Source organism: Lactiplantibacillus mudanjiangensis (assembly GCF_005405385.1).
In the GTDB taxonomy this organism is placed as follows: domain Bacteria; phylum Bacillota; class Bacilli; order Lactobacillales; family Lactobacillaceae; genus Lactiplantibacillus; species Lactiplantibacillus mudanjiangensis.
The window spans coordinates 516,681-632,023 of record NZ_BJDY01000002.1 but is presented as its reverse complement, the minus strand read 5'-3'; the positions used below and the strand labels follow the sequence as shown (position 1 = coordinate 632,023).

108 protein-coding genes, 1 pseudogene and 1 riboswitch (2 of these 110 cut by a window edge) are annotated in these 115,343 nt (G+C 42.9%); of the genes and pseudogenes, 97 read left to right on the top strand and 12 right to left on the bottom strand.

Annotation, left to right across the window (positions count from 1 at the left end):
* The 16 genes from infB to lepA form a co-directional block, all read left to right on the top strand.
* Positions 1–42: the end of a translation initiation factor IF-2 gene (gene infB, locus FFM84_RS03985; protein ID WP_130843294.1), read on the top strand. The gene continues 2,517 nt to the left of window position 1, outside the view; only the last 42 of its 2,559 coding nucleotides appear in the window; the start codon falls outside the window, past its left edge; its stop codon occupies positions 40–42.
* A 23-nt stretch (positions 43–65) separates the two neighbouring features.
* Complete coding sequence (gene rbfA, locus FFM84_RS03980) at positions 66–419, top strand: 30S ribosome-binding factor RbfA (RefSeq protein WP_130843295.1); 354 nt, start codon at positions 66–68, stop codon at positions 417–419.
* A 133-nt stretch (positions 420–552) separates the two neighbouring features.
* Positions 553–1,476, top strand: a complete 924-nt coding sequence (gene truB / locus FFM84_RS03975) for a tRNA pseudouridine(55) synthase TruB (RefSeq protein WP_130843296.1) — start codon at positions 553–555, stop codon at positions 1,474–1,476.
* A 12-nt stretch (positions 1,477–1,488) separates the two neighbouring features.
* The gene (gene ribF, locus FFM84_RS03970; RefSeq protein ID WP_130843297.1) at positions 1,489–2,490 is read left to right on the top strand and encodes a riboflavin biosynthesis protein RibF; all 1,002 of its coding nucleotides are present in this window, start codon (positions 1,489–1,491) and stop codon (positions 2,488–2,490) included.
* Complete coding sequence (gene budA, locus FFM84_RS03965) at positions 2,490–3,197, top strand: acetolactate decarboxylase (protein WP_130843298.1); 708 nt, start codon at positions 2,490–2,492, stop codon at positions 3,195–3,197. Before ribF ends, budA begins: the two co-directional genes overlap by 1 nt.
* A 224-nt stretch (positions 3,198–3,421) precedes the next feature.
* Positions 3,422–4,465, top strand: a complete 1,044-nt coding sequence (gene hrcA / locus FFM84_RS03960) for a heat-inducible transcriptional repressor HrcA (RefSeq protein WP_130843299.1) — start codon at positions 3,422–3,424, stop codon at positions 4,463–4,465.
* Positions 4,466–4,485: 20 nt separating this feature from the next.
* Complete coding sequence (gene grpE / locus FFM84_RS03955; protein ID WP_130843300.1) at positions 4,486–5,076, top strand: nucleotide exchange factor GrpE; 591 nt, start codon at positions 4,486–4,488, stop codon at positions 5,074–5,076.
* A 41-nt stretch (positions 5,077–5,117) separates the two neighbouring features.
* The gene (gene dnaK, locus FFM84_RS03950; RefSeq protein WP_130843301.1) at positions 5,118–6,980 is read left to right on the top strand and encodes a molecular chaperone DnaK; all 1,863 of its coding nucleotides are present in this window, start codon (positions 5,118–5,120) and stop codon (positions 6,978–6,980) included.
* 106 nt (positions 6,981–7,086) lie between these two features.
* Positions 7,087–8,229: a molecular chaperone DnaJ gene (gene dnaJ, locus FFM84_RS03945; RefSeq protein WP_130843302.1), complete on the top strand. Its 1,143-nt coding sequence runs from the start codon at positions 7,087–7,089 to the stop codon at positions 8,227–8,229.
* Positions 8,230–8,725: 496 nt separating this feature from the next.
* Positions 8,726–9,895, top strand: a complete 1,170-nt coding sequence (locus tag FFM84_RS03940) for a serine hydrolase domain-containing protein (RefSeq protein ID WP_130843303.1) — start codon at positions 8,726–8,728, stop codon at positions 9,893–9,895.
* 30 nt (positions 9,896–9,925) lie between these two features.
* Positions 9,926–10,075: a teichoic acid D-Ala incorporation-associated protein DltX gene (locus tag FFM84_RS03935; protein WP_130843304.1), complete on the top strand. Its 150-nt coding sequence runs from the start codon at positions 9,926–9,928 to the stop codon at positions 10,073–10,075.
* 47 nt (positions 10,076–10,122) lie between these two features.
* Positions 10,123–11,649 carry a D-alanine--poly(phosphoribitol) ligase subunit DltA gene (gene dltA, locus FFM84_RS03930; protein ID WP_130843305.1) on the top strand — a complete coding sequence of 509 codons (1,527 nt, stop codon included), beginning with the start codon at positions 10,123–10,125 and terminating at the stop codon, positions 11,647–11,649.
* Positions 11,646–12,860, top strand: coding sequence for a D-alanyl-lipoteichoic acid biosynthesis protein DltB (gene dltB / locus FFM84_RS03925; RefSeq protein ID WP_130843306.1), 1,215 nt, complete (start codon positions 11,646–11,648; stop codon positions 12,858–12,860). Before dltA ends, dltB begins: the two co-directional genes overlap by 4 nt.
* Positions 12,861–12,897: 37 nt before the next feature.
* Positions 12,898–13,134, top strand: a complete 237-nt coding sequence (gene dltC / locus FFM84_RS03920; protein ID WP_165444427.1) for a D-alanine--poly(phosphoribitol) ligase subunit DltC — start codon at positions 12,898–12,900, stop codon at positions 13,132–13,134.
* The gene (dltD, locus tag FFM84_RS03915; RefSeq protein ID WP_130843308.1) at positions 13,131–14,414 is read left to right on the top strand and encodes a D-alanyl-lipoteichoic acid biosynthesis protein DltD; all 1,284 of its coding nucleotides are present in this window, start codon (positions 13,131–13,133) and stop codon (positions 14,412–14,414) included. The genes dltC and dltD overlap by 4 nt, the downstream gene beginning before the upstream one ends.
* Before the next feature lie 153 nt (positions 14,415–14,567).
* Positions 14,568–16,403 carry a translation elongation factor 4 gene (lepA, locus tag FFM84_RS03910; RefSeq protein ID WP_130843309.1) on the top strand — a complete coding sequence of 612 codons (1,836 nt, stop codon included), beginning with the start codon at positions 14,568–14,570 and terminating at the stop codon, positions 16,401–16,403.
* A gap of 158 nt (positions 16,404–16,561) precedes the next feature.
* Here lepA and FFM84_RS03905 read toward each other — a convergent pair whose 3' ends face one another.
* The 5 genes from FFM84_RS03905 to FFM84_RS03880 all read right to left on the bottom strand — a co-directional run bounded on the left by FFM84_RS03905 (position 16,562) and on the right by FFM84_RS03880 (position 19,738).
* Positions 16,562–17,110, bottom strand: a complete 549-nt coding sequence (locus FFM84_RS03905) for a hypothetical protein (RefSeq protein WP_130847670.1) — start codon at positions 17,108–17,110, stop codon at positions 16,562–16,564.
* A 449-nt stretch (positions 17,111–17,559) separates the two neighbouring features.
* The gene (locus FFM84_RS16290; RefSeq protein WP_371852215.1) at positions 17,560–17,754 is read right to left on the bottom strand and encodes a helix-turn-helix domain-containing protein; all 195 of its coding nucleotides are present in this window, start codon (positions 17,752–17,754) and stop codon (positions 17,560–17,562) included.
* A gap of 208 nt (positions 17,755–17,962) precedes the next feature.
* Positions 17,963–18,580 (bottom strand): hypothetical protein, encoded by a 618-nt coding sequence (locus FFM84_RS03895; protein WP_263854351.1) that lies wholly within the window; start codon positions 18,578–18,580, stop codon positions 17,963–17,965.
* Positions 18,581–18,631: 51 nt separating this feature from the next.
* A complete protein-coding gene (locus tag FFM84_RS03885; protein WP_130843313.1) occupies positions 18,632–18,874 on the bottom strand; it encodes a hypothetical protein in 243 nt (80 codons plus the stop codon).
* Positions 18,875–18,916: 42 nt separating this feature from the next.
* Positions 18,917–19,738 carry a DNA/RNA non-specific endonuclease gene (locus FFM84_RS03880; protein ID WP_371852219.1) on the bottom strand — a complete coding sequence of 274 codons (822 nt, stop codon included), beginning with the start codon at positions 19,736–19,738 and terminating at the stop codon, positions 18,917–18,919.
* Between the two features lie 400 nt (positions 19,739–20,138).
* Here FFM84_RS03880 and FFM84_RS03875 point away from each other — a divergent pair, with 400 nt between their 5' ends.
* Positions 20,139–21,491, top strand: a complete 1,353-nt coding sequence (locus FFM84_RS03875) for an aspartate aminotransferase family protein (protein ID WP_130843314.1) — start codon at positions 20,139–20,141, stop codon at positions 21,489–21,491.
* Between the two features lie 16 nt (positions 21,492–21,507).
* Complete coding sequence (locus FFM84_RS03870; protein ID WP_130843315.1) at positions 21,508–22,941, top strand: APC family permease; 1,434 nt, start codon at positions 21,508–21,510, stop codon at positions 22,939–22,941.
* Between the two features lie 67 nt (positions 22,942–23,008).
* On the opposite strand, the gene FFM84_RS03865 is transcribed toward FFM84_RS03870, so the two are convergent.
* Positions 23,009–23,299: a hypothetical protein gene (locus FFM84_RS03865; RefSeq protein ID WP_130843316.1), complete on the bottom strand. Its 291-nt coding sequence runs from the start codon at positions 23,297–23,299 to the stop codon at positions 23,009–23,011.
* 259 nt (positions 23,300–23,558) lie between these two features.
* Between FFM84_RS03865 and FFM84_RS03860 the strand changes: the two genes are divergently transcribed.
* The 8 genes from FFM84_RS03860 (at position 23,559) to FFM84_RS03825 (ending at position 30,167) form a co-directional block, all read left to right on the top strand.
* Positions 23,559–23,843 carry a hypothetical protein gene (locus FFM84_RS03860; RefSeq protein WP_130843317.1) on the top strand — a complete coding sequence of 95 codons (285 nt, stop codon included), beginning with the start codon at positions 23,559–23,561 and terminating at the stop codon, positions 23,841–23,843.
* Between the two features lie 36 nt (positions 23,844–23,879).
* A complete protein-coding gene (locus FFM84_RS03855; protein WP_130843318.1) occupies positions 23,880–24,515 on the top strand; it encodes a DNA-3-methyladenine glycosylase in 636 nt (211 codons plus the stop codon).
* A gap of 15 nt (positions 24,516–24,530) precedes the next feature.
* Positions 24,531–25,481, top strand: a complete 951-nt coding sequence (gene prmA, locus FFM84_RS03850) for a 50S ribosomal protein L11 methyltransferase (RefSeq protein ID WP_130843319.1) — start codon at positions 24,531–24,533, stop codon at positions 25,479–25,481.
* A 12-nt stretch (positions 25,482–25,493) separates the two neighbouring features.
* Positions 25,494–26,246 (top strand): 16S rRNA (uracil(1498)-N(3))-methyltransferase, encoded by a 753-nt coding sequence (locus FFM84_RS03845; protein ID WP_130843320.1) that lies wholly within the window; start codon positions 25,494–25,496, stop codon positions 26,244–26,246.
* Between the two features lie 70 nt (positions 26,247–26,316).
* Positions 26,317–26,649 carry a hypothetical protein gene (locus tag FFM84_RS03840; protein ID WP_130843886.1) on the top strand — a complete coding sequence of 111 codons (333 nt, stop codon included), beginning with the start codon at positions 26,317–26,319 and terminating at the stop codon, positions 26,647–26,649.
* 88 nt (positions 26,650–26,737) lie between these two features.
* Complete coding sequence (locus tag FFM84_RS03835) at positions 26,738–29,002, top strand: RelA/SpoT family protein (protein WP_130843321.1); 2,265 nt, start codon at positions 26,738–26,740, stop codon at positions 29,000–29,002.
* Positions 29,003–29,014: 12 nt separating this feature from the next.
* Complete coding sequence (dtd, locus tag FFM84_RS03830; protein ID WP_130843322.1) at positions 29,015–29,461, top strand: D-aminoacyl-tRNA deacylase; 447 nt, start codon at positions 29,015–29,017, stop codon at positions 29,459–29,461.
* A gap of 76 nt (positions 29,462–29,537) precedes the next feature.
* The gene (locus tag FFM84_RS03825; RefSeq protein WP_130843887.1) at positions 29,538–30,167 is read left to right on the top strand and encodes an HAD family hydrolase; all 630 of its coding nucleotides are present in this window, start codon (positions 29,538–29,540) and stop codon (positions 30,165–30,167) included.
* 62 nt (positions 30,168–30,229) lie between these two features.
* Here the strand turns inward: FFM84_RS03825 and FFM84_RS03820 are convergent, their stop codons facing one another.
* The gene (locus FFM84_RS03820) at positions 30,230–31,078 is read right to left on the bottom strand and encodes an N-acetylmuramoyl-L-alanine amidase family protein (RefSeq protein ID WP_130843323.1); all 849 of its coding nucleotides are present in this window, start codon (positions 31,076–31,078) and stop codon (positions 30,230–30,232) included.
* A gap of 381 nt (positions 31,079–31,459) precedes the next feature.
* Here FFM84_RS03820 and hisS point away from each other — a divergent pair, with 381 nt between their 5' ends.
* From hisS to FFM84_RS03780, 8 genes are all read left to right on the top strand, one after another.
* A complete protein-coding gene (gene hisS, locus FFM84_RS03815) occupies positions 31,460–32,743 on the top strand; it encodes a histidine--tRNA ligase (protein ID WP_130843324.1) in 1,284 nt (427 codons plus the stop codon).
* Between the two features lie 18 nt (positions 32,744–32,761).
* The gene (gene aspS, locus FFM84_RS03810) at positions 32,762–34,558 is read left to right on the top strand and encodes an aspartate--tRNA ligase (RefSeq protein WP_130843325.1); all 1,797 of its coding nucleotides are present in this window, start codon (positions 32,762–32,764) and stop codon (positions 34,556–34,558) included.
* A 103-nt stretch (positions 34,559–34,661) separates the two neighbouring features.
* Positions 34,662–35,201 carry a peptide-methionine (S)-S-oxide reductase MsrA gene (gene msrA, locus FFM84_RS03805; protein ID WP_130843326.1) on the top strand — a complete coding sequence of 180 codons (540 nt, stop codon included), beginning with the start codon at positions 34,662–34,664 and terminating at the stop codon, positions 35,199–35,201.
* Positions 35,202–35,319: 118 nt separating this feature from the next.
* Positions 35,320–36,195: a YitT family protein gene (locus tag FFM84_RS03800; protein WP_130843327.1), complete on the top strand. Its 876-nt coding sequence runs from the start codon at positions 35,320–35,322 to the stop codon at positions 36,193–36,195.
* Positions 36,196–36,378: 183 nt separating this feature from the next.
* Positions 36,379–37,515 carry a CDP-glycerol glycerophosphotransferase family protein gene (locus FFM84_RS03795; RefSeq protein WP_130843888.1) on the top strand — a complete coding sequence of 379 codons (1,137 nt, stop codon included), beginning with the start codon at positions 36,379–36,381 and terminating at the stop codon, positions 37,513–37,515.
* Positions 37,516–37,535: 20 nt separating this feature from the next.
* Positions 37,536–38,354, top strand: coding sequence for an ABC transporter permease (locus FFM84_RS03790; RefSeq protein WP_130843328.1), 819 nt, complete (start codon positions 37,536–37,538; stop codon positions 38,352–38,354).
* Positions 38,355–38,369: 15 nt separating this feature from the next.
* On the top strand, positions 38,370–39,575 hold the full coding sequence (locus FFM84_RS03785; protein WP_130843329.1) for a CDP-glycerol glycerophosphotransferase family protein: 1,206 nt from the start codon (positions 38,370–38,372) through the stop codon (positions 39,573–39,575).
* A gap of 4 nt (positions 39,576–39,579) precedes the next feature.
* Positions 39,580–40,473, top strand: coding sequence for a deoxyribonuclease IV (locus FFM84_RS03780; RefSeq protein ID WP_130843330.1), 894 nt, complete (start codon positions 39,580–39,582; stop codon positions 40,471–40,473).
* Between the two features lie 77 nt (positions 40,474–40,550).
* Here FFM84_RS03780 and FFM84_RS03775 read toward each other — a convergent pair whose 3' ends face one another.
* A complete protein-coding gene (locus FFM84_RS03775) occupies positions 40,551–41,369 on the bottom strand; it encodes a pyruvate, water dikinase regulatory protein (RefSeq protein ID WP_130843331.1) in 819 nt (272 codons plus the stop codon).
* Between the two features lie 229 nt (positions 41,370–41,598).
* Here FFM84_RS03775 and rpsU point away from each other — a divergent pair, with 229 nt between their 5' ends.
* From rpsU to rpoD, 11 genes are all read left to right on the top strand, one after another.
* Positions 41,599–41,787 carry a 30S ribosomal protein S21 gene (gene rpsU / locus FFM84_RS03770; protein WP_003638914.1) on the top strand — a complete coding sequence of 63 codons (189 nt, stop codon included), beginning with the start codon at positions 41,599–41,601 and terminating at the stop codon, positions 41,785–41,787.
* A gap of 41 nt (positions 41,788–41,828) precedes the next feature.
* On the top strand, positions 41,829–42,272 hold the full coding sequence (locus FFM84_RS03765; protein ID WP_130843332.1) for a GatB/YqeY domain-containing protein: 444 nt from the start codon (positions 41,829–41,831) through the stop codon (positions 42,270–42,272).
* 197 nt (positions 42,273–42,469) lie between these two features.
* Positions 42,470–43,447, top strand: a complete 978-nt coding sequence (locus FFM84_RS03760) for a PhoH family protein (protein ID WP_130843333.1) — start codon at positions 42,470–42,472, stop codon at positions 43,445–43,447.
* A 12-nt stretch (positions 43,448–43,459) separates the two neighbouring features.
* Positions 43,460–43,939: an rRNA maturation RNase YbeY gene (gene ybeY, locus FFM84_RS03755; protein ID WP_130843334.1), complete on the top strand. Its 480-nt coding sequence runs from the start codon at positions 43,460–43,462 to the stop codon at positions 43,937–43,939.
* On the top strand, positions 43,923–44,345 hold the full coding sequence (locus FFM84_RS03750) for a diacylglycerol kinase family protein (RefSeq protein ID WP_130843889.1): 423 nt from the start codon (positions 43,923–43,925) through the stop codon (positions 44,343–44,345). Before ybeY ends, FFM84_RS03750 begins: the two co-directional genes overlap by 17 nt.
* A 4-nt stretch (positions 44,346–44,349) precedes the next feature.
* Positions 44,350–45,255, top strand: a complete 906-nt coding sequence (era, locus tag FFM84_RS03745; protein ID WP_130843335.1) for a GTPase Era — start codon at positions 44,350–44,352, stop codon at positions 45,253–45,255.
* Between the two features lie 17 nt (positions 45,256–45,272).
* Positions 45,273–46,061, top strand: coding sequence for a DNA repair protein RecO (recO, locus tag FFM84_RS03740; protein WP_130843336.1), 789 nt, complete (start codon positions 45,273–45,275; stop codon positions 46,059–46,061).
* 308 nt (positions 46,062–46,369) lie between these two features.
* Positions 46,370–47,269: a glycine--tRNA ligase subunit alpha gene (glyQ, locus tag FFM84_RS03735; RefSeq protein ID WP_130843337.1), complete on the top strand. Its 900-nt coding sequence runs from the start codon at positions 46,370–46,372 to the stop codon at positions 47,267–47,269.
* Positions 47,269–49,353, top strand: a complete 2,085-nt coding sequence (glyS, locus tag FFM84_RS03730; RefSeq protein ID WP_130843338.1) for a glycine--tRNA ligase subunit beta — start codon at positions 47,269–47,271, stop codon at positions 49,351–49,353. Before glyQ ends, glyS begins: the two co-directional genes overlap by 1 nt.
* Before the next feature lie 610 nt (positions 49,354–49,963).
* Positions 49,964–51,868 (top strand): DNA primase, encoded by a 1,905-nt coding sequence (dnaG, locus tag FFM84_RS03725; protein WP_130843339.1) that lies wholly within the window; start codon positions 49,964–49,966, stop codon positions 51,866–51,868.
* 12 nt (positions 51,869–51,880) lie between these two features.
* Positions 51,881–52,984: an RNA polymerase sigma factor RpoD gene (gene rpoD / locus FFM84_RS03720; RefSeq protein WP_130843340.1), complete on the top strand. Its 1,104-nt coding sequence runs from the start codon at positions 51,881–51,883 to the stop codon at positions 52,982–52,984.
* A gap of 54 nt (positions 52,985–53,038) precedes the next feature.
* On the opposite strand, the gene FFM84_RS03715 is transcribed toward rpoD, so the two are convergent.
* A complete protein-coding gene (locus FFM84_RS03715) occupies positions 53,039–54,229 on the bottom strand; it encodes an O-antigen ligase family protein (RefSeq protein ID WP_130843341.1) in 1,191 nt (396 codons plus the stop codon).
* A 223-nt stretch (positions 54,230–54,452) separates the two neighbouring features.
* Between FFM84_RS03715 and FFM84_RS03710 the strand changes: the two genes are divergently transcribed.
* From FFM84_RS03710 to FFM84_RS03470, 49 genes and pseudogenes are all read left to right on the top strand, one after another.
* On the top strand, positions 54,453–55,160 hold the full coding sequence (locus FFM84_RS03710; RefSeq protein ID WP_130843342.1) for a tRNA (adenine(22)-N(1))-methyltransferase: 708 nt from the start codon (positions 54,453–54,455) through the stop codon (positions 55,158–55,160).
* Positions 55,147–56,172, top strand: coding sequence for a Nif3-like dinuclear metal center hexameric protein (locus FFM84_RS03705; RefSeq protein WP_130843343.1), 1,026 nt, complete (start codon positions 55,147–55,149; stop codon positions 56,170–56,172). The genes FFM84_RS03710 and FFM84_RS03705 overlap by 14 nt, the downstream gene beginning before the upstream one ends.
* A gap of 25 nt (positions 56,173–56,197) precedes the next feature.
* A complete protein-coding gene (gene pepT / locus FFM84_RS03700) occupies positions 56,198–57,439 on the top strand; it encodes a peptidase T (RefSeq protein ID WP_130843344.1) in 1,242 nt (413 codons plus the stop codon).
* A 108-nt stretch (positions 57,440–57,547) separates the two neighbouring features.
* A complete protein-coding gene (gene clpB, locus FFM84_RS03695; RefSeq protein ID WP_130843890.1) occupies positions 57,548–60,148 on the top strand; it encodes an ATP-dependent chaperone ClpB in 2,601 nt (866 codons plus the stop codon).
* A 131-nt stretch (positions 60,149–60,279) separates the two neighbouring features.
* Positions 60,280–63,633, top strand: a complete 3,354-nt coding sequence (dnaE, locus tag FFM84_RS03690; RefSeq protein WP_130843345.1) for a DNA polymerase III subunit alpha — start codon at positions 60,280–60,282, stop codon at positions 63,631–63,633.
* Between the two features lie 113 nt (positions 63,634–63,746).
* On the top strand, positions 63,747–64,706 hold the full coding sequence (gene pfkA / locus FFM84_RS03685) for a 6-phosphofructokinase (RefSeq protein WP_130843346.1): 960 nt from the start codon (positions 63,747–63,749) through the stop codon (positions 64,704–64,706).
* 81 nt (positions 64,707–64,787) lie between these two features.
* The gene (gene pyk / locus FFM84_RS03680; protein WP_130843347.1) at positions 64,788–66,548 is read left to right on the top strand and encodes a pyruvate kinase; all 1,761 of its coding nucleotides are present in this window, start codon (positions 64,788–64,790) and stop codon (positions 66,546–66,548) included.
* A 642-nt stretch (positions 66,549–67,190) separates the two neighbouring features.
* Complete coding sequence (locus tag FFM84_RS03675; protein WP_130843348.1) at positions 67,191–67,649, top strand: DUF441 domain-containing protein; 459 nt, start codon at positions 67,191–67,193, stop codon at positions 67,647–67,649.
* Positions 67,650–67,671: 22 nt separating this feature from the next.
* Positions 67,672–68,562, top strand: coding sequence for a CvfB family protein (locus tag FFM84_RS03670; RefSeq protein ID WP_130843349.1), 891 nt, complete (start codon positions 67,672–67,674; stop codon positions 68,560–68,562).
* A gap of 7 nt (positions 68,563–68,569) precedes the next feature.
* Positions 68,570–69,460 (top strand): site-specific tyrosine recombinase XerD, encoded by an 891-nt coding sequence (gene xerD / locus FFM84_RS03665; RefSeq protein WP_130843891.1) that lies wholly within the window; start codon positions 68,570–68,572, stop codon positions 69,458–69,460.
* 15 nt (positions 69,461–69,475) lie between these two features.
* Entirely contained in the window at positions 69,476–69,856 is a 381-nt protein-coding gene (locus FFM84_RS03660) for an N-acetyltransferase (RefSeq protein ID WP_130843350.1), read from the top strand.
* Positions 69,825–70,562, top strand: a complete 738-nt coding sequence (locus FFM84_RS03655; protein ID WP_371852214.1) for a segregation and condensation protein A — start codon at positions 69,825–69,827, stop codon at positions 70,560–70,562. Before FFM84_RS03660 ends, FFM84_RS03655 begins: the two co-directional genes overlap by 32 nt.
* Positions 70,563–70,572: 10 nt before the next feature.
* Positions 70,573–71,184, top strand: a complete 612-nt coding sequence (scpB, locus tag FFM84_RS03650; RefSeq protein WP_130843351.1) for an SMC-Scp complex subunit ScpB — start codon at positions 70,573–70,575, stop codon at positions 71,182–71,184.
* Between the two features lie 2 nt (positions 71,185–71,186).
* Complete coding sequence (locus FFM84_RS03645) at positions 71,187–71,903, top strand: pseudouridine synthase (protein WP_130843352.1); 717 nt, start codon at positions 71,187–71,189, stop codon at positions 71,901–71,903.
* 55 nt (positions 71,904–71,958) lie between these two features.
* A riboswitch (FMN riboswitch) is annotated at positions 71,959–72,081 on the top strand.
* 121 nt (positions 72,082–72,202) lie between these two features.
* Entirely contained in the window at positions 72,203–72,793 is a 591-nt protein-coding gene (locus FFM84_RS03640) for an ECF transporter S component (RefSeq protein ID WP_130843353.1), read from the top strand.
* 665 nt (positions 72,794–73,458) lie between these two features.
* The gene (locus tag FFM84_RS03635) at positions 73,459–74,496 is read left to right on the top strand and encodes a YpbB family protein (RefSeq protein WP_130843354.1); all 1,038 of its coding nucleotides are present in this window, start codon (positions 73,459–73,461) and stop codon (positions 74,494–74,496) included.
* Positions 74,486–75,925: a RecQ family ATP-dependent DNA helicase gene (locus tag FFM84_RS03630; RefSeq protein WP_130843355.1), complete on the top strand. Its 1,440-nt coding sequence runs from the start codon at positions 74,486–74,488 to the stop codon at positions 75,923–75,925. Before FFM84_RS03635 ends, FFM84_RS03630 begins: the two co-directional genes overlap by 11 nt.
* Positions 75,926–75,986: 61 nt before the next feature.
* Positions 75,987–76,631, top strand: a complete 645-nt coding sequence (locus FFM84_RS03625; RefSeq protein WP_130843356.1) for a LysM peptidoglycan-binding domain-containing protein — start codon at positions 75,987–75,989, stop codon at positions 76,629–76,631.
* Between the two features lie 35 nt (positions 76,632–76,666).
* Complete coding sequence (cmk, locus tag FFM84_RS03620; protein ID WP_130843357.1) at positions 76,667–77,350, top strand: (d)CMP kinase; 684 nt, start codon at positions 76,667–76,669, stop codon at positions 77,348–77,350.
* Between the two features lie 88 nt (positions 77,351–77,438).
* The gene (rpsA, locus tag FFM84_RS03615; RefSeq protein WP_130843358.1) at positions 77,439–78,740 is read left to right on the top strand and encodes a 30S ribosomal protein S1; all 1,302 of its coding nucleotides are present in this window, start codon (positions 77,439–77,441) and stop codon (positions 78,738–78,740) included.
* Between the two features lie 81 nt (positions 78,741–78,821).
* The gene (der, locus tag FFM84_RS03610) at positions 78,822–80,132 is read left to right on the top strand and encodes a ribosome biogenesis GTPase Der (protein WP_130843359.1); all 1,311 of its coding nucleotides are present in this window, start codon (positions 78,822–78,824) and stop codon (positions 80,130–80,132) included.
* Between the two features lie 246 nt (positions 80,133–80,378).
* Complete coding sequence (gene hbs / locus FFM84_RS03600) at positions 80,379–80,654, top strand: non-specific DNA-binding protein Hbs (protein WP_130843361.1); 276 nt, start codon at positions 80,379–80,381, stop codon at positions 80,652–80,654.
* A gap of 118 nt (positions 80,655–80,772) precedes the next feature.
* Positions 80,773–82,041 (top strand): tetratricopeptide repeat protein, encoded by a 1,269-nt coding sequence (locus FFM84_RS03595; protein ID WP_130843362.1) that lies wholly within the window; start codon positions 80,773–80,775, stop codon positions 82,039–82,041.
* Between the two features lie 64 nt (positions 82,042–82,105).
* On the top strand, positions 82,106–82,906 hold the full coding sequence (locus tag FFM84_RS03590; protein ID WP_130843363.1) for a Cof-type HAD-IIB family hydrolase: 801 nt from the start codon (positions 82,106–82,108) through the stop codon (positions 82,904–82,906).
* Positions 82,907–83,089: 183 nt separating this feature from the next.
* On the top strand, positions 83,090–83,863 hold the full coding sequence (gene dapB / locus FFM84_RS03585; RefSeq protein ID WP_130843893.1) for a 4-hydroxy-tetrahydrodipicolinate reductase: 774 nt from the start codon (positions 83,090–83,092) through the stop codon (positions 83,861–83,863).
* A complete protein-coding gene (locus FFM84_RS03580; RefSeq protein WP_130843364.1) occupies positions 83,860–85,083 on the top strand; it encodes a CCA tRNA nucleotidyltransferase in 1,224 nt (407 codons plus the stop codon). Before dapB ends, FFM84_RS03580 begins: the two co-directional genes overlap by 4 nt.
* Before the next feature lie 57 nt (positions 85,084–85,140).
* A complete protein-coding gene (locus tag FFM84_RS03575) occupies positions 85,141–85,593 on the top strand; it encodes a hypothetical protein (protein ID WP_130843365.1) in 453 nt (150 codons plus the stop codon).
* A 141-nt stretch (positions 85,594–85,734) separates the two neighbouring features.
* On the top strand, positions 85,735–87,633 hold the full coding sequence (locus tag FFM84_RS03570; RefSeq protein ID WP_130843366.1) for an ABC-F family ATP-binding cassette domain-containing protein: 1,899 nt from the start codon (positions 85,735–85,737) through the stop codon (positions 87,631–87,633).
* A gap of 20 nt (positions 87,634–87,653) precedes the next feature.
* Complete coding sequence (locus FFM84_RS03565) at positions 87,654–88,604, top strand: thymidylate synthase (protein ID WP_130843367.1); 951 nt, start codon at positions 87,654–87,656, stop codon at positions 88,602–88,604.
* An 11-nt stretch (positions 88,605–88,615) separates the two neighbouring features.
* Entirely contained in the window at positions 88,616–89,125 is a 510-nt protein-coding gene (locus FFM84_RS03560; protein ID WP_130843368.1) for a dihydrofolate reductase, read from the top strand.
* 87 nt (positions 89,126–89,212) lie between these two features.
* Positions 89,213–90,058: a DegV family protein gene (locus FFM84_RS03555; RefSeq protein WP_130843369.1), complete on the top strand. Its 846-nt coding sequence runs from the start codon at positions 89,213–89,215 to the stop codon at positions 90,056–90,058.
* A gap of 83 nt (positions 90,059–90,141) precedes the next feature.
* The gene (locus tag FFM84_RS03550) at positions 90,142–91,083 is read left to right on the top strand and encodes an SGNH/GDSL hydrolase family protein (protein WP_130843370.1); all 942 of its coding nucleotides are present in this window, start codon (positions 90,142–90,144) and stop codon (positions 91,081–91,083) included.
* A gap of 13 nt (positions 91,084–91,096) precedes the next feature.
* Complete coding sequence (locus FFM84_RS03545) at positions 91,097–91,741, top strand: YpmS family protein (protein WP_130843371.1); 645 nt, start codon at positions 91,097–91,099, stop codon at positions 91,739–91,741.
* A gap of 22 nt (positions 91,742–91,763) precedes the next feature.
* The gene (locus tag FFM84_RS03540; RefSeq protein ID WP_130843372.1) at positions 91,764–91,985 is read left to right on the top strand and encodes a YozE family protein; all 222 of its coding nucleotides are present in this window, start codon (positions 91,764–91,766) and stop codon (positions 91,983–91,985) included.
* A 32-nt stretch (positions 91,986–92,017) separates the two neighbouring features.
* Complete coding sequence (locus FFM84_RS03535) at positions 92,018–93,523, top strand: S41 family peptidase (protein ID WP_130843373.1); 1,506 nt, start codon at positions 92,018–92,020, stop codon at positions 93,521–93,523.
* 151 nt (positions 93,524–93,674) lie between these two features.
* Positions 93,675–93,812: a hypothetical protein gene (locus tag FFM84_RS16070; protein ID WP_165450237.1), complete on the top strand. Its 138-nt coding sequence runs from the start codon at positions 93,675–93,677 to the stop codon at positions 93,810–93,812.
* 148 nt (positions 93,813–93,960) lie between these two features.
* Positions 93,961–94,098 (top strand): annotated as a pseudogene (locus FFM84_RS16490) (IS4 family transposase); the annotation flags it as partial.
* 354 nt (positions 94,099–94,452) lie between these two features.
* Positions 94,453–97,371, top strand: a complete 2,919-nt coding sequence (locus tag FFM84_RS03525) for a TrlF family AAA-like ATPase (RefSeq protein ID WP_130843374.1) — start codon at positions 94,453–94,455, stop codon at positions 97,369–97,371.
* Positions 97,372–97,792: 421 nt separating this feature from the next.
* The gene (gene ylqF, locus FFM84_RS03520; RefSeq protein ID WP_130843375.1) at positions 97,793–98,647 is read left to right on the top strand and encodes a ribosome biogenesis GTPase YlqF; all 855 of its coding nucleotides are present in this window, start codon (positions 97,793–97,795) and stop codon (positions 98,645–98,647) included.
* On the top strand, positions 98,640–99,401 hold the full coding sequence (rnhB, locus tag FFM84_RS03515) for a ribonuclease HII (protein WP_130843376.1): 762 nt from the start codon (positions 98,640–98,642) through the stop codon (positions 99,399–99,401). Before ylqF ends, rnhB begins: the two co-directional genes overlap by 8 nt.
* Before the next feature lie 39 nt (positions 99,402–99,440).
* Entirely contained in the window at positions 99,441–100,307 is an 867-nt protein-coding gene (dprA, locus tag FFM84_RS03510; RefSeq protein ID WP_130843377.1) for a DNA-processing protein DprA, read from the top strand.
* Positions 100,308–100,395: 88 nt separating this feature from the next.
* Positions 100,396–102,561 carry a type I DNA topoisomerase gene (gene topA, locus FFM84_RS03505; protein ID WP_130843378.1) on the top strand — a complete coding sequence of 722 codons (2,166 nt, stop codon included), beginning with the start codon at positions 100,396–100,398 and terminating at the stop codon, positions 102,559–102,561.
* 149 nt (positions 102,562–102,710) lie between these two features.
* A complete protein-coding gene (gene trmFO, locus FFM84_RS03500; protein ID WP_130843379.1) occupies positions 102,711–104,045 on the top strand; it encodes an FADH(2)-oxidizing methylenetetrahydrofolate--tRNA-(uracil(54)-C(5))-methyltransferase TrmFO in 1,335 nt (444 codons plus the stop codon).
* A gap of 65 nt (positions 104,046–104,110) precedes the next feature.
* A complete protein-coding gene (gene xerC / locus FFM84_RS03495; protein ID WP_130843380.1) occupies positions 104,111–105,022 on the top strand; it encodes a tyrosine recombinase XerC in 912 nt (303 codons plus the stop codon).
* A gap of 19 nt (positions 105,023–105,041) precedes the next feature.
* On the top strand, positions 105,042–105,584 hold the full coding sequence (gene hslV / locus FFM84_RS03490; RefSeq protein WP_130843381.1) for an ATP-dependent protease subunit HslV: 543 nt from the start codon (positions 105,042–105,044) through the stop codon (positions 105,582–105,584).
* A 16-nt stretch (positions 105,585–105,600) separates the two neighbouring features.
* Entirely contained in the window at positions 105,601–107,025 is a 1,425-nt protein-coding gene (gene hslU / locus FFM84_RS03485; protein WP_130843382.1) for an ATP-dependent protease ATPase subunit HslU, read from the top strand.
* Between the two features lie 22 nt (positions 107,026–107,047).
* A complete protein-coding gene (locus FFM84_RS03480) occupies positions 107,048–107,926 on the top strand; it encodes an aldose 1-epimerase family protein (protein ID WP_130843383.1) in 879 nt (292 codons plus the stop codon).
* 453 nt (positions 107,927–108,379) lie between these two features.
* A complete protein-coding gene (locus FFM84_RS03475) occupies positions 108,380–108,937 on the top strand; it encodes a GrpB family protein (protein WP_130843384.1) in 558 nt (185 codons plus the stop codon).
* Positions 108,938–109,201: 264 nt separating this feature from the next.
* Positions 109,202–110,806 carry a cation:proton antiporter gene (locus FFM84_RS03470; RefSeq protein WP_130843385.1) on the top strand — a complete coding sequence of 535 codons (1,605 nt, stop codon included), beginning with the start codon at positions 109,202–109,204 and terminating at the stop codon, positions 110,804–110,806.
* A 58-nt stretch (positions 110,807–110,864) separates the two neighbouring features.
* On the opposite strand, the gene FFM84_RS03465 is transcribed toward FFM84_RS03470, so the two are convergent.
* From FFM84_RS03465 to FFM84_RS03455, 3 genes are all read right to left on the bottom strand, one after another.
* Entirely contained in the window at positions 110,865–111,371 is a 507-nt protein-coding gene (locus FFM84_RS03465; RefSeq protein WP_130843386.1) for a DUF2812 domain-containing protein, read from the bottom strand.
* A gap of 148 nt (positions 111,372–111,519) precedes the next feature.
* The gene (locus FFM84_RS03460; protein ID WP_165444425.1) at positions 111,520–112,035 is read right to left on the bottom strand and encodes a DUF2812 domain-containing protein; all 516 of its coding nucleotides are present in this window, start codon (positions 112,033–112,035) and stop codon (positions 111,520–111,522) included.
* Positions 112,019–112,315: a PadR family transcriptional regulator gene (locus tag FFM84_RS03455; RefSeq protein ID WP_130843388.1), complete on the bottom strand. Its 297-nt coding sequence runs from the start codon at positions 112,313–112,315 to the stop codon at positions 112,019–112,021. The genes FFM84_RS03460 and FFM84_RS03455 overlap by 17 nt, the downstream gene beginning before the upstream one ends.
* Before the next feature lie 540 nt (positions 112,316–112,855).
* On the opposite strand from FFM84_RS03455, the gene FFM84_RS03450 reads away from it, so the two are divergent.
* The 3 genes from FFM84_RS03450 to FFM84_RS03440 form a co-directional block, all read left to right on the top strand.
* On the top strand, positions 112,856–114,430 hold the full coding sequence (locus tag FFM84_RS03450) for a WxL domain-containing protein (RefSeq protein ID WP_130843389.1): 1,575 nt from the start codon (positions 112,856–112,858) through the stop codon (positions 114,428–114,430).
* A 159-nt stretch (positions 114,431–114,589) separates the two neighbouring features.
* The gene (locus tag FFM84_RS03445) at positions 114,590–115,024 is read left to right on the top strand and encodes an AraC family transcriptional regulator (protein WP_130843390.1); all 435 of its coding nucleotides are present in this window, start codon (positions 114,590–114,592) and stop codon (positions 115,022–115,024) included.
* Between the two features lie 63 nt (positions 115,025–115,087).
* Positions 115,088–115,343, top strand: partial view of an SAP domain-containing protein gene (locus tag FFM84_RS03440; protein ID WP_130843391.1) — the beginning only. Its footprint extends 266 nt past the window's final position; the window shows 256 of its 522 coding nt (coding positions 1–256); the start codon lies at positions 115,088–115,090; its stop codon lies beyond the right edge, outside the window.

Genomic DNA, 115,343 nt, shown 5'->3' with positions numbered 1-115,343 from the left:
GTGATTGAAGCTTATGTGATGAAGGAAGTTCCAATTGAATAATACCCCTAAGGAGGTGCACTAAAATGGCACAACATTATCGGGTTGGTCGGCTAGAACAAGAGATCCAAAAAGAAGTCGATGACATTTTGTTAAAACGGGTCCGTGATCCACGGGTATCTGGGTTAACGATTACGGGTGTCACGGTGACTGGTGACTTGCAACAAGCGACCATTTACTACAGTATTTTATCTGACAAGGCGTCAGATGGTGAAAAAACCGCTACTGGTTTGGAAAAAGCTAAAGGTTTAATTCGTAGTGAATTAGGCTCACGGTTGAGTATCTATAAAACGCCAGAACTCATTTTTGAACGGGACACTTCTGTTCAATATGGGAGCCGGATTGATGAATTAATTAATAACTTAAAACGGCAGGATTAGTACCGGTTCAAGTTTTCAGACAGTGATCAAGTTGATCACTGTCTTTTTTTATACCTTTAGAAGTTGGTACCGCTACCGAGGTTGGTCATTAAGTTGTGTTATACTAAACAGAGTTAATTTTAAGGAGTAAATTATGACAAACGGAATTTTACCGCTCTATAAACCACGCGGTCTCACTAGTTTTGACTGCGTTGCTAAAATTAGAAAATTATATCAAACGAGAAAAGTGGGTCATTCAGGGACGCTGGATCCTAATGTTGATGGCGTTTTGCCTATTTGTATTGGGAACGCTACCAAAGTGGTGCAATTCTTGGTGGCGTCTGGCAAAGAATACCAAGGGAGTATCACTTTAGGGTTTGCCACGACGACAGAAGATTTAGATGGTGAAGAAGTCGATCGACAAGCAATCACAACGCCATTCACGACTGACGAAATCGATGCGGCTTTAGCTAAAATGACGGGATCGATTACTCAAATCCCACCAATGTTTTCGGCGGTGAAAGTCAATGGTCGTCGATTGTATGACTATGCCCGCCATGGTGAAACTGTTGAACGACCAAAACGACAAATTGAAATTACGAAATTTGTTCAGCGGGAAGCGGCGACTTATGATGCTGCAACGCAAACCCAAACGATTTATTTTACCGTCGCTTGTAGTAAAGGCACCTATGTCCGAACCTTGGCTGTTGATGTCGGCAAGCAACTTGGTGTGCCCGCGGTGATGAGTGATTTAACCCGCCTAAAGAGTGGTGGCTTTACGCTCGATCAAACGGTTACCTTTGAACAGATTGCAGCGAGTGTCGAAGCTGGAACAGCCGGTGATTTACTAGCGCCAATCGATATCGCATTAAGTGAGTATCCACAAGTTGCCTTAACCGCGGCACAATGGGATCGCGTTAAGAATGGCGCGTTTATCACCGCTGACGAAGGGCAACAAATTGATCCCGATGCGAACACGATTGTTGCGTTAACTTATCAAGACAGCATAAAATGTCTGTATAGTTATCGCGAAAAAGAACAACGGTATAAACCGTTAAAAATGTTTTCAGTGAATTAAGGAGTCTTTGTCATGCAGGTCATTAAATTAAATTATCCCGATGCCGCTAATCAAATTCCGGCCGACCCGATTGTTTTGGCGCTCGGCTTTTTTGATGGGGTGCATCGTGGTCATCAACAAGTGGTTCAAGCGGCTCGACAAGAAGCTTTAGCTCAAAAGGCTAAGCTAGCGGTGATGACATTTGATCAACACCCGTCAGTCGTGTTCCAACAACGGGATCCTCAACAAGTTCGCTATTTAACGACGGTCGATGAAAAAGCCGAGTTAATGGCTGAAATGGGTGTCGATATTTTATATGTCTTGCATTTCGATGCTGAGGTTGGCGCGATGCCCCCACAAACGTTTGTCGATCAGCTAATTGTTGGTCTTCATACGCAAACCGTGGTGGCTGGTTTTGATTATACTTATGGTCCTGCCGATGTTGCCAATATGCAGAAGCTGGCTATTTATGGACGTGGTCGTTTTAATATTATTGAAGTACCCAAGGCAGTGGATGGTCGTGAAAAAATTAGCTCAACGCGTATTCGTCAAGCAGTGGATGCCGGTGCGATTGATGACGCTAATGAGTTGTTGGGTTACCAATATGAAACTCAAGGGACGATTGTTCATGGTGAAGCTCGTGGACGCACAATTGGCTTTCCAACGGCTAATGTCGCCCATTCAAATAATACGCGGGTTCCAGGCATTGGCATTTATGCGACCATGGTCGAAGTCAACGGCACTTGGATTCCCGGCATGGCTTCCGTTGGTCGTAATGTGACTTTTGGTGATCATCGGCCCATTACCGTCGAAATCAATTTACTAGACTTCAAAGGTGATATTTATGGGACTCACGTTAAAGTGCGTTGGTGTCACCGGATGCGCGGAGAAATCAAGTTTGATGGGGCTGCCGGTCTCGTTGAACAATTAAAACAGGATGAACAAGCGACGCGGGCGTACTTTGCGACCCAACCGTTTCAAGCAACACCACGATTACAAGTGATGCTAACCACTCAGGAGGTTGAAGAAGACTAATGACAAGTACAATTTATCAACATGGAACCTTAGGATTACTCGTGCCTGGTCTATTTACGGGAACGATTACAGCCGCAGAATTGTTGCAACATGGTGATACCGGGATTGGGACGTTGGAAGGCTTAAATGGCGAAGTCATCATTTTAGATGGCCATGCTTATCAAGCGCGTGAAGATGGCGCGATTCGTGAAATCGCGGCGACCGAAAAGTTACCGTTTGCTTCAGTTCACTTTGAAGACGACACCGCGACGACACCGTTAACTAATTTAACGCAAGCGGCTTTTGAACAACAGTTGCTCACTGAGCATCAGCTGCAAAATGTTTTTGCTGGTGTGCGGATTGATGGGACGTTTACCCATATCAAGACGCGAGTGGCGCCAAAACAAGTTCAACCATACCCAACCTTAGTCGAAGCGACCGCTAAACAACCTGAATTTGTTGGCGATAACGTCACTGGGACAATTATTGGGTATTATGCGCCACAGTTATTCCAAGGGGCGACAGTTGGTGGGTTCCATTTACACTTTTTGAGTACGGATCATCAACTTGGTGGTCATTTACTCGGTTTTGAAATTGACCATGCTGATTTGAAGTTACAATCATTTGCCGATTTTCAAGTGCATTTGCCAATTGACAATGCTGATTATCGTCAGACACAATTTGATAATCAAACGATTGATTCAGCAATTAATACGGCTGAACGGTAGGTGACGAAGAGTCTGGGAGATGTGAGCCTGGGCTCTTTTTTGGTCGAAACGTGCGCCAAAAAACTATGCTCGGTCTCAGAACGCCTTTTGTCACAGGCTTTAAAAATTAGCACTCGACCAATTATTTTGCTAAAAAACTTTGTCTTTCCTTGACTTTAAGAGATGGGGTTGTTATATTAGTACTTGTATTAGCACTCCATTAAGTTAAGTGCTAAAAAGAGGTGATGATCACGTTAACTGAACGACAAAGCCTGATTTTGAAGGCCATTGTTCGTGACTATACCGAAGGCGGTAATCCCGTGGGCTCGAAATCATTGGTGCAAGAGTTACCAATGAAAGTCAGCTCAGCCACGATTCGTAATGAAATGGCGCATTTGGAAGAAATCGGATTAATCGTCAAGACGCATCTATCTTCAGGTCGGATTCCATCAATTAAAGGCTATCGTTATTATGTTGATCATATTTTGAAGCCTGAAAAAGTGGATAGCCAAGATTTGAAGGTGATCCAACATTCGTTGGGTGGTGAATTCCATAAAATCGATGAGATCGTGGCGCAATCGGCGGATATCTTGTCACAATTGACGAGTTACACGACGTTTACGTTGCGGCCGGAAGTGAAGAATAGTCGGTTGAGTGGATTCCGGTTAGTGCCATTAGGTAATCATCAAGTCATGGCTATTCTGGTAACCAATAATGGTGACGTGGAAAACCAAACGTTTACGATTCCTAATGATCTAACCGGTGATGAACTCGAACCGGTTGTCCGGTTTATCGATGATCAATTGATCGGCCTGCCGTTACAAGACGTCCTTGCCAAGTTACAATCTGAGATTCCATTGAAGTTGTCGCAATACTTGCAACATCCAAATGGGTTCTTGGATATCTTCGGGCGAGTGTTGTCCAAGGCAGCTGCCGAACGGTTCTATGTGGGTGGTAAGTTGAATTTATTCGACTATACGACTAAGCAAGATCCGCAAGAAATGCGATCATTGTATTCATTGCTTGATCAAACCGATCACATCGCGGATGTGATTGGACCACCTGGTCAACAGATTCAGGTGCGGATCGGGAATGAAATCACCAACGATTTGTTAAAAGACTACAGTTTGATTACAGCTACTTATGATGTTGATCAACATGGTCAAGGCATGATTGCGTTACTCGGACCAACGGCGATGCCTTATTCCCGGATGATTGGGTTAATGGGCGTTTTCCAACAAGAGTTGGCCCGCAAACTGTTAGAATATTACCGGTACTTTGATGAGTGACGGACAAGGAGATGAAATCATTGGCAAAAGAACCAACTAGTACAACTGCCACCGATGAAGCTACGGCTGAATCAACGGCAACCAGTCAAGCGACAACCAGTCAAGCGACAACCGCTACTGATGAAAAAGCACAAGCTGAAACAGTGGTTGATCCAAAAGACCAACAAATTGCAGATTTAAAACAACAAGTTGATGAAAAGGACGATCAACGTTTACGGGCGCAAGCTGAATTAGTCAATATGCAGAGTCGTTTCAAGAAAGAACAAGCAGCCACCATTAAATATGATGGTCAAAGTTTAGCAAAAGACGTCTTACCTGTGTTAGACAACTTAGAACGGGCGTTAGCCACTGAGGCTGACGATGAAGCTGCCAAACAATTGAAGAAGGGTGTCGAAATGGTCTATGATCATTTGCAAACTGCTTTGAAACAACACAGCGTGACAGAAGTTCCCGCTGCCGGTGAGACTTTTGATCCGAACTTGCATCAAGCCGTTCAAACAGTACCAGCAACGGATGAACATCCAGCTGATACGGTTGTCCAAGTCTTACAAAAAGGCTACTTATTTAAGGATCGGACGTTACGGCCAGCAATGGTTGTTGTTGCACAATAATACAAAATAAAAACTTATTAAAAAAAGAGGTTTGTTAATTTATGGCAAGTAATAAAATTATTGGGATTGACCTTGGGACTACGAACTCAGCTGTCGCAGTACTTGAAGGTAGTGAACCAAAGATTATCACAACGCCTGAAGGTGGCCGGACGGTCCCATCAGTTGTTGCATTTAAAGATGGCGAAACACAAGTCGGTGAAGTTGCCAAACGGCAAGCAATCACTAACCCTAACACGGTGGCTTCAATCAAACGTCACATGGGCGAAGCTGGCTACAAAGTAACGGTTGAAGGCAAGGATTACACGCCACAACAAATCTCAGCAATGATCTTACAATACATCAAAGGTTTTGCTGAAGATTACTTGGGCGACACGGTTGAAAAGGCCGTTGTTACAGTACCTGCTTACTTTAACGATGCGCAACGTCAAGCGACTAAAGATGCTGGTAAGATCGCTGGCTTGAATATCGAACGGATTATCAACGAACCAACGGCTGCTGCTTTGGCTTATGGTTTGGATAAAACTGATAAAGATGAAAAAATCTTAGTTTATGACCTTGGTGGTGGGACCTTTGATGTTTCCATCCTTGAATTAGGCGACGGTGTCTTTGAAGTCTTATCAACTAATGGGGATACCCATCTTGGTGGGGATGACTTTGACCAAAAGATCATCGACTGGTTAGTTGCTGGTTTCAAAGCTGACAACGGTGTTGACTTGTCACAAGACAAGATGGCCTTACAACGGTTAAAGGATGCAGCTGAAAAAGCTAAGAAGGACCTTTCTGGGGTTTCTGAAGCTAATATCAGTTTGCCATTTATCTCCGCTGGTGCTAGTGGCCCATTACATTTGGAACAAAGCTTAACACGGGCTAAGTTCAACGAATTAACAGCTGACCTAGTTGAAAAGACTCGGATTCCAGTTGAAAACGCCTTGAAGGATGCTGATTTATCAGCTTCTGACTTAGATGTTGTCATCTTAAACGGTGGGTCAACTCGGATTCCAGCTGTTCAAGAAGCTGTTGAAAAATGGACTGGCAAAGAATCTAACCATTCAATTAACCCTGACGAAGCGGTTGCCTTAGGGGCTGCTGTTCAAGGTGGGGTCATCACTGGTGATGTTAAGGATGTCGTCTTATTAGACGTTACGCCATTATCATTAGGGATTGAAACCATGGGTGGTGTCTTCACGAAGTTAATCGATCGTAACACCACGATCCCAACGAGCAAGTCACAAGTCTTCTCAACGGCCGCTGATAACCAACCAGCTGTTGATATTCATGTCTTGCAAGGTGAACGGCCAATGGCTGCGGACAACAAGACGTTGGGTCGTTTCCAATTAACCGATATTCCTGCCGCACCTCGTGGCGTTCCTCAAATCGAAGTTAAATTCGATATCGATAAGAATGGGATCGTGAACGTTTCGGCTAAGGATATGGGCACGAACAAGGAACAAAAGATTACCATCAAGAGTTCATCGGGTCTTTCAGATGAAGAAATCGATCAAATGGTTAAAGAAGCCAAGGAAAACGAAGACGCTGATAAGAAGCGTAAAGAAGAAGTTGACTTGAAGAACGAAGTTGACCAATTGATCTTCACCACTGATAAGACACTCAAAGAACTTGACGGTAAAGTTTCTGAAGATGAAGTCAAGAAGGCTCAAGATGCCCGTGATGCTTTGAAGAAAGCTCAAGATGACAACAACATCGATGATATGAAAGCTAAGAAGGATGACTTGAACAAGATTGTTCAAGACTTATCTGTAAAGCTTTACCAACAAGCCCAAGAAGCACAAGGCAATGCTGACGGCGCAACCGCCGATGGTACTGACAAGACTGCTGATAAAGGTGACGATAATACTGTTGATGGCGACTTCGAAGACTTAGATAAAGATAAGGACAAGAAGTAAGCATGATCAGTTAACGCAAAAAAGCCAAGGCCGCGCGGCTTTGGCTTTTTGTGTCAACTATGCTAGTATTAATGAGACTTTTATCAAGGATCATTAGGAGGATACGATGGCAGAACAAGATTTATATGGGGTTCTGGGTGTGGCTAAAGACGCCAGTCAGGACGAAATTAAGAAGGCTTACCGAAAACTTTCAAAAAAGTATCATCCTGATTTAAACCATGAACCTGGCGCAGAAGAAAAATTTAAAGCGGTCAATGAAGCTTACGAAACGTTAGGTGACGCCCAAAAGCGGGCCCAATACGATCAATTTGGTTCAACTGGCGGCCAACAAGGTTTTGGTGGTGGCGGCTTCGGCGGTGGTCAAGACTTTGGTGGTTTTGGCGGCGGTGGCGGTTTTGAAGATATTTTCAGTTCATTCTTTGGTGGTGCCGGTGGTGGCAGTCGTCGACCAAATCCGACAGCACCGCAACAAGGTCGCGATTTGCAATATGAAATGACCTTGAAGTTTGAAGATGCAATCTTCGGTAAGAAAACCAACATTACCTATAATCGTGAAGAACAATGTGAAACTTGTCATGGTTCTGGTGCCAAGGTCGGGACGTCACCAGTGACTTGTTCAAAATGTCATGGGAGTGGCTATATTCAAGTTCAAACGAATACACCACTTGGCCGGATGATGAGTCAACAAGTCTGTGATGTTTGTCATGGGACTGGGAAAGAAATCAAAGACAAGTGCCCAACTTGTGGTGGCTCTGGTCATACGGAACAAAGTCATTCAATCAAAGTGACGGTACCAGCTGGGGTTGAAGAAGGGCAACAAATGCGGTTGCAAAACCAAGGGGAAGCCGGCGCTAATGGCGGCCCTTACGGGGACCTCTTCATTATTTTCCGAGTTGAACCTAGCGATGAGTTTGAACGTGATGGGGCGACAATCTACTTCAAGTTACCAATTGACTTCGTGCAAGCTGCTTTAGGTGATGAAGTTCGCGTGAAAACGGTCCATGGTGATGTGAAGATGAAGATTCCAGCCGGGACACAAACTGGCACGACTTTCCGTTTGCGCGGTAAGGGTGCACCACGTTTGCGTGGTAACGGTACTGGTGATGAACAAGTCACCGTTTCGATTCAAACGCCAACTAAGTTAAACAAGGGTCAAAAAGAAGCGTTGAAGACTTTTGCGAAAGCTAGCGGTAAAACCGTTGCTGGCAATGGGAAGAGTTCACTTTTTGATAAACTATTCAATAATTAAGTTTCAGATAAAGGTCGTGTCAGGTTAAACTGATACGGCTTTTTTTGCGGGCTTAAACGGCTAAATCTGAGAAATTCTCAGTAGATGTTTAGTGAAGGTGGCTTTTACGATGAAGATGGGTTCGCTATGCTAGAACTATTGAATGAACCGTGGTACTTGGTTTATTAACTGAACTTGCGGGCACCACTTTTATGAACAAATAGTTTCGATATATTATAAATAGCTTAAGGTGGGTGCTAGTATTAATTAAGGAGGTGAACCGTCTAAATGGCTGGGGACAATTGACGGCTAACGGTCATGTTACAAAACCGTTACAAAATCGTTTATTGATTAAACGGATAAGCAACAATATGAAGTTTTCAGGTGAAAATGGTGATTATATTTTCAAGATTGGTAGACTATTTATTGAATCAAGGTTGTCAATCATTCAATTAATTGCGACGGTCATTAGGAGATCAAAGAGTGATTAATTAACTAATGGGGGAGTTAATGCCTTGTGAAACGTTTAAAAGTATTGATGTATTTCTTGTTGGGTTTAATCGTCGTTGGCGGTGTGGGCTATTATGTGCATACGGCTGACTGGTCGGTCCAGATTCAGAAGAAGGCGGCGAAGCAAAAGAAGAAACGTAAAATTGCGGCTAAAAAGAAAAAGATCAAGCATCGTGTTGCAAAGACACACTTTGTTAAAACGAAAGCATCAAATCAACAGGTGACAAAACTCTTAGCGCTAACCAAGTTTGTGGGGACTGCGTTAGTTGTTAAAAATGGTCACGTTATTTATCATAAAGGATTTGGCTATGCTGATGAGGCAACGGGGCAACCCAATACACCATTATCAAAATACCAAATTTTATCGATTCAAAAGTCACTGACCGCGGCTTGTGTGATGCGGTTGGTTCAAGCTGGCAAAATCAACTTGAATGATCCATTGTCCAAGTATTATCCAGGCATCGCGGGTGGTAAAAAAATCACGTTACGCCGTATGTTAGATATGGACTCAGGTTTGACCTTTGGTAAGGGATCATCACAAGCATTATCAGAGGCTCGTGTCATTGATTATGCAGTTGAAAATTTAAACAGTGATCCGGCTAAGATGGGACAGTGGAATTATCAACCAGTTAATTATGTTTTATTAGCGGGGATTATTCGACAGGTTACCGGTGAATCTTATCGGCGGTATTTCACCCAGCATATTATTAACGCTTTGCAGTTGAAACATACTGGTTTCGTTAGTGCTGGGCAAGGGCAGCATGGGACACAAGGATACAAGTATTCGGGTTCTCAAGTAGTGGCCACTTATCACACGGCTTTTCATGAAACGACTGCCCAAATGGCCAATGAGTTAGGTACTGGACAAATTTATATGAGTGCCGGTGATCTATTTAAAGCTGAAAAGGCGATTTTGACGGGGAAGGTTGTTACCCCGCAAAATGTCGCTATCTTGCATACCGCTGCAACTAGTAGCACGTATGGTGGTGGTGTTTATAACATGGCCAATGCGATTCGGTCGCATGGAATTGGCTATGGTTATGAATCATCGATTATGCTATCAGATGATGGCAAAAATGGCGTTGTCTTATTATCCAACTATTATCGGCCAACGGTGACCATTCAAACGACGGCTGAAAAACTATTTAATGAATTAGAAGCTGGCAATTTGAAATAGCCAGTTGGGGCATTTTGAGGGGGTGGAGCAATGTTCGCAAAATTGAAAGTTTGGTTTCAGCGCCCAGTGGTGCAGTTTATAACTTTAACGATCTTCTACTTTGCGGTCATGTTAGCTTTGGTTTATCTCTATGGGTACAGTGGTATCAACCAGGCTAAGTTTATTTATAACGAGTTCTAAATGGGCAAGCAGTTTTATGCCTGAGATTATTTTTGGGGGAAAGCACAATGATTGAAAATATGATCAAAACAATTGATGATTTTGCACGCACACAACCAACGAAAGTGGTCTACGATGTGCAAGGCGCCACACATACTTACGCTGAATTAAAGGCGTACTCAGATGCGTTGGCAGCTCATTTAGATTCATTAGATCTAAAACCAAAAGCACCGATTATTGTCTTTGGTGGACAAACGTTTGAAATGATTGCCACCTTTTTAGGGGTCGTCAAAGCTGGTCGGGCTTATATTCCAATTGATACGCATTCGCCAAACGAACGGTTGACCATGATTAATGAAATTGCTGAACCAGCGGCGGTGATTGCCGTTGTTGATTTACCAACAACCGTGGCTGATACACCAGTCATTACACCAACTGAATTAGCACAAACTTTTGCTAAGCCAGTCGACTATACCGCTGACCATGCCGTCAGTGGTGATGATGATTACTATATTATCTTTACATCCGGAACCACTGGGAAGCCTAAGGGGGTTGAAATCAGCCACGATAACTTGCTAAGTTATGTGAACTGGATGCTTAGTGACGGCTTCGGGTTGCCAAAACAGCCTAATTCGCTCTCACAACCACCATATTCATTTGACTTGTCAGTTATGGACGTTTATCCAACATTGGCCTTAGGTGGGACGTTATATGCGTTACCAAAGACGGTGACCGATGACTTTAAACAGTTATTTGCAGCGTTACCACAATTACCAATTAACGTTTGGGTGTCGACACCATCCTTTATGGATATTTGCTTGTTGGAACCTAAATTTGATGCTGAACATTTGCCAAACTTAACACACTTTCTATTCTGTGGGGAAGAATTAACCCACAAGACGGCGGCGACGTTAAAACAACGTTTCCCAGCTGCACGGATCTTCAATACGTATGGTCCAACTGAAACTTGTGTGGCGGTTACTCAGATTGAAGTTACCGATGAAGCATTAGCAAAATATGATCGGTTGCCAATTGGTTATGCTAAGGCAGATACCAAGATGAGTATCGTTGATGTCAATGGGGAATCGGTTCCTGCTGGCACTGAAGGTGAAATCATTATTAGTGGGCCAAGCGTTTCTAAGGGTTATTTAAACAATCCGGCTAAAACTGAAAAAGCCTTCTTCATGTTAGATGGCGAACGGGCTTATCATTCTGGTGATATTGGTGTGATGGACGAAGATGGTCTATTCCGTTATCGTGGTCGAGTTGATTTCCAAATTAAGATGCATGGCTATCGGATTGAATTAGAGGAAGTCGACCATTTCTTAGGTCAACAACAACACATTGAACAAGCCGTTGCCGTACCGAAGTACAATAAAGAGCATAAGGTGACGCAAATGATCGCTTACGTAGTGCCAAAGGAGAATGACTTTGAAAGTGATTTTGCTTTGACCACGGCGATTAAAAAAGACTTGCAAGGAATGATGATGGAATACATGATTCCGCAACGTTTTGTTTATAAAACGAGCTTGCCATTGACGCCAAACGGCAAGATCGATGTAAAATCGATTATCAAAGAGGTTAATCCCGAATGATGTCATTTGATCCTTACGGTAACCCAACGTACTTCGTTTTACTCTTTATTGCGCTGTTACCGTTGATGATTGGGCTACTCTATGGTCGGCGTTCGCACTGGTATGAATCTTTAATCTCATTTGTGTTCTTGATGCTAACCTTTGGGGGCATTAAATGGCGCACTGGGATTGCCTTAATCATTTATTTAATTTACCAAATCACCTTGGTTTGGTTATATTCACGATATCGGCAGCGTCCCGATTCGCCGAATAAAGGCTGGATTTTCGTTGTGAGTGTGATTTTAGCAATTATTCCGCTTGCCATTGTTAAAATTACACCGGCAGTGCATCATGGCGCTAGTTCGATCATTGGCTTTTTGGGGATTTCCTATTTAACCTTTAAAGTTGTTCAGATGATCATGGAAACTCGTGATGGGACGATTAAAGAATTTCATCCGGTACTCTTCGGTCAATTCTTACTCTTCTTCCCAACCATTTCTTCGGGGCCGATTGATCGGTACCGGCGGTTTGTTAAGGATTACGAGAGTGTGCCAACACGGGAAAAGTATTTAGAATTAGTTGAAAAAGGGGTTCGATATATTTTTATCGGCTTCTTCTACAAATTCATCTTGGCCTACATTTTTGGGACAGTGATGTTACCAACGGTTGAACATGCGGCATTACAAGCCCATGGGATCTCGTGGGCCTTAGTTGGTGTTATGTACACCTACAGTATGGATTTGTTCTTCGACTTTGCCGGGTACAGTTTATTCGCGGTTGGGGTTAGTTACTTGATGGGAATTGAAACCCCAATGAACTTTAACCAACCTTTCAAATCTAAAAACATTAAAGATTTCTGGAATCGTTGGCACATGACGTTGTCATTTTGGTTCCGTGACTTCATCTACATGCGGTTAGTCTTCTTTATGATGAAGCATAAGATCTTTAAGAGTCGGATTACCACCGCGAACGTGGCTTACGTGATTAACATGTTAATCATGGGGTTCTGGCACGGGGAAACTTGGTACTATATCGTTTACGGGCTATTCCATGGCTTAGCAATGGTTGTTAATGATGCTTGGTTGCGATTCAAGAAGAAAAATCAAGCGCAAATACCACACAATAAGTTTACGGAATACTTCGCAATTTTCTTAACGTTTAACGTGGTCTGTTTTAGTTTCCTAATCTTCTCTGGCTTTTTAAACCAGCTTTGGTTTGGCGCTAGACCATAAAAAATAAAAATATTACTAAATAAGGGGAGTCATTATCATGGACGAAACACAATCAACAGTACTTTCAATTTTACAAGATTTAACAGGTGAAGATGTTTCTAGCAATATGGATACGAACTTATTTGATGAAGGTATTTTAGACTCAATGGGTTCAGTACAACTTTTACTTGAATTACAAAACCAACTTGGCATTGAAGTGCCAGTTTCTGAATTTGAACGTTCCGAATGGGACACCCCAGCTAAAATTGTTGCTAAGGTCGAGAGCATGCAATGAGCGTTTCAAAACGCCTGTTTAAGATTTTTGGGCCAATTATTCTGGCAGCGATCCTGTTATTGGCCGTCCTGCTTTCACCATTCTCATTTGGCTTAAATCGCGTTTCAAAATCAACCGAAAAAACGGCGGCAGTTTCATTATCAGCCAATGTTTTAAAAGGTCGGTTGATTAAACGACGGGCTTTAAGCGATAATTATGTGCCATTCTTTGGTTCATCTGAATGGTCCCGATTTGATCCAATGCATCCATCGGTTTTGGCGGCTAAGTACCATCGTAATTATCGGCCATTCTTGCTGGGGGCGCGTGGTACGCAGTCTTTAACCCAATACTTCGTGATGCAATCGGTTAAAAAGCAGTTAACAAATAAGAAAGCTGTCTTTGTAATTTCGCCACAGTGGTTTGTACCGCAAGGGACGCGTAAAGATGCGTTTGGGTATTATTACTCACCGTTACAAACAACTGACTGGTTACAAACAGAACAAAATACGGCGATGGATCGGTATGCCGCTAAGCGGTTATTACAGATGCCATCAGGTTCGTCTGATAAGGTGTTAGCCGGCGCCTTGGCTCGAGTTGCTGCTGGTTTCAAACCAACGAGTGTGCAACGTGCCTATATCAATTACAAGGCTCGAGTTTTGGGGAGTGAAGACGAATTCTTCTCACGGTTTGGTATCTCTGGTAAAAACTTAAATATCGTTCAGCAGCAAACTAATCTATTGCCAGCCACTTACAACTTTAATAAGTTGGATCAATTGGCGGGTAAGATTGGGAAGCAACAAACGACATCTAATAGTCTAGAAATTAGTAATAAGTTCTGGAAAACAAAACTGAAACGGAACTACAAGCGGTTAGCAAACTCGCAAACGACTTTGGATTACACCAAATCGCCAGAATTTGCGGACTTCCAGTTAGTGCTTAATCAGTTTGCTAAGAATAATACCAATGTGATGTTTATCATTCCACCAATCAATCAACGTTGGGCCGATTATACCGGCTTATCAATGAAGATGATTGCGCAGTTTGATAAGAAGATTCGCTACCAATTACAGAGTCAAGGGTTCAATAATATCTGTGACTTGTCACAAGATGGTGGCCAAGATTACTTTATGACCGATACCATTCATTTAGGTTGGCGCGGTTGGTTAGCGGTTGACAAACAAGTTGATCCGTTCTTAACTAAGCAACAAAAGACCCCAACCTATAAGATTAGTAGTAAGTTCTATAGTAAGCAATGGCAACAGTTAGATCCTGCCGACTTGAGTTCGTATGCGGCAAAATAGCTTGGTTTAAATTGAAGTCGTCAATCCAGTTAATCTGGATTGACGACTTTTTTATCAGACTAATTAGGGAAGTGTTACCAGAAAAATTGAGATTGCTGGGTTTAGTTGGTATAATTGACAAGACTAGGAATTCGTAAGAAAGTAGGAAAATCAATGGATAAAGCGACAATGCAAGATCGGCAACAGCATATTCGTAATTTCTCAATCGTCGCCCATATTGACCATGGTAAGTCAACATTGGCGGATCGAATTTTGGAATTAACGGATACGATTTCCAAGCGTGAAATGCAAGATCAAGTCCTCGATTCAATGGATCTTGAACGTGAGCGTGGGATTACAATTAAGTTAAATGCGGTGGAATTACACTATCAAGCTAAAGATGGCGAAACTTATATCTTTCATTTGATTGATACCCCAGGACATGTGGATTTTACGTATGAAGTGTCACGGAGTTTAGCGGCCTGTGAAGGCGCTGTGTTGGTCGTGGATGCAGCACAAGGGGTCGAAGCGCAAACGCTCGCTAACGTTTATTTAGCGATTGATGACGACTTGGAAATTGTGCCAGTGATCAATAAGATTGATTTACCTTCAGCGGAGCCAGAAAAAGTTCGACAAGAAATTGAAGATGATATCGGGATTGATGCTGAAGACGCCGTGTTGGCATCGGCTAAGGCTGGTATCGGGATCGAAGATTTGCTTGAACAAGTAGTGGCTAAGATTCCGGCACCAACTGGTGATCTCGAGGCACCGTTGAAAGCCTTGGTGTTTGACTCAATCTATGACGATTATCGTGGGGTTGTGTTGAGTATTCGGATTCATGAAGGCATTGTGCGGCCTGGCGATAAGATCCGCTTAATGAACAGCGGTAGTGAATATGAAGTGACCGAAGTTGGGGTTAACTCACCTAAGCCAATTGCCAGAGACTACTTGATGGCCGGTGATGTTGGGTATATTACGGCCAGCATCAAGGATATTCAAGATACTCGTGTTGGGGATACCGTAACCAACGCAAAACGGCCAACTGAAAAGGCCTTGGAAGGCTATCGGGAAATGAATCCAATGGTGTATGCCGGGATTTATCCAACCGATAATGCGAAGTTTACTGATTTGCGTGAAGCGTTGGAAAAATTGAAGCTAAATGATGCGGCATTGGAATTTGAAGCCGAATCATCACAAGCGTTAGGTTTTGGGTTCCGGTGTGGGTTCTTAGGTCTCTTGCATATGGACGTCATTCAAGAACGGCTTGAACGTGAATTCAATCTTGATTTGATCACTACGGCGCCATCCGTAACCTATCATGTGAAGATGACCGATGGCACCGAAAAAGAAGTCGAAAATCCAGCCGAAATGCCGGAAGCGTCTTCGATTAAAGAGATTCAAGAACCTTACGTTAAGGCGCAAATCATGGTGCCTAACGACTATGTTGGCGCAGTCATGGAATTGGCCCAACGCAAACGCGGTGAGTTCGATACGATGGCGTATTTAGATAGTAACCGGGTAAACGTGGTCTATCATATTCCGTTATCAGAAATTATCTTTGATTTCTTTGATAAATTGAAGTCCAATACGCATGGATATGCATCATTGGATTATGAAATTGATGGGTATCGCGCTAGTGAATTAGTGAAGATTGATATCTTGCTAAATGGTGACAAGGTCGATGCGTTGAGTTTTATTGCGCATAAGGACTTTGCGGCAGCACGTGGTCGTGAAATTGCATCAAAATTGAAGACCATCATTCCACGACAAAACTTTGAAATTCCAGTGCAAGCAACGATTGGTGCCAAAGTTATTGCGCGGACCAATATCAAGGCTTATCGGAAAGACGTGACGGCCCACTTATATGGTGGTGACCGGACTCGCCGGATGAAGTTATTGGAGAAGCAAAAAGCCGGGAAGAAACGGATGAAGGCTGTCGGCCGGGTGGAAATCCCGCAGGAAGCCTTCATGGCTGTTTTGAAAACGGACGAGGAAGAGAAGCCGTCGTAATAGGGTGGTTGTTAAAGGGTTCTGCGTAAGCAGGGCTCTTTTTAGCTTGTTATTTTGGCAGTATTGGGACAGCATATTAAAAAAGATGATCTGCTAAAAGTTTAGTTAAACTCGTAGCAAGATCATCTAATTAATAACAGCAATAGATCAAATCTTTATTATTTATTTTTAACCCATATACCCTTGTTTTTATGCCATGATGCAACCGTTCGAGTGCCCTTACCATAATGGATAACCTTATGCCAAGTAGTGGCGCTAGCAACTTTATCACCGCGACGTAAGACGATTTTTGACGTTGAGGTTGGCACGTATGGTGACGAAATTGTGGTGCCGGTTTTCCAAGAGTTGGAACTTTGAATGTCAGCTGTGTCGACAACATAGTAGGTTTTACCGTTAACCCGAATATAGAGGACATCTTGCTTGTCATATTTTTCATCCCAACGAACGGCAACTTTTTTAAAGATACTGCTGAGTGTTACATGCTTGCCAGAATTGGCAATGGCGTTAGTTGGTGTTGTGTAGAGCTTTACTGGTTGGCCGTCTGCTTGCAAGAAAGCTGATGTGTAGGAGTTATAATAGTAAGAATCATTACTAGCTGCATAGTGGTAGGTGATGCTAGGATGCTTAGCAATTGCCTTAGACTTATACCAGTACGTCGTGCTACCTTCAGTTTCTGCGTTATTAGGTACAACAGCACGTAATGCCACATGAAGTGGGTTACTTTTTTCCAATAATGAAATGAATCAGTGGCGTATTTTGCCACGACATAGTAATGTTTAGGCGTTTGTTTCACGACCATTTCAGAATGGCCCATCGCATAACTTGGAAATTTCTTACCTGACAATCGATACCAACTACCAGAGTAGTCACTTTTCGTATCAAAATGATACTTCGACGCTTTTAATTGAGACATTCCGTATTCACTATCGTAGTGATACCAATGTCCCCGTAACGATGCTGGTACCGTTGTGTAACTTCTAGCGCTAGCTGGTTTACTCGTGGTAATCAGTGACAATCCTAATGAAACGACAGCCAAAAGTAGGGCTGTTCCCCGATGTTTCTTCATAAAATAATTCTCCAAAATAAGTCAGCTTTTTAAGACATCAGTTTTTGGTCATATCTCTTAAATTAGTTTTACAAAAGCAATTATGTGGTGTTACTTAGTCGTGTTAGCTGGATGTCCAGTTACAGCCTCCATGCCTTCGCGAGTGACAATTAGCGTACGACCAAGTAGTCGTACGGTGCCTTCTGGAAAACGTTCAGGATTGGCACGTAAAGTTTGACGAACGTAGTCAGGTGCTTTTTCCCCAAAGCTTAGCGGCCTCCACAGAGGACATGATATCTGGATCATTTAAGTTAATATGATTAGCCATAGTTATAAATCTCCTTAAAAGAAATTTGATGAATTAATTATAGCTTTACAGAATACGTCGTATCATCGTGAATCTTAGCATTAAAAAAAGTACCCGCAACACTAGAAGAGTTGCCGGTACTAAAGGATAGCACTTGTTTAAAATGAATTGCGTTTCATGAGTCAAGACAGTTAAATTAACGATAGTTTAATCAGGGACATACATCGTATCGCCCTTATGCCAAGCACCAGATTTATAAGTGTATGACGTCACATAATCACCGACAATTTTATCCCATTCATGTCTTTTGGGATAAACGTGACTACCATGTTTGAAAATCACTTTAGATGTTTGAGTTGGTGCATAATCGGAAACAATATCATGAGTAAACTTAATGTAAAATGTGTTAAAAGTTAAATCACTTTTGGCGCGTGCAATTCGGTAACCATGGAATGACTTATACTTTGACGTATGAGCAATTTTATGGATACCGAATTTAAACCAGCTAGTACTCATACTGCCAGCTGAAACGACATAAGTGTAACGATCGTTAGAGTTAAATTTACCAGAGTTTAATACCCAAGAGTGTTCAACGCCCCAATGTTCAAGCTTATAATGGCTACCTTTTTTAGCGGTGTATGAGGCGACTTGATAACTTTTGTAGCGTGGCACAGTGTTGTGAATCTTAAGAACCTTTACATCACGAGTCATGGTGACCCAGTTGCCGTTATCATTCCATACAGTATGTGCTGAAGCCGCTTGACTGACTGTTAGCCATGCGCCGATAGCTGCAAAAATCAGTAAAAGCCATTTTCTATTTTTCAATGTGAGGTCTCCCCGAAAATATAATAACGCTCTAAATATTATCCACAAATGCTATCCAAGCTTACAACGCTTATAGCCATGTCGCTTAGCCCAAGAAAGTTTGACATGTTTGATCCGTTTAGCTCGATTTAAGCCCCGACAATTGCTCGTAAAGTGATATTTTTTTCCATGATTTGGTGCAATGTAGACATAGGCGGTTTTGGCCTGAACGTTTTCAGGCGGTAGGCTCACTAAGCCACCACCGAGTGTAAAGGTGATCATAATCATAGCGGTTAAACGTTTTAAAGTCGTCATTTTTGAAATCCTCCTAAGTTATCTTTGTTAGTAGCAAATTGTTTATTTAGCAACTTTACTGGTTCCAGTTTGATAATTTAGTTTCATGCCTGCTTGTGTGTTGGGAAGGTAGACATTGAAACTAATTGCTTTTGAACCGATTGATCTAGCTTGCATTTTTACGCCACGGGCTAATAATTCGTGATTTTTAAACACGGGTTTGACCTGATAGCGAACGTAGTGTTTACGGCTACTTTTTAAATAGCTTGCAACTTGATTTTCATACTTAGTCATCCCGGGATCATTTAATTGCCGGGTTCCCGTCATTAAGTTGCGCCAGTTATTATTTTGTCCGGTCAACTGATACCCAATCAAATGGCAACGATTGTATAGCCAACCACTGCCAATTTGTTTATTGTGCCAGCCAGTGGGATTGATTGTTAAGGCTGAGCGAGTGGCTTTTGGCATCAGTTTTTGATTTAGTAATGCATTAGCAGTTGTGACCCGGTTTAGCGTATCTAATTGACCATATTTTTGCCAAGCGCCATGTTTAGTAGATAATGTGGCTGTTTTAAATGTAGGACGATTGTGATTTACTGATGTGACCTGATAAGTTTTGGTGGTCGTTCGTTTAACGGTTGCCTGTTTTTTCGGTGTGGCCTTTTTTACGGTAGTGGTTTTCTTGGGTGCCGTTTCAGTAGCTGATAAGGTCAATCCACGTTTTTTAGCCGTACTTAACGATACCGCAAAGATCTTTTTAGCCCGGTTTAAGCCGCGATCGTGTCGGTTATAAAAATAATGTTTACCAGTACGAGTGACATACACGGTTGTAGCCTGAACTGGAGCAGCCGGTAGGGCGATAGTGATAACGGTCAAACTAAGAATTAGTATGATCAATGGGCCCCACCAAGAATGATGAGACCGGTAATGATTTGGTTGCAAAGTAATCAACTCCTTTTAATTGTGCTGATGAAAGCTCGTTCAGTCATCCCCCTGAACTGAGTTTTAAATCAGTCAATTAATTTTATATTAATAGCTAAATTAATTCCATATTATTTAGATATTAATATCGGGTTGTGACGTGAGTTAGGAAAGTCAGTTATTACTATGATGAGAAAACAGATTGATAAATTTATTAATTAAAATAATACTTAATACATACATTCCTTTATTAACAGTGATTATTGTAATTAACAATCGATTTAAAACACAAAATAAGATTTGCATTAAAATTAAAAATAAATTAGAATAAACCTACTTTTATTAATTAGAGGAGGGAACCCCAATGACAGCTGAAGCTCATCATTTAGACGCGCATCAATTAATTGCTCGTGAGGCTCACTACCTTGCAACGGCTGCGCGGATTAATTACTATGATTTAATTATTGATCATGCCCACGGTGCCGTTTTAACGGACGTGGCTGGCAACGACTACATCGACTTATTAGCGAGTGCTTCGGCGATTAATGTCGGTCATACTAATGCTAGAGTTGTGCGGGCGATCCAAAATCAAGCTGAAAAGTTGATCCACTACACGCCAGCTTATTTTCATCATCAACCAGAACAACAACTGGCCGAAAGACTTTCCAAGCTAGCACCGGGTGATGATAACGAGGTTGCATTTGGTAATTCTGGGTCAGATGCCAACGATGCCATTATTAAGTTTTCTCGGGCTTACACCGGTCGACAATACATTGTGTCTTACATGGATGCTTATCATGGGTCGACATATGGCTCAATGACGCTATCAGGAGTGAGCTTAAACATGGCCCGCAAAATGGGGCCGATGTTACCAGGCGTCGTTCATGTGCCATATCCCGACCTTTATCGACGGTTACCCGGTGAAAGTGAACACAAGTTATCATTACGCTATTTTGCGGCTTTTAAAGCGCCATTTGACTCCTACTTACCCGTGGATGAAACGGCTTGCGTCTTGATTGAACCGATCCAAGGCGATGGTGGGATTCGCAAAGCGCCCACAGAATACATACAACTGGTTTACCAATTTTGTCATGACCATGGGATCTTATTTGCCGTTGATGAAGTTAATCAAGGGATGGGCCGCACTGGTAAAATGTGGAGCATTGAACATTTTCCGGGTGTTCAACCAGATCTGATGTCAGTTGGAAAATCATTAGCGTCTGGTATGCCACTTAGTGCGGTGATTGGTCGCCGCGACGTGATGGAAAGTTTAGCTGCGCCGGCACATGTTTTTACCACAAGCGCCAATCCGGTTTGTTGTGCGGCCTCACTGGCAACATTAGACGCTTTAGCTGCTGAAGATTTATTACATAAGTCTATTGTGGATGGTGCCTACGTCAAACAACGATTCTTAGCCTTACAACAGCGTCATCCTAAAATTGGCGATGTTCGGCTATATGGTTTAGACGGGGGGATCGAACTGGTTAAAGATCCGACGACCAAGGAACCAGATCCTGAATTTGCCAGTGATGTGATTTATGAGGCCTTTCAACATGGTGTTGTGATGATTACACTCAAAGGCAATATTTTACGGTTCCAGCCACCACTGGTTATCACACGACCACAGTTAGATCGCGCATTAATGGTGATCGACCATGCGCTCACGGCGGCGGAACAAGGACAAGTGCAACGCCCAACTGGCAAGATTGGTTGGTAATAGAGGAGGAAATTAGATGCAACGTTGGTTAAAACGGTTGACGTTAAAAGAAGATCCATCAATTTATGAAGACAAAGATTCCCATTTAGTGCGGGTTTTGACAGTTAAAGACTTTTTAGCTTTAGGAGTGGGGACAATTGTCTCGACATCAATCTTTACGTTGCCAGGAGTAGTCGCCGCGGAACATGCCGGTCCCGCCGTGGTCTTTTCGTTCATCGTTGCCGCCATTGTGGCGGGATTAGTCGCATTTGCGTATGCTGAAATGGCGGCCGCAATGCCATTCGCCGGTTCAGCATATTCTTGGATTAACGTGATGTTTGGTGAATTCTTTGGGTGGATTGCCGGCTGGGCATTATTAGCTGAATATTTTATTGCGCTGGCCTTTGTCGGGTCCGGACTGTCAGCTAATTTGCGTGGGTTATTATCACCACTTGGCTTAACATTGCCGAAGAGTTTATCGAATACCTTTGGGACCAATGGTGGAATTGTGGATTTAGTGGCAGTGGTCGTGATTGCTTTAGTTTCGTTGCTATTGTCACGTGGTGTTAGCCAAGCCTCACGGGTTGAAAATGTCTTAGTTGTGTTAAAAGTGCTAGCAATTTTAACGTTTATTGTTGTTGGGGCCACGGCCATTCATTTGAAGAACTATGTGCCGTTTGTTCCCAAATACCACGTTAATGCAGATGGCAGTGCCTTTGGCGGCTGGCCTGGTATTTATGCGGGTGTCTCAATGATTTTCTTGTCCTATATTGGATTTGACTCCATCGCAGCTAATTCGGCCGAAGCTAAGAACCCTGGCAAAACCATGCCACGTGGGATTCTGGGGTCATTAGTTATCGCGGTAGTCTTGTTCGTCGCAGTGGCATTAGTATTGGTTGGGATGTTCAAATATACGGCTTACGCTAACAATGCGGAACCTGTTGGCTGGGCATTACGGCATGCCGGTCACCCGGTAGTGGCTAGTGTGATTCAAGCCATTGCGGTCATTGGGATGTTTACGGCTTTAATCGGGATGACGTTAGCCGGATCACGCTTGATTTATTCATTTGGTCGTGATGGTATGTTGCCGGGCTGGCTCGGTAAATTAAAACACAACCAGCCAGGCAACGCCTTATTGGTATTAACAATCGTTGCCATTGTCATTGGCGCACTTTGTCCATTTGCCTTTTTAGCACAACTGATTTCCGCCGGAACGTTGATTGCTTTTATGTTCGTTTCATTAGGAATTTATGCTTTACGTAAACGAGAAGGGCGTGACATTCCGGAACCAGCGTTTAAAATGCCATTATATCCAGTCTTACCAGCTTTGGCGTTTTTAGGTGCTTTATTTGTTTTCATGGGATTAGATATTCAAGCCAAGATTTATGCCGGTGTCTGGTTTGTCTTAGGGCTCATCATTTACTTCACATACGGCATGCACCATTCATATTTAGGTCAAAAACATAAATAAGCACACAAAAAGGACTGATGCGGTTTAAACCGTATCAGTCCTTTTAACAGCTTTTTGTAGGCTACAACTAGCCCCACACGTTATCCATATGCGGCAGTTGTAATAGCCCATCACTGGTCGCATCAGTACTGCCAATGGTTTTTAAGTGCCATTGCCCATCGTCAGCTTTAGCGGCAACCACTTTTTTACGTTTACCTTCACTGTTTTTATAAAAACAATTTTCATTGTCAGCCCCAATTTCACGAGCCAAGACTTGGTTCTTCGTGACATAACCATCGTTGGTTTGAAAACTATCGATTTGATCAACCGAAGTCACTTCGGCGTGGCCCCGATGGTAAATTCTTTCGATTAAAATCATGTTGGTTCCCCCTCAAATAAAGTAAAGCTTAAACTTAACTATGACTAGTTTATCATAGCGGAGTTGATTGAATTAAAATTAGTGTCAGTTTTAAGCAAATATTCATGAATTAATTCGAGTTTCTTGCCTAACCGATGTTGAATTGATACAATAACTGTTTAAAATCTGTTATAATATTGAACAGATATATGACTGATTGGAACTGAGTGTCAGTTCCGTAAATAAATCAATTTCACGTGGTGAAGGAGAGATTAACGACATGTTAAAACGCACGAAACAATTTTTGCGATCGATGCATTATGAATACGATAAAACATATATCAGACCGCTGATGGTTCCCGATAGCGTTTACGTGTTGAAATTCGGCAAGGACCATCGAAACAATCGCGTGGTCGTGAAGTATAGCCATACTTGGACGGGTCGCGTTAAAATTAATGAGATTGCCTTGCGACTGCATAAGCAGAAGCATCCTCGGATTTTTAAACACGAAGCGGATCTGGTCAAGTATTTGAATAAGCATTTACCAAAAAAGGCGACTGATTAGTCGCTTTTTTCGTAAGTTAAAGTGGAGGTAAAGTTGATGGTAGGGGTAACGGAATTTTTATCGAACACCACAACGCCAAAAATTGCGGCGTTGTTACTAGGTAAACAACTGCGGCTGGCAACGCCAACTGGCATCTTAACCGCTTGGATTACCGAGACCGAAGCTTACCTAGGTGCCACTGACGCGGGTGCCCACGCCTTTAAAAACCATCAAACGGCTCGTAATCAGGCTTTATGGCAACCGGCGGGAACGATTTATATTTATCAAATGAGAACCCAATTCTTATTGAATTTGGTCACGCAATCAGCTGGTGTGCCGGAGTGTGTGTTGATTCGTGGGATTGAGCCGGTCGAAGGGGTGGCTCAGATGCAGCGGAACCGACCAGTCCCGTTAGCTAATTTGACAACGGGGCCTGGTAAATTAATGCAGGCGTTAGGCTTAGACAAAACATTGAATGGCACACCATTAAGTTCAACGACCTTGGATTTAAGGTTAACGCCGGCTCGAAACCCACAACAGATTGCGACTAGTCCGCGGATTGGTATTGTCAATAAGGGCGACTGGTCCACTGCGCCACTACGATATTACGTTGCTGGTAATCCGTTTGTGTCACAAGTGAAAAAGCGCGATCAAGATCTGGCTCAGCATGGTTGGCAAGCCACAATAATTTAGAAGGAGTTTTTAATCATGAAATGGACTGAAGTAACAGTTAGTACCTCAAATGAAGCAGTTGAAGCAGTTTCGAATATTTTAATGGAGGCCGGTGCAAGTGGTGTCAAGATTGATGACGCCTTAGATTATCAAAATCTAAAACCTAATCGTTATGGTGAAATTATTGATCTTGCGACGATTCCGCACGTCACGAGTGGTGCCTTAATTTCGGCTTATTATCCAGAAACCGTCTTTGTGCCCGAAATTTTGCCAACCATCAAGCAGCGTGTGGCGAAGTTAGCGGATTATGGGTTGAATCCAGCCCCCAATGAAGTGACGATGGCAGATTTGTCTGATGAAGCTTGGGCGACGGCTTGGAAGAAGTACTATCATCCAGTTCGGGTGACCCGTTATTTGACGATTGTGCCTAGTTGGGAAGACTATCAACCAGCGCAATCAAATGAACTAGTTTTACGATTAGATCCCGGTATGGCTTTTGGGACTGGGACCCATCCAACCACGAAGCTATCATTACAAAATCTAGAAACCGTCATTAATGGTGGTGAACATTTAATTGATGTCGGAACCGGCTCTGGCGTTTTAAGCATTGCGGCCAAAGCAATGGGTGTGGGCCAAGTAGAAGCCTATGACCTTGATGATGTGGCGGTGGAAGCTGCACAAACTAACTTGGATTTAAACCCAGTTGCGGCCGATGTTAAAGTGGCAGCTAATGATTTGTTGACTGGTATTCATACTCAGGCAGATATTATTGTGGCTAATATTTTAGCTGAGATTATCATTCCATTAGTGCCACAAGCGAAAGCTAACTTGAAACAAGGCGGTTACTTCATTACATCTGGCATTATTGATGATAAATTCACGATGGTGATGACGGCCATTAAGGACGCTGGATTCCAGATTACCCAACACACACAAATGGGTGACTGGCACAGTATCGTGGCTTATTTGCCAACCGATGAAGACTAGGGAGGTCAATCGATGCAACGTTATTTCTTAAAAAGCGCCATTGAAGCCGTCCCGGAACAAACTTTTGAACTCACGGGTGATGCCGTCCATCATTGGCTGACCGTCATGCGCGCTCAACCTGGTGATCAGGCTGAATTTGTGACGATTGCCCGTGACGTGGTCGTGGGGACCCTAGTTACAGCTACCAAAGCGGCGGCAACGGTGCAAGTCATGTCAGTGACCACGCCGCAAGTTGAACTCTCGACACCGGTGATGATTGCGTGTGGTGTCTCTAAAGGGGACAAAACGGAACAAATTGTGCAACGTGGGACCGAATTAGGTGCGGCTGGCTTTGTGTTTTTTGATTGCCAATATGCGGTTGCCAAGTGGGCGCCGAATAAACGGGCGCGCAAATTAGCGCGTTTGGCTAAAATTGCTGAGTCGGCCGCTGAACAATCGCATCGAACGATGGTGCCAACGGTGAGTTATCAGCCGGATCTAGCTACATTAGTGACGGCCGTTCCCCATGCAGCGAGCGTCGTGGCATGGGAAGAATCAGCGAAGCAAGGTGAACACAGCCAATTAGTCCAAACGTTGCAACAATTACCGACTGGTGAACCGTTATTAGCTATCTTTGGTCCAGAGGGCGGCCTCACACCAGCTGAAATTGAGACCTTAACGGCAGCGGGGGTTCAACCAGCTGGATTAGGACCACGAATTATGCGGGCCGAAACGGCGCCACTCTACTTGTTAAGCGCAGTTTCTTTTTGGCGTGAATTAGTGTAATTTACGAGTTGGTGGTGTACAATTAAGTAATTATCATAATGAGTTAATGAGACATAAGTGGGGGATTAACGTGACGGAAAAGTTTCGTAAGTTCAGTGGTCAGTATTGGCTAGTCGCGATACTTGTTGGTGTTGGAATGCCGTGGTTATTAAAGCTACTTAGCATCGGGCGTCTACATCAAATTGTGTGGTTATTATTTGTGGCTGACTTTGTCATTGCGGCGATTATTGGTTGGCAAATTCGTCGAACTGAACGTACCGGCTGGTTAGTTTGGCTCATGCCATTGTTTTGTTTGCTAGGGCTTTATTTGTTTTTCCCAAGCTACGTTTATTATTTAGCAATCGTATATTTGGGTATTTCTTACTTAGCATACGGGATGGCTGGTCAGGCGAGTCAGGTTTAAAATGAGTGCAACAGACACGTTAGTTTAATCAAAACGGACGTGTCTTTTTATCAAAGTAGAAATTTTTGGAAAACGTGGTGATTAAAGTATGCCCAAACAACCGACTTGGACGGCTCAAGACGTCCTAGAAATGGTCCAAGCTTATATGAATGAAGATCACGTTGCACTAGTGAAACGTGCCTGTGATTTTGCAACCTATGTGCATCGGGATCAATATCGTCAATCTGGCGAACCTTATATTATGCATCCGATTCAAGTAGCTGGGATTTTAGCAGAACTAAAAATGGATCCTGAAACAGTTGCGTCCGGTTTCTTACACGATGTTGTGGAGGATACTGGGGTGACACTCGGCGATGTGGAAGAACTGTTTGGCAAAGATGTGGCCGTCATTGTCGATGGGGTCACCAAATTAGGCAAAATTCGCTATAAGTCGAATAAAGAACAATTAGCTGAAAATCACCGTAAATTGTTGTTGGCTATGTCTAAAGACATTCGGGTGATGATTGTTAAATTAGCGGATCGGTTGCACAATATGCGGACCTTGAAACACTTGCGGCCGGATAAGCAACGGCGAATTGCCAATGAAACGTTGGAAATCTATGCGCCCATTGCGGATCGCTTAGGGATCAGTACCATCAAATGGGAACTTGAAGATATATCGTTACGATATTTAAACCCACAACAATATTATCGGATTGTTCATTTGATGAATTCACGGCGCGAAGATCGTGAAAAGTACATTGAAATTGCGTTGCAAGATATTCAAAAAGCGTTAACAGATTTGAATTTGCCGGATGCTGAAATTTATGGTCGGCCAAAGCATATTTATTCGATCTACAAAAAGATGCGTGATAAGCACAAGCAATTTAGTCAATTGTATGACCTACTGGCTATTCGGGTGGTCGTTGATTCGATTAAAGACTGTTATGCAGTTTTAGGGGCGATTCATACCCAATGGAAGCCGATGCCAGGTCGGTTTAAGGATTATATTGCGATGCCTAAAGCCAATATGTATCAATCCTTGCATACGACGGTGGTCGGTCCTGAAGGTAAACCCTTAGAAATTCAAATTCGGACCTTTGAGATGCACCGAGTGGCTGAATATGGGGTTGCGGCGCATTGGGCGTACAAAGAAGGCGTACGCGATCAAGTGCAAGCCACGCAATCTGGTGACAAGCTAAACTTAGTTAAAGAGATTATTGAACTTCAAGATGAAAGTAAAGATGCCGCTGACTTTATGGAAGGCGTCAAAGGTGATCTCTTTAGTGATCGTGTTTATGCCTTTACGCCTAAAGGTGATGTCACTGAATTACCAAAGGGTGCTGGTCCCCTTGACATGGCATACTCCATTCATACTGAAGTTGGTAATCACACAACCGGTGCCAAAGTTAACGGCAAGATTGTGCCGTTGGACTATCAGATTAAAAATGGCGACATTGTCGATATTTTAACGTCAACTAGTTCGACGGGGCCTAGTCGTGATTGGCAAAAGTTAGTTTACACACGACGAGCTCGGAATAAGATTAAACAATTTTTCCGTAATGCGGATCGTGAAGGCAATATTGTCACTGGTCGCGACATGTTGGAACGCCAATTACGTGACTTTGAATTCGATCCTAAAACGGTGATGAACAAGGAGAAGGTTGAAGCTGTCGCCAAGAAGATGCACTATGGTGGCGAGGATGACTTGTATGCGGCGTTAGGTTTTGGCGATGTGCAACCAGTTGGGATTGCCAATCGGTTAACGAGTGATGTGCGTAAGCAGCGTGAAGCCGATCGACAACGCGAACGTGAACGTGAAATTCTGGCTGAACACAACGAGCAAACGTCAAAGAAAAAGAAAAAAGAACAAGCTGAAGCCCAAGAAAAGAATGATGAAAAGCGTAAGAAAGTCTCTTCTTCGGGTGGCGTGATCATTCAAGGCGTCGATAACTTGTTAGTTCGATTAAGTCACTGTTGTTCGCCAATTCCGGGTGATGATATTGTGGGCTATATTACCAAAGGGCGCGGCGTTTCCGTGCATCGGATTGGTTGCCCCAATGTCAAGAATGCTGAAGCCCAAGGTGAACGGCTAATCGATGTCCAATGGGAAGATCCTGAGGGCGATCGGACAAATTACAATTCTGACTTAGAAATTCAAGGTTATAACCGTAATGGTATGTTGAATGATGTCTTGAAAGTAATCAACAATAATACCAAGTTTTTGACGAATGTTAATGGGAAAGTTGACCATAACAAGATGGTGATTATTAGTGTTTCTTTAGGCGTTCGTAATTTAGAACATTTACAACGAATTATCGAAAGTTTGAAGAATGTTCAAGATGTTTATGTTGTTGAACGGAAAATGTTTTAGGAGGGTCCGATCGTGCGAGTCGTTGTTCAACGCGCGCAACAGGCGCAAGTTAGTATTGCCGGTCAGGTTCACGGCCAGATCGATCAAGGGTTAGTGCTCTTAGTTGGATTCCAAGATGGCGATGGTGAGGCTGAACTAGCTTACTTGGTACGAAAAATTTTAAATTTGCGTATTTTTAGTGATGCTGACGGTAAATTAAATTTGAACGTGCAACAAGTGCAGGGATCGATTTTATCGATTTCTCAATTTACGTTGTATGCCGATACGCGTCATGGCAATCGGCCTAGTTTTACTGATGCTGGTGATCCGCAAGTGGCCAGTCAATTGTATGATACATTTAACGAACAATTAGCTGCGGCGGGTGTGCCAGTCGCGACTGGCGTCTTTGGTGCGGATATGCAAGTGTCATTAGTCAATGACGGTCCAGTGACGATTTGTTACGATACTGATCAAAAATAAACAAAAGCTGGAGTAGCCAATGCTGACTATTTCAGCTTTTTGTTGCATGCAATTAATCTAGGAGGCACTGTGATTGATGTTAAAAAGAGAATTGATTTGGGATTTTGATGGGACGCTAATGGATACGTATCCGGCGATGGTTCGGGCTTTCGTGGCAGCGGTGACTGAGCTAGGTGGTCAAGTGGATAACGAGACGACGTATCAACTCATGCGCCAACAATCTGTGGGCGTGGCCGAACGACAATTGGCAGCCAAATATGGTTGGGACTTGCATGATTTGCGGGCCGGGTATCAACGCTATGAGCAGCAATTTCAAACACAGCCAGCCCCATTTGCTGATGCCCAGGCCGTGTTGGCTAAAGTGCAAGCGGTTGGTGGTCGCAATTATTTAATGACACATCGTAATGCGGCTGCCTTAGCCTATTTAGAGCAGGCGGATTTAAAACAATACTTTACCGATTTTGTGACCGCTGCTCAGCCGTTTCCACGTAAGCCAGATCCTGCCGCTTTAAACTATTTACTCGATAAGCATCAAGCCAATCGGGAGGTTGCCGTCATGGTCGGTGATCGTAACCTAGATATTGATGCCGGGCACAATGCCGGTATTGCTGGTTGGTTATTCGATTATGATGAGTTAGTGACCGTTACTAGTCATCCGGAAGCGCAAGTGACCAAACTAGCATCATTATTGCCATTGATCGGTTAATATGAAGCTCAAAAGGCCAACCATCGATTGCTTGATGGTTGGCCTTTTTGGGTGTGACAAGTTTAATGATTGGCGAAGTAACTCGATAAGCCGGCGTAAACGGCTTGAGCCACTTCATTAGGGTATTTCTTTGAACTAATGGTTTTGAAATCACTATCGTCATTGATGTAGCCAAGTTCCATTAAAACTGCTGGTACAGAATTATCTCGAATGACTAAGAAATCACCAAAAGCAGTACCTTTATTTTTGATCGGTAAGCCGACGACATCATTACTTAAAGCTTTTGCCAAGGCCAGCGACGTTGACTTGTGGTAGTAATAAGTCGTAATCCCGGAACCTTGGTTATTTTCCGGTGAACTATCAAAATGAAAACTAATAAAGGCGTCAGCGTTAAGTTTGTTTGCTAAGGCTGGTCGGGCACTGAGGCCAACATAAGTATCGGTATTTCGCGTTAAAACAACGTGGGCACCAGCTGCACGTAATCGTTTGGCGACGGCTTTAGCAACGCGTAACGTATAGGTCTTTTCCATTTTATTTTTACTAGAAAGAGCCCCAGAATCAGAACCACCGTGACCAGGATCTAAAACAATTGTGGCTTCGGAGATTTTGGTCGTCTTGCTAAGTTGACTATTTTTTTCATTAACGAGCCAACTGGCAATCCAACCAAACTTATGATCGGCGTAACGAACATAGAGCCAATTATTTTTGCGTCGCATAATGTGTACTTTAGTTCCCTTAGTTGTCGAGTCACTCACACCGTAACTCATGCCCGGACCTTTGCGGATATTGACATTTGCAATGTTGACAACGGCGGTGTTGTGGGTGGCTAGAATGGTCGTGAAACCGGCGACGAGGCCGATAAAAACGACCGTGATTAAAATTTGACGCCAAAAGCGTTTTAAAACTTGCAAGAGGTTCACCAACTCGTTTGATTTAGATTCAGCGTAACGTTTCCAGTATACCAAAACTGAACTAGAAAGGGAGTCACGTCGCTAATAATTCTACTGTGCACAGTTGACTTTTCCAACGGAGTCGTGTAACTTTAACCATAAGTTAATAAATCGACCGCAGAGAAAGTAAGAGCATTGTCCAACGTTTTAGACAGAGACCGGTGGGGCTGAAAATCCGGAAAACGCACAATGAGGAGACGCTTTTGAGGTGAACGGAAAGTTCCGCCTGTGTAACACAGACGTTATCAGTTAGTGCTCATATAAGGTGGTACCGCGCAAAAAGCGCCCTTGATTAATAATCAGGGGCGCTTTTTTGTCGATTTAAATGAAGGAGGAACAACAATGAGATATCAACGGCCAAAAGGCACCGCGGACATTTTGCCAGGCGACAGTGAAAAATGGCAATTTGTTGAAGAGACGGCGCGTGACATTTTTAAGACGTACCAATTTAAAGAAATTCGGACGCCATTATTCGAAAACTTTGAAGTTTTCTCCCGTTCTGCAGGGGATACTTCAGATATTGTAACGAAGGAAATGTATGATTTCCATGATAAGGGTGATCGCCATATTACCTTACGTCCAGAAGGCACTGCCGGTGTTGTCCGGGCTTTTGTGGAAAATAAATTATATGGCCCCCAAGTTTTAAAGCCTTACAAAGTTTATTACATGGGACCAATGTATCGTTACGAACGTCCTCAATCAGGTCGGCTTCGCGAATTCCATCAATTAGGGGTGGAAGCATTCGGGAGTGAAAGTGCGGCTTTGGATGTGGAAGTCATCGCAATGGGGGTTAGCTTACTTAAAAAGTTTGGTTTAAACGACTTAAAGTTAGTGATTAATACCTTAGGCGATCAACAAACGCGTGACGATTATCGTCAAGCCTTGATTGATTACTTGGAACCTCATTTTGAAGAATTAAGTGATGATTCTAAGGAACGCTTGCACAAGAATCCATTACGGGTCTTGGATAGCAAAGCGCCAGAAGATCAAAAGTTCGTGGCTGATGCGCCATCAATCTTAGATTACTTGAGCGATGATGCCCAAGCTCATTTTGATGAAACTAAAGCGTTACTCACGGCGTTAGAGATTCCGTTTGAAATCGATGCAACGATGGTTCGTGGATTAGATTACTATAACCACACGATCTTCGAAATTATGACGAATTCGAAATCATTAGGCCAAGGCTACACGACGATTTGTGCCGGTGGTCGTTACAACGGTTTAGTGAAAGAACTTGGCGGTCCAGAAACGTCTGGTGTTGGGTTTGGTCTCGGGGTTGAACGGCTCTTAGTTTTAATGGACGCTGAAAACATCGCCTTTCCAAATAATGATCAACTAGATGTTTACGTGGTTGGGATTGGTTCAGAAGCTAGTGCCACAACGTTGAAGTTAGCTCAAGCATTACGTGGTGCTGGGTTTAGTGCCGAACGCGATTACTTGGATCGTAAACCTAAGGCCCAGTTCAAGAGTGCTGATCGCTTAAACGCGCGTTACACGATGACGGTGGGCGAAAGTGAAATCGAACAAGGTGTGGTTAACTTAAAGGCAATGGCAACTGGTGAAGAAACTCAAGTTGCGATGGCAGATGTGTTAAACCATGCACAACAAGTATTAACCGGTAAATAGACGAGGAGGAATTGTGATATGAAACGAACCACTTATGCTGGCTTAGTTAATGAAGATTATTTAGGCCAAGACGTGGTCTTACAAGGTTGGGTGCAAAAGCGCCGAGACCTTGGGAGCTTGATTTTTATTGATTTACGCGACCGGGAAGGCATTGTGCAATTAGTCTTCAGTCAAGAATTTTCACAAGCGGCGTTAGACGTTGCTGATCAATTACGGGGCGAATATGTGATTGAAGTGCAAGGGAAAGTTGTTAACCGTAATGGTAGTGCAATTAACCCGAACATGAAGACCGGTAAAGTCGAAGTTGAAATCCATGAAGCTAAGATTTTAAACAAGGCGAAGACGCCACCATTTTACATTCAAGATGACATCAATGTTTCTGATGAATTGCGTTTGAAGTATCGTTATTTAGACTTACGGCGGCCAGAAATGCAAAAAGGCTTGAAGATTCGTAACGGGATCACCCAAGCGGTTCATAGCTATTTTGACGCTAACGGCTTCTATGACATCGAAACGCCATTCTTAACGAAATCAACGCCTGAAGGGGCTCGGGATTATTTGGTGCCTTCACGGGTTTATCAAGGTCACTTCTACGCCTTGCCTCAATCACCACAATTGTTTAAACAACTATTAATGGGTGCTGGTTTTGATCGTTACTATCAAATTGCCCGTTGTTTCCGGGATGAAGATTTACGGGGTGACCGTCAACCTGAATTTACGCAGATCGATATGGAAACGTCATTCTTATCTGCTGAAGAAATTCAAAGCTATACTGAAGGCTTGATTAAAAAAGTCATGCATGATGTTAAAGGGATTGACGTGAAGACACCATTTGACCGGATCACGTGGCAAGATGCCATGAGTCGCTTTGGTTCTGACAAACCCGATGTGCGTTTTGGGATGGAATTAAAGGACATGTCTAAAGCTGTCGCCGACTCTGGGTTCAAGGTCTTTACGGGTGCCTTAGACAATGGTGGCGTAGTTAAAGCAATCGCCGTTCCTGGTGGTGCTGACAAGTATTCACGTAAAGCCATTGATGCCTATACGAGCTATGTTGAACGCTTTGGGGCGAAAGGCTTAGCCTGGATGAAAGTTACGGATGATGGCTTTAGTGGTCCTGTGGCGAAGTTCTTCAAGAATGATGATGACTTTGCTAAGATTACTGCTGCCGCTGATGCAAAACCAGGGGACTTACTCTTGTTTGCGGCTGACAGCTTTAAGGTTGTTTCGGAAACGTTAGGTTACTTGCGTAAAGCCATTGCCAAAGAACAAGATATGATCGATGACAACAAGTACGCTTATTTGTGGGTTGTTGACTGGCCATTGTTTGAATACGATGAAGGGATTGAACGCTGGGTTCCTGCCCATCATCCATTCACGATGCCAAATGAAGAAGATGTGCATTACTTGAACGATGGTGAAGACCCTCATCAAGCGCATGCTCAATCTTACGATATTGTTTTGAACGGTTACGAATTGGGTGGCGGTTCGATCCGGATCCATACGCGTGAACTTCAAGAAAAGATGTTTAAAGCGTTGAACTTTACCCCAGAACGGGCCAAAGAACAATTTGGATTCTTATTAGATGCCTTAGACATGGGCTTCCCACCTCATGGCGGTTTAGCAATCGGGTTAGACCGATTTGCCATGTTGCTATCCGGTAACGATAACATTCGTGAAGTGATCGCGTTCCCTAAGAACTCGAAAGCTTCCGAACCAATGACCAACGCACCAGCGCCAGTTTCTGATCAACAATTAGCCGATTTAGACTTGTTGATTAATCGGACGGACACTGATGATGAACCTGAAGCTTAATTAACAATAATCATAACGATAAAAGGAACGTCCAGTTATTTAGACTGGACGTTCTTTTATGTTCGTGTTAGGTTTAAATTAAAATTTAATTGGAGGAATTTTAATGTCAGCTACTGAAACAGCAATTTTTGCCGGTGGGTGCTTCTGGTGTATGGTCCAACCATTTGATAGTCAACCAGGAATCGTGAGTGTTGTATCCGGTTTTACTGGTGGTCACACCGTTAATCCAACCTATCAACAAGTGAAAGCTCATCAAACTGGACATACCGAAGCGGTTAAGATCACGTTTGATCCGCAACAGATTAGTTATGCAGATTTAGTTGAAATTTATTGGCATCAAACTGATCCAACCGATGCGATGGGCCAGTTTCAAGATCGTGGTGATAATTATCGCCCGGTGATTTTTGTGAATAGTCCTGAACAACGGGCAATTGCCGAAGCTTCTAAAGCAAAACTACAAGCGGCTGAGTTATTTGATAAACCGATTGTCACGAAGATTGAAGACGAAAAACCGTTTTATCCTGCCGAAGCCGAACATCAACGGTTCTACAAAAACAATCCGGTAGTCTACGCTGAACAAGAGGCCGGTGGTCGGGCTGATTTCATTGCCGAAAAGTGGGCTCAAGCACCGAAAGTTGATTAGCTTAATGGGATTTTGCTGAGAAGCGTGAGACTTTCGGTAGAAATGGGCTAAAACCTGCTAGCCGCAGTTTTAAAATGGTAAAATAACGGATAGCAATGATAAAGGAGCACATTAAATCATGGATGATTTTCAGCAGTTGACCAAACGTCATCGCGATGTTTTTAAAGCGTCAACCGCATTTATTTATGCCATTTTAGTTTCTGTGGCCATGAACTTTTTCTGGACCCCAGGTCATATTTATTCTTCAGGAATTACCGGGTTAGCACAATTGGTCAACAGTTTAATGACTAAATTTTTACCTTTCCAATTGTCGACCGCGATTTTGCTATTTTTATTAAACGTACCAATGTTTATTATTGCCTGGCGATCAATTGGCCATCGCTTCACCGTTTATACATTTTTAGCGGTTGTCCTCTCTAGTATTATGATCAAGATTGTGGCACCAGAGGGACTGACTCATGATCCGATTATTTGTGCCATTTTTGGTGGTGCACTGAACGGATTTGGGACTGGGACGGCGCTTAAAAATGGGATTTCGACTGGTGGGCTGGATATTATCGGGATTGTCCTGCGTCGTAAAACAGGACGTAGCATTGGGACCATCAACATGGCTTTCAACTCGATTATTGTCATTTCCGCCGGAGCTGTTTACGGCTGGCCATATGCGTTTTATTCTGCGCTAGGATTGCTAGTTAATGGCCGGGTGATGGATATGACTTATACGCGTCAACAAAAGATGCAAGTGATGATTATTACCAGTCGGCCGAAAACGGTGATTGATAGTGTCCAAAACCGCATTCGCCGTGGGGTCACCATCGTGCACAATGCCGAAGGGGCCTATCGTCATGATGACAAGACCATTTTATTTACGGTGATTACCCGTTATGAAATGTCGGAATTAACGGCAGCGATGGCAGAATCTGATCCACATGCCTTTGTCAGTATTTCGAATACCGTTAAAATTTTGGGCCACTTTTATGAGCCCGAACCATAACCAAATGGAGTCGTTGGGAGACCAGCGACTTTTTTTAACGAAATTTTAAAATTAGGTTATTTTCAGTGAACACCAGTCATAAGGTTTTTAAATATGATAAACTACTAGATGTTAACTAAAATGACTTGACACCGGGAATGACCGGGAAATATAGAAGGGGCTACCGTGAAAAAAATAGTGTATATGTGGCTAGTGACGATTATGTCCTGGCTGGCGCATTTTAAAACAACCAATCAAGTGATATATTTGATGAGTTTTGCGGATAATTTGGCCTTTATTCGGGAGCTGCAAACGCAAGTCGGGTCGCGGTTAACGGTGTATTATTTACCGTCAGCGACAACTGCCGCTGACGAACTAGCTGAAACCGGTATTGCGGTTCGACCGTTTCGTGATTCACTTGGTTTTGCCCTTACTGGTATTCCGGTGCTTACTCAAGCGGATATCATTTACTGTGATAATTACTATGCGTTTCTGGGTGGACTAACCCGCCGATCAGCGCAACGAATCGTGCAATTGTGGCATGCAGATGGTGCGGTTAAAGCGTTTGGGTGGGGAGATCCTCAAACTAGTCAACGGTCACGGGCTGATCAACGGCGATTCCAACGGGTTTATAATCAATTTACAGATTATGTCGTGGGTTCACCAAAGATGGGGCAAGTTTTTGCGGCAAGTTACCATGTTGACGTTGATCGGATGCGCGTGCTCGGTTATCCACGTTCTGATCGTTATCGGGATGCACAATGGCTTGATCAAACACGGACCGCAATTTATCAAGCTCATCCTGAGTGGCGTGATCGACGCATCGTTTTATATGCGCCGACGTATCGTGAAGGCGTGACGTTTGAGTTGCCAGCAGACTTTGGCCAGTTGCAGCTAGCGCCCGACCAGGTACTAGTTCTGAAGCTTCATCCGCATTTACAGGCACAAACGGCCGCTTTAATTGCCCAATATCCGAATTTGTTGACAACCGCGACTGATTTTAGCACGGACGACTTATTAACGGTGACGGACACACTAATTAGCGATTACTCATCGGTGATTTTTGACTATGCCCTCTTGCCAAATTGTCAAAAAATGGTATTCTATGTTTTTGACTGGCAAAACTATCAACAGCGTGTTGGTCTACAGCTTGATTTTGAGCAATGGGCGCCGGGCCCGTTAGTTCGGACTGTGACGGCTCTTAATCAAGCATTAGCACAACCCGCGACACCGCAACAGTTACCAGCGTTTAATGCCCTATGGAATACACATAATGATGGTCAAGCTGGGCAACGAACGGTGAGATATTTTCACCAGCAAACAAAACCATATCAGAAATAGAGATAGGAAGTGGCTAAGCCTTGAAAGAGGTCGTAACGATTATTAAAGAGCAGTTCCAAAATATGGGGATTATCTGGCGGATTTCGAATTATGAAGATCAAGCTAGTTATCAAAGCCATTATTTGGGATTAGCTTGGGAATATTTATATCCGTTAATTCAAATTGGGATTTATTGGATCGTCTTTAGTGGTGGCTTCAAAAAAGGGAGCGATCTTGACGGTGTATCCTACTTGATGTGGATGGTCATCGGGATTACCCCTTGGTTCTTCATGAACCGGGCCATTCTTGATGGTTCTAAAGCCATTTACCAACGGGTTGGTATGGTTTCTAAAATGAAGTTTCCAGTGTCAGTGTTACCATCGATTCGAATTGTCGGTAACTTGAATTCTTTCTGGACGATGCTGGTCTTCTCAATCGCCTTGGGCTTCTTCAATGGGATTTATCCGGCCCTTGCCTGGCTACAATGGATCTATTATTTCTTCGCGATGATGTGCTTGATGTTTGCCTTGAGCACGTTTAACTCCACCGTTTCGGTGTTAGTGCGTGACTGGCAAATCTTGTTACAATCTATGATGCGGATGCTATTTTACTTATCCGGGGTCTTATTCAACTTCCAAACGACTGGCTTTCCAGCACCGTTTGTGCGAATATTAGAATTGAATCCGTTTTGGTATATCATCTCCGGCTTCCGGCAATCGATGTTCCACCAAAGCAGTGATTCCTACATGTGGAGTCGGCCATTACTAACTTTGATTTTCTGGAGTTTTGTCCTATTAGTCTTGTTAGTAGGTTCACACTTACACTATAAGTTCCGATCACGATTTGTTGATTTAATATAAAAAAGGGGTAACTTAATGGCTAGTCTTAAACATCGTTTAAAGATGGCAATTAAGATTCTCATCCGGGGTGGACTCATCGTGTTAAACGATGGGTTCATTTTATTACCAATAAAAAAACACAGCTTCGTGTTTGAGAGTTTTAATGGCAACGATATTAACGATAATCCAATGGCCTTATATCAGGCCTTATTGCGACAGCATCCGGAGTATGCGTCGGATTGTTATTTTAACGTCAAACCGCGGTTATATGCCACGTTGCATGCTAAATATCCAGATATGCAACTGGTCAAACGGTTTCATTTAAAGTGGGTTTGGGTCATGGCTCGCGCGAATTTTTGGATTTTTAATTCACGGATGCCGCGGTGGTGGCGTAAAAATGATCAGACAACCTATGTGCAGACATGGCATGGGACGCCTTTAAAACATTTGGGGTTGGATATTGCGGCCGTTGAAATTCCGGGGACTGATACGCAAACGTATCATCAAAAGTTTTTAGATGAAGCGCATCGATGGGATTATTTGATTGCACCTAATCAATATTCCCATGATATTTTCACGCAAGCCTTTGGGTTTAATCATCAGTGGCTGGATACGGGGTATCCGCGTAATGATCGGTTGTATAATGCAACCGCAACTGAAATTGCTGATTTAAAACAACAGTTGCTGGGTCGTCAACCACAACAGGTGATCTTGTATGCGCCAACTTGGCGTGATGATGACTTTCAATATGTCGGTCGCTATAACTTTAAATTGCCATTTGATTTGGCCACATTTTTTCAACATGTGGCCCCAGATACCATTTTAGTCTTACGACCACACTATTTAGTGAAAGATCAGATTGATATTACGGGTTTTGAAGATCGCGTTAAAATCTTGGCAGATGACGATATCACGATGCTCTATTTGATTAGTGATTTAATGATTACAGATTATTCGTCAGTGATGTTTGATTTTGCCAATTTAAAACGACCACAACTGTTTTACGCTTATGATTTGGAACATTATCGTGATCAATTACGAGGGTTTTATTTTGATTATGAAACAGAATTACCAGGGCCGTTAGTGACGACCGCCACTGCGTTGTATCAAGCGCTTGATGCTTATACTGCTGGTCAGTGGACACCAACCGAAGCGACTGAGGCCTTTTATGAACGCTTCTGCGGTTGGGAAGATGGTCATGCCAGTGAGAAAGTTTTAAACCAAATTGGAATTGAGGGGTAAGCCGATGTTACGAATTGGATCACATGTGTCGATGAAGGCACCGAAGATGCTATTGGGGTCAGCGGAGGAAGCTGCCAGTTATGGGGCTAATACGTTCATGATTTATACGGGTGCGCCGCAAAATACGAAGCGTAAGCCAATTGATGAACTGAATATTCCAGCTGGAAAAGCCTTTATGGAAGCTCACGACTTAAGTCAGATCGTCGTACATGCACCATATATTGTGAATCTTGGCAATACGACGAAACCGGGTTATTTTGATTTTGCCACTGAGTTTTTAGCTCACGAAATTGAACGAGCCGAAGCGGTGGGGGCCACACAATTGACCTTACACCCAGGGGCCCATGTCGGGGCTGGAGCGCCGGCAGCAATTGCACAAATCGTGAAAGGCTTAAATGAAGTGATTCGGCCAGACCAAAAGATTCAGATCGCCTTGGAAACGATGGCGGGTAAAGGAACCGAGGTCGGCCGAACCTTTGAAGAGTTAGCCGCTATGATTGATGGTGTGACTTACAATGAAAAATTATCTGTGACCTTTGATACGTGTCATACAAGTGATGCGGGTTATGCGATTAAAGATGATTTTGACGGGGTCCTCAATGAATTTGACCATGTGATTGGGTTAGATCGGTTAAAAGTGGTGCATCTGAATGATTCTAAAAATCCACAAGGGGCCCATAAGGATCGCCATACCAATCTAGGATTGGGAACGATTGGTTTTGACACCTTGAATTATGTGGCGCATCATCCGCAATTGGCTGATATTAGTAAGATTTTGGAAACGCCTTATATTGGGGAAGACAAAAAACATCAATTTGCGCCGTACCGCTATGAATTGGCGATGCTCAAGGCGGGAAAATTCAATCCCAACTTAGTTGCTGATGTTGAGAATCAATGATAAGTTAAAAATACCAGTTTACTCACAAAACAAAAGTGGGTAAGCTGGTATTTTTAACTACTGCTATTATCTCTATATTAATGATGTGCGGGTTCGTTATAACCTAAGCTTTCAGTAATGAGTGTGGCAGTTTCTTCAATTGATTTGTTGGCGACGTTAATAACCAGACAACCGATCTTCTTGAAAATTTCGTTGGCGTATTCCAATTCGGCTTTGATTTCATCCGTATTGGAATACATCGTATCTGGATTTAAGCCATATTGGATCATGCGTTGACGCCGAATGGTATTCAATTGTTCCGGATCGTTAGTTAACCCGAAGATCTTTTTCGGGTCAACCCGCCAAATCTCATCTGGAATTTGCGCTTTAGGGACTAATGGTAAATTAGCCACCTTTAAGTTGCGATTAGCCAAGTAGAGTGATAATGGGGTCTTCGAGGTCCGAGAAACTCCTAATAAGACGACATCGGCATCTAAGAAGCCAGTGGGATTCTTGCCATCATCATAAGTGACTGCGAACTCAATCGCATTGATGCGATCAAAGTAGTTGGTATTCAGATCATGCATTTTACCTGGCTTGTTAGCAGGCTGCTCATGTGTGATCCCTGAGAATAAGTCCAGTGTCGGTGTCATGACGTCATTGTAAGGCAGATCGTGTTCACGACAGAAGGTGGTCACGGTTTGACTTAAGTGACGATCAACAAAAGTATAGTAAATTGTGGCGTGTTCTTTTAACGCTTGGGTGAGAATCGACTGTAATAATGATGCAGTCCGAACGAATGGAAAGCGTTGATAAGTAATATCTAAATCAGAAAATTGGGCCGCGCCGGCTTGCGCAACTGCGTGGGCCGTTTCACCGACAGAATCGGATAAAATGAAAATTTTAATGGCTTGCATGTTAACAACCTCATTTCAGTATCAATAGTGACTATAGTGTAGCATAGCGCCTGATTTATGAAAACGATTTATTCACGTTAAACTAAGGATTTGGCATAATAATTCAAATTAACGTAAAACTTTTGTTGACGTGGTTTTTCTATTTATGTATAATTTACTAGAACAGTTGTATTATGTAAGTATGCATAGTTTGACGGTTACTTTTTAAGCTCGGAGGGAGGGAATTTTAATGGCAAAAACAGTCGTTCGTAAAAACGAATCTCTTGATGATGCTCTTCGTCGCTTTAAACGTACCGTTTCAAAAAGTGGTACTTTACAAGAATACCGCAAACGGGAATTCTACGAAAAACCAAGTGTGAAGAAGAAGTTAAAATCAGAAGCCGCTCGTAAGCGTAAGAACCGTCGTCGTTTCAAGTAATTAGTGTAAACTAAGTCACTTGAAATGAAGGAGGGCAACCAATGAGTTTAGTTGATACACTCAATGGTGATCTTAAAGCTGCGATGAAAGCACGCGATAAGCAACGCTTAAGCGTCATTCGAATGCTTAAATCAGCCTTGATGAACGAACAAATCAATGCCGGTCATGATTTAACTGAAACTGAAGAAGTGAGCGTGGTTTCACGTGAATTGAAGCAGCGTCGTGAATCATTGACCGAATTTGAAAACGGTCATCGGGACGATCTAGTAGCTGGGGTAAAAGCTGAAATTGCGATTGTTGAAACGTATATGCCAAAACAATTGTCTGACGATGAAGTCAAACAAATTGTGGCAGCAACGATTGAACAAGTCGGAGCGACCGGTAAAGGTGACTTCGGTAAAGTGATGGGTGCAGTTATGCCAAAACTTAAAGGTCAAGCTGATGGCAAGCTTATCAACCAAACAGTTAAATCATTATTGAATTAACAGTTAACCAGAGCCTCGTGCTCTGGTTTTTTTGTGACCAAATTTTAAAACGTCGTTGGGCGCAAAGCTGGTCGCGGTGGGGGTTTTATGCTATGATTAGTTAACATTAAACCCGTTTAGCGACTAGCAATCAGTGGTCGGATAAACGGGGCGCATTACTGCGGTGATGCGTCATAAATCTGTTAATAAAGGAGTCCATGTTTTTGACCGAAAACTCAAAATATGAACAAAAGTTTTTAATTGCGAATCCGGCTCAATCAGTGGCGTTACTTGGTCCAGAAGACCAATATATTGCGATGCTAGAAGACGGATTGCACGTTAATCTGCACGTATTTGGTGATCAAATTACCATTAGTGGCGATGACGAAGCGGCAGTTCATAACACTCAAGCTGTGTTAGACAATTTAGCGCATTTGATCCAACAAGACATCCAAATTGGTGCGCCTGATGTGATTAGTGCGATTAAAATGGTCAATCGCGGCACTTTAGACTATTTTCAAGATTTATATGCAGAAACGTTAATTAAAGATAATCGTGGCCGACCAATCCGGGTCAAAAACTTTGGTCAACGGCAGTACGTTCAAGCAGTTGCCAAAAGCGACATCACGTTTGGGATTGGCCCCGCTGGGACTGGGAAAACATATTTAGCCGTGGTGATGGCCATTGCAGCGTTAAAACGTGGCGATGTTGAAAAGATCATTCTAACGCGGCCAGCGGTTGAAGCCGGAGAAAGTTTGGGCTTCTTACCAGGTGATTTAAAAGAAAAGGTTGATCCTTATTTACGGCCAATTTACGATGCCTTATATGATATCTACGGGGCTGAACATACCCAACGGTTGATGGATCGCGGTGTCATTGAGATTGCGCCGCTAGCTTATATGCGTGGGCGGACGTTAGATCATGCGTTTGTTATCTTAGATGAAGCGCAAAATACGACGAATGCGCAAATGAAGATGTTTTTAACTCGGCTCGGTTTTGGCGCTAAAATGATTGTTAATGGTGATATTTCGCAAATTGATTTACCCCATCATACTAAAAGTGGGTTGATTCAAGCGGAACAAATCTTAAGTCATGTGACTAACATTGCGTTTGTTAAGTTTACAGCAGATGACGTGGTTAGAAATCCAGTCGTTGCTAAGATTATTACCGCGTATGAAGCAGTCGAACAAGGCTAGACGGAGGACACAATGGATTTAGAATTATACGATCAAACCAAAGATGGTGCGACAACCGGTGAGTTACAATTAGTGCAAGACCTCATTGCGGCAGCCGGTAAAGAGCTTAAACTCAAAGATGATACCGAAGTTTCAGTGACACTGATGAATAATGACGATATTCAAAAAATCAATGAACAGTATCGTGGTGTTGACCGCCCAACTGATGTGATTAGTTTTGCGATGCACGATGATGATGACGATGATTTAATTGTGATGGATCCGGAAATGGCGGCTGAAATGCCACTAAATTTAGGCGATATCATGATTTCAGTGGATAAGGTGGCGGAACAAGCCGCCTTTTTACAGCATTCACCGGAACGCGAACTTGGTTATTTAGTGGTCCATGGTTTTCTTCATTTAAATGGGTATGATCACTTACAACCAGCGGATGAAAAAACCATGTTCCAGTTACAAAGGAAGATTTTAGATGACTATGGCCTCGAAAAATAGCCCCAAACCGCCGCAGATTGATAAAAACCACTCGTTTTGGCAATCTTGGCAGCACGCTTGGAACGGGCTGAAGACGGTTGTTAAAGAAGAGCGTAATATGCAAACTCATTTGGTCTTAGGTGCGGTTGCGCTGCTGATCGGATGGGCTGTTCATTTAACCACAAGTGACTGGTTATGGCTGTGCCTGGCGATCTTTTTGGTTATGTTATGTGAGATTAACAATACCATTGCAGAAAACATCTGTGACTTAGTAACCGGACCACATTACCATCCGTTAGCAAAAAAGGTCAAAGATATTGCGGCCGGTGCGGTGGTCTTTGCGGCAGCGTTTGCCGTCATTGTTGGCTTAATTTTATTTGTTCCCAAGCTTTGGCCGCTCGTCTTAGCTTGGACAACGAAAGGATAGATTTATGGAAAACACAGCATTTCATTCCGGCTTCGTCGCCATTATTGGACGACCAAATGTCGGTAAATCAACGTTATTAAATCGAATTGTGGGTCAAAAAGTGGCCATCATGTCAGATAAGGCCCAAACGACTCGAAACCGAATTCAAGGGATTTATACGACTAAAGACACTCAAATGGTCTTCATCGACACTCCTGGGATTCACAAGCCCCATAGTCGTTTAGGCGATTTCATGGTCAAATCAGCATTATCAACTTTAGGTGAAGTTGACGCCGTCTTGTTCATGATCAATGCGGACGAACGGCGTGGTGCCGGTGATAATTTCATTATTGATCGGTTAAAGAGTGTTAAAAAGCCAATTTACTTGGTTATTAACAAAATTGACCAAGTTCATCCTGATCATTTATTGGAAATTATGGATCAGTATAAGGATGCTTTACCTTGGACGGAAGTTTACCCTATTTCGGCCTTGGAGGGTAATAATGTTGACGAATTATTAGCAACCTTAAAGGGTAAATTACCAGAAGGTCCACAATACTATCCATCTGATCAAATTACTGATCATCCAGAACGATTTGTTATTTCTGAATTGATTCGGGAAAAAGTGTTGGAATTAACGCGTCAGGAAGTGCCACATTCAACGGCGGTGGTTATTGATTCCATCAAGCGTCAAGACGAAGAAAAAGTGCATATCCAAGCCACAATTATCATTGAACGTTCCTCACAAAAAGGGATCATCATTGGTAAAGGTGGGAGTATGCTCAAGAAGATCGGTTCTCTAGCACGACGTGATATTGAACGGCTCCTTGGAGATAAGGTTTACTTGGAATTATGGGTTAAAGTGCAAGAAAACTGGAAAGACCGGGAAAACTTATTAGCCAGTTATGGTTACCGGCAAGATGATTATTAGAAACATTAGGTGATAACATGGCTCAACAACTCGTCACCAATTTTAATGGTATTTTATTGTATCGCCGTGACTATCGTGAACGCGATATGTTGATTAAATTTTTAACTGCGGAATATGGTAAAAAAATGTTTTTTATTCGCGGTGCTCGTAAACGTGGTTTTAAAATGGCGGCGGAACTGTTGCCGTTTACCATGGGCGAGTACGTTGGCGACTTACGTGATCAAGGGTTGTCATATATTAATAGTGTGAAAACTGTACAATATTTTGAACAGATCAGTCAGGATATTGAGCTGAATGCGTATGCAACTTATATCATGAGTTTAATCGATGTGGCTTACCCAGATAATCAACCCGTTGGTCAGTGGTTTCAACAGATCACGAGCGCTTTACAGTTGATTGATCAGCATGTGGCGCCGGCATTAGTGACCAATGTCGTTGAGATTCAATTATTGGGTGTCTTCGGGGTCGCACCAGAATTACGATGGTGCACGGTGTGTGGTCGACAAGACTTGCCATTTGACTATTCTGAAAGTTATGGGGGCTTGTTGTGTCAGCAGCATTGGCACTTAGATCCGCATCGACTACATGCCAGTCAAGCTGCGCTATTTTATTTGCGGCGTTTTTCAGTACTGGATTTAGCTAAGGTGCATTCGATTAACGTGAAGCCAACCACAGCTAAACAGTTGCGGCATATTCTGGACACGATTTATGATAATTCGGTCGGGTTGCATTTAAAGGCTAAACGGTTTATTGATCAGATGGGCAGTTGGTACCAACCGCTGCAACCAAGATCACAAGATGATTAGCGGTGTGGTGCATTGACAAAGTGCAGACAGTCGGCTATGATGATGAAGAACTGAATAGTTAAGTGTTGATGAGAGAAAGTGACGTTGAACGACTTTAAGTGAGACCATGGTGGTGAGAAATGGTTAAGTTAACGACGTGATTGGCGCTCTCGGAGCTTTTTACCAATTAATCAAGCTGCTGAGGGTTTCCTCAGAAGTAGGGTGGAACCGCGAAATCAATCGTCCCTATGTCGTTTTTTGTGAAACGGCAGGGGACTTTTTTTGTGCGGTTAACCTGGATTCAGTCACTAATTTTTGGGAGGAAAACAATGAGCAAAAAGTTATCAGTGCAAGAGATTATCTTAACCTTGCAAGAATTTTGGTCAGATCAAGGTTGTATGTTAATGCAATCTTACGATACGGAAAAAGGGGCCGGGACAATGAGTCCTTACACCTTCTTACGTGCAATTGGTCCCGAACCATGGAATGCGGCCTATGTTGAACCATCACGGCGGCCAGCGGATGGTCGGTACGGTGAAAATCCAAACCGGTTATATCAACATCATCAATTCCAAGTCGTGATGAAGCCTTCACCTGAAAACATCCAAGACTTGTACTTACAAAGTTTGGAAAAATTAGGGATTAATCCGTTAGAACATGATATTCGTTTCGTTGAAGACAACTGGGAAAACCCATCAATGGGTTGTGCCGGTGTTGGTTGGGAAGTTTGGCTTGATGGGATGGAAATCAGTCAATTCACTTACTTCCAACAAGTTGGGGGTCTTGAAGTTGATCCTGTCACGTCTGAAATTACTTATGGGTTGGAACGGTTGTCATCTTATATTCAAGATGTCAATTCTGTCTTCGATCTTGAATGGGGCGATGGCGTCAAATATGGCGATATCTTCTTGGAACCAGAATTTGAAAACTCAACTTATGCCTTTGAAGAAAGCAACGAAGACTTGCTGTTGATGTTATTCGATGAATATGAAAAAGAAGCCAAACGCCAAATTAAGGCGGGGTTGGTTCATCCAGCCTATGACTATTGCTTGAAGTGTAGCCATACCTTTAACTTGATGGATGCACGTGGGATGGTTTCTGTGACGGAACGGGCCGGTTACTTAGACCGGATTCGGAACATGGCCAAGTCCATTGCCAAAGAATTTGTGGCGCAACGTGAAAAACGGGGCTTCCCATTACTTAAACATGCACAGGAGGCGGCAGAATAATGGCTAAAACTTATTTACTTGAAATTGGTTTAGAAGAAATGCCAGCGCATGTCGTAACGCCTAGCATTTTGCAATTAAAGGAACGTGTTACCGCGTTTTTAAAAGAACAACGGTTAGATTTTGATCAAATTAATTTATTTTCAACGCCGCGGCGCTTAGCAATTCAAATTGAAGGGTTAGCCGACAAACAAGCGGATGTGAAAAAAGAAGTTCGTGGACCAGCTAAAAAAATCGCCCAAGACGCTGATGGTAACTGGACTAAGGCTGCGATTGGGTTTTCTAAAGGCCAAGGCGCTTCAACCGATGATATTGTCTTTAAAGAAATTAAGGGCACGCCATATGTCTTCGTTCAAACCTTCACGGCTGGTAAAGCCGCTAAGGATGTCTTAGCAGATGGGATTAAGGCGGTCATCACCAAGATGAACTTCCCAACCATGATGAAATGGTCAACGTTTAGCTTCAAGTATATTCGGCCTATTCGTTGGATGGTTTCATTATTAGATGATGAAATTGTCCCAATTCAAATTTTGGATGTGGCAGCTGGTCGTGTGAGTCGTGGTCATCGTTTCTTGGGCCATGATGTAGAAATCAAGCAAGCCGCTGACTATGAAACCACTTTAGCGGACGTTTTTGTCATTGCCGATGCCGACAAACGGAAGGCCAAGATTCGCGAACAAATCGCCACGTTAGCTAAAGATCATGATTGGCATATTGTGGTTAACGAAGACTTGTTGGAAGAAGTTAACAACTTAGTTGAATATCCAACCGCTTTTGCCGGTGATTTCGACACGAAGTATTTGCCAATTCCTGATGAAGTGTTAATTACGTCAATGCGTGACCATCAACGGTTCTTCTATGTGACCGATGCTGATGACAACTTGTTGCCACACTTTGTTTCGGTTCGTAATGGGAACACAGAACATCTGCAAAATGTCGCGTTAGGAAATCAAAAGGTCTTAACGGCGCGTTTGGAAGACGCTGCTTTCTTCTATCATGAAGACCAACAACATTCGATCCAAGAATACGTGGAACGTTTGAAGAAGGTTAGTTTCCATGACAAGATCGGGACGATGTATGAAAAGATGCAACGGGTCATGGTTATCGGCGACTTTTTAGCCAAGCACTTTGGCTTGAGCGAAACCGAAATTAACCAAGTTCACCGAGCTGCTCAAATTTATAAATTTGACCTCGTGACTGGGATGGTTGGCGAATTCCCTGAATTACAAGGGGTAATGGGTGAAAAGTATGCCGTCTTGAAGGGTGAAAACCCAGCTGTAGCTCAAGCTATTCGGGAACATTACATGCCGACCAGTGCTGATGGTGATCTGCCAAAATCAAAAGTTGGCGCTGTTTTGGCTTTAGCTGATAAGATTGATTCTATCACTAGTTTCTTCGCTGTTGGGTTAACTCCTAGTGGGTCTAATGATCCATTTGCCTTGCGTCGTCAAGCCTTTGGGATCGTTCGGATTGTCCGTGATCAAGGTTGGGACTTCCCAATTAAAGAACTCGAACAAGCGATCCAAGCTGAATTAGTGGCCCATGATGCCACCTTTGACTTAGATTTCGGCGAACAAACGCAATCGGTAGCCGACTTCTTAACGGATCGGGTTAAGCAATGGTTCAGCAACCATCAATTACGTTATGATATTGTTGACACGGTTATTAAAGGTAGTCGTCAAGATATCCGCGAAATGTTCAAAGCAGCCGATGTCTTGAATAAGCATCAAGACGATCCTGAATTCCGGGAAACGATTGAAGCATTCACGCGTTTACTTCGGATTACGGCTAAAGCAGATCATGATATTGCGGACTTACAAGTTGACCCAGCTTTATTTGAAAATGATGCGGAACAACGTTTGTATGATGCCGTTGAAAAATTGAAGACCACGGTTACCCCAGCGATGAGCATGGGCGATCGTTTCCAAGCTTTGGCGGGGTTACGGCCATTGATCGTGGATTATTTCGAACAAACGATGGTTATGAGTGAAGACGAAAAAATCCGTGACAATCATTTGACGCAATTATTAATTATTGCGCGGATGATCAACGTCATGGGTGACTTGAACCAATTAATCGTGAAATAGGGTAAAACGTCTTATAATGAAGAACAAGGTCTCACTAGGGTGAGTTGCCTTGTTCTTTTTTGCTATGATTTAAAGGTAGACCAATTTGCCACCTCTCCGTTCGCCCACATTGGGCCGGAACGCTGTGGGAAGGACCGGTTCAGCCAAAGAGCGGTCTGAACCGTTGTTTTAAACCGCCAACACCGCGTTTTAAAAGCGCCGAACTCTAAGCGATAAAATCGCTAAGAGTTCCCACGGCTGGGCTCAATGTGAGCTCACTCGGTTATATTAGTGATCACTCGGTTATATTAGTGATCACTAGGTCGATTTGTGCTCGTAATACGACCGGAGTCAGGACAGAATCGCGGACTAGCATAAATGGCTAATTTAGTCATATTGATTGACTGCTACGGTCATATTTAGCTTTCAACCTTTAATTATCAAGACATAAATTGCCAAAGTGTTTAATAAGCGAAACTTATTGTTGCAGACCTGTCAACCTTGTGGTAAGCTATATTTTGTAGAAATTCGCACGTTAATAGTCGCATCTCATTTTTGTGATGCGGCTTTTCAATGCTTGGCGGATTTTTGTGATTTTGTTGGCGCTAAATGTCAGAAATGGGGTGGCAGAGTGGCCAGTTTGATTCCCGAAGAAAAGGTCGATGAAGTTCGCTCATCAGTGAATATTGCGGATTTTATCGGTCAATACGTCCAGCTGAAAAAAGCCGGCAAGAACTTATTCGGGTTATGTCCGTTCCATGAAGAACGGACACCCTCATTTTCGGTGAATGAACCGAAACAGATTTTTCATTGTTTTAGTTGTGGTCGCGGTGGTAACGTCTTTTCATTTATCATGGAACTGGAAAATCTTAGTTTTCCGGAAGCCGTTGCCAAAGTGGCTGATTTTGGTCACATTGATTTACCGGCAACTTATACGGCGCAAGCTAAGTCTGCCCAACCTAAAGATCAATTACAAAGCGATCTGTTAAGTCTCTATGCCGATAGTGCCAAGATGTATCAACATATTTTGGTGAATACCGAATTAGGTGAACCGGCGTTAGCTTATTTACATGAGCGGGGCTTAGATGATGAAACCATCGCAACGTTTGGTATTGGTTATGCGCCGAAAAATCAATTATTACTCGATTTTTTTAAGGCCCATAAGACGGACTATCAATTGTTACGACAGTCAGGATTGTTTATCGAAAATCAGGCTGGTGAGTTGCGTGATCGGTTTGTAGATCGGGTCTTATTTCCGATTAAAGATGCCAGTGGACGCGTTATCGCGTTTTCAGGGCGGATTTTAACGAAATCACCTGATGAACCTAAGTATCTGAACAGTCCGGAAACCAAGTTGTTCAATAAACGATCAGTGCTCTTTAACTTTGATTTAGCGCGCGGGGTGATTCGTCAACGCAAGCAAGTCATTTTGTTTGAAGGGTTCATGGATGTCATTGCGGCTTACCGTGCCGGCATTCAAAACGGAGTCGCCTCGATGGGGACCAGTTTAACCAATGAGCAGATCTACATGTTAGAACGGGTCACCGATCAGCTGTATATTTGTTATGACAGTGACATGCCTGGTCAAAAAGCGACCGATCGCGCTTTAAAATTACTGGGATCGCAAAGTCGGTTAAAATTAGGTGTCGTTCAGATGCCTGATGGAATGGACCCCGATGAGTACTTACGTGCTGCGGGGAAAGAAAAGTTTGTCCAAGTCTTTGACAATGGCAAACAAACACCCACGGCTTTTGAGATGCGGTATTTACGTCGTGATTTAAATTTACAAAATACACAAGATCAATTAACTTATCTAGAAGCTGTGTTGAAACAGCTGGCACAATTGTCGTCACCAGTTGAGCAGGATTTATATCTCAATCAATTGGTCCAAGAATTTGGCTTGGATAAAGCTGATTTGCGGCAACAATTGCGTTCAGTGGTTGGGAGTCAAACCGTTCATCGGAAACCAACCCAGGCGGCACCAAGTTTGCCGCCAGAAGCGACCGGTTTAACGCCACCGCCGCCGGAGTTAGATGAGGCGGTCGCGACACCGCAACAACAATCGCAGCAGATCAATAATGTGCCATTGAGTCGTGTCGAGCGAGCGGAGCAATTACTCTTGTTCCGATTATTGCACGATCACGATGTCTGGTTACGGGTGATGGCGTTAGCTGATTTTCATTTCGTTCATGATGACTATCAAAACGTGTTGACGGAGGCTGAAGCTTATTTTGATAATCATCGTCAATTTGACCTCGCGAGTTTCACGGATTTTATGACCGATAGCCGTTTAAAACAAGTGGTGACTAGTTTAGAATTCAAAGATATTGCGACTGAAACGTCAACTGAAGAAATTGCGGATTTAGTTAATGTCATTATGAATCAGCATCCTGTGGCGGAACAGATCAGTCGTAAGCAGACTGAACTCACTGCCGCTAAACAATTAGGTAATCAGGATTTAGTCCAACAATTGACGTTGGAATTAATTGAATTATATCGTCAACAACAACAAGTTAAACAAGCGAATAGCTTATAGGAGGTCCACTTCATGGCAAAATCAACAACCACGGATTATGACAAAGCTGTTAAAGCTTTTATCAAAGAATTCAAGAAAACGGGTAGCATTAAGTATGATGACTTGTCAGATAAATTGGCTGCACCTTATAAATTAGATGCAACGGCCATTGATAAGTTATTACAAAAGGTGGAAGATGCTGGGATTAGTGTCGTCGATGAAAACGGTGATCCTGATGCGCGGGCCGTTAAGAGTGTTAAAACGGTCACTAAATCTGAATTAAAGAGTGCTGGTTCTGCGACTGGGATTAAGATTAATGATCCAGTCCGGATGTACTTGAAAGAAATTGGTCGGGTTGACTTGTTAACCGCTGATGAAGAAGTTGCGTTAGCCTTACGGATCGAACAAGGCGACGAAGAAGCCAAACAAGAATTAGCAGAAGCTAACTTGCGGTTGGTTGTTTCAATTGCTAAACGGTACGTTGGTCGGGGCATGCAATTCTTGGATTTAATTCAAGAAGGAAACATGGGCTTGATGAAGGCCGTCGAAAAGTTTGATTACCGTAAAGGGTTTAAGTTCTCAACGTATGCCACTTGGTGGATTCGTCAAGCGATTACGCGGGCCATTGCTGACCAAGCACGGACGATTCGGATTCCTGTGCACATGGTTGAAACGATTAACAAGTTAATCCGGATTCAACGGCAATTGTTGCAAGATTTAGGCCGGGAACCAACACCGGAAGAAATCGGGGCTGAAATGGATATGCCAACGGAAAAGGTTCGTGAAATCTTGAAGATTGCGCAAGAACCTGTTTCATTGGAAACCCCAATCGGTGAAGAAGATGATTCGCATTTGGGTGACTTCATTGAAGACCAAGATGCGACCTCACCAGCCGATGCAGCAGCTTATGAATTATTGAAGGAACAATTGGAAGGCGTCCTTGATACCTTAACGGATCGGGAAGAAAACGTCTTACGGTTACGTTTCGGTTTGGATGATGGCCGGACCCGGACTTTGGAAGAAGTTGGGAAAGTCTTCGGTGTAACTCGGGAACGGATTCGTCAAATCGAAGCCAAGGCGTTGCGGAAGTTACGCCACCCATCACGCAGTAAACAATTAAAAGATTTCTTGGAATAGCATCACGCAAAAAGGCCGCGATTACCGATGAAGGTAGTCGCGGTCCTTTTTGTGTCAAATTGTGGTTGAGAAACTAGGGTGCTGTTGCTCATAGCGCCAGTATGCCACGAGAATTAAAACAATGATTAAGACTTGTAAAGAAGACAAAACGAAATCCGTTAAGCCATAAGCTAAGATAATCGGCAGGGTCATGCCGAAGTAACGTAAGTTGGGCAATGTTGGTCGACGCCAATGCTTGGTGAATGCCCAGCCGTTAGCGATAACTAATGCCAAAAATCCGAGGCCGCCAAGTAGCCCGAATGACGCTAGTAACATGATCAAAATATCATGGGCATGAGGCACGTAAGTTCCAGTTAATTTTAAGTATTGTGGCGCGAAACCAAAATAAGTTACACCTAACCACGGTGCATCTTTGAAGAGTGCTAAACTATTTTTCCAAATGGTCAATCGTGACGTTAAGCCAGTTTCCCAGGAATAGCTACGTGGTAACCAGTTTAAAGCCAGGGCACTGATTAGGCCGACAATCCCGGTTGTCAGTAGTCCGTAGCGCCAGTTTAAATGATAGCTGGTCCATAAGACGAGAATAACCATCAAGATGAGTCCGGTACGCGACTGTGTCTGGTAAATGCCTAACATCAACAAGCCGACTGTTAGCCAATTCAAGAGGCGCTGTCGAGAAGTGAGCCGATCTAGGGCGGTCGGTGTCTTGAACTGCGCCAAACTAAGGCCTAACGCGATGAGTAACAAAAAACAGGCATCATTGGGATTGTAAGCAGAACCAAAGAGCCGATCTTGATTAGCCGCGTAGCCCCATAAGAGGTCACCCACTAAAAATTTCACCCAGTTTGGTAAGGTAATCCACTGATTGAGCCATTGGAAGAGATTGCCACTGATGGTGATGTACACGCCAAACTGAATAATGAACTGGCGAATTTGGGCTAAGGTAATCAAATGAGCCGATTGCCGACATAGCAACCACAAGTTCATTAGGACGATTAACATCATGGCCGAGAGCAAGACACTACGATAATCGTGATGATTCAAATTGAGCCCGGTAATGCCGAGTAATAATAAAATAAATAAAAGCATTTGGTCATGCCAAATATTCTTGGGATGCCGAAATAGTCGTAGCCATTGCCAGCGACTTAAATAAATTAACCAGCCGATGCCAACCGGCGGTAAGATGGCCAAGAGCTTGAGCCCTAGCAAGAATTGTGGGGCAGTTAAGGTCGATTTCTTTAACATAAGTGAACGCAAGCTTTCTGTCTAATTTTTAGCCATTGTTTTATTATGCCATGTTCGTTGGTGGGTTAACCGGATGTTAATGAAATCTTAGTTGTCTTCAGCAGAATTTATGTTTTTAACCGCAATAAAATCATAAATTATTAGTTGTAAATCGTTAATCCTGGTGTGTGCATGTTAAAATAAAAGCAGAGATTAACTATAATTTATTAAAGGGGTTATGTCGGTGGATGCCAAACAGTTATCAAAACGATTAGCGACAGTGGGGGCGTTTGTGCCATCTGGCGCCCGAATCGCAGATATTGGGTCGGACCATGCCTATTTACCCGCGCATTTGGCGTTAAAAAAGCAAATTAGTTACGCGGTAGCAGGCGAAGTGGTTCGTGGCCCCTATGAAAATGCCCATCATGAAATTCAGAAATTAGCCTTATCAGAACTTGTGCACCCACGGTTAGCCGATGGATTGGCCGCCATTGAGCCAGATGATCATATCGATACGATTACGATTGCTGGGATGGGTGGCCCATTGATTCGACAGATTTTGACGCAAGGCCCGGCGCAATTAGTTGGTGTCAAGCGGCTAATCTTGCAACCAAATGTTGGTGCGGCAACGGTCCGTGAGTGGTTGAGTCAAAATGGCTTTGAGTTGGTTGATGAACGGATCTTAGCTGAAGATGGCCATACGTATGAAATCTTAGTGGCCGATCGGGCGACAACCCCGGTAACGTATTCGCCTGCTGAAACGTTATTTGGGCCATTCTTATTAGCCGAAAAGTCGCCGGTTTTTATCGCCAAATGGCAACATGAATTAGCTCGTGCCCAGCAAGCAGTTCAACAAATGCAACAAGCTAAAGTTGAACCGACGGCACATTTAGCCGCGGCACAGGCTAAAATTACTTTAATCAAAGGAGTCTTGGAAGATGCTGGCAAGTGAATTAATTGCCCGATTTGAAGAATTTGCACCATTGAAGTTGAAATGGCATCATGATCCAACGGGATTACAAATTGGTGATCCGCAACAAGAAATTCATAAAGTCTTAGTGACCCTGGATGTACGACCAGAAGTTGTCGATGAAGCGATTGCGGTTGGGGCGGATATGATTTTTGCGCATCATCCAGTCATGTTTCGGCCAGCAGATAACTTAGATTATCAAGAACCTCAAAAAGCGATGTATGGCAAAATTGCAGCACATCATATCTTGGTCTACGCAGCGCATACAAACTTGGATTGCGCTGAAGGTGGCATGAATGATTGGTTAGCCCAAGCCCTGCAACTGCAACATGTAACTGGGTTAGTGCCTGGCTACCGCGAACCGGCAGTCAAATTGACGGTTACTGTACCAGCAGCTCAAGCTGAAATGGTCCAAGAATGTTTGGTTAGCCAGCATCAGGCCCAAGTTGATCGCTATGCGTTAAATTCTGGTGAACAATTCAGCGTTGATTTATTGAAAGCTGATTTGTCAGCGGCAGTGACGGCCATTACGGGCTTGGTGGGGGTTGATAATTGGGATTATCAAGTGACACCATTGTTAACCGGTGGTAAACAATACGCGATGGGTCGCATCGGTGATTTAGTCAAACCAATGACGGTGCAAAATTTTGCGCTAGCTTGTAAGGCGGCCTTTCATGTTGATGGGTTACGCTTAATCAGTAATCAACCCGATCAACTCATTCAGCGAGTGGCGGTACTTGGTGGTGATGGGGGTAAATTTTATCAAACTGCCCAACAACAAGGCGCCCAAGTTTATGTCACTGGCGATGTTTACTACCATACAGGTCATGACATGTTGGCAGCGGGAATTTCAGTCATTGATCCTGGTCACCATATTGAAAGCATTTGTAAACCACAATTAACGCGCTTGTTTAAAAAATGGCAAGCTGAAAATCAGTGGTCATTATCAGTAGTTGCGTCCCAATTAAATACGGATCCGTTTACCTTTATTTAAAACTTAATTTTGGAGGATGATTCTCATGGCAAAATATCCACACTTAATTTCTGATTTTTTAGGGTTTGTAAAACAAAACAGTCGTTCCGATGAGGCATCAACGACCATTCCGTCATCACCACGTGAAACTGAATTTTTGCAAAAGTTAATGACCAAATTAACTGAGCTAGGGTTAAGTGATGTTGAACAAGACGCCCAAAGCGCTTATGTGTTTGCGACGGTACCAGCAACGACGGATGCTCCCGTTAAAACGTTGGGCTTTATTTCCCATATTGATACCGCTGACTTTAATAGTGAAAATATTAAGCCACAAATCGTTGAAAACTATGACGGTCAGTCAATCATCAAACTTGGTCAAAGTGGTTTTGAACTAGATCCTAAAGTTTTTAGTAACTTAAAGAACTATGCGGGGCATACGTTAATTACCACTGATGGGACCACGTTACTTGGTGCCGATGACAAAGCCGGGGTAGCGGAAATCATTAGTGCGGCCGAATACTTATTGGCTCATCCTGAAATCAAGCATGGTAAGCTTCGTTTAGCCTTTGGCCCTGATGAAGAAATCGGGACGGGAGCTGATCACTTTAACGTGCCGGCCTTTGGTGCTGATTGGGCTTATACCGTTGATGGTGGGCCTTTAGGTGAATTGGAATATGAAACCTTCAACGCGGCTCAAGCCGTTGTGACGATTGATGGAGTCGATGTGCATCCTGGTGAAGCGACCGGCGTTATGATTAATGCGTTGCAATTGGCCGTTGACTTTCAAAGTGCCTTACCAGCTCATGAAAATCCGGCTGAAACCAGTGGTCGTGAAGGGTTCTATCACTTGTTAAACTTAGATGGCACTGTCGATAGTGCAAAATTAGTTTACATTATTCGTGATCATGATCGGGCTAAATTTGAAGATCGTAAAAAGACGTTCCAAGCAGCTGCTGATGCGATCAATGCGCGTTATGATGTTGAACGGGTACACGTCGATATGAAAGATCAATATTACAATATGCGCGAAGTCTTAGAAAAAGATATGTCAGTCGTTGAATTGGCTGAAAAAGCGATGCATGAATTGGACATTGAACCATTAATCTTCCCAGTTCGGGGTGGCACTGATGGTTCTAAGATTTCCTTCATGGGCTTGCCAACCCCTAACTTGTTTGCTGGTGGCGAAAACATGCATGGTCGTTTTGAATTTGTTTCAGAACAAATTATGGCACGCGCCGTTGATGTGGTGCTTCAAATTGCCACGGATAACGTCAAAGAAGCAAAATAGTAGGCAAACCGATTGATTCGTTATATAATGTAATGGTCAATGAAGGTCAAACAAAACTTGGCAGCTGACAAAGCTGCCTTTTTGCTACCATTTTGGGGAGGAATTGCGATGAATCCAGAACAATTTACGGAAAGTTTACAACAAGCCTTGGCACAGGCACAACAAATTGCCCAAACGCGGCACCATCAAGAAATTGGTGTGCCACATCTATTTAAGTTTTTAACGCAACCTGGTGAATTAGTTCGGCAGATCTTTAGTGAAGCCGGCACGGATTTGGATCAACTCCAAACCGAATTGGACCGGGAACTCGATGATATTAGCACGGTTAGCGGTGCTAATGTGCAGTATGGTCAAAGTTTTAGCAGCAGTTTAGCTAGTTTAATGCAAACGGCTGATCAAAAACGGCAAGATCTGGGTGATGAGTATTTAGCCACGGATACCATTGTGTTGGCCTTAATGGATCAAACTGGTGATCAGTTAACAAAATACTTACAACAACATGGGACGACGGCTGGTCAAATTAAAAATGCGGTTGACCGCATTCGTGGTGGTCAACGCGTGGTGTCACGTAACCAAGAAGATCAATACCAAGCCTTAGAAAAATACGGCGTTGATTTGGTTAAAGCGGCTCGTCAAGGGAATCAAGATCCAGTCATTGGTCGTGATGAAGAAATTCTTGATGTGATTCGCATCTTATCACGGAAAACCAAAAATAATCCGGTCTTAATCGGTGAACCCGGTGTTGGGAAAACAGCGATTGTTGAAGGCTTAGCTCAACGGATCGTTCGGGGCGATGTGCCAGAAAATCTTAAAAATAAAACAATTTTTTCACTCGATATGGGGGCTTTGATTGCTGGGGCTAAATATCGTGGGGAATTTGAAGAACGACTTAAAGCAGTCCTCAAAGAAATTAAAAAGAGCGACGGCCAGATTATTATGTTTATCGATGAAATTCATAATATTGTTGGTGCTGGTAAAACCGAAGGCAGTATGGATGCCGGTAACTTACTCAAGCCGATGTTGGCTCGTGGCGAACTCCATTTGATTGGGGCCACGACGTTAGATGAATATCGTCAATATTTGGAAAAGGACAAAGCACTTGAACGTCGATTCCAACGGGTCTTGGTGGCTGAACCGTCCGTTGATGATACGATCAGTATTTTGCGGGGGCTAAAAGAACGCTTTGAAATTCATCATGGCGTACGAATTCATGACAACGCCCTGGTTGCCGCAGCTAAGTTATCAGATCGTTACATTACTGATCATTTCTTACCAGATAAGGCGTTGGACTTGGTCGATGAAGCGTCGGCTGAAATTCGAGTGGAAATGAATTCGAATCCAACTGAACTTGATCAAGTTAACCGGCAATTGATGCGGTTAGAAGTTGAAGAAGCTGCGCTTAAAACTGAAACTGACGATGCTTCGGTTAAGCGTTTAGCTGATTTACAACAAGAGTTAGCCAGTGCGAAGGAAAAGCAACGTACCTTGGCTGAACGTTGGGACAGCGAGAAGAAGAGTTTACAAGCGTTAAGTGATAAGAAATCGGCGTTAGACAAAGCCAAGCATGATTTGGAAAATGCCGAAAGTAAATACGATCTTGAGACGGCAGCTAAATTACAACATGGGACCATTCCCAAGTTGGAAGCTGAACTGAAACAAATGGAAGCCAATGATCATCACGATGACTGGCTCGTTGAAGAATCAGTGACTGCCGATCAAGTTGCTAATGTCGTTTCACGGATGACCGGGATTCCTGTGAATAAATTGGTGGCCGGTGAACGTGAAAAACTGTTGCATTTGGCTGATAATTTGCACGAACGTGTTGTGGGCCAAGATCAAGCTGTTAACGCGGTAGCCGATGCTGTTTTGCGGTCTCGTGCTGGTTTACAAGATCCTAATCGACCACTCGGCTCATTCATGTTCCTAGGGCCAACTGGGGTCGGGAAAACTGAACTGGCTAAAGCCTTAGCAGAAAACTTATTTGATGCCGATGATCATATGGTTCGAATCGATATGAGTGAATATATGGAAAAAGAATCTGTTTCGCGGTTAGTTGGGGCAGCGCCTGGGTATATTGGTTACGAAGAAGGTGGCCAATTAACGGAAGCCGTTCGTCGGAATCCGTATTCGATCGTATTATTTGATGAAATCGAAAAAGCGCATCCGGATGTTTTTAATATTTTATTACAAGTGTTAGACGATGGTCGCTTGACGGATGGTCAAGGGCGCACGGTTGATTTCAAAAATACAATTTTGATCATGACCTCTAATTTGGGTTCTGAATTGTTATTGGCTGGGATGGACGATCAAGGCCACTTGAGTGATGAGACTCATCAACAAGTCATGCAACTGGTTCAAAGTCGTTTCAAACCAGAATTTTTGAACCGAATTGATGATATTATCATGTTCACACCATTACAATTGGCGGCCATTGAACAAATTGTCGTGAAGTTGATTGATCGACTATCAGCTCGGTTACAAGATCGTGAGATTACGTTAAAAATTTCCGATGCCGCGAAGCACTGGATTGCCCAACAAGGCTATGAACCAGCGTATGGGGCCCGGCCATTGCGGCGCTATATCACGAATTACGTGGAAACACCGTTGGCAAAAGAAATCATTGCTGGACGGGTGGTGCCACAATCAGTGGTTGAAATTAATTTAATCGATAATCAGTTAGTTTTTGAAAATCAAGCAACACCAGCTTAATGAAATGAGCCTCGATTCAATGGAAAATGTCCTTGAATCGAGGCTTTTTGTGACTTAACTAGTGAATTAATGTTGTTTCGAACAGCCGTTTGGTATAATGAAACCAATAATAAATTTGAAAGGAGTGAACGCTGATGGCCTATGTCCCATTACAAGTTATCAGTACTTTTAGCTTGTTGCAAAGTACGAGCACGATAGCAGATCTTGTTCAACAGGCCAAGCAGCAAGGCTATTCAGCTTTAGCGTTAACGGATATCGATGTTATGTATGGCATTGTTGACTTTTATAATGCTTGTCGGCAGGCTGACATCACACCGATTTTAGGGCTGACACTCAAATTAGCAAGTGAACAATCGCCAGAACGTGAATTTAGTTTGGTCTTGTTAGCGAAAGACTGGGCGGGTTATCAAGCCTTGATGCGCCTAACGACCTTAAAACAAACAGCTACTAAAGATGATCCTTTAACATTAGATCGAGTGACCCCCGACCTAGCTCATCTGATGGTGTTAACCACGGCTAAAGACAGTGAATTAATCACGCTATTGACGCAAGATCAGCCGCAACGTGCGACTGAATGGGTTCATCACTTACAACAAGCGACCGATCCTAATAGCCTATATCTGGGGGTGTCATTAGACCAAGCGCCAGCATTAAGATCGACATTAGTATCATTCGCGCAACAAGTTGCTGTGCCGGTTGTGGCGTTAGATCCGGTTGATTACATGGCGCCAACGGATTATTTTGCGGTTTCAGTCCTGCGTGCCATTGATAACGGGCAACAAATTGATCAACCAGAAGCTTTACGCGATGTCACTGGCGGGCACTTTTTACGGTCACCAGAAGCGTTTATGGCTCGTTATCAGGACTTGGATTTGACCGCTGCCGTGACCGCAACAGCGACAATTGCAGCTCATTGTCAAGTTGAGCTACAGTTTCAAAAACCACAATTACCTAAGTTTCCAACGCCTGATCAACAGCCAGCCAATCAATACTTGCGTCAATTATGTGAGCAAGGCTTGCAACAACGTTTAGCGGCGTTATCAGCTGATGTTGATACCCAGTCCTACCGAGATCGGCTTGATCGCGAGTTAACCGTTATTGACCAAATGGGGTTCGATGATTACTTTTTAATTGTGTGGGATGTGATGAATTATGCACATCAGGCCGATATTATGACCGGTCCTGGTCGTGGTTCAGCCGCTGGGTCACTAGTGGCCTATGTGTTACGAATCACAGACGTTGATCCACTCCAGTATGGGCTGTTGTTTGAACGATTTTTGAATGCCAAACGGGCGAATATGCCGGATATTGATTTGGATATTCCCGATAATCGGCGTGAGCAAGTACTAACTTATGTTCATGATAAATATGGACATGATCGGGTGGCACAAATTGTCACTTTTGGGACCCTAGCGGCTAAGCAGGCGTTGCGGGATGTTGGTCGAGTGTTTGGTATGTCAACCTTTGAGATGAGCGATTGGAGTGCTGCCATTCCTAATCAGTTGCACATCACGTTGGAACAAGCTTATCAGGGCTCACAACGGTTGCAGAATTTAGTCGCCGATTCGAGTAAGAATCAATTGTTATTTCAAACGGCTAAACGGCTTGAAGGGTTGCCGCGACATTATTCAACGCATGCGGCCGGGGTCGTATTGAGTCAAGCGCCATTGATTAACATTGTGCCATTACAAGCAGGTAGCGAAACGATGATGATGACGCAGTATACCAAAGATACGGTCGAAGCGGTTGGTTTGTTGAAAATGGACTTCTTAGGCTTGCGAAATTTATCTTTATTAGCAAGTGCGTTGCATTATGTCACGCGGCAAACAGGCCAAACGTTGGCGATTGATCAAGTTGACTTGAATGATCCAACAACGTTGAGCCTATTTCAAGCGGGAGATACCACCGGTGTGTTCCAATTTGAATCAGCCGGGATTCGGAATGTGTTGCGGCGGCTACATCCTGATAATTTTGAATTAGTTGCGGCCGTTAACGCATTGTACCGTCCGGGACCCATGGAAAATATTGATCACTTTATTGCCCGAAAACAAGGACAAGAAGCGGTTAGTTACCCCGATGCTGCGTTGGCACCGATTTTAGGACCAACATATGGTATCTTGGTTTATCAAGAGCAAGTTATGCAAGTGGCAGCGGTGATGGGGGGCTTTACTTTGGGTGAAGCCGATTTATTGCGTCGGGCAATGAGTAAGAAGAAAAAAGCGGTCATCGATGAGATGCGACAAAAGTTCATCACTGGTGCGACCGACAAAGGCTTTGACGTCACGGTTGCCACCCAGGTTTATCAATATATCGAGCAGTTTGCCAATTATGGGTTTAATCGCTCACATGCGGTTGCGTATAGCAAGATGGCGTTTGAATTGGCATATTTGAAGGCGCATTATCCAGGTGCATTTTTCACGTCATTAATGAATTCCATTTTAGGTAATGGCACCAAATTGAAGCAATATTTGGCTGAAGCAAAACAACATCAAGTCAAAATTATTGCGCCTGATATTAATCGTAGTGGCATGTATTTTGATTGGGACGGCCAGGCGATTACGTTTGGGTTGAGTTCAATTAAAGGTTTACGGCGTGACTTTATTAAGAGTGTTCTTGATGAACGTCAAGCTAACGGCGCCTTTAAAAATTTACAACAATTTATGCAACGACTTGATCCTAAATGGTTGAAACCAGAATTGATGACGGCGTTGATTTATGCGGGTGCTTTGGATCATTTTGGTCTCAATCGATCGGAACTCTTAACCGGTGTACCCGAGATCATGTCTAGTGCTGAACTAGCCGGAAATAGTATGAGCTTGTTTGCTTCGTTAGCCCCTAAGATTAAAAAACAGCCAGAGTTACCTTTAGGTGAGCGATTAGCTAAAGAAGCTGAGGTTTTAGGAGCTTATGTTTCTGGTCATCCGGTTGAGTCCTATCGCTGGTTAGCACAGCAGCAACGGACGACCCTAATTAGTGCGCTCAACGTTGAGCAACGGACTAAAATATTGGTCTATATTACCAAGATTCGGGTGATTCGAACCAAAAAGGGACAACCGATGGCATTCGCCACGGGGAGTGATCTGTCCGGTGAAATTGATTTAACCATTTTTCCGCAAACTTATCAGCACATTCAAGCCAGTGTGAAACCAGAAACCATCGTATTAATTAGCGGTAAAGTGGAACAACAACGGAATTTACAAGTGATTGTTGATCAATGGCAATTGGCTGAAAGTTTTCCAGCGCCTACTGGAAAATTATTTTTACGCTTGTCAGCAGCACAAACAGACGCGCAAGTGCAGAAAAACATTCTACAGACGTTGCGTCAATTCCCAGGGCCAAATCCGGTTTTGATTTATTCAGCGGCTGCACATAAGACCGTTGAACTAAATTCACAGTATTGGGTAAGTGATAATGCAAAAATGATTGGAGCGCTTACAACCTTGATAGGTCGGGATAACGTCGTCATGAAAAGCGAAAACCCTTGATGTGACAGCGTTTTTAATCACATTTAATTTCAAAAAAGGACAGACAAGTTTTATGAAAAGTGTTAAAATCACTTATGGAGTTACGAACTCAATTTATTGCCTGAGGTGAAAAAATGAAACGCATTGGTATTTTAACCAGTGGCGGCGACGCTCCTGGTATGAATGCGGCCGTTCGTGCGGTTGCTCGTAAAGCAATGGCCGAAGGGTTAGAAGCATACGGCATCAACTACGGCTTTGCCGGTTTAGTTGCTGGTGACATTCATAAATTAGTGGCTGCAGATTTAGATAATGTTGTTAACGAAGGTGGAACTTTATTATATTCTGCCCGTTATCCTGAATTTGCACATGAAGAAGGTCAGTTAAAGGGTATCGAACAATTAAAACGGTTTGGTATCGATGCTTTAGTTGTTATCGGTGGCGACGGTTCTTATCATGGGGCCTTACGTTTAACTGAACATGGCTATAACACGATTGGTCTTCCCGGAACAATTGATAATGATATTCCATTTACTGATTTTACGATCGGGTTTGATACGGCAGTTAACACTGACGTGGAAGCACTTGATCGGATTCATGATACGGCTCTTAGTCATGACCGGACTTTCGTTGTGGAAGTTATGGGTCGTGGCGCCGGTGACGTTGCCATGTGGGCTGGGGTATCGGCTGGTGCCGATGCTATCGTGATTCCTGAAATTGATTGGGATATGGAAACCATCGCCAACAAGATCAAGCGCAATCGTGCCAACGGTCATCGTTGCAACATTGTTGTCTTGGCTGAAGGTGTGATGAGTGCCGACGAATTCGTTGAAAAGTTATCTGAATATGGTGACTTTGATACCCGGGCCAACACGATTGGTCATATGCAACGGGGTGGCCGTCCAACTGCTAAAGACCGTGTTATGGCCAGCAAGATGGGCGCCTACGCTATTGAACTCTTACTTGACGGTAAGGGTGGCTTAGCCGTTGGGATTCAAAATAACCAATTAGTGACGCATAACATGTTGGATCTTTTTGATTCTAAGCATGAAGCGGAACTTTCATTAAGCAAATTGAACGAAGATATTTCATTCTAATTTGTCGTGATCTATTATTAATTTGATAAAAATGACGTCATTGTCTTTTTATAAACAACTTTCAAGGGAGAGATTTTTCTTATGAAGAAAACCAAGATTGTTTCAACACTTGGACCTGCCAGTACCGATGTTGACACTATTGTTAAATTGATCGAAGCCGGTGCCAATATTTTCCGTTTCAACTTCTCACATGGTGACCATGAAGAACATTTGGACCGTTTAAACAAGGTTCATGAAGCAGAAAAGATTACTGGTAAGACCGTTGGTATCATGCTTGATACTAAGGGTGCTGAAATTCGGACGACTGTTCAAAAGAACGGTAAGTCAGAATACAAGATCGGCGACAAAGTACGTATTTCAATGGACGCATCTTTGGATACGACTAAAGAAAAGATTGCTGTTACTTATCCTGGTCTTTTTGACGACGTCCACGTTGGTGGCCACGTCCTCTTCGATGATGGTTTGTTAGACATGAAGATCGATGAAAAAGACGAAGCTAACAATGAATTGGTTACGACTGTACAAAATGCTGGTGTCTTAGGCTCACGTAAGGGTACTAACGCTCCTGGCGTTTCAATCAACTTACCTGGGATCACTGAAAAAGACTCAAGCGACATTCGCTTTGGTTTGGATCATGAAATCAACTTCATCGCTGCTTCTTTCGTTCGTAAACCACAAGATGTCTTAGACATTCGTGAATTACTTGAAGAAAAGCACATGGAACACGTTCAAATCTTCCCTAAGATCGAATCACAAGAAGGTATCGACAACATCGATGAAATTCTTAAAGTTTCTGATGGGTTGATGGTTGCTCGTGGTGACATGGGTGTTGAAATTCCTGCTGAAAATGTACCATTGGTACAAAAGAGCTTAATCCGTAAATGTAATGCATTAGGCATGCCTGTCATTACTGCTACTCAAATGCTTGATTCAATGCAAGAAAACCCACGTCCTACTCGTGCCGAAGCTTCTGACGTTGCCAATGCCGTCTTTGATGGTACTGACGCAACCATGCTTTCTGGTGAAAGTGCTAATGGTCTTTACCCTGTTGAATCTGTTGCCATGATGGCTAAGATCGACGAAAAGGCTGAAAACACTTTGGCTGAAAACGGCAACTTACAATTAAACCGTTTCGACAAGACTAGTGTTACTGAAACAATCGGTATTGCGATTGCTCGGGCTGCTAAGAACTTGGGTATTAAGACAATCGTTGCTGCGACTGAATCTGGCTACACTGCTAAGATGATCTCGAAGTACCGTCCTAATGCTGATATCTTGGCAATCACTTTTGACGAACGGACTCAACGTGGTTTGATGGTTAACTGGGGTGTTCAACCAATCATCGCTGACAAGCCAGAAACCACTGATGACATGTTTGATTTAGCTGCTTCAAAGGCCGTTGAACTTGGCTTTGCTAAGGAAGGCGACTTAATCTTGATCACTGCCGGTGTGCCAGTTGGCGAACGCGGTACGACTAATATCATGAAGATCCAATTAATTGGTTCTAAGTTAGCTGATGGTCAAGGTGTCGGTGATGAAACGGTTATCGGTAAAGCCGTAATCGCAACGTCTGCTCAAGAAGCAATCGACAAGGCCGTTGAAGGTGGCGTCTTAGTTACTAAGACCACTGACAAAGACTACTTGCCAGCTATCGAAAAATCAAGTGCATTGATCGTTGAAAATGGCGGTTTAACTTCACACGCAGCCGTAGTTGGTATCTCAATGGGGATTCCAGTTATCGTTGGTGTTAAGGATGCAACTTCTGTAATCGCTGAAGGTCAATTGATCACAGTTGATTCACGTCGTGGTCTTGTTTACCGCGGTGCATCAAACGCTTTATAAAATCAACGTTTAATTGATTGTAAAAAGTCGTCGCATTTGCGACGACTTTTTATATACATAACTAGGACAGATGTTTATTGACTAAAAGTACTTTTACTTGCCACCTACCGTTCGCCCACTTTGAGCCGGAACGCTGTGGGCGGACCGATTCAGCCAAAGTGCGGTCTGAATCGTCGTTTTGAACCACAAAAAAAGTGTTTCAAAAACGCCAGGCTCTAAGCGATAAATCGCTAAGAGCCTCCCACGGCTGGGCTCAATGTGGACTCACTCTCGGTTATAATAGTGATCGCTAAATTGATATAGCAAACTAACCGGAGTCAGCTAGTGATGGCGCCGGCCGTGAAAACATCGTTAGTCCGGATGATTTTACCGGGCTTACGATGTGGACGCCTTTTGAGACTAGCGTTTTTTGCTGGGCTTGAAAGCGAGGTGGAAGCCCGTCCTTTGGCTGGAACCGGTCCCCACAGCCGGCAGAATCACTGGCTGGCTCAGGTGACAATTTAGCATGACTCCAGATCAGTATTGTTAAGGTTCCTGTCATTATATCTATCAAATACATTAAGAGAAAACTGGAATTAAATCGGGTGGCGCCTCGCTATCGCTGGCGTTTTCAGTTACAATTAGTATCACGAGAGGTGTCGTATGGAAAGTTGGTTATTTTTACTCGCAATTTTAGTTGTCGCTTGGTTAGGGAAAAATCAATCCTTACAAATTGCGACGGTGGTTGTGTTAATTATTAAATTGATTCCAAATACTAGTAAATTGTTAACGACAATTGGGCAAAAGGGGATTAATTGGGGGGTCACGGTCATTACCGTGGCGATTTTAATTCCAATTGCCACGGGGCAGATCGGTTTTCGTGATCTATGGCATGCCTTTAAATCCCCGGTTGGCTGGATTGCCGTTGCTTGTGGTGTTTTGGTTTCGGTATTATCATTTCATGGTGTTGGCTTATTATCGGCCACGCCAGAAATTACAGTTGCCCTAGTTTTTGGAACTATCATGGGTGTCGTTTTGCTCAAGGGGATTGCTGCGGGCCCAATTATTGCGGCCGGAATCACTTATTGTATTATTCAAGTATTGCATTTAAGTTTAAATTGACAATTAAGGAGCTAATTAAAACATGGCAAGTATTATAGGAACAGTTGTGACGGCTAAAGTCACTGATGAAAATGATAACGCGTATTTTGTTCAGGTGGACGGTCAAACCTTATGGGTGGATAAAATGGAACCTGAAAAGCCATTGCACATTGGAGGCTTGTACGAAGGGTTTGTTTATGAAAATGAAGATCATCAACTACAATTGACGCGGTTTGTCCCTGAAATTTCGTTTGATCATTATGTTTGGGGGACCGTTGTGCGGACCCGTCATGATTTAGGAGTCTTCGTCGATGTCGGGTTACCCAATAAAGATTTGGTCGTTTCACTGGATGAATTGCCAACGATCAGTCGGTTATGGCCTAAAAAAGACGATCGTTTATTAGTTAAGCTAGCTCGTGATAATAAAGAACGCCTTTGGGGAACGATGGCTGACCAAGCTGTTTTTGCTGAAATGGCGAAGTCTTATGATCGGGCTCAAGTTAAGAATACAGATATGATGGCAACCGTTTTCCGACTTAAAATGGCTGGCACGTCAGTCATTACCGATGATGGCTATTTAGGTTTTGTACATCCATCCGAACGTAACCAAGAACCACGTTTAGGCCAACATGTCAAAGTGCGGGTGATTGGTCATTTACGTGATGGTGAATTGAATTTATCATTAAAACCACGGGGTTACGAAGAAATTGGCGATGACGCGCATATGTTGTTAGCTGCACTAGAACATCAAGCCGATCATACCTTGCCATTTTGGGATAAGAGTGATCCTGAAGATATTCGCAACTATTTTGGCATTAGTAAATCCCAATTTAAACGGGCCATCGGGAACTTGTTGAAGCAACGACTCATTAGTCAACAACCTGGTGAAATTAAATTAATCGAGGCGGATGCCGATGACGGAACCGACGATTAATCAAACGATGCAAGATCAGCTCGCGGATTACTTGCATTTTTTGCGAGTCGAGCGTGGGTTGGTGGCGAACAGCATTAAAAGTTATCGCCAAGATTTAACTGAATTTTGTCTTTATTTAGCAACGCAGAAGATTGACTCGCTAGCACAAGTTGATCGGTACGTTATTTTGAATTATTTGCAAGTGCTTGACGAGGGCGGTAAGTCGCGGAATACAATCATTCATGCTGTCTCCAGTTTACGGAAATTTTTTCAATATTTAGCGCAACGTCATCAAATTGATCGTGATCCGATGCTGAAAATTGATACGCCGAAACGAGCCCAACATTTGCCCCAAGTCTTATCAGCCCATGAAGTGGAACGTTTGTTGGCGGTCCCTGATTTGTCAACGCCACTTGGTTTGCGAGATCGAGCCTTGCTAGAGGTCATGTATGCGACTGGTTTACGGGTTAGCGAAGCAATCGGCCTTAAATTAGATGATTTACATTTAGATTTAGGCTTGATTCAAACGATTGGGAAGGGCGATAAAGAGCGAATTATTCCAATTGGCGATGTTGCCATTGATTTTGTGACTCGTTATTTAAAAGACGCCCGGCCTAAGTTGGCGAGCCCCAAGCGCCGCAATACGTTTATTTTTTTGAACAATCATGGTGGACAGTTGACTCGTCAAGGGGTTTGGAAAAATCTCAAAGCGTCAGTTAAAGCTGCGGGTATTGAAAAAAATGTCACACCGCACACGTTGCGGCACTCGTTTGCGACGCATATTTTAGAAAATGGGGCCGACTTACGGGTGGTGCAAGAATTGCTTGGGCACGCGGATATTTCTACAACCCAAATTTATACGCATATTACGAAAAAACGCTTGGCGGAAGTTTATCAAAAGTATCATCCCCGAGCGTAGTCGAGGTGAAACAAGATGTTAGTCAAATATCGCAAAGATTATGAAAAAGTTGCCATGGGGTTACTGTCATTGATTCCTGATTTTAAGTCGTTGACGCATTTACAGACGGAAATGCAGTGGTATCAAGCGACAGATGACCACCAATTATTATTGTGGCGGAAGGCCGATGGTGATTTTAGTGGCGTAATCGGGATTGAGATTGGCTCAGACTTTGTCTTGGTCCACCACGACTCATTATCGCCAGAGGATCGTACCGCGCCTAATCAACATCAGATGTTAGATGAGTTAGCGGACTTATATCCAAAAAAACGGGTGATGGGCACGTTAGAAATGGCCCCAATTATTGGCGAATGGGAGCGAAATCGTGGCAAACAACGAACAACCAATCACAATTAAAATTTCGGAATTTGAAGGACCATTAGACTTATTGTTACACTTGATTCGGCAAAATAAAATGGATATTTATGATATTCCGATCGCTGAAATCACGCAACAATATTTAGATTATTTGCATTCGATGCAACAATTGCGGTTAGATATTGCTGGCGATTATTTAGTGATGGCCGCGACTTTAATGACCATTAAGAGTCGTGACTTGTTGCCACAGCCAACCGAGGATCTGGATGATGAAGATTTAGAAGATGATCCGCGTGATTCATTAGTGGCGGAGTTATTGGCTTATAAAGTTTATCAAGAGGCTGCCGGTGAGTTGCGGGTCAAAGAACAAGCCCGTCATCAGCATTTTACGCGTGCAGCAGCCAGTGTCCCAACTGATTTACCAACGCCGACTTTAACGGCTGGAATTACGGTGGCTGATTTACAAGCGGCTTTTCGGCAGTTAGTAGCCAAGCGGCGGCGAGCACGACCATTGACTAAAACAATCACGGCCGATCCGATTAGCATTGAAGACCGGATGCAACAAGTGACGACCCAGTTAAAACAACACCCACAAGGCGCTGATTTTGCGACCTTGTTTCCAATAGATGCGAGTGATGATTTACTCGTCACCACGTTTATGGCCGTGTTAGAATTAACCAAGCAAGCCCAGTTAAAATTGGCCCAAACTGATCCAATGGGGCCGCTGCATTTATATTTACGATAGGATGAACATAATGACGAACATTGAACAAATTGAAGCCTTATTATTTGTAGCGGGCGATGAGGGGATTACCGTTGCTGAAATTGAAAATGCCACTGGTTTTGCAAAACCAGCGATTACGACATTGGTGACCACTTTAGCAACGAAGTATGAGCAGGATACGGACTGCGCGTTAGTTGTCTTGTCGACGGCTAACACGTATCGATTGGCCACTAAAGCAACCGTGGCTCCCGTGTTGAAGAAATACTTTGAAGCGCCGTTGACGACGAGTTTATCGCAAGCATCGTTGGAAGTTTTGGCGATTATTGCCTATCGACAACCATTGACGCGGATTGAAATCGATGAAATTCGTGGTGTACAAAGTGGGTCAACCATTCAAAAGCTGGTATTGCGACAATTGGTTACCGAAACGGGTCGATTAAATGAACCCGGTCGACCAATTTTGTACGGGACGACTGAATTGTTTTTAGATTATTTCGGGTTGAAGTCGCTAGACGACTTGCCAGCAATTGATTTAGCCGCGTTGACCGATACTGAAAATCCAGCGCCTGAAACAGATCTCTTTTTAACAGCGTTTCAAGATAAATTACAGGGTGCAGTCCCTGATCAAGATAGTGAGGAATAAAGATGGCAGAACGATTACAAAAAGTCATGGCCGAAGCCGGTGTCGCATCCCGACGTAAATCAGAAGTCTTGATTACAACCGGTTATGTCAAAGTTAACGGTAAAACCGTGACTGAACTTGGTGTTAAGGTTGAACCTAGCGATCATATTGAAGTTAATGGGTTACCATTGACGGCTGAAAAATTGGTTTATTATTTATTTTATAAACCACGTGGGGTTGTAACCACGGTTCACGATGAAAAGGGCCGTAAGACGGTGATGGACTTCTTTGCGGATGTTCCCGAACGGATTTATCCGGTTGGCCGTTTAGATTATGACACGTCAGGTTTATTAATTATGACCAATGATGGGGCCTTAGCGAACCGTTTAACGCATCCTAAATATGAAGTCAATAAGACGTATTTAGCGAAAGTTGAAGGGGTACCGACCAATGCTGATCTGAAGCAGTTGCGGTTAGGGGTTGAAATTGATGGTCGTAAAACGGCACCAGCCAAGTCTAATTTGATGGATAGTGACCATAAAAAGAATAATGCTTTGGTTCAATTGACCATTCATGAAGGCCATAATCACCAAGTTAAAAAGATGCTAGCAGCGATTGGACATCCGGTCACGAAGTTAAAACGGGAACGTTATGGTGTCTTAGATTTGCAGAGTTTACAGCCTGGTGAGTACCGGAAACTTAAGCCGATTGAAATTAGTAAATTAAAGGGTGAAAGATAACGCTTGCAATATTAGTTATAATTGGTTAAGATGTAATTGTAAAAATTTTATATTGGTTCATCTTCAGGGCAGGGTGTAATTCCCGACCGGCGGTTAAAGCCCGCGACCTATGTTTTTTGATAGTGATTTGGTGTAATTCCAAAGCCGACAGTTAAAGTCTGGTATGAAGAAGATCGAGCTTATTTGACATGAAAATGCAAATAGCCCGCCCTGATGACGTGAAAACGTTTTCAAGGCGAGCTATTTTAATTTTTATGGCAATGCGGTTCAGTTGAAGATGACCCATAGGAGGGTGCGTTATGCAACAAACAACGTTACGCCGACTAGTGGGCATTGCCTTACTCGGCGCGTGTGCTTATATTTTGATGTTACTCGAATTTCCGATCATCCCAATTGCGTCATGGATGAAGATTGATTTTTCGGATATTCCGATTTTGATTGGGCTATTTTTGTATGGGATGGGTGGTGCTTTTGCGATTACCATCGTTAAATTAGTCCTTCATTCAGCAACGATGGGCTTTGCGTTACCAGACTTGATCGGTTCATTGGCAAGTTTCATGGGCTCGGCAATTTTGATTATTGCGTTTGCGTTAGTCTTACGTTATTACCACGGTGATCCTAAATTTCGGATGCCGTTGGCCATTACGTTAGCGACAATTGGATTAGTCATTATTGAGTCGTTAGCCAATTTAACTTTTGTTTTGCCATTTTATATGCAAGTCATGGGCATGAAGCTTGGCTTCTCACTAAACTATTTAGTGCTAGTTGCCGTCGTGCCATTCAATCTAATCAAAGGATTATTGGTCGGCAATGTGTTCTGGCTGGTCTATAATCGATTGGCCAAATGGTTGAGTAAGCAAAATCAATTATTAAGCCGCGTTTCACATTAACGAAAATATTCAACGGTACTAATTGCTGAGACAGTGATTAGTACCGTTTTTTAGTCGCGTCCTAAAGGTTGAAAGCTACCTTTTTAGCAATAATCGTTGATCTGATGAACATTCATCGATCAAAACAAGTCATACTTGCCACCTAACGTTCGCCCACCTTGAGCCGGAACACTGTGGGCGGACCGCTTCAGCTAAAAAGCGGTCTGAACCGTCGTTTTGAACCACCAAAATCGTGTTTCAAAAGCGCCAGTCTCTAAGCAATAAATCGTTAAGAGACTCCCACGGCTGGGCTCAATGTGGAGGCACTTTCGGTTATAATAGCGATCGCTAAATTGACATAACAAATTAACCGAAGTCAGCCAGTGATGGCGCCGGCCGTGAAAGTATCGTTAGTTCGGGTGATTTTCCCGGGCTTTACGATATGGACGACTTTTGAGACTAGCGGTTTTTGCTAGGCGCAAAAGCGAGGTGGCAGCCCGCACTTTGGCTGGAGCCGGTCCCCACAGCCGGCTGAATCACTGGCTGGCGTAGGTGACTAATTTAGCGTGACTTAAGTCAATTCTAGTAAGACTTTTACCGTCATACTTAACTTTCAACCTTTAGGTCGCGTCTTATCAGTGAACATGCTATGCTAATAGTATTCATTTTCGAAAGGACGTGGCGGTTTGTTTGCTGATTATTTATTAGGGTTGTTTGCGACGGAACCGCGACGGGCTAAGGCTGTTTATAATGTTTGTCGTGGTCGCCGAACGGTGTCAACGTTGTTTGCCGGGTTAACTTATCAGGAGTTAGCATGGTTGGATAGCTGGCATGGGGTCCCACTAGAAAAATTTGAAGCCGCAGCGCAAACCTTAGTTGAAGCTGGTTGGTTAACCGCGCCGCAAGCAGGCTATTGGCAATTAACCCCCGCCGGTGAAGCTCAGCAAGTCAAGTTGAAGAAAACCTTATATCAACCCGTTGCATGGCAACAATTTCAACAAGTAGATGTGCGTCGATTCACCGCGTTAAGTCAATTGGCCTTACAGGTAGTGTCGGAATATAGTCATCAGGCAAAACGATACTATCCGGTCACGACTGATCCAGGGATTCAAGCGGTCGTCAAAGGGTGGTTTCGTCGATGGCGTTCTGCCGATTTAGTGGCGATGATTGTTACCGAATTACGTGAGTTTTTAACCACGTTATCAACGGAACTTGCCACGATTTTTGTGCAGAGTTTGACGGGTTATGAGCAACCGGGACAGACGGATCAACAATTAGCTGAACAGTTTAATCGGTCAGTGGTGGAAATTTTAGTTATACGTAAGGATTTAAGTTGCCAATGGGTGGCTTGGTTGCAAGCACATCCTGACGGCCCGTTAGCAGACTTATTGCGACCATTAGTGAAGATCAATTCAGTCAGTACGAGTGCGTGGCAAACGTATCAGACCTTTCTGCAGACACCCGATCTTGATCAAATTGCTGGACGCCGTCATTTGAAATTAAGCACGGTCCGTGAACACCTGTTAGAGACAGCTATTCTAATCACTGACTTTCCATTCGACAGACTGCTGACACCGACAATTGTTGCTCCCTTAGACCAGCTGTTTGGTAGCGAAACGGCCGTTAGTACGTGGCGGTTTGATCAAGTTCAAGCGGCTGCGCCAATACTAGACTTTTTCTGGTTTCGACTTTATCAAATAATGAGGTGTCAACGTGCAGCGTGATGAAATCTATCAGTTATTAAAACAAAAATACGGGTTTGATGAGTTTCGACCGGGACAATATCAAGTGATCAGTGACTTGTTAGCCGGGCAAGATGTCTTGGCCGTGTTACCAACCGGGACCGGAAAGTCATTGATTTATCAATTCGCAGGGACTCTTTTGCCAGGACTGGTGGTCGTTATTTCACCACTGATCTCGCTGATGCAAGATCAAGTGGCTCATTTGAATTATCAAGGCGAAAAACAAGTGGCGGCGTTAACGTCACAAGTTGATTTCCAAACACGGCAATTAACTTTAAGACAGTTACCACAACTGAAATTTCTGTTCGTGTCGCCGGAAATGCTAAAGCAGCCAGCTGTTTTAACGGCCATTCAAAGGGTTAAGTTGGCGTTGCTGGTCGTAGATGAGGCTCATTGTATCTCAACGTGGGGACCGGATTTTCGACCCGATTATTTAGGGTTAGGTCAATTGAAGCAACAATTGGGATCACCGTTAACCTTAATGCTAACCGCGACAGCGACTGCTCAAGTACGACAAGATATTGTCCAACAGTTGCAAGTGCCGCAAGCTCAACAAGTGATCTATTCGATGAATCGGCCCAATATTTATTTGGCCGTAGCTAATTTGAGCAATGAAGCGGATAAACGGGAACGTTTACGACAATTATTAACGACTGCAGCCACACCGGCAATCGTTTATTTTAGTTCTAAGAAACAAACCGAACTAATTGCCGAATGGTTACGCAGCACTACTAATTTACGTGTCGCAGCCTACCATGCTGGCTTGTCCGCTGAAGATCGCTTTAAAATTCAACAACAATACATGACCGGACAGCTAGATGTGATTTGTGCCACGTCAGCGTTTGGGATGGGGCTTAACAAAGCTGACGTGCGGCTGGTGATTCATTATCATTTGCCAACGACACTGGCTGATTATGTTCAAGAAATTGGCCGCGCGGGGCGCGATGGGCAACAATCGTTGGCAGTTTTACTGTATGCACCCGGCGACGAGCAATTGGTTCGGAACTTAAACGAGCTAACGATGGCGAGCGCCAACCAAATTCAAGCCGATTACCAACGATTTCAACAACAACAACCGGTGCCAGATGAGTTGGCAGCGGTATTGCAATTTTATTGGGAGCATCATTATTCGGTGTCCCAAGTTGTCGATATTTTTGATGCTCGGCAACGACAGAAACAACGGGAATTACAGCAATTATTAGCTTATATTCAGACGGCTGACTGTCGGCGAGCAATCTTAATGTCCCACTTTGGTGAGGCAACCGTGCCTCATCGTGAAGCCTGTTGTCAATTGGCGGGGGGAGCCATTCCATTAGCCGAATTAGGGCTAACGGCTGGATCCGTAACGACTACGCCGACTACAACCAGCTGGAAAAGCCTACTAGATCAGTTGTTTTTACAAAAAATTTAAAGAAATTGATTAGGCGTTATGTTACAATGTTTGATGAAAGTTTTTTGAGGAGGAACACCCTATGAGTCAAAAAAATGATAATGAAAAGTCTCAAAATGATAAACCCTGGGACAAAACTTTTGAAGACGATCGGGATGATTCGGGCAATTTATCGCGAACTCAAAAACGTAAACAAGATAGCAGTAACTCCACGTTAACCACGGTTCTTGTGGTTTTAATTTTGTTGCTCGCGTTAGCACCAATCGGCTATTTCTTGGTGCGTAAAAATTCGCTTAATAATAACCCGCAGACTGAACAAGTTGCTAGCTCTAGTTCTAAACGCAAAGCGTCGAGTTCATCAGTCGCCGCCAAAGCCTCTTCAAAAGCGGCTGCCAAAAAAAGCCAGTCGGTGGCAGCCGCCAAAAAAGCGAAAGCGAAAGCTAAAAGTAGCAGTTTAGCCGCCGCTAGTTCTAAATCCAAGGCTAATTCAACTAGTAGTACCAGCACTGATGAAAGTAGTAGCTCGGCGAGTACGTCAAGTAGCAGCAGTAGTAGCAGTAGCTCATCTTCATCAGCTTCTGGGACAAAGTATGTAACGGTTGAAGCAGGCCAAGGGGTCTACCGGGTTGCAACCAACGCGGGAATTTCGGTTGATAAGTTATTGCAACTAAATGGCTTATCATCGAGTTCGACCATTTCGGCTGGTCAACGGTTACGTGTCCGTTAAAAACACGATTTTTGGATTGTGAGGGTAATGGTTAAATGGCTAAGCAAGGGTTACAAGTTGCGATTGATGGCCCAGCTTCGGCTGGGAAAAGCACCGTCGCAAAATTAGTCGCCAAACGCTTCGGTTATATTTACGTGGACACTGGTGCCATGTATCGGGCCGTAACGTATTGGGCAATGCAACATTCAGTTGATTTAACTGATGAAGCCGCGGTCGCTGAGTTGATGCAAACATTGACAATCAGCTTTAAGCCCGGTGAACCTGATCAGTTAGTGTTTGCTAACGATCAAGAAATTACCATGGCAATTCGGCAACCGGATGTGACGAATAACGTTTCAACGATTGCTGCTTTGCCCAAGGTACGTGAGATTTTGACTGACCAACAACGGCAAATTGCCGCAGCTGGTGGGACTGTGATGGATGGTCGTGACATTGGGACGACCGTCTTACCACAGGCCGAAGTTAAAGTCTTCTTAGTAGCATCGGCTGCCGAACGTGCAAAACGGCGGTATGCTGAAAATATTAAAAAGGGTATCGACACGCCCTTGGCACAGCTCCAAGCCGAAATTGAATTACGTGATCACAAAGATTCAACACGTAAAGTGTCACCGCTGACTCAGGCAGCCGATGCGGTCTTGGTTGATACGACGCCAATGTCGATTGATCAAGTAGTGGATACCATTGCCGAAATTATAAAAAAACAAAGTTCAACAATCTAATTGCATTACTTAATGCTTTTAGCTAGCTTTTCATTGCGTTTTCAGCTATGATATAGGTTAGAGTTATTGTTGACAGGAGGAAATTTGCATGAGTGAAAACGAAAACAGTCAAAATGGGAACAACGAACTTTTAGACGCTTTAAATAGCGTTGAAGAAGTTAAGATCGGTGACGTAGTTAAGGGTGAAGTCTTAGCTATTGATGATGATAAACAAGTTATTGTTGGGATCCAAGGTACCGGTGTTGAAGGGGTTGTTCCTTTGAAGGAACTCTCAACGCAACGGGTTGAAGATGTCAATGAAGCCGCTAAAGTTGGCGACGTATTAGACTTGGTTGTCATTTCTCGGATTGGCAACGACAAAGAAAACGGTAGTTACTTACTATCACATCGTCGGTTAGAAGCTCGCAAAGTTTGGGACGACGTTGAAAAAGAATACGAAGCAGGGCATACGATCAAAGCACCCGTTACGCAAGTTGTTAAAGGCGGCTTAGTCGTTGATGCAGGTGTTCGTGGTTTCATCCCGGCCTCTATGATTGATGATCATTATGTTGAAGACTTGAACGCTTACAAGGGTCAAGAACTTGAACTTAAGATTATTGAAATCGAACCTAGCGAAAACCGGTTGATCTTATCACACCGTGCCGTTGTTGAAAAAACTCGCGAAGCACAACGTGCCGAAGCTTTACAAACCTTACAAGCTGGCGAAGTTGTCTCTGGTAAAGTTGCTCGTTTGACCAACTTTGGGGCCTTTGTTGACCTTGGCGGTATCGATGGTTTGGTTCACGTTTCTGAAATCTCATTCGACCGTGTTGAAAAACCAGCCGATGTCTTAAAAGTTGGCGAAGAAGTTAACGTTAAGATTTTATCTGTTGATGCTGACCGCGAACGGGTTTCATTGTCAATCAAGGCAACGTTACCAGAACCATGGGATGGTATCGAAGAAAAAGCCCCTCAAGGCGCTGTTCTTGATGGGAAAGTAAAACGTTTGACTAGCTTTGGGGCCTTCGTTGAAGTCTTCCCTGGCGTTGAAGGTTTAGTTCATATTTCACAAATTTCACACCAACACATTGCGACACCTAACGATGTCTTAAAAGTTGGCCAAGAAATTAAAGTTAAGGTTTTGGATGTTCGTCCAGACGAAAAGCGTTTAGCTTTATCAATCAAAGCCTTAGAAGAAAAGCCACAATCAGCTGAAGGCGAAAACGAAAGTGAAAGTCACAGCAGCAACAACAATCGTGGCGGTAACAATCGTCGTAACAACAACCGTTCAAACCGTTCCGCAAGCGAACGTTCAACGGCTAATGCACCAGAAGAATCAACTGGCTTCACTTTAGGTGATTTAATCGGTAACGAATTAAAGAATGCCGGTACTAATGATGACGAAAACTAATCGCCGTTAAGTAAAAAATACCCTTCAAGCTTGCCTTGAAGGATATTTTTTTATGATTTTAAAGGTAAAGGAGGAATTTAGATGGCAAAACCAGTTGTCGCAATTGTTGGTCGACCAAACGTCGGTAAATCAACGATTTTTAACCGGATCGCCGGTGATCGAATTTCGATCGTGGAAGATACCCCAGGGGTTACTCGAGATCGGATTTATGCGAATAGTGAATGGCTCGGACAAGAGTTTAGCATGATTGATACTGGGGGGATCGATATTGATGACGCCCCGTTTATCAAACAAATTACCGAACAAGCTGAAATCGCGATTGATGAAGCTGACGTGATTATTTATATCGTCAGTGCAAAAGAAGGGGTGACGGACGCGGATGAACACGTGGCCCAAATCCTTTATCGTTCAGATAAACCAGTTGTCTTAGCGGTTAACAAAGTCGATAATCCAGAACTCCGTTCAGAAGTTTATGATTTCTATTCACTTGGTTTCGGCGATCCATATCCAATTTCAGGGGCCCATGGTTTGGGACTTGGGGATTTATTGGATGCGGTTGTTAAACACTTTCCAGACAGTACTGGCGAAGATGAACCTGGGACCATTCGTTTTAGTTTAATCGGACGGCCAAATGTCGGGAAATCATCAATTGTGAATGCCTTATTAGGTGAAGATCGGGTGATTGTCTCAGATGTTGCTGGGACGACGCGTGATGCGATTGATACCAAATTTACGGATGCCGAGGGTAATCGATTTGTGATGGTCGATACGGCTGGGATTCGTAAAAAAGGGAAAGTCTACGAAAATACGGAACGTTACAGTGTCATGCGGGCCTTAAAGGCGATTGATAACAGTGACGTGGCCTTATTCGTCATTAATGGTGAAGAAGGCATTCGTGAACAAGATAAGCGGGTTGCTGGCTATGCACATGAAGCCGGCAAGGCCATTATCATCGTGGTTAATAAGTGGGATTTAGTGAAAAAGGACAATCATACGATGCAAGAATTCGAAGCTTACATCCGTGATCAGTTCGTTTATTTGAGCTATGCCCCAATTATCTTCGTTTCTGCGAAGACGAGTCAACGGTTGGCTAACTTACCGGCGTTGATCCAAAAGGTCAGCACGAACCATTCACGGCGGATTCAATCATCTGTCTTGAATGATGTTATCATGGACGCGATTGCGATGAATCCAACGCCAAGTGATAATGGGAAACGATTGCGGGTTTACTACGCAACTCAGGTGGCCATTCAACCACCAACCTTTGTGGTCTTTGTTAATGATCCCGATATGATGCATTTTTCATACGAACGTTTCTTAGAAAATCAAATTCGAAACGCGTTTGATTTCACTGGAACACCGTTGCATTTGATTGAACGACGTCGGAAGTAGTCAAAACAGCGTAAAATCGGCATTTTAGCATAAGCGGCAAAGGTTGTAAACGATTATTGCTTAATTTTGATTTTTTATGCAAAAACCCTAAAAAAGCTTGCCATTACAGCATTCCTGTGATATCTTTGATGAAGAAATGATGCTTGTTATCGTTTCTCTCATTTTTGGACCACTCAAAAATGATCATCTGGATGTACGTACTTAAATACATACATCTTCACTCTGTAAAGGGGAGGTGAATCAAACATGGCAAACAAAGCTGAATTGGTTAACAACGTTGCAGCCGCAACTAACTTAACTAAGAAAGACGCAACCGCTGCAGTTGACGCAGTCTTTGCATCAATCCAAGAAACTCTTGCAAAGGGTGAAAAAGTTCAACTGATCGGATTTGGTAACTTCGAAGTACGTGAACGTGCCGCTCGTAAGGGCCGCAACCCACAAACTGGTCAAGAAATCCAAATTCCTGCAAGCAAAGTACCTGCATTTAAGCCAGGGAAAGCTTTAAAGGACGCAGTTAAATAATTACCTTAAAGTGTAAGCTTTAAGCCAGTATAGCAACCGTTATACTGGCTTTTTTGCTGTCATTTGGGTTATGATAGTAAGTCGAGTGACACGATTATATCGTTAAAGGATGGGTGTTATGACTTATTCAGAAAAAATGTTAGCGGCCTTATCAGCAGGTCAGCTTGAAACAGCGAAGAAGCATTATGCTTGGGCGTTACGCAAAGATGATGATGACACGCTTTATAGCTTAGCTGAAGAATTATACGGCCTGGGATTTTTAAATCAGTCTGCCCGTATTTACAAGAAATTATTAGCTAAATATCCAGATGAAGATAACTTGCGCACGGCTTTAGCAGATATTGCCATTGATGAAGACGATACGGATTCAGCTTTGTCTTATTTGCAACCGATTCAATCAGATTCACCAGCGTATGTGCAAGCATTGCTAGTAGAAGCTGATCTATATCAAACGCAAGAATTGTTTGAAGTAAGTGAACAAAAATTAATTACCGCGTATCAAGTTGCGCCAGATGAACCAGTAGTTGAATTTGCCTTAGCTGAATTTTACTTTTTGATTCGGAATTATAACAAGGCGATTCGGTTTTATTTGGATCTGATTAAAAAAGGACAATTGGAAATTTCTAAAGTTAATCTCGTTGAACGACTCGGGGTTTCTTATGCCGAAGCGGGTCGATTTGAACAGGCCGTGGGGTATTTAGAGCAAATCAAACCGGGGCAATTAACCCCGGATAGCCAATTCGAACTGGGCTTCACCTATTTGCAATTGGATGAACCGCGTAAAGCAATTGATGTTTTCAATAAGCTTCGCGAACAAGATTCACAATATGCAACTGTCTATCCATACTTGGCCGAAGCACAAGTGAAATTGAATGAACTAGATCATGCGTTATTGACGTTACAGGAAGGTTTAGCAGTTGATCAGTACAATGAACAGTTGTACTTGCAAACGGCTCGGATTGCGCTTAAATTAGATGATCAGGACTTAGCCGAGAAATACTTGCGGGAAGGTTTGAGTATTGATCCTGATAATTTGACGATTGTTTTGGAATTATCTAACTTGTTGGTTCAACAGGAACGTTATCAGGATAACATTGATTTGTTGGATCAATATTTACAAAGCAACGAATTTGATCCACAGTTTTATTGGAATCTGGCCGTGTCAAACGATCGTCTCGATCATTTCGAAGCGGCTCGCGATAACTATCTGGCTGCTTATCCGTTCTTTGAACATAACGAAGATTTCTTGAAACCAGCGATTTACTTCTTCCGTGAAGCTGGAATGGCTGATGAAACGGTTGCGGCGCTACGTAATTATCTGGCGATTGAGCCGGATGATGCGGCAATGGTTGCCATGATGGAAGACTTTGAGGATCAAGGCTACTAGACGATTGAAAATGCTTTCAAGTTTGGTAAAATAAGGTTATTAAGCTTACTTGGAGGGAACTAGTTTGAAAGTTGCACTCATTGCTTCAGATTTAGATGGCACGTTTTTACGCGATGATCATCAGTTTGACCGGTCACGGTTTCAGGCGCAATTAGATCAGCTTAACACGCAAGGCCAACATTTTGTCGTCGCAAGCGGTAATCAGCTTCAACATTGTATCGATGTCTTTGAGGGTATTGATGGCGAGTTGACTTATGTGGCCGAAAATGGCGGTTTAGTCATTGATAATCATGGTCACGTGTTACATGAAAGTGTCGTTACCCCACCATTATTAACGGAATTGCTACAATTGGTTCAGACGGAACCGGCTTTACGTGGTGCTGGGATGTCGTTATCAGGCAAGAATGGGGCGTATATTCGCCCAGTCGATGATAATGCAGTCATGCGATACTTTTTGAGCGATATTCGAGTGGTATCTGATTTGAACGATGTTGACGATCATATTTATAAAGCGACGTTTAGTTGGGATGATCGTGACATTAATGCGCAAGCGGCCATTATTAATACACACTTTGCCGGTCGCTTACGGGCCACGGTTAGTGGGGGTAACGGTTTAGATGTCATTAATCCAACGGTTAATAAAGCGGCCGGATTGGCCTATTTACAACAGCGTTGGCAGATTCCGTCTAGTAAAACGGCGGTGTTTGGTGATAATGGTAATGATCTAGAGATGCTACGTGAAGCGGATTATAGTTATGCGATGAAGAATGCGATTGCCCCAGTTAAAGCGGCGGCCGCGTATCAAACACAGCTTGATAATAATCACGATGGTGTTTTACACACGATCGATCAACTGATTAATTAAATATCGTGATGAGTCTGGGACAATCGTTCTAGACTCATTTTTTGATTGATGGTCGCAGGCTTTTCAGAAATTTAAGGCTCAGACCCTGCCCGTGAGTGGCGGAGTCTGCTAAAATGGATGTGATAACAAAATTTAGCGTTTTTAATTTTGAGGAGGAATTATATTTTGGCAAATGTAAAAGTAATGGTGGCCGGCTATCATGGCCGCATGGGCAGTACGGCGGCACAAATGGTTATCGATACCCCTAATTTTGATTTAGTTGGGGTTTACGATGCCCGTGGGACAGATACCAACTTAAAAGAAACGGCCGCATTTAAGGATCAAGACGTGCCAGCTTTTCATGATCTAGCACAAATTGATACCGATGCAACCGTTTGGATCGACTTTACGATTCCAACAGCGGTTTTTGAAAACGCCAAGTTTGCGATTAATCATGGCATTTCACCCGTTATTGGGACAACCGGGATGACTGATGAACAAGTTGCTGAGTTACAAACGCTTGCTAAGGACCAACAAGTTGGTGGTTTAATTGCGCCTAACTTTGGGATTAGTGCAGTCTTGTTGATGCAATTTGCGCAACAAGCGGCTAAGTATTTCCCAGATGTTGAAATCATTGAAATGCATCATGATGATAAGATTGATTCGCCAAGTGGGACGGCTATTAGTACGGCGAAAAAGATCGCTGAAGTTCGCAAGCCTAAAGCTCAAGGCAATCCTGATGCCACCGAAACGTTACCAGGTGCGCGTGGGGCCGAATATGAAGGCATGCGCATTCATGCAGTCCGGTTACCTGGATTAGTGGCTCATGAAGAAGTGATGTTTGGCGGTCCTGGTGAAGGTTTAACGATTCGTCAAGACTCTTACGACCGGATTTCATTTATGACCGGTGTGAAGGTTGCGGTTGAAAAGATTAATCAATATCACGAATTAATGGTTGGGTTGGAAAACTTACTATGATTTTAAATAGCTTACCGACGGAATTTCAACAAGCTAAGCCGATCATTGACACGATTGAAGCGGCCGGCTACGAAGCGTATTTTGTCGGCGGCAGTGTACGTGATACGATTTTAGGCAAACCAATTCATGACGTGGATATTGCCACCAGTGCGTTTCCAGCCGAAGTTAAAGGCCTTTTCAAACGGACGGTTGATACCGGCATTGAACACGGGACTGTGATGATTCTGGATCATGGTCAAGGTTATGAAACAACCACCTTTCGAACGGAATCTGGTTATCAAGATTTTCGGCGACCTGATCAAGTGACGTTTGTTCGGTCACTAAAAGAAGACTTAAAACGTCGTGATTTCACGATTAATGCGCTAGCGATGCGAGCTAACGGTGAAGTGATCGACTTGTTTGATGGTTTGCAAGATATGGATGCTGGCGTCTTACGGGCGGTTGGTGTGGCTGAAGATCGTTTTCACGAAGATGCGTTACGGATGATGCGCGCGGTACGCTTTGCTAGCCAATTAGGGTTTACGATTGAATCTGAAACGGCGCAAGCGATTACGGACAACGCTGCCTTATTGACCAAAATTGCGGTTGAGCGAACGCGGGTTGAGTGGGAAAAATTGTTAATGGGGCATGATCCAGTTCGGGGGCTACAAAGCTTAGTGGCGACCGAATTGTATCGTTACATGCCACATATGGCCGATCAAAAAGCAATGCTGCAAACGATCATGGCTTTACCAGCTTGGCAATTACCGACGATTAACAGTACGTGGACATTTTTAGTTTGGGCAATGGACTTACAAGATTCGACCGATATTCGCAGCCTGTTAAAGGATTGGAAGACTAGCAATGAGTTGATCGATCACGTGACGGCTGCCTGGAAGGCGCTGAGCGCATTGAAACAACGCGGCCAGCTTACGGCTAGCGAATTGTTCGATACGGGCTTACCGGCGCTAACAACGGCTAATACGGTGGCTAATCTCTTTGGCTTTGGTCAAGCACAAGCCGACATGGATGCTGCCTATGCCGCGCTGCCAATTCAAGATAAGCATGCCTTAGCTGTGAATGGTGGCGATTTGATTAAACAACAGATTGTCACCCCCGGACCACAAATGGGACAAATCTTGCAACAATTACTCACTGCAGTCGTGACTGGTCAAGTGAAAAATGAGGTGCCAGCTTTGACCGAGTTAGCACGGATGATAGCGGATACAAAAAACGATTGATATTTTCTATAAATCTGTTACGATTAGATTGAAACTAATTCAATGAGGTGATCGAAAATGGATAGAGCATTAGAAGCATTAAAGTTTTATTTTCGGAACGGTGACACATGGGAAGTTAACCATAAGGACATTTCTGACCTTTGGATTGGCCGGGTAACTACCAGTTACGGCCGGATCAAAGGAAGCAAAATGACGGTTATTCATCCTTGCAAGTCATTCAAGGCAGAATTTGAACCAGATGCCGATGCGGTTGATCCAGATACGACCCATTTATCAACAGTAACGAGTGGGATCTTCGAACGTGTGACCCATTACCAAGATATTGAAAAGATTGATATTTTATTCGGTGATGATCGTGGTAGCGAACAAATCTACTTACCATTCAAGGCTAAAGACGTGGATGGCTTAGATAATGTTTATCAAAGTAGTTCACTTTCAAGTGACGGCTTATTACACTTAGTTGTCGATACTGAAAAGACTGTTTTGGATGTTTATGGTGATCAAAAATAAGCCTGAGTTTAGGTGTGGATGTCGACTATCTAGTCGGCATTCTTTTTTTGTCTTAAGATCATGCGTTGAAGCTGGTCGCCACGTGTGGGTGTGTTAAGATATAATGTGAATGTAAACAAGTCAAAGGGTGGATAGCAAGTTATGCAAACATTAAGAGCAGAAAATCTGACCCGTACTTACGGTGAGAAAACCTTATTCAACGATATTTCGTTTATCGTTAATGAACATGATCGCATTGGCGTGATTGGCGTCAATGGGTCTGGTAAAACCAATCTATTAGACGTCCTAGCAGGGGTAACGGCGCCTGAAGCGGGCGAATTGATTAAACCGAAAAATTATGAAATTGGCTATTTAACGCAGCAGCCGGCATTAAACGAAGAGTTAACGGTTATCGATGCTGTCTTAGCAGGAAGTCAACAGGTTTTTCGAACGATCCGGCATTATGAACAGACGCTGGCGGACTTTGCGGATAATCCAGAAGATCCAGCAACCCAACGGGCTTACAGCGATGCGGAAACTAAAATGAATCAAGAAGATGCATGGAATGCGGAAAGTGATGTTAAGACTATTTTGACGCAACTTCACATCACCGACCTCAAGCAACCTGTTAAGACGCTTTCTGGGGGTCAACGTAAACGAGTTGGCCTGGCACAAGTGTTGATTCAGTCGCCAGATTTATTATTGTTAGATGAACCAACTAACCATTTGGACTTTGATTCGATTGAATGGCTAGAAACCTACTTATCAGCTTACAAAGGCGCCTTAATTGTGGTGACCCATGACCGGTATTTCTTAGATCAAGTTGCCAACCAAATGTTTGAATTGTCATTTGGGGAACTCTATAAATACACCGGGAACTATCAAGATTACGTGCAAGCTAAAGCTGAACGGGTCGCACGTGATATTACGGCTGAACATAAGCAACAACAGCTATATAAAAAGGAACTGGCCTGGATGCGCGCTGGGGCCCCAGCCCGTAGTACTAAGCAGCAGGGCCGAATCAATCGGTTTAATGATTTAAAAGGCAATCTAAATACCTTACAAGTGGATCACGATGTCGATATTTCGTTAGGGCAACAACGATTGGGTAAAAAAGTCATTGAACTAAAAAATGCGAGTTTAACCTTTGATCAACAACCCATTTTGAACGATTTTTCAATGTTGATTCAAGCCAACGACCGGATTGGGATTACCGGATTAAACGGTGCCGGAAAGTCGAGTTTGTTAAATGTCATTGCGGGGAAATTACCGCTAGACAGCGGGACCGTTACGATTGGTGAAACGGTCAAAATGGCCTACTATACCCAGCAAACGGAACCAATTCCTGGGGACAAGCGGATCATCAACTATTTACAAGATGTTGGTGAAACGGTGTTAAACAAGCAAGGCGAGCACGTTTCGGTGACCGAATTATTGGAAGAATTCCTCTTTCCACGGTCAATGCACGGGACACTGATTCGAAAGTTATCTGGTGGCGAAAAACGACGGTTGTACTTGTTGAAGCTTTTGATGCAACAACCAAATGTGTTGCTACTCGATGAACCTACTAATGACTTGGATATTGGGACATTGACGGTTTTGGAAAATTACTTGGATAACTTCGTTGGGACAGTCATTACTGTTTCCCATGATCGGTACTTCTTGGATAAAGTCGGCACCAAGCTGTTGATCTTTAATGGCAATGGTGAAATTGAAGGCTATGCGGGGCGTTTCTCAAGTTACTTAGAAGATCAAAAAGAATCTGCGGCTAAAGCAACGACGACGAAGACCAAAGCTAAAACCGAAACTGAGGAACCAGTCGCTGCTAAGCCAAAAGAAAAAGTGAAGTTAACCTATGCGGAACAGCTAGAATATGACAAAATTGAAGGCGTCATTGAAAAACTGGATAATCATAAGAGCGAGTTGGAACAAGCGATGGCTGACAATGCCAGTGATTATGGCAAGTTAGCTGATTTACAAAAGGATTTAACGGCGACTGAAACTGAAATTGATGAAAAAATGAACCGTTGGGATTATTTGAGTCAATACGCCCAAGTCTAACCGAAGAGAGGATGACCACCATGTTAGAAGATAGTTATTTACAATTAGCACGTGATATTTTAGATCACGGGACGTATAAGGACGATCGTACTGGTACCGGGACTTATAGTTTATTCGGATATCAGATGCGCTTTAATTTAGCGGAAGGCTTTCCACTATTAACCACGAAAAAAGTCCCATTTGGTTTGATTAAGAGTGAATTATTATGGTTCTTGCATGGCGATACCAATATTCAATATTTGTTGCAACACCACAATCACATTTGGGATGAATGGGCGTTTAAAAATTGGGTGAACAGTGCCGATTATGCCGGCCCGGACATGACAGATTTTGAACATCGGCGGTTGACTGATCCAGATTTCAAGCCAATCTATCAAACACAAATGAAACGTTTTGATGATCAAGTCTTAAACGATGATGCTTTTGCGGCTAAATTTGGCAACTTAGGTGATGTTTATGGGGCGCAGTGGCGACACTGGCAAACCCGCAATGGCGACACGATTGATCAGATTGCTAATGTGATTGACATGATTAAAAAGACGCCAGATTCACGGCGGTTGATTGTGTCCGCTTGGAATCCAGAAGATGTGCCTAGTATGGCATTGCCGCCTTGTCACACCTTGTTCCAATTTTATGTGGCCGATGGCAAGTTAAGCTGCCAATTGTATCAACGTTCTGGCGATGTTTTCTTGGGTGTGCCATTTAATATTGCCAGCTATGCGCTATTGACGCATTTAGTGGCCCAAGCGACCGGCTTACAAGTCGGTGAATTCGTGCATACATTAGGTGATGCGCATATTTATACCAATCATATTGATCAAATCAAAGAACAGTTGTCACGGCAACCTAAACCAGCGCCCCAATTGGTGTTGAGTGGTCAACCGAACAGTATCTTTGAGACGCAAATGAGTGATATTAAGTTGGAAGGTTATGATCCAGCGCCGGCCATCAAAGCGCCGGTTGCTATTTAAGGAGGTCGCCGATGATTGCTTTAATTTGGGCTGAAGATCAAAATGGACTGATTGGTGCTAATGGGCAGCTGCCTTGGCACTTATCCGCTGATCTAAAGCGATTTAAACGCTTGACCTTAAATCATCCAGTAGTGATGGGTCGCAAAACTTTTGCTAGCTTTAAGCGACCATTACCACATCGACAAAATATTGTCTTATCACGTCAAGCTGACTTGGCATTGCCAGCCAGTGTGGTTCAGTGGACCGATTTAACGGCATTGACGGCGTATCAAACTGCCCATCCTGATGAAACGATCTTTGTCATTGGTGGTGCGGCAGTGTTTGAAGCGGTATTACCGTTAGCGGATCAGTTGTATCGAACCCGGATTAACGCCAGTTATGATGGCGATACCTGGATGCCCGAAATTGATTATAATGATTGGCAGTTAAGCGACCAAACGCCGGGACAAAGTGAGACTGATCCCGTCGTAACGTTTAGTTTTGATGATTTCACTCGGCGAAAAATCGACAAGAAATCGTGAAAACGAGGCTTTTTTCTGCTATACTGAAAGCATTAATTTATTGTAAGGGTTAAGTAAACTTTACAAGATAAGAAAGCGTGGCAAAGTATGACGAAAATCAAGATTGTGACCGACTCTTCGGCTAATTTAACCGATGCCGAGGTTCAAAAATACGATATTACCGTGATTCCGTTGTCCGTCATGATCGATGGCACAATTTATATTGAAGATGAAACGATTACGCGTGATGAGTTTATCGAAAAGATGGCAACGGCTAAGACGTTACCTAAAACCAGTCAACCAGCGTTAGGGACTTTCATTGAAACCTTCGACAAGTTGGGCGCTGATGGCTCAAGTGTCGTTTGCATTAACATGTTGGAAGCTATTTCTGGGACGGTTCATACCGCAGAACAAGCTGCTTCAATTACGAAGACCGATGTCACGGTACTAGATGCACGAACGACTGATCGGGCGTTGGCCTTCCAAGTTGTGACGGCAGCAAAATTAGCCCAAGCGGGTGCCGATAAAGACACCATTGTGGCCGCAATTCACGCGACTCAAGCGCATACTAAATTATTTATGGGTGTGATGACCTTAAATAACTTGGTTGCTGGTGGCCGGATTAGTCGGTTGACCGGTGCGATCAGTACGTTATTGAATGTTAAGATTGCGCTTGAAGTTGATGATGGCACGTTAGACGTTAAGATGAAAGGTCGCGGTGTTAAAGCGATTAATAAATTCTTTGATAAAGTCATCGAAGATATTATCAACACGCCTAATGTCGTTGAAGTGGCTATTTCACATGTTGGCGCCACGGAACGGGTCGAAGAATATCGGCAACGGCTTCAAGCCGCGTTACCAGATTTACCTGTCAGTGTTCAACCAACGGTACCGATTATTGCGACCCATGGTGGTCCCGGTGCCTTTGCCGTGGAATATCATACAGAAGCATAATTAGGAAAAGGGGGTTCGGGCGCGGTGGCGACCGTCCCTTTTTCGTATTAAGGTTAAAATTATAGAAAGGTTGCTAGAATTGCATGCATAAATTATGGGAAACCCTTAAAATAGTGGTCATTGTGGCCATCATTGCGGGTGGGGTCTTCTGGGGGCTGAATCACGTGTTACATCCGAGCTCAAGTTCGGAGTCCACGTCCTCAAGTAAAACAGCCAGTCAGACGACCAAAACGTCACATAAACAAAAGATCAGCTTAGTGGCGGTTGGTGATTCATTGACAGAAGGTGTTGGTGATGAAACTGAAGGTGGCTATGTTGGTCAAATTAAAGATATTTTGACTAAAAAACAAAATCTAAAAGTATCGACGACGAATGCCGGAAAATCTGGCGATCGTAGTGATCAGATTTTAGCACGAATTAACAAATCAAAAACGTTGCAGAAAAAGATTGCCGCGGCAGATGTCTTAACGGTGACGGTTGGTGGTAACGACTTGCTCCAAACCTTAGAAGGCGCCTTAACGTCGAATAACACGGCTAAGAACAATACGACAGTGGCTAAAGCCCAGACGACTTATGCAGCTAAGTTGACTAAGCTGTTCAACAAGTTACGTCAGTTGAATCCGAATGCGTCGATGTTTGTTTTTAGTATCTATAATCCGATCTACGTCAATTTCCCGAATGTGACTGCGATTTCAAAATATGTGAGTCAATGGAATGATCAGACCCAAACAACGTTGGGTAATTATAAAAAGGCTTATTTCATGGATATCAATACTGTCATGTCACACGGGCAATACCGGACAGCTACCCAAATTGCCAAATTAAAAAAGGCGTCAAACAGTACGTCATTAACGAATTTGAGCAGTGCAAGTCAAATTACAGCGGCAGTAGGCGCAGAATCCAAGGATAATAATCTGATTTCTAACAGTGATAACTTCCATCCGAATAAGAAAGGTTATCATATCTTTAGTACTAAGCTTTACCACACCATGATGGCGCATGACAGTTGGTTACTGAAAAAATAAGGGGGCTTTTTAAATGCGTGAAGAACAACGGCAGAAAACGACCAAGCCGGCATCCAAGACCCCACGAGGGCCGTTGAATGTTTGGAAATGGGTCGCGATTGTTTTAATTGCGTTAATCGTTGGTTTAGGTGGTTACATGGGGACCCAAGTGTTGCGTTCTCCTAAGGAAGTCCAAACCGTTACCAGTAGCTCAAGTAATAGCGCGGCTAGCGTGCCAATTACGATGAATCGACAACAATTGAATGCCTTGGCCTCATACTATTTGAATGATTTTCAAAAAGGCCAGGCCTTGAAGTATCGCTTTGTGGTTCGATCGGACGCAGCGTACTTACTTGGAACCACTAAAGTCTTAGGCCAAAGTGTGTCATTTGTGATTACGATGCAACCAAGTGTGATTGATAACGGGAACATCTCGTTGAAGGCTACGAAGTTGTCGGTGGGAACGATGTCAATTCCGATTAGTTTCGTGATTAACTACATCAATAATAATTATAAAATTCCTAACTGGGTCAAACTTAATGCCAAGACCAAGACGATTGATTTGTACTTAAACAAGATTGTCAGCAAGCATGAAGTACGCTACAGCGTTGACAAGATTGACTTGGCGAATAATCAATTTAAGTTTGAAATGCACATTCCGAAGAGTAGTATGAATTAGGGTGTTGTAAAGAGAGGTGCTTATGCATAAAACATTTTATGAGTATTTAATGACGCAACGAAATCCTGATAGTACCGAATCAGTGGCTGAATTCGCCAACAATGCGTTTTTGGACCATGCCTTTCCAAAACAGAGTCAGGATTTCCATGAAGTGTCACAATATTTAGAGTTAAATGCCGGTTATTTGCCATCAATGACCATTTTTGACGATGCTTGGCAATTATACTTAGCTAGTGAAGCTTAGGCTCATTTAGCGAGAAAAGAGGATTTTTACGAATGCCAGAAGAACCAAAGGATACCCAAGCACCAAGCGAACCCGTTGAGACGGGCAATCCCCATTTGAAAGGGAAAAAGCCGCGCCAAAAGCGTCGGGTTGGGTTATGGACGTACTTGATTTCCATTATTATTGCGTTAGGTGTGGGGATTGGCGGGACTTACTTCGTGCTTGGTCGTGCGGTGACGCAGCAGATCAGTAGTATGCAACAAACCAGTGCGGCGATGAAGAAGATTCAGTCGGTCTACAGTACCATTAGCGATAACTATTACAAGCCAGTTAATGCCAATAAGTTGGCGAATGGTGCGATTAATGGGATGGTCAACTCGTTAGGTGATAAGTTCTCCGAATACATGGACAAGAGTGAAACGGAAAGTTTGAATGATACGATTGATAGTTCATTCTCCGGTATCGGTGCTCAAGTGCAAAAATCTGGGAACTACATTCAAATTATTTCACCAATCGCCGGTACGCCTGCTAAAAAGGCGGGCTTAAAACCTAAAGATGTGATCAAGAAAGTTAACGGCAAGTCGATTGCTGGTAAGACGTTGACGCAAGCAGTCAACTTGATGCGTGGTAAAGTTGGTACGACTGTGAAACTTGAAGTTGAACGGGCCGGTAAGACCTTTACCGTAACCTTGAAACGGGCTAAGATTCCGGTAACGACTGTCAATTACAAGATGGTCGGCGGTAAGAAGAAGATTGGTTATGTAACGGTAACCACTTTCTCAACCAACACTGCCAAAGAATTCAAGACAGCTTTGAAGGCTCTTGATAAAAAAGGTGCTAAGAAGTTGATCATCGATATGCGTGGTAATCCTGGTGGTTTGATGACCGCTGCGTTGAAGATGGCGTCAATGTTCTTGAAAGACGGTAAAACGATCATGCAAGTGCAAACGCGTGGTTCACAAGCTGAAAAATATGTTGCGGGTAAGAAGTATGATGGTGGCTATAAAGTGACGACGCCAACGACCGTCTTAATTGATGGTGGGAGTGCTTCCGCTGCTGAAATCTTCTCCGCTGCCTTGCATCAATCAGCGGGGGTTAAGTTAATCGGGTCGCAATCATATGGGAAAGGGACGGTTCAAACCGTTTCAACCTTTAGTGATAAGACCGAAATGAAGATCACCGTGGCTAAATGGTTAACACCAAATGGCACGTGGATCAACAAGAAGGGCTTAACGCCAACGATTAAAGCGAGTGAACCTAGCTATGCTAGTTTGACCGCTTTAAGCAAGACGAGCGATCTTAAAGCGGGTAAGGTTAATGACAACGTCAAGACCTTGCAACAATACTTGAAAGCCTTAGGGTACTTCAAAGGGTCCGCTAACGGTTACTTTGGCAGTTCAACGACTAGTGCAATTAAAGCCTATCAAAAACATGCGAAGTTAACGGCTAATGGTCAGATGGATAAGAAGACCTTAGCGAAGATTGAAGTTCAATTGGCACAAAAGATCAGTGATAATGACAATGCGTATAATACGGCGTTGAAACTTGCTGAGAAATAGATAGCTTGGGTTTGAAGAAGCATTCAGTTTAGCGACTGGATGCTTTTTTGTTTGGTGTTGTTAATTTAAATAATATTATCCTTGAAAATTTCTTGGTGTTCTAATTATTTTTAATATATTGTCAATCATAGGATAAAAAAGAGTTGATTTGATGGTGGATCAAGATCATATTGCTATGGTTTTGGGTGATAACGGGAAACTCAAAGTAATTTTGAGAGATGAAGTGGCCGCCAATCGTGAAGAAAAGGTTGGTGTGTTTTCAGTGATGTTTTTGACGCATGATGCCTAAGCGATTAAAGTAAAATTCGACGAATTGATTGCGCAGAAACAGCCCAATGATATAATATATGCTTTACTGTACAAAAATAGACATGAATCACTCCATATCTGTATACTTAAAGCGTCTAAACCAAACATGCAGAGGAGAATTCATGTCCATGTCTACTATACAATACAATCACACTAATATTCACCAATCTTTTCATCGTTTTTCTAAATTGGTCCATCTTTCCGCGGCACTACGGCGTGCTAATATTCTTGAATCTCGTGGTATTCGGACAGAATTACTTTTCGAATAGCTACAAGAGTTCTCGATACTATTTTTGATGAATTTATAAAAGCATTACCAAGTAGCCTGCCAAGGCTACTTGGTAATGCTCAATAAAATAGAAAATTTTAGTTTAAAGCATCACAACTTAGTGATACCAAGGATTGCGGTCTATTTTGGTACTTTCAACCTTTAGTCACTATCTATTGTTGGTGGATTAAGTTCAAAGAACAGCGTTCTATTACATTTTTTTACAGTAATAGAATAATGGAAAAATTGAAGTAAAGTTATCTTTTTTGGTAGCGCTTTTTTTACGTTGATGTATTATTAAAGTATAAGGTAAGAATGTAGTAAAAATGATAACAAAGGGAGTGCAAGTCAAATGTTTGAAATTGGCTCAACTTGGCATAAATGGGATTTACATGTGCATACTAGCATGTCTTATGATTCACAGTATAAAGCAGAAGATTCGAATGAAAAGTTTGTTGAAGCATGGCATGATAATGATATTAGCGTAGTAGCTATTACGGATCATGAATGTATAGATCCAGTTTGTATTAATAATATTCGTGAAATTATTTATTCAAAAGGATATGAAATTACAGTATTTCCAGGTGTTGAATTTAAGACAGATACTGCTAGTCCAAATGTGCATGTAATTGGAATTTTTTCAGAAAAAACTGATTTAACTAACTTAGCGGAAGATTTTCGAACTTTTGCAAGGTTACATGACATTACACCAGACGCTGATAGTAATTATGCAAGTTTAAATGATATTCAGAAATTCGTTTGCGATCAACATCATGGTTTAATATCAGTACATGATGGTCGGAAAAGTAACGGACTTGGTCAAGCGCATGGCCTCAATGGTTCTAAAAACGATCCTAATAAAGAATTAAAGAGAGTGCTTCGCCATGATTTTCGAAAGTCTGTTGATTTTTTAGATACAAATACTGAAAGCTCAGCTGAGAATTTAATTGAACATACTTGTGTTGGTGATCTTAAGGGGTTGCCTGTAACAGTTAATAGTGATGTTCATAGCCCGATGATGTACGATGATGCACAATCCGTAACATGGATAAAGGCAGAGTTAACATTTGATGGCCTTAAGGAAGCATTCTCACAACCGCGAGGCCGCATTTCGTTTGGAGTACAGCCACCATCGCTTAGCAGCCAGAGTTTACGAAAACATCAAACTATTTCTCAAATTGAAATACAAAGTGATGCAGAACAAGCAGAATGGTATGGAAAATCATTAAAAATCAAATTGAACCCAGGTCTTGTTACAATTATAGGTAATAAGGGTGCTGGAAAAAGTGCTCTTTCAGATGTCATTGGTCTTGATGGTAGTTCGAGAAATATGGATGATGCATCATTTTTATCCAAAAAACGTTTTAATAATTCTGCAAAATATGGGTCCAAATTTAGTTCAAGGCTGATTTGGGCTGATGGCGATGAAGGCAATTGGATTAAACTTGATGCTTCTTCTAATCCTAATAATGCTCGTGTCGATTATCTTCCACAAAGCTTTATTGAAAAAATTGCTTCTGCTGTTGACGATTCAGAGCTGAATAACGAAATTGACAAAATAATATTCGGAGCTTTGCCTGTGAATAAGCGAATGCAACAGAAATCTTGGCAATCTCTTGTAGACAAGTTAGACAGTACTTCTGATAGTCAGATAAGCGATTTGAGAACATCATTGACTAATTTAAATAAGGAAATTTTAGAACTTGAAAACAAATTTAAACCGGATTATATAGAACAAAAGATGGCAAAATTAACCGATATAGAATCTCAGATTAAGAGTCTTAGAAATAATCCTCCTAAAGAGGTGAATGTGGTAGCTGATAATACTAAGGAACAAAATGAATGGAAAGATTTAAATAAACTAGTAGGTGAAGAAAGAAAGAAAATTACGCAGTTAGAAAGTGATCAAGCTTATCTTGAAAAGTTTCTATTGGAACTAAATGAGCTGAAAGAAGAACGGAAAAAAACTGAAAAGATTATTCATAGTTTTAATACAAGCGTAGATGAATTTACGGAAACCTATAGATCTTCGTTACCTGATGCTCTAGATGTAGAATCCTTAGGCAAGATATTTATCATACCAGAGGATCATTTAAATAGTAAGGATCCAGTTATTTTGGCTCAAACAAAAAATACTGATGAAAAATTTGTGGAGTTAAAAGCTGAGATAGAATCTGTAAAAGATACAATTGAGAAAAAGAAAAAAAGAATGACTTCTCTAAAAAGTAAAATGACTAAACAAGATAAAGAGCAAGCTAAATATATCGAAGATTTAGCTGAATGGGAGAAAAAACTGAAAACACTTGAAGATGGTAATGGGGAGGATAGTGAAGTATCAAAGCAAACATTGACTGCTGCAATAAGTGAATTTAATAACGATTTTCCCAAAGCTTTAAGTCAAAAGTACAAAGATCGGAATGTAATAACTGAAAAAATTATAGCTTTGCTTAAAATAAAGGGAACAAAGTTGGATGAATTGTATCAGGATGCTAAAAATGATATTGCTACATTAAATAATGTAGACCAACAACAGGACGATGCTAATGAAGCGGGTGTTGAATTTATTAGTGGTATTGAGGCAACTACGGATTATTATCAACAGATAGTAGCACAAGTGGATAGCAGAAAAGCTGGAAAACTGAGAGGGAGCGTCGGAGCGCATACATTTTTGACAGGAAAGATGGATAGTACTATTCTAGATGATCCTGCATCAGTTATTTTATTTATAGAGGATGTGGTTTATCAAACATCTGGTCAGTCTATAATTGATGAAAAGCCCAATTTTGAAGCACTAGATGGTGTGTTCTTTGATAAGCAAAGAATTTATGATTATTTATATGGCCTTGAATTCTTAGATGTTAGATTAAGACTTACGTATAACAACCGTTCATTGCAAGAATTATCTGCAGGTGAAAAGGGATTGGTTCTTTTAATATTTTATTTAGGACTTTCACAAAAAAATTCACCACTTGTTATTGATCAACCGGAAGATAACTTAGATAATCAATCAATATTTAAGCACCTTGTACCATATTTACGGTATGCAAAAAACAAACGCCAAATTATCGTTGTCACTCATAATCCGAATATTGCGATTGCTGCTGATGCTGAGCAAGTTATTGTTGCAAATATGGATAAGTCGAGTAATACCTTTAATTTTGTATCAGGTGCTCTTGAGAATAAAGAAATCAATCAGAAAGTTATTGATGTGCTTGAAGGTACAAAACCTGCCTTTGAGTTGCGTGACAGAAAATATTCTTTGTTTAGCTAAGTAATTTGAAAACGTTTGTTGCTGATAATTAATTTGATAAGTTAATATGGTAAACTAACGACTTTCAGAATTTAACTATCCTGAAAGCCGTTTTTTATATGATTTGTTATAGATCTTTAATGATGGTCGAGAAAAATAGGTTGGATAATGATAATCATAAAGTGTTTTATTTATAGTTATGATTATCCAATTTTAGAATGGGACGTTAGGTGTTAATGTGGTCAATGTCGGTGCAGATTTGATTAACTACCGGCCAATTAGCTTTGAGCAAGTGATTGATTTGGTGAATGAACGCGAAATGACGTGGTGAAACTGCCGATTTCAACCGGTATGACTGGCGTTTTACAACTTTTATCGGTATGATGAAGGATAGCGAAGAAATCGGTCAGACTTGTTCTGAACGTTAAAGGAGCAATTAATTATGGCAAACATTCAATGGTATCCTGGGCATATGGCCAAGGCCATTCATCAAATTGAAGATAAATTACATTTAGTCGACATCGTGTTCGAACTTGTCGACGCGCGGATTCCAGAAGCGTCCCGGAACCCGGATATTGAAAAAGTAATTCAACAAAAACCACATTTACTAATCATGACGAAAAAGGATCTCGCTGATCCACAGTTGACCGCTAACTGGGTGGCACACTACGAAGCTCAAGGTCAAACAGCGATTGCGATTGATTCGCGTAACCGCATGACTGGCAAACAAATTACCCAAGCCGCCACAACGATGCTGGCGGATAAATTGGCTAAAATTGAAGCTCGTGGGATCACCAATCGACCAATCCGGGCCGTTTGTGTCGGCATTCCAAATGTTGGTAAGTCAACGTTGTTAAACCATATTGTGAATAAAAAGATTGCCAAGGTCGGCGATCGTCCTGGGGTCACCAAAGGTCAGCAGTGGCTTAAAGCATCCAATAAATTGGAATTATTAGATACACCAGGGATCTTGTGGCCGAAGTTTGAAGATCAAGTGGTTGGGACTAAATTGGCCGTCACCGGTGCGATCAAAGAAAATATCTATCCTAACGATGATGTGGCTTTATTTGCCTTGGACTTTTTCAAACAACATTATGGGCAACGGTTGATGGATCGTTATCATTTAACTGAAGATCAATTGACGTTGGCGGGTCCAGAATTGTTACTAGTAATGACTAAAAATATGGGCATGCGCGAGGACTGGGAACGTTTCTGTGTCGCATTTTTACTCGATATTCGTAAAGGACGCTTAGGTCGCTTTACGCTCGATTGGACGGGAGCGGTTACGGATGCCTGAACGAACAATTGCTGATTTTAAAGCATTACTAGCAGCGAAACCGACGACTGACGATTTGGCGGCGGCCCAAGCCGATCCACGAAAAGGGGTTCAACAAGCTTACAAACAATATCTAAAACGCGCGGAAAAACAAGCCGCACTAGTGGCTCGGTTTAACCAGCACATGCACCTAGAACGCGCTTTTTGGAGTCGTGGCGGTCAATATGTAGCCGGTGTCGATGAAGTTGGTCGTGGCCCATTAGCAGGCCCGGTCGTGACGGCCGCAGTCGTCTTAGATAATTCCTTTGATTTGTTAGAAGTGAACGATTCGAAGCAAGTGACGGCGAAAAAACGCTTAGCTTTAATGCCGAAAATTTTAGAAGAGGCGGTCGCAGTTAGCATTGGTGTCGCCGATGCACAAACGATTGATCAGTTGAACATCTATGAAGCAACGCGAGTAGCGATGAAACAAGCTGTTGAGGGGCTATCCGTTAATCCAACTTTGTTATTAGTTGATGCGATGCAGATTCCAGTGCCCATTGAGCAGACCCGTTTGATTAAAGGTGATGCCAAAAGCGCCAGCATCTCTGCGGCAAGTATTGTCGCAAAAGTTGTTCGGGATCACTTGATGGAAATGTATGATCAAGTTTATCCGGGTTATGACTTTGCGGACAATATGGGCTACGGCACCGCTAAACATTTGGCTGGGCTCAAAGAACTTGGCGTGACACCGATCCATCGACATTCTTTTTCACCAGTACGCGATGCCGAATAAGATTTTTTACGGAGTTAGTCATTGAAGAGGTGACTAACGATGCAATTAAGAAGCTTATTAATTCGACTCGCATTGGCGCAAGGGATTGGTTACGCGGGCATGACCAAGGTTTTACGCGCCTGTTTAAAACGCCATACGGTTGTGACCACCGTGACCGAACTGTTGGCGCTAGCACAATTACCAAGTCCGGCCGCGGCTAAATTTGCGGCTGACTGGGACAGTCCACGGTTTCAACAAGCCGTGCAACAACATCAAAAACTCGATATTTTAACGATCCTAGATGCGGATTACCCGCTAAATTTAATGGAAAGTTATCATCCGCCGCTGGTCTTGTTTTTACAAGGTGAGCGGCAATTGTTGCAGACCCCACAATTGGCCGTTGTGGGTGCCCGTCAGATGACTCCGTATGGGCGACGGGCGCTTAACAAACTGTTACCGCCATTGGCTGAACGCAATTTAACGATTACCAGTGGTTTAGCGGCTGGAACCGACGGCTATGCGCATCAGTTAGCACTGCAATTAGGCTTAGCGCCAATTGGGGTGATTGGCACGGGTTTGGATGTGAGCTATCCACGCGAAAATCAAGGGTTGCAGCAGCAAGTTAGGCAGTTTGGTTTATTAATTAGTGAGTATCCCTTAGGCTCACGCCCGGCGCGACACCATTTTCCAGAGAGAAATCGAATCATTGCGGGACTGTGCCAAACGTTGATCGTGATTGAGGCGCGTGAGCACTCCGGTAGCTTGATTACGGCTAACTTAGCGTTACAAAACAACCGAAATGTGGTCGCGGTACCTGGACCAATTGATGCCCCGCTATCGGTTGGGTGCAATCAATTGATCGTTGCGGGGGCCAAACCGGTCCTAAATTTCGAACATATAATAGAAGAGTTTTTACCGATTATTTGACAAGCGTTTACTTTTGAAATATGATTACAGGGATTTGCAAAAGCAAGTACCAGTATATTCAACATTAAACGTATAAGGAGCTGATCAAGTGGCTGCTAAATCAACACCCGCCAAAGCGGCGACCAAGAAGTCTACCGGTACCACCAAAAAGCGAGCGACTAAGAAAACGACAACGAAGCGTCGTAGTAGCGTTGCCGGTAAAAAGTTAGTGATCGTGGAATCACCTTCTAAAGCAAAAACCATTGAAAAATATTTAGGCCGTTCTTATAAGGTTGTGGCCAGTCTCGGTCATATTCGAGATTTACCAAAAAGTAAGATGGGGGTCGATGTCGATAATGACTACGAACCTCACTATATCTCTATTCGTGGTAAAGGCGATGTCATCAAAGGCTTACGTAAAGAAGCCAAGAAGGCAAAAGCCGTTTATCTCGCATCTGATCCGGACCGTGAAGGTGAAGCCATCGCTTGGCATTTATCCTATTTGCTCGGCCTAGATCCTAAAGATAAAAATCGCGTGGTCTTTAACGAAATCACGAAAGATACCGTTAAGAACGCGTTTAAAGAACCCCGTTCCATTGATATGGACTTAGTTGATGCGCAACAAGCACGCCGGATCTTGGACCGGTTAGTTGGGTATTCAATCAGTCCATTACTCTGGAAAAAGGTTAAAAAGGGCTTATCCGCTGGTCGGGTACAGTCGATTGCGTTGGATCTCATTATCAAGCGTGAAAATGAAATCAAAGCCTTTGTGCCACAAGAATATTGGACGATCGAAAGTGAATTCAAAAAGGGCCGTTCGAAATTTATGGCTAGCTTCTATGGGACCAAAGGTAAGAAACAAGCTTTGGATAACAATGAAGCCGTTCAAAAGATTCTGGGTCAACTAGACAAGAATGGCGACTTTAACATCACCAAAGTTGTTAAAAAGGAACGGAAACGGTTCCCAGCGCCGCCATTTACCACCTCAACCATGCAACAAGATGCGAACCGGAAGTTAAACTACCGGACGCGTAAAACGATGATGGCCGCGCAACAATTGTATGAAGGGATCAATGTGGGTAAAGACGGTAACGTGGGGTTAATTACCTATATGCGGACTGACTCAACCCGGATTTCTTCAATTGCCAAACATGAAGCGTCACAATTCTTGCATAAAGAATATGGTGCAGAATATGCGGCCACTAAGCCGGTTAAGGGTAAATTGCCAGAAGGGGCTCAAGATGCCCATGAAGCGATCCGACCATCGTCCGTTTTCCGGACCCCCGCTAGTATCAAGGATTATTTGACCAAAGACCAATTCCGCTTGTACCAATTAATTTGGTCACGGTTTGTGGCTAGTCAAATGACCCCAGAAGTCTTGGATACCATGGCAGTCACGATTGATCAAAATGATGTTCAATTCCGGGCAAATGGATCTAAGACGAAGTTCGCTGGGTTTACGAAGATTTATGATAAGACTGAAAAGAATAATGTCTTACCTGATCTTAGTGAAGGCGATGTCGTTAAATTAAGCAAAAACGATCCACAACAACATTTCACACAGCCACCAGCACGCTATTCTGAAGCCAACTTAATCAAGGCCTTGGAAGAAAATGGTGTTGGACGACCATCAACGTATGCGCCAACGTTGGATACGATTCAACGGCGGTATTACGTGAAGATCGAAGCCCGGCGGTTTGTGCCAACTGAACTTGGTGAAATCGTCAACGACATCATCCAGGAATATTTCCCGGATGTCGTGAACGTTGGGTTTACTGCGAAGTTGGAAGAACAATTAGATGCGACCGAAGAAGGTCAAGAAGACTGGGTCAAAGTCGTCGACAGCTTCTACAAGCCGTTCTCTAAAGAAGTGGAAACCGCTGAAGCTGGAATGGAAAAGATTCAGATTAAAGATGAATTGGCCGGCTTCAACTGTGATATTTGTGGTGCCCCGATGGTCATTAAAATGGGTCGCTACGGGAAGTTCTATGCTTGTTCACGGTTCCCAGATTGTCGGAACACCAAGCCAATTGTTAAAGAAATTGGTGTGGTTTGTCCACAATGTAAAAAGGGTCAAGTTATCGAACGGAAATCAAAGAAGAACCGTGTCTTTTACGGTTGTTCACGATTCCCAGAATGTGACTTTGTTTCTTGGGATCAACCAATCGGTCGTGACTGTCCTAAAGATGGTCATTACTTGGTTGAAAAGAAGGTCAAGGGCGGTAAACAAGTCCTTTGTCCTAACGGTGATTACAAAGAAAACGTTCAAAAATAAGCATGTCGATAAATCCGTCTCGGGTAGTAACCTGGTGGCGGATTTTTTGCCAATTTAAACGCAACTTTAATTGTCGCAAGGACAGATTTCCGGTATCATAAGGCTAGTACTATCAACGGTACCATTAAATGAAAAGAGGCAATGTGGATATGGCATCAATACCAACCGTCAATGTGATCGGGGCTGGCTTAGCCGGTTCTGAAGCTGCATGGCAAATTGCAAATATGGGCGTCAACGTGCGCATTTATGAAATGCGACCAACCAAGATGACGCCAGCACACCATACTGAAAAATTTGCGGAACTTGTTTGTACGAACTCTTTGCGCGCCAATCAATTGAGCAACGCTGCTGGCTTATTAAAGGCTGAAATGCGTCAATTAGATTCAGTCGTGATGACAGCCGCTGAAAATCATGCTGTGCCAGCCGGTGGCGCTTTAGCCGTCGACCGGGATACGTTTTCACAAGAAATTACTGATAAAATCACTTCATTACCAAATGTCGAAGTGATTAACCAAGAAATCACAACATTACCTGAAGGGATCACCGTCGTGGCGACCGGTCCTTTAACAGCGGCGTCTCTTGCAAAGTCGATTCAAGCATTTAATGACGAAGATGACTTACACTTCTTTGACGCGGCTGCGCCAATTTTGACCAAAGATTCGATCGACATGGACAAAGTTTACTTGAAGTCACGTTATGATCGTGGCGAAGCGGCTTACTTGAATTGTCCGATGACCGAAGAAGAATTTGATCGGTTCTACGATGCTTTGATTCATGCCGAAATGGCCGAAGCCCATGATTTTGAAAACTCCGAAGTTTTTGAAGGCTGTATGCCCATTGAAGTGATGGCCCAACGTGGTCGTCAAACGATGTTATTTGGGCCACTCAAGCCGGTCGGGTTGGAAGATCCAAAGACAGGTCGCCAACCGTTCGCGGTGGTTCAATTACGCCAAGATGACGCTTCTGGTGAGCTATTCAACATCGTTGGGTTCCAAACCCATTTAAAATGGGGTGAACAAAAGCGGGTCTTTAGCTTAATCCCTGGATTAGAAAACGTTGAATTTGTTCGTTATGGGGTCATGCACCGCAATACGTTCATGAAGTCACCAAAATTATTACAACCCACTTATCAAACCCAACAACGCGATGACTTATTCTTTGCCGGTCAAATGACTGGGGTGGAAGGTTATATTGAAAGTGCCGCCAGTGGGATTGTTGCAGGGACCAATGCGGCCCGGTTAGCATTAGGCTTAGACCCGGTTGTCTTCCCTAAACACACCATGGTTGGTGCAATGGCGCATTATATTACGCACACGAATGCCAACAACTTCCAACCAATGAATGCTAACTTTGGGATCGTGCCGAAATTAAAGCAACGCATTCGTGATAAACGTGAACGCAATACTGCTTTATCTGAACGCGCATTAGCTGAATTAGCTGATTTTAAGGCTGAAACGTTAACTTTGACTAAAGTTGACCAATAAACCGATCTCTTGATTGTATTTTCCTCCAGACTTTGCTAAAGTAAGCATCGGATGGAGGTTTTTTAATGGAGGCAGCTTATTTAGACTTATTTTTAAAGTATATTCGGGTGGAACGGCAGTATTCCGAAGAAACGGCAGCGGCTTATCGTGAAGATATTCAAGCTTTTACCGATTTTTTAACGGAAAACGGTGGGTCGAAAGCCTATGCAGCCGTTGACCATTTGGATGTGAACGTTTACTTAAGTTCGCTGTATGACCGCCATTTAACTCGAAATTCAATTGCACGAAAAGTTTCTAGTCTAAGGTCGTTTTATAACTTTTTGGTTAAAAATGACCTTGCAAAATTGAATCCATTTGTGTATGTCCAACTGAAGAAGCACGCGGCACGATTACCACGGTTCTTTTATCAAAAAGAACTTGATGTTTTGTTCAAGCAAGTCTACGCTGACGAAACGATTATGGGACCGCGGAATGCTGCGTTACTTGAAGTCTTGTATGGCACTGGAATTCGACTCAGTGAATGTGTCGATCTCCAAATCCAGGATATTGATTTTGAGCTGAAAATGATGCTGATTCGTGGGAAGGGTGACAAGGAACGCTACGTGCCGTTCGGACGTTACGCGGCGCAAGCGTTGAAGACCTATTTTGATGCTTGCCGAACCCCGGTAATGGCAACTTACCATCAGACGCATCAAAACGTGTTTATTAATCGACATGGTGGTGCGATTACCGGCGGTGGGATCGAGTACGTCTTAAATCAAATGGTGAAGAAAAGCAGCTTGACTGCCAAGGTTCATCCCCATATGTTACGACACACGTTTGCCACTCAGATGCTGAATAATGGAGCCGATTTACGGACGGTCCAAGAGTTATTAGGCCACACGAGTCTGTCAACGACGCAAATCTATGCGCACGTGACTAAAGAGCATTTGCAACAAGATTATCGTAACTTTTTCCCCCGCGCGACGCGGGATTAATTCAAAGGAGTGCAAGTTAATGCCAGTAAAATTTGAAGCAACAACAATTTGTGCCGTTCGTCAAAATGGCCATAATGCGATGGCCGGCGACGGTCAAGTAACGATGGGCGAAAAAGTGGTCATGAAAGGCACTGCTCATAAAGTTCGTCGAATTTATAATAATGAGGTTGTCGTTGGGTTTGCCGGTAGTGTGGCAGATGCGTTCAACCTCGAAGATCGATTTGAAAAGAAACTCAACGAATATTCCGGTAATTTACAACGGGCTGCAGTTGAGCTCGCCCAAGAATGGCGTAGTGATCAAGCCTTACAAAAGCTTGAAGCGTTACTAATCGTCATGAATAAAGATGAAATGTTATTGGTTTCTGGGAGTGGTGAAGTCATTGCCCCAGACAATGATGTGTTAGCGATTGGTTCTGGTGGTAACTTTGCCTTAGCCGCTGCTCGGGCGATGCAAGATCACACGGACAATATGAGCGCGCAAGAAATTGCGGAAGCGGCGATTAATATTGCCGGTGACATCGATATCTTCACCAACCATAACGTTATTTCAGAAGCCTTATAAAAAGGAGTCGTTGAGTATGGAAACCATTGATAAAACCCCTAAGCAAATTGTTGCTGAACTTGATAATTATGTCATTGGGCAAGGCGCCGCAAAAAAAGCGGTTGCCATTGCCTTACGTAATCGCTATCGGCGGATGGAATTGTCCGAAGATATGCAAGCGGAAATTACCCCTAAAAACATGTTAATGATTGGACCAACCGGGGTCGGGAAAACCGAAATTGCCCGGCGGTTGGCTAAAATTGTTCAAGCACCATTTGTCAAAGTAGAAGCAACGAAGTTTACCGAAGTTGGTTACGTTGGCCGCGATGTTGAATCGATGGTCCGGGACTTAGTTGATGTTGCGATTCAAATGGAAAAAGAACAAGCTTATTCTGGCGTGCGTGCCAAGGCGGTTCGAGCTGCGGACAAACGGTTGGTTAAGTTACTTGTCCCAATTCAAAAACAACAAAATAAACGTAATAATAACGGTAATGACTTCCAAAACATGATGAACATGTTGAGTCAGATGCAAAATGGCCAAATGCCTAATGGAACTGATGATAGTCAAGAAGAAGTGACCGATGAAGTGCGTAATCAACGGTTATCCGTGGCGGATCAGTTGAAAACCGGTCAATTAGAAAATACCGAAGTCACGATCGAAATGGATGATCCGCAACAAAATGCGGCTGGCAACAATAACATGCTCGGTCAAATGGGGATTGATTTAGGCGATACGTTGGGTCAAATCATGCCTAAGAAGCGGATCAAACGGTCGATGCCAGTGAGTGAAGCTCGGGAAATTCTAGTTAAAGAAGAGTCTGAAAAACTAGTCAATAGTGCCGATATTTATCATGACGCGATTGTGCGGGCTGAAAATACCGGGATTATCTTTATCGATGAAATCGATAAGATTACCGCTGGTGGTCAACAAAGTTCCGGTGAAGTTTCTCGCGAAGGGGTTCAACGTGATATTTTACCAATCGTTGAAGGTTCACAAATTTCAACCAAATATGGGCCAATCAATACGGATCATATCCTATTTGTCGCTTCCGGTGCTTTTGCGGAAAGCAAACCAAGTGATTTGATTGCTGAATTGCAAGGTCGTTTCCCAATTCGGGTGGAATTAGATGACTTATCTAAAGAAGACTTTGTCAAGATTCTAACCGAACCTAAGAATGCCTTGATCAAGCAATACATCGCATTAATCGGGACGGATAATATCAAAGTGACGTTTACGATTGAAGCAATCGAAGCCATTGCCGAAATTGCGTATAAAGTTAATCATGAAACCCAAAATATCGGGGCCCGGCGTTTGCACACCGTTTTAGAGAAATTACTTGAAGAATTACTCTATGAAGGTCCAGATATGGAAATGGGTGAAGTGACAATTACTGAAAACTACGTCAACGAACGGATCGGTAATATCGCTAAAGATAAAGATTTAAGTCGTTATATCCTCTAAACTAACAAGGGAGTTCGGGTCAATGACAGTTGAATTGAAAAATGATTACCTCACCGTGCAGATTAATGAAGCCGGTGCTGAATTAAGTAGTGTCAAGAGTAACGAAGGCTTGGAATACATGTGGCAAGCCAATCCTAAATATTGGGGTCGCCATGCGCCCGTATTATTCCCATTTGTTGGTCGTCTTAAAGATGATCAATTTACGGTAGCTGGTCAAAGCTATCCAATGGGGCAACACGGTTTTGCGCGGGACCATGACTTCCGCGTGGTTAAACAAACCGCAACTTCAGCAACGCTTGAATTGACGGATAGTGCAGAAACGCGGAAAGTTTATCCATTTGCCTTCCGGTTACGGTTGATCTACACGTTGACTGATCATGAATTAACGATTGGTTATGATGTGCATAATCCTGCTAACCAAGACTTGTTATTCTCAATCGGTGGTCATCCAGCGTTTAACGTGCCATTGGATGCGCCAGAAGGTGATTTGGCCAACTATCAAGTCACGGTTGCGCCTAAGAAGGTCTATCAACATATTCCATTACAAGCGCCATATAATGATATTGATAATAGCACGGACTTAGATTTGACCAAACCATTGCCATTGACCCGCGACTTGTTCAAAGATGACGCGGTTATCTTGAATTTAGACCATGAAGAAACCACGTTATTGTTGAGCTCTGATTTAAATGATCATGGGGTTGCCATGACCATTGAAGATGCGCCATACGTGGGCATGTGGTCACCATATCCTAAAGATGCGCCATTTGTTTGTTTGGAACCATGGTGGGGGATTGCGGACAACGTCAATCATGATGGTCAATTGAGCCATAAGATGGGTATTAACAAATTAGCGCCTAACCAAACGTTTGATGCAAAATATGCAGTGAAGTTCTTCTAAAAATTGATTATTTTGATCAAAGTGCCGACTGATTCTCTGGAATTGGTCGGCTTTTTTGTGATTTAAATTAATTGAGGGGTGAGTGTGGAGAATTTAACGTGGGAGCTTTATACTGAGATTATGGATTTGGTGCTTAAGTGCAAAGTGATGTAAAACCGGGATTTTGGAAAAATGAAACGCTGTTGTGGCGGCGTTTGTTTAGTGTATTCCCCACGCACGTAGGGATGATCCTACTGAGCCAGTGACTCCGCCAGTTTATCGAAAGTATTCCCTACGCATTGTAGGGATGATCCCGACTATAAAACCGTCAAAAGTCCTGACATTGAGTATTCCCCACGCACGTAGGGATGTTTTTTGTAATAAATTAAAGTTAAAAGAATCATTGAAATTGGAAATTGTGATAGATATTATCTAGCCGGACTACAGCATTAATTTAATATAGGAGGTCGTAAGATGGCTTCATTAGATGATTTAAAAAAAGTGACAATTGGGCCAATTGAAACGAACCCACAAGTTAAATTGGTGGGCTACTGCTCGCAGTGGAAAATTGATTTTCAACAAGAACAGACAAAAATTAAGGATACACTAGGGGCAACTGCTTTGAAGATTGAGCATGTAGGTTCTACTTCGGTACCAGGACTCACTGCAAAGCCCATCATTGATATTTTACTGATAGTACCAGATTCGGCAGATGAGGCGGCTTATGTGACCAAGTTAGTTGTGGCTGGTTATGTACTGCGAATTCGTGAGCCAGATTGGTATCAACATCGAATGTTTTATGGTCCCGAACATAATTTACATTTGCATGTTTTTAGTCAAGGGTGTCTAGAGGCACAGCGAATGTTAAATTTTCGGGATTGGTTACGAATTAATGAAACGGATCGTTTAAAATATCAGCAAACTAAAATTCGATTAGCCCAGCAGAACTGGTCAACGATGCAGGACTATGCTGATGCAAAAGGACCAATAGTAACTGAAATTAATGCGCGTGCACAGCGGTATCTTGGTTAGTTTTAGAAATAGAAACTCATTGGTTTTAAGAAAATACAATGCCGTTATGGCGGCGTTTGTTTTTAGTGTATTCCCCACGCATGTAGGGCTAATTAAATCAAATAGTCTAACATGGAAAGTGTCATTACCATGCTGGACTTTTTGATGTTTTTAAATGTAATTTGATCACGAAATAAGTCAAACTGAGGTGTATCTACTTTACAAGTATTACCAAACTTATAATAATTAATATTAGATAGTTTAATTAAAGAAGGTGGAGATTCAATGGGGTTAGTCATTTCGACAGGGGCGTTAGTCGTGGCAGCGATGGTGAGTATTATCATCAATCGGCGTTGGTTGCCGCGGCTGTCGGTTAACTATGTAAGTATGCTGATTGGGGCCATTATTGCGGTAATCCCATTCCTAAATGGGTTAGTAGAAGAATTTAATTCAGAAATCTTCATTGGCCTAATTGTCGCGCCATTATTGTATTTTGAAGGGCAAAATACACGATTAAATCTAGTGGGTCGTCATGTTAAAGAAATCATTAGTTTAACAGTTGGTATGGTCGTTCTTTGTGCGGTGGTCGCGGGCCTTGGTACGCACTGGCTAACCGGATTAGGACTGCCGTTAGCGTTTATTTTAGCGGCGATTAGTACACCGACTGATGCAACCGCGACGGAATCGGTGACGATGGGCTTAGTTTTACCTCGACGTGAAGAAACGAGTTTAAAGTTAGAGTCGCTATTCAATGATGCTTCTGGAATCATTTTACTCAATATGGCGGTATTGTGGTACATCAATGGTTATGTAAACTATCCGCAGACGCTGGAAAGCTTTGTTTATTCAGCTGGTGGTGGGATTGTTTTTGGTGGAATTGTTAGTGTCGTAATCGTTTATTTGCGGCAACTCATGTTACGGTCTAAATTGAATTTCATCAATAATACGTATAATAATGGGACACCATTAAAAGTGATCTACTTGATGACGCCATTTATCCTGTATTTCGGGGCGGAAGCGCTTGGTGTTTCTGGGATTATTGCGGTTGTTTTTGCTGGATTAGTGCATAATGCGGAAGGTGAACGCAGTGCGTTTACCAACCCACAATTAGCCAGTGATATTTATCAACTCATCGGGTTGTTAAGTGATCTACTTAACAGTATCGTTTTTATCGTGTTGGGCATTATGATTTTACGGACGGCTTTAGATCAAACTGTTTCTTATAATGGTTCGGGAATCTGGATTATCGTTGGCATGAGTTTATATGTGGCCAATTTGTTGGCACGTTATGTCTACGTGCGACTTGTTCATCGGGTGCCTAATAAAGAAGCTTGGATTTTTGCGCTGGGTGGTATTCATGGTGCCGTGACTTTTGCCTTAGCGTTTACCGTCGCAGAAACCCAAGTCAAAACGGCGGACTTTAATTTAGTGTTAATGTCCGAAAGTCTATTGATTATTTTGAGTATGTTGGTGCCAACTATAGTATTCCGGTGGCTCTTGCCAAAAGTTAAGGAGGATGCAGATGCGGCGGCTTGCATGGCTAAAATGCGCGCGCAAATGATTGATGTTGGTATTCGTGAACTGAATCAGTTGCCGATTTCTCAGGAGTTTAGAGACGCGGTGACATTTGACTTGAAGTCGCAAGATGGGCATACAACGGTGCGACAATTTGTGTCAGAATGGCAGCGGATGGTCCGTCATCCAGAGTATACGCCTGACCAGATTCGCGAACTAATGACGATTTATCGACAAATTTTCCAAGCGGAACGGACCTATTTGTCACAACAATACGAAGTTGAACATCGACTCAGTGAAGATCTGTTCAATCGACTCTACCGTGAAATCACGATGGCTGAAATGGTGGTTTTGGATTACGGCGTGACGAAATAAAAAAATGGACCATTCAATTTATCCTGATACAAAGGTGAATTGAATGATCCATTTTTGATTATAAGGCGAGTTTTAAAACGTAAATTTGGCGAGAAAAAGCTAGAAAGTTGATGAGATAAAGCATGAAAATGAGACCAATCGGCCAGCTAGCAAATGACACTGAATCGCCAAGAATGGCCATGTAGCTTGAAAATAGGATGGCTGCTAGCGCAATTAGCGTCCATCGGCGACGTAGGCGGATTAGCAAATCAATTTTGGAATAATTGTCTGAATATAGTTGGGCTTGAGAATCAGCGTTATATAAATAGAGCCAACGACCATTTAAAGCTGGTAGTGTTGTTAGTAGTTGCCAGCCGTTAGCTTGTGTAAGGTGTAAGTAGTCATCCATATCGGTATTTAATTGATAGTCAAGACGGATGATTCCTGATTGTGGGGCAACGTTTTCGAAATTGATTACAAAAGTTGTCGTGTCAATAATTTTAAGACCTTGTTGCAACATACTAGTCAGATACTGAGCCTCGCGTTCAAATTGCCAAACCGGAAATAGGTTGAATTTACGTTTCATGATCGAACACCTCCGTGTTGTTTAGCTTTTAGTTGGTGAATACCACTCACCGTGACTTTGATAGGTTTATGTCATAAAAGTTAATCAATTAATTTTAGCTCAAGCTATACTAGTGACACCGGGCATTGACGCCCATTCAATAATTAATTCAAAGATCTTTAGTTGTGTTTTTTAATATATGAATTCGGTAGGTCAGGTTAACAAAGTTGTATAGGTATGCAATGATCAAGATCATCGGCGCGATGCTTCTCGAAAGCGTCATCTGGTTCATAAAAGATGGTCCTATTAAAAGCAAGATCATTAATACACCAAATGCCGTCCAGTGGTTACGAATTCGAGTGAATAAATCGATTCTTGACTGCTGATCGGTGTAAAGTTGAGCTTGTACATCGGGATGGTATAGGTACAGCCATTTTCCTTGTAAGGCGGGATAGGTGGTTAAGAGTTCCCAGCCGGCTGCTTTCGCAATCGCTAAATAGTCGGTTAAGTCTGAATCTGTTTGGTAATCCAGTTGAATGGTGCCATCAGTTGATTGCGTTTTTTCAAAGGTTTGGGTAATGAATCGTGCCTTACGAAGTTTGTAGCCTTGATGAAGCATGTCGGTCAGATACTGAGCTTCTTTGTCACTCTGCCAGATTAAAAATAATTTATGCGTTTTCAACATCATTAAGCACCTCCGCGTTGTGTAGTAATTCTTGCAATCGTTGTTGTTCAGCTTTTAATTGTTGGTAACCGGCAGTGGTCACTTGATAGACTTTCTTGTCGGTTGTATCGGCAATGAGCTTGATTAATTCGGCCTTTTGTAACTTCTTTAAAGTACCATAGACAGTTCCGGCACCTAGTGTGATGCGACCATTGGTAATGGATTGAACGTGTTGAATAATGCCATAGCCATGGCGCGGCTCTAAGAGCGATAACAAAATGTAAAATGCGGTTTCAGTCATTTCAACCCTCCTATATCACGATGCGATATAACTTTTATGGATATATCATAGTGTGATATATAAATGCTGTCAAGACTTGAAACTTGTTCATTAACTAATTCAGTTAAAATCTCAGGGATAACGATAATTAAAGGTAACATATAAAATAATAATGTTAAAATGGTTAGCTAACTAACTCTGGTAACAGCTGGGTGTTGTGATGCTTCAACAAATAAATTTTAATGACTAAAAAATTAGGTGATACAGCATGTTTTGATGGTTACTCATAATTTAATGGTGCGAATATGCTATATAAATGCTTAATAAACAGACTATAAAAAATTTACTATTAATTGTGAACGTGGTAAACTAATTATGAATAAAGGGCGTTAATCGGAAAGAAGTTAATTAGCTGACTTTTAGTTTTTGAAAGTGGCTTTTTTGTCTTTGGAGGATGTTTGTGACAACTGGCAGATGTATTGAAATAAACAGCCTCACTAGATATAATCGTTGATTCTAACGCTAGAATTGACAGCGACCTTAGGGGGAGATAGCGTGTGTTTGAAAGATAAACGATTAATTGTTTGGCTATTAAGCATGGTGATGTTCATCGGTGGCTTGATGCTGTGGTCACAATCAGCTCAGGCAGCGATGGCTACCTTAGGTGGAACTTATTATTCAACACCCATACCTAGTCGAGTGCCAGGAACTGATTTAGGAAGTTCTGTTACGACGAATCCAACTGTTTCTAATATTAAGGCCGATGGTACGGTTTCCAACGGTGGTGGTAATCGAGTGACCAGCTCAACCACCAGTATTAGTTTTATGTTAAAAGGGTCGATAAAATTAAGTGATAGTAAGGCTTCATTAAAGTCAGTAGGTATTGATGTTTTAGCAACGGTTGGTGGGGATAAGAGTGCGGCTAAAAAGTCGGTGTTGACTAAAGCCGCGACGGAGACTTCAGCCAGTGGGGCGTCCTTCACATTTCCAACGTCAGGGACGACATATACTGCTAGTGTGGATTTAAGTAGTATTGAGGATGACATGCCATTATATATTGCCTATAAATTTACCACAGGGACCGAAACTAATTATTACTGTGTGGCTATTTTAAGCAATACGACCGCTATGAATCCACAACTGGCAGATGCTAGTACAGGGGATAGTTTGACCAACCAGACGACTCACATCTTGGCGGGTGATCAAAATGATGGATCGTATAGTGCTAATGGGAGCAAAGCAGTCTTGACAGTTAATGATGGTGCGAAGACCTTCACGAGTACTTTTGGAACCACGAGTAGCTATGCCACGACTGTTTTTGATCTTGGCGACACCAAATTAATCGGTGGTAGTACCGTCAAACTAAGAGAAAGTAATCAGTTTGGTGATTATGGAACTTATACCACGACAGTTAAAAAGGATCCGGCTATTACATCCGATACGGATAAATTAAGTGTGTTACCGGATGATGTTAGCGAGTTAAAAGACATGAGTGATAGTGATGTTCTTGCTTGGTTGATTAAAAAGGCCAATGTTGTGGGTAAAGATGGTGACACTGGAAGTACTGATGGCATTGACATTAAATCGGCCACAACCGATCTTGCCAGCAAGCTGACTGGATTAGCCAACGGCGATAGTACAACGATTGATCTCTACGCGGTTAATGCTAGTGGCATTAAATCGACAACGCTAACGTTAACGGTGACTAAAAATGCTGGTTCGTTAAGCTTGAGTGGCGTTACTGGGAACCTGGACTTTGGCAGTAAGTTAGAGATCCCAACCAAGACGACGACTTTTGCGCCCAGTGGTGACTGGGGTGTGACGGTAGATGATACCCGAACAGTTGGTGCAAGTTGGAAATTAATGGCCACAGCGACACCGTTAACCACAACGAGTGGCACAGCACACACTTTAGCTGGTGATTTAGTTTATCGTGCGGGTGATGGGAGTGCAGATCAAGTTTTGACCGACAAATCGGTTGAAGTTGCTAATGGGCAGCGACAATCGGGTTCGACGACGACCAAGGTCACGACTGATTGGACGAGTAGTAAAGGAATTTTATTGAAAGTTGCACCAAGCACTTATGCGGGGGATTACAGTGGTGAAGTAGACTGGACACTGCAAGATGCGCCTTAATCAGACTAAACAAATCGGGCGGCTATTTGACAACATCATCTTGTCAAATAGCCGCCCGATTTTATTTATGGTCTAATTTTAAAAAAAGTCAGCAAATTATTTTAACTCGGGTTATGCTAGTGATACCGGGTACCCGAGTCCAATAATGGAGTCGAAAACATGAAAATAGTTCAATTTCCAACTAGTCAAGTCGTTTATTTTAGACGTGTCGGTCAATATGGTCCTGAGAACCAGGCAGTCATGCAGGTCGCTAAGCAGTGGGTGAAACGCATGCAATTAACTGCAGCGGCGACAATCTTAGGAATAGCGTTAGATGATCCACAAGTAACACCTGCTACGCAATGTCGGTATGATGTATGCGTTGCAACAACCATTCAGTCAAAAGAACCAGTCACTCGGCGACAATTAGTTGGTGGACGCTATGCCTGTTTTAAAGTTGCGCATACGGCGGTTGCCATCCAAACGTTTTATCAACAGTTGCCAGTCTATTTAGCACAATACCAATTGATCATGGCAGATAAGCCAGTGATTGAGCGGTATCAACCACAGTTTGTTGCTCAAGGTTGGTGTGAATTGTTGGTGCCGGTTAGGTAAGTGACCATTAGTTTGAAAACGTCATAAGCAAACTAAGTAATCAAAAGGAAGGAGATCATCAAAGTGGCAACAAGACCACCGTTTGATCTAAAAATGACACGGACGACCTTTCAACGTTTCTATTGGTATAAAACGGAGTTGCAACAACTCTGTCGACAGTATCAACTGCCAACAACGGGAACTAAAGCTGAACTCACACAGTATCTAGGTCAATTGTTAGATGGTCAAGCGGCTACTCAAATTAAACCGATTCGACCAGTACACCGCACAGCCAAAGCGTCGTTGACCGCTGATCAGATTACTGTCGAAACAAAGCTGT

What these genes read in the sequence shown, in the direction of transcription:
- rbfA (WP_130843295.1), top strand. Translation starts at nt 66, where the DNA reads ATGGCACAACATTATCGGGTTGGTCGGCTAGAACAAGAGATCCAAAAA.
- truB (WP_130843296.1), top strand. Translation starts at nt 553, where the DNA reads ATGACAAACGGAATTTTACCGCTCTATAAACCACGCGGTCTCACTAGT.
- ribF (WP_130843297.1), top strand. Translation starts at nt 1,489, where the DNA reads ATGCAGGTCATTAAATTAAATTATCCCGATGCCGCTAATCAAATTCCG.
- budA (WP_130843298.1), top strand. Translation starts at nt 2,490, where the DNA reads ATGACAAGTACAATTTATCAACATGGAACCTTAGGATTACTCGTGCCT.
- hrcA (WP_130843299.1), top strand. Translation starts at nt 3,422, where the DNA reads ATGATCACGTTAACTGAACGACAAAGCCTGATTTTGAAGGCCATTGTT.
- dnaK (WP_130843301.1), top strand. Translation starts at nt 5,118, where the DNA reads ATGGCAAGTAATAAAATTATTGGGATTGACCTTGGGACTACGAACTCA.
- dnaJ (WP_130843302.1), top strand. Translation starts at nt 7,087, where the DNA reads ATGGCAGAACAAGATTTATATGGGGTTCTGGGTGTGGCTAAAGACGCC.
- FFM84_RS03935 (WP_130843304.1), top strand. Translation starts at nt 9,926, where the DNA reads ATGTTCGCAAAATTGAAAGTTTGGTTTCAGCGCCCAGTGGTGCAGTTT.
- dltA (WP_130843305.1), top strand. Translation starts at nt 10,123, where the DNA reads ATGATTGAAAATATGATCAAAACAATTGATGATTTTGCACGCACACAA.
- dltB (WP_130843306.1), top strand. Translation starts at nt 11,646, where the DNA reads ATGATGTCATTTGATCCTTACGGTAACCCAACGTACTTCGTTTTACTC.
- dltC (WP_165444427.1), top strand. Translation starts at nt 12,898, where the DNA reads ATGGACGAAACACAATCAACAGTACTTTCAATTTTACAAGATTTAACA.
- dltD (WP_130843308.1), top strand. Translation starts at nt 13,131, where the DNA reads ATGAGCGTTTCAAAACGCCTGTTTAAGATTTTTGGGCCAATTATTCTG.
- lepA (WP_130843309.1), top strand. Translation starts at nt 14,568, where the DNA reads ATGGATAAAGCGACAATGCAAGATCGGCAACAGCATATTCGTAATTTC.
- FFM84_RS16290 (WP_371852215.1), bottom strand. Translation starts at nt 17,754, where the DNA reads ATGATCCAGATATCATGTCCTCTGTGGAGGCCGCTAAGCTTTGGGGAA.
- FFM84_RS03885 (WP_130843313.1), bottom strand. Translation starts at nt 18,874, where the DNA reads ATGACGACTTTAAAACGTTTAACCGCTATGATTATGATCACCTTTACA.
- FFM84_RS03875 (WP_130843314.1), top strand. Translation starts at nt 20,139, where the DNA reads ATGACAGCTGAAGCTCATCATTTAGACGCGCATCAATTAATTGCTCGT.
- FFM84_RS03870 (WP_130843315.1), top strand. Translation starts at nt 21,508, where the DNA reads ATGCAACGTTGGTTAAAACGGTTGACGTTAAAAGAAGATCCATCAATT.
- FFM84_RS03865 (WP_130843316.1), bottom strand. Translation starts at nt 23,299, where the DNA reads ATGATTTTAATCGAAAGAATTTACCATCGGGGCCACGCCGAAGTGACT.
- FFM84_RS03860 (WP_130843317.1), top strand. Translation starts at nt 23,559, where the DNA reads ATGTTAAAACGCACGAAACAATTTTTGCGATCGATGCATTATGAATAC.
- FFM84_RS03855 (WP_130843318.1), top strand. Translation starts at nt 23,880, where the DNA reads ATGGTAGGGGTAACGGAATTTTTATCGAACACCACAACGCCAAAAATT.
- prmA (WP_130843319.1), top strand. Translation starts at nt 24,531, where the DNA reads ATGAAATGGACTGAAGTAACAGTTAGTACCTCAAATGAAGCAGTTGAA.
- FFM84_RS03845 (WP_130843320.1), top strand. Translation starts at nt 25,494, where the DNA reads ATGCAACGTTATTTCTTAAAAAGCGCCATTGAAGCCGTCCCGGAACAA.
- FFM84_RS03835 (WP_130843321.1), top strand. Translation starts at nt 26,738, where the DNA reads ATGCCCAAACAACCGACTTGGACGGCTCAAGACGTCCTAGAAATGGTC.
- FFM84_RS03825 (WP_130843887.1), top strand. Translation starts at nt 29,538, where the DNA reads ATGTTAAAAAGAGAATTGATTTGGGATTTTGATGGGACGCTAATGGAT.
- hisS (WP_130843324.1), top strand. Translation starts at nt 31,460, where the DNA reads ATGAGATATCAACGGCCAAAAGGCACCGCGGACATTTTGCCAGGCGAC.
- aspS (WP_130843325.1), top strand. Translation starts at nt 32,762, where the DNA reads ATGAAACGAACCACTTATGCTGGCTTAGTTAATGAAGATTATTTAGGC.
- msrA (WP_130843326.1), top strand. Translation starts at nt 34,662, where the DNA reads ATGTCAGCTACTGAAACAGCAATTTTTGCCGGTGGGTGCTTCTGGTGT.
- FFM84_RS03800 (WP_130843327.1), top strand. Translation starts at nt 35,320, where the DNA reads ATGGATGATTTTCAGCAGTTGACCAAACGTCATCGCGATGTTTTTAAA.
- FFM84_RS03795 (WP_130843888.1), top strand. Translation starts at nt 36,379, where the DNA reads ATGTGGCTAGTGACGATTATGTCCTGGCTGGCGCATTTTAAAACAACC.
- FFM84_RS03785 (WP_130843329.1), top strand. Translation starts at nt 38,370, where the DNA reads ATGGCTAGTCTTAAACATCGTTTAAAGATGGCAATTAAGATTCTCATC.
- FFM84_RS03780 (WP_130843330.1), top strand. Translation starts at nt 39,580, where the DNA reads ATGTTACGAATTGGATCACATGTGTCGATGAAGGCACCGAAGATGCTA.
- FFM84_RS03775 (WP_130843331.1), bottom strand. Translation starts at nt 41,369, where the DNA reads ATGCAAGCCATTAAAATTTTCATTTTATCCGATTCTGTCGGTGAAACG.
- rpsU (WP_003638914.1), top strand. Translation starts at nt 41,599, where the DNA reads ATGGCAAAAACAGTCGTTCGTAAAAACGAATCTCTTGATGATGCTCTT.
- FFM84_RS03765 (WP_130843332.1), top strand. Translation starts at nt 41,829, where the DNA reads ATGAGTTTAGTTGATACACTCAATGGTGATCTTAAAGCTGCGATGAAA.
- FFM84_RS03760 (WP_130843333.1), top strand. Translation starts at nt 42,470, where the DNA reads ATGTTTTTGACCGAAAACTCAAAATATGAACAAAAGTTTTTAATTGCG.
- ybeY (WP_130843334.1), top strand. Translation starts at nt 43,460, where the DNA reads ATGGATTTAGAATTATACGATCAAACCAAAGATGGTGCGACAACCGGT.
- FFM84_RS03750 (WP_130843889.1), top strand. Translation starts at nt 43,923, where the DNA reads ATGGCCTCGAAAAATAGCCCCAAACCGCCGCAGATTGATAAAAACCAC.
- era (WP_130843335.1), top strand. Translation starts at nt 44,350, where the DNA reads ATGGAAAACACAGCATTTCATTCCGGCTTCGTCGCCATTATTGGACGA.
- recO (WP_130843336.1), top strand. Translation starts at nt 45,273, where the DNA reads ATGGCTCAACAACTCGTCACCAATTTTAATGGTATTTTATTGTATCGC.
- glyQ (WP_130843337.1), top strand. Translation starts at nt 46,370, where the DNA reads ATGAGCAAAAAGTTATCAGTGCAAGAGATTATCTTAACCTTGCAAGAA.
- glyS (WP_130843338.1), top strand. Translation starts at nt 47,269, where the DNA reads ATGGCTAAAACTTATTTACTTGAAATTGGTTTAGAAGAAATGCCAGCG.
- rpoD (WP_130843340.1), top strand. Translation starts at nt 51,881, where the DNA reads ATGGCAAAATCAACAACCACGGATTATGACAAAGCTGTTAAAGCTTTT.
- FFM84_RS03715 (WP_130843341.1), bottom strand. Translation starts at nt 54,229, where the DNA reads ATGTTAAAGAAATCGACCTTAACTGCCCCACAATTCTTGCTAGGGCTC.
- FFM84_RS03705 (WP_130843343.1), top strand. Translation starts at nt 55,147, where the DNA reads ATGCTGGCAAGTGAATTAATTGCCCGATTTGAAGAATTTGCACCATTG.
- pepT (WP_130843344.1), top strand. Translation starts at nt 56,198, where the DNA reads ATGGCAAAATATCCACACTTAATTTCTGATTTTTTAGGGTTTGTAAAA.
- clpB (WP_130843890.1), top strand. Translation starts at nt 57,548, where the DNA reads ATGAATCCAGAACAATTTACGGAAAGTTTACAACAAGCCTTGGCACAG.
- pfkA (WP_130843346.1), top strand. Translation starts at nt 63,747, where the DNA reads ATGAAACGCATTGGTATTTTAACCAGTGGCGGCGACGCTCCTGGTATG.
- pyk (WP_130843347.1), top strand. Translation starts at nt 64,788, where the DNA reads ATGAAGAAAACCAAGATTGTTTCAACACTTGGACCTGCCAGTACCGAT.
- FFM84_RS03675 (WP_130843348.1), top strand. Translation starts at nt 67,191, where the DNA reads ATGGAAAGTTGGTTATTTTTACTCGCAATTTTAGTTGTCGCTTGGTTA.
- FFM84_RS03670 (WP_130843349.1), top strand. Translation starts at nt 67,672, where the DNA reads ATGGCAAGTATTATAGGAACAGTTGTGACGGCTAAAGTCACTGATGAA.
- xerD (WP_130843891.1), top strand. Translation starts at nt 68,570, where the DNA reads ATGCAAGATCAGCTCGCGGATTACTTGCATTTTTTGCGAGTCGAGCGT.
- FFM84_RS03660 (WP_130843350.1), top strand. Translation starts at nt 69,476, where the DNA reads ATGTTAGTCAAATATCGCAAAGATTATGAAAAAGTTGCCATGGGGTTA.
- scpB (WP_130843351.1), top strand. Translation starts at nt 70,573, where the DNA reads ATGACGAACATTGAACAAATTGAAGCCTTATTATTTGTAGCGGGCGAT.
- FFM84_RS03645 (WP_130843352.1), top strand. Translation starts at nt 71,187, where the DNA reads ATGGCAGAACGATTACAAAAAGTCATGGCCGAAGCCGGTGTCGCATCC.
- FFM84_RS03640 (WP_130843353.1), top strand. Translation starts at nt 72,203, where the DNA reads ATGCAACAAACAACGTTACGCCGACTAGTGGGCATTGCCTTACTCGGC.
- FFM84_RS03625 (WP_130843356.1), top strand. Translation starts at nt 75,987, where the DNA reads ATGAGTCAAAAAAATGATAATGAAAAGTCTCAAAATGATAAACCCTGG.
- cmk (WP_130843357.1), top strand. Translation starts at nt 76,667, where the DNA reads ATGGCTAAGCAAGGGTTACAAGTTGCGATTGATGGCCCAGCTTCGGCT.
- rpsA (WP_130843358.1), top strand. Translation starts at nt 77,439, where the DNA reads ATGAGTGAAAACGAAAACAGTCAAAATGGGAACAACGAACTTTTAGAC.
- der (WP_130843359.1), top strand. Translation starts at nt 78,822, where the DNA reads ATGGCAAAACCAGTTGTCGCAATTGTTGGTCGACCAAACGTCGGTAAA.
- hbs (WP_130843361.1), top strand. Translation starts at nt 80,379, where the DNA reads ATGGCAAACAAAGCTGAATTGGTTAACAACGTTGCAGCCGCAACTAAC.
- FFM84_RS03595 (WP_130843362.1), top strand. Translation starts at nt 80,773, where the DNA reads ATGACTTATTCAGAAAAAATGTTAGCGGCCTTATCAGCAGGTCAGCTT.
- dapB (WP_130843893.1), top strand. Translation starts at nt 83,090, where the DNA reads ATGGTGGCCGGCTATCATGGCCGCATGGGCAGTACGGCGGCACAAATG.
- FFM84_RS03580 (WP_130843364.1), top strand. Translation starts at nt 83,860, where the DNA reads ATGATTTTAAATAGCTTACCGACGGAATTTCAACAAGCTAAGCCGATC.
- FFM84_RS03575 (WP_130843365.1), top strand. Translation starts at nt 85,141, where the DNA reads ATGGATAGAGCATTAGAAGCATTAAAGTTTTATTTTCGGAACGGTGAC.
- FFM84_RS03570 (WP_130843366.1), top strand. Translation starts at nt 85,735, where the DNA reads ATGCAAACATTAAGAGCAGAAAATCTGACCCGTACTTACGGTGAGAAA.
- FFM84_RS03565 (WP_130843367.1), top strand. Translation starts at nt 87,654, where the DNA reads ATGTTAGAAGATAGTTATTTACAATTAGCACGTGATATTTTAGATCAC.
- FFM84_RS03560 (WP_130843368.1), top strand. Translation starts at nt 88,616, where the DNA reads ATGATTGCTTTAATTTGGGCTGAAGATCAAAATGGACTGATTGGTGCT.
- FFM84_RS03555 (WP_130843369.1), top strand. Translation starts at nt 89,213, where the DNA reads ATGACGAAAATCAAGATTGTGACCGACTCTTCGGCTAATTTAACCGAT.
- FFM84_RS03550 (WP_130843370.1), top strand. Translation starts at nt 90,142, where the DNA reads ATGCATAAATTATGGGAAACCCTTAAAATAGTGGTCATTGTGGCCATC.
- FFM84_RS03545 (WP_130843371.1), top strand. Translation starts at nt 91,097, where the DNA reads ATGCGTGAAGAACAACGGCAGAAAACGACCAAGCCGGCATCCAAGACC.
- FFM84_RS03540 (WP_130843372.1), top strand. Translation starts at nt 91,764, where the DNA reads ATGCATAAAACATTTTATGAGTATTTAATGACGCAACGAAATCCTGAT.
- FFM84_RS03535 (WP_130843373.1), top strand. Translation starts at nt 92,018, where the DNA reads ATGCCAGAAGAACCAAAGGATACCCAAGCACCAAGCGAACCCGTTGAG.
- FFM84_RS16070 (WP_165450237.1), top strand. Translation starts at nt 93,675, where the DNA reads ATGGTGGATCAAGATCATATTGCTATGGTTTTGGGTGATAACGGGAAA.
- FFM84_RS03525 (WP_130843374.1), top strand. Translation starts at nt 94,453, where the DNA reads ATGTTTGAAATTGGCTCAACTTGGCATAAATGGGATTTACATGTGCAT.
- ylqF (WP_130843375.1), top strand. Translation starts at nt 97,793, where the DNA reads ATGGCAAACATTCAATGGTATCCTGGGCATATGGCCAAGGCCATTCAT.
- rnhB (WP_130843376.1), top strand. Translation starts at nt 98,640, where the DNA reads ATGCCTGAACGAACAATTGCTGATTTTAAAGCATTACTAGCAGCGAAA.
- dprA (WP_130843377.1), top strand. Translation starts at nt 99,441, where the DNA reads ATGCAATTAAGAAGCTTATTAATTCGACTCGCATTGGCGCAAGGGATT.
- trmFO (WP_130843379.1), top strand. Translation starts at nt 102,711, where the DNA reads ATGGCATCAATACCAACCGTCAATGTGATCGGGGCTGGCTTAGCCGGT.
- xerC (WP_130843380.1), top strand. Translation starts at nt 104,111, where the DNA reads ATGGAGGCAGCTTATTTAGACTTATTTTTAAAGTATATTCGGGTGGAA.
- hslV (WP_130843381.1), top strand. Translation starts at nt 105,042, where the DNA reads ATGCCAGTAAAATTTGAAGCAACAACAATTTGTGCCGTTCGTCAAAAT.
- hslU (WP_130843382.1), top strand. Translation starts at nt 105,601, where the DNA reads ATGGAAACCATTGATAAAACCCCTAAGCAAATTGTTGCTGAACTTGAT.
- FFM84_RS03480 (WP_130843383.1), top strand. Translation starts at nt 107,048, where the DNA reads ATGACAGTTGAATTGAAAAATGATTACCTCACCGTGCAGATTAATGAA.
- FFM84_RS03475 (WP_130843384.1), top strand. Translation starts at nt 108,380, where the DNA reads ATGGCTTCATTAGATGATTTAAAAAAAGTGACAATTGGGCCAATTGAA.
- FFM84_RS03470 (WP_130843385.1), top strand. Translation starts at nt 109,202, where the DNA reads ATGGGGTTAGTCATTTCGACAGGGGCGTTAGTCGTGGCAGCGATGGTG.
- FFM84_RS03465 (WP_130843386.1), bottom strand. Translation starts at nt 111,371, where the DNA reads ATGAAACGTAAATTCAACCTATTTCCGGTTTGGCAATTTGAACGCGAG.
- FFM84_RS03460 (WP_165444425.1), bottom strand. Translation starts at nt 112,035, where the DNA reads ATGTTGAAAACGCATAAATTATTTTTAATCTGGCAGAGTGACAAAGAA.
- FFM84_RS03455 (WP_130843388.1), bottom strand. Translation starts at nt 112,315, where the DNA reads ATGACTGAAACCGCATTTTACATTTTGTTATCGCTCTTAGAGCCGCGC.
- FFM84_RS03445 (WP_130843390.1), top strand. Translation starts at nt 114,590, where the DNA reads ATGAAAATAGTTCAATTTCCAACTAGTCAAGTCGTTTATTTTAGACGT.